Genomic DNA, 115,343 nt, shown 5'->3' with positions numbered 1-115,343 from the left:
AGCTGGCGGGCGAGCCCTTTAATCTCTCATCGACCAAGCAGCTGCAGGTCATCCTGTTTGAAAAGCAGGGCATTAAGCCGACGAAGAAAACACCCGGAGGCGCGCCTTCTACCAGTGAAGAAGTCCTGGCTGAGCTGGCACTGGACTATCCGCTGCCAAAGGTCATTCTGGAGCACCGTGGGTTGTCGAAACTGAAGTCAACTTACACTGATAAACTGCCGCTGATGATCAATCCTGTCAGCGGTCGCGTGCACACGTCCTATCATCAGGCGGTAACGGCTACCGGTCGCCTGTCTTCAACCGATCCTAACCTGCAAAACATCCCGGTCCGTAACGATGAAGGACGCCGCATTCGTCAGGCCTTTGTTGCGGGCAAGGGGAACCGTATCGTGGCGGCGGACTATTCACAGATTGAACTGCGTATCATGGCGCATCTGTCACAGGATAAAGGGCTGCTCGATGCCTTTTCCCAGGGAGAAGATATTCACCGTGCTACTGCGTCAGAGGTCTTTGGCGTGCCGCTGTCTAAGGTCACGGGTGAACAACGTCGTAGCGCCAAGGCCATCAACTTTGGTCTTATCTACGGCATGAGCGCGTTTGGATTATCTCGCCAGCTGAACATTGGCGCAGGCGAAGCGAAAAAGTATATGGATTTGTACTTCGAGCGCTATCCTGGCGTGCTGCGCTATATGGAAAACACGCGGCAGCTTGCAGCCAGTAACGGGTATGTTGAAACGCTGGATGGACGCCGTTTGTGGTTGCCCGACATCAAGTCCAGTAATGCCATTCGTCGTAAAGCTGCTGAACGTGCGGCGATTAATGCCCCCATGCAGGGAACGGCCGCGGATATCATCAAACGCGCTATGATTGCGGTCGATGACTGGTTACAAAAGCAAACCGATGATGCGGTCAGGATGATCATGCAAGTGCACGATGAACTGGTGTTTGAAATCAAAGCTGAAGCCGTCGATGAAGCCAGCAAGCAGATTCGCGCGCTGATGGAGGGCAGTATGGCGCTGGATGTCCCCTTACTGGTCGAAGTCGGCGTAGGCGACAACTGGGATCAGGCGCATTAAGACTCTGGCTGGTGGCGTTTATGCGCCACCGCTGGCGCATTATCACGTGATCAGGCATGAAGCCGGCACACCGTGGTACCGGCGCTGCAAAACGATGCAGTAACTTATTATGGCCTAAGCACTTTTTTTGTAATTTAACTACATGCCATCCTCATTTTTGTGACGAGCATGGTAAAAAAAGTGACTAAAAATGAAAGAGAGCAACAAAAAAACCTTTGTTGCTCACAAAAAATCAGGTAAAGTTCGAGGCGTAGGGTACAGAGGTAAGATGTTCTATCTTTCAGACCTTTTACTTCACGTAATCGGATTTGGCTGAATTTAGCCGCCCCAGTCATTCTGTGACTGGGGCGTTTTTTATTGGGCTGACGCTAAAAAACGGCAGCCTGTGAGGTTTGTCAGGCTTCAGTGCCCTGATCTTCAACAGCAGGTTCGAGTTCACTAAACCAGCTATTCAGCTTATGGCGCACTTTGTCGACGCCGATTTTTTTCAGCGATGAGAAAACCTCAACCTGCACATCACCCATAAACGCCATTGAGGCTTCTTTCACCATATTGAGCTGGGCTTTACGTGCGCCGGAAGCGAGCTTGTCAGCTTTAGTCAGCAGCAGGAGTACAGGGATCTCGCTCTCAACCGCCCACTGAATCATTTGCTGATCCAGATCTTTAAGCGGGTGGCGGATATCCATCAGTATCACCAGGCCTTTAAGCGCCTGCCTTTTTTGCAGATATTCGCCCAATGCCCGTTGCCATTTGAGTTTCATCTCTTCTGGCACTTCAGCATAGCCGTAACCCGGTAAGTCTACGAGGCGCTTGCCTTCTGCAACTTCAAACAGGTTAATCAGCTGCGTACGACCGGGTGTTTTACTGGTTCGCGCCAGGCCTTTTTGATTGGTGAGCGTATTTAAGGCGCTGGATTTACCCGCGTTTGAACGACCAGCAAACGCAACTTCAATGCCGGTATCAGAGGGCAAATGGCGGATGTCCGGTGCGCTAAGAATGAAGCGGGTGACATGGTAATTCAGTTCAGACAAGGGAATACTCCAGAAACGCATTAGGGCAATGGCGCTGATTATACGCGTTATGGCGCGAAAGTGCTCAATACCATTGGTGAGGCGCCTTTGTAAGATATTTGCCATAAATTTTGCCCGTTATGTCTCTTTTTAGTTAAATAATTAAAAAAATAAACCATTAAAATTCAGTGAATTATACTTAAGTACAGGTTTTTTCGCCTAAAGACTGACATGTGTTACTTGAGCCTTTTACCATATGGTCTACATTATTCAGCAGTGCAGGACGCACTCATCAGGATGATGCGCTCAGGAATGTTGGGATAACGAAGAGCGGCTGGAATGGAAATGGCTATGGACGGGAGCCGGAAAAGGAAAGGGATACGCTCAGGAGTTGAGCAGGCGCAGGATTAACCGGGACGTTGTGAGCCGAAACGGATTTGAAACATGATTCCTTCTGCTGAAGGTATGAAATAAGGCGACAGCTTGAGCTGTCGCCTTTTTTCTTTGTCTGGTTTCTGCTAGATTTCGCCGCAATTCTATACTGAATAAAAAACACCGGGACCGAACATCATGAAGCAACCTGCAAGCGCTGCGAAAGGTAAGCCTGTCGCCAAAGCTAAACGTAAATCGCGTGAAGATATCAATAATGAAGCGCGCGATCGTAAACGCGATAAAAAGCATCGTGGCCATGCGTCAGGCAGCCGTGCTAATCCGCAAACGCAGAGCAACAACGGCAAGCAAAGCGCCGCCGCGAAAGACCCGCGTATTGGCAGCAAGAAGCCAGTGGCATTGATCGCTGACGAAAAGGCCGCACCGGCAAAAGCGAAAAACGTCGCGGCCAAACCGGCGAGGGAGAAAAAAGTGTCTCTCACGCCTGAAGAGGAGCTGGCGCAGCTGGAGAACAGTGAGCGCCTGGATGCGCTGCTCGATCGTCTTGAAAAGGGTGAAACGTTGTCATCAGAAGATCAGGGCTGGCTTGACGTGACGCTGGATCGCATTGATGAACTGATGGAACAGCTTGGTATTGAAATGGACGAAGAGGAAGACCAGGAGGCGGAAGAGGATATGTATCGCCTGCTAAAAGGTAACTAAGCTGTATTGATCGGCATGCGCGCATGCGCATGCCATGCTTAACAGGTAAACGACAATGTTTTGGCCTGGATCAATTTTCGTGTTGTTGATGACATGTTATCTGCTGTGGTTATTGTTTAAACTACGGCGACTGTCGCGTCTGAAGCAGCGTTTACGTCGGGTTTCCGCCCGCTCACCTCTCTTTCCTTCTGGATCGCGACCTTTACGACGGCAACGTAAGCGGAAGGAGTGAGCATGTCAGCAATGCAGATCAAGTGGGACCAGGCGTTAATTGAAAAATATAACTCTGCCGGTCCGCGTTACACGTCTTATCCCACCGCCTTAGCGTTCAACGATAAGTTTACCGATAACGACTTCAGACACGCCATTGAACGTTATCCGCAACGTGCCTTATCGCTGTATATCCACATCCCGTTCTGTCATCGCCTGTGCTACTTCTGTGGCTGCAATAAGATTGTCACGCGTCAGCTGCATAAAGCCGACCGTTATCTGAATGCGCTTGAGCAGGAGATCACTGCCCGCGCACCGCTGTTTAAGGGCCGTCAGGTTAGCCAGCTGCACTGGGGCGGCGGAACGCCCACGTTCCTTAATAAACAGCAAATCAGCCGGCTGGTGGCGCTGTTGAAGCAGCACTTTACCTTTATCGACGACGCAGAGATGTCGATCGAGGTCGATCCACGTGAAATTGAACTGGATATGATCGATCACCTGCGCGCGTGTGGTTTCAATCGCCTGAGCATGGGCGTGCAGGATTTCAATAAAGCCGTGCAGGAGCGGGTGAATCGGGTACAGGATGAAGCGGTTATTTTTGCCTTGATGGCGCGGGCGCGCGAGCAGGGATTTCGTTCAACCAGCATCGATTTGATTTACGGGTTGCCGCTGCAAACGCCTGAAAGCTTCGCTTATACCTTGCAGCGCGTTATCGCATTGGATCCTGATCGCCTCAGCGTCTTTAACTATGCCCATCTCCCCGGGCTGTTCGCCGCACAGCGTAAAATTAAAGAAGATGAGCTGCCCTCCGCACAGCAGAAGCTGGATATCCTCCAGCAGACCATTACCACGCTGACCCAACAGGGCTATCAGTTTATTGGTATGGATCACTTTGCTAAACCGCAGGACGAGCTGGCAGTCGCGCAACGTGAAGGAAAACTGCACCGCAACTTTCAGGGTTATACGACACAGGGCGACAGTGACTTGCTGGGGCTTGGCGTATCTGCGATTAGCATGATCGGCGACAGCTATGCGCAAAACCAGAAAGGGCTTAACGACTGGTACAGTCAGGTTGAAAAACAGGGCCATGGCCTGTGGCGCGGATTACTGCTCAGTGAAGACGACTGCTTACGTCGCGACGTGATTAAAAGGCTGATCTGCAATTTCTCACTTGATTTCAGCACGGTCGAAGCGCAGTGGAATATTCAGTTTGAACGCTATTTTGCGGAAGACATGGCGCTGTTAAAACCGCTGATTAGTGATGGGCTGGTGGAGCAGCATGCAACGGACCTGAGAGTGACGGGAGCCGGACGCTTGCTGATTCGAAATATCTGTATGTGCTTTGATGCGTATCTACGTCACAAGGCGCGGCAGCAGCAGTTTTCACGCGTCATATAAAAAAGCCGGAGCAGCCTGCGCTGTTCCGGCAGTGGATTTCTTATTCCATCCCCAGTTCTTTGAGCTTACGCGTCAGGGTATTTCTCCCCCAACCCAGCAAACGTGCCGCTTCCTGTTTGTGGCCCTGAGTATGACGGAGCGCCGTGGTCAGCAACGTACGCTCCATCTCCGGCTGGGCTTCAGACAGTAGATTTTGATGACCGGAACGCAAGGCGCGGTCAGCCCACTGCGCCAGCAGGGTTGCCCAGTTATCCGGCAACGACTGAGTAGGGCTTTCCGGGGTACTGGATTCAAACAGCTCTGGCGGAAGATCCTGGATCAGCACTTCCTGTCCCGCAGCCATAACGGTTAACCACCGACAGGTATTCTCCAACTGGCGCACGTTACCCGACCAGTGCAGACGTGTCAGCGCGGTTTCGGTTTCCGCGTGCAGAATCTTGGCCTCAACCCCCAGTTCCCGTGCCGCAACCTGGAGGAAATAACGGGCCAGACGCGGGATATCCTCACGGCGCTCACGCAACGGCGGCAGATGCACGCGGATGACGTTCAGACGATGGAATAAATCCTCACGGAACTTGCCTTCCTGCACCCGCAGTTCAAGGTTCTGATGCGTTGCGGCAATAATACGGACGTCAACTTTTACCGGCGCATAGCCGCCGACGCGGTAAAATTGCCCGTCAGCCAGAACGCGCAGCAGTCGTGTCTGAACATCCAGCGGCATATCGCCGATTTCGTCTAAAAACAGCGTGCCGCCATCAGCCTGTTCAAAACGGCCCTGACGGATCTGATTGGCACCGGTAAACGCCCCTTTTTCATGACCAAACAGTTCTGACTCGATCAAATCCTTGGGAATCGCGGCCATATTCAGGGCAATAAACGGCGCTTTGCTGCGAGGGCTGTGGCGATGCAGCGCATGCGCAACCAGTTCTTTACCCGTACCGGATTCCCCGTTGATCAGGACGCTGATCGACGAGCGAGAGAGACGGCCAATAATACGAAACACATCCTGCATGGCGGGCGCTTCGCCGATAATATCGGTGGTCGGGCCGCTGACAGGCTGATTACGTGGCTGCTGCTGTTCCTGATAGTGGCTGATGGCGCGCTCGACCAGCGCAACAGCCTCATCAATATCAAACGGCTTGGGCAGATAATCAAAGGCCCCTTGCTGATAGGCACTGACCGCGGCATCCAGATCGGAGTGCGCCGTCATGATGATGACCGGGAGCATGGGATGGCGCTGTTTAATCTGTTTTAGCAGCGTCAGCCCGTCCATTCCGGGCATACGAATGTCTGACAATAAAACGTCCGGCGTTTTTGTCGCTAATGCGTTCAGCACGTCGTTCGCACTGTCAAAGGTCGCACAGCTCAAACCGGCTCCAGTGAGCGCGCGTTCAAGCACCCAGCGGATGGAGCTATCGTCATCGACGATCCAGACTATCCCTCGTTGCATAGAAACCTCACTGGCGAATAGGCAGGTAAACCGAAAATTCGGTATGACCTGGCCAACTGTTAAACTCAATTTTTCCTGAATGCTGATCAATCAGGCTACGGGCAATAGAAAGACCTAAACCGGTTCCGCCTTCACGTCCGCTTACCATCGGATAAAACAGCGTATCCTGAAGCTGAGCCGGAATGCCGGGACCGTCATCTTCGATATCAATACGGGCGACCAGGCGATACCGCGTACCGTGCAGCGTCAGCTGAAAGGCGGTACGGGTGCGAATGACTATCGTGCCACCGTCCTCGCCCAGCGCCTGCAGCGCATTACGCACCACATTCAGCAGTACCTGTTCGATCTGGTCGGGATCGTGGGGCAACTCCGGCAGGCTGGGATCGTAATCGCGGACCAGAGACACATTTTCTGGCAGCTCCATCGAGACCAGGTTGACCACCCGTTCGGCGACCTGATGAATACTCTGGGTGATGTGCATCCCGGGCTGTTGCGGCCCTAATAAGCGATCCACCAGATTCCGCAGGCGATCGGCCTGTTCAATAATGACTTTGGTATATTCATTCAGCGCGGGATCGGGCAGGGCGCGAGACAGCAGCTGGGCCGCACCGCGCAGTCCGCCTAACGGATTTTTAATCTCATGAGCCAGCCCACGCACCAGATCGCGTGCCGCAACCTGCTGAGCATGCTGGAGTTGTTCCTGGCTCAGGCGACGTTGATTATCCATGGGCGCCATTTCCAGCAAAATCAGGCCATCAGGCAAGCGCTGCGCTGTCAGCGACATAATATGTGCCCGACCATCGACCACCAGGGTAACTTCACTGTCCGTAAAGCCCTGGCCCGCCTCAAGACTCTCGCGCATTACCTCGACATTCAGCGAAAAGTAGCCGGTCAGTTCAGGTAACGGCGTGCCGAATAATTTACGCGAGCTTTGCGCCAGTAATTGCTGTGCCGCGGGGTTGGCGTAGTGAATAACCAAATCGTTATCCACCAACAAAATACTGTTGATTAAGGTATTGAGAATCTGCCCGGCATCGGGCAGTGAGGCAGTTGCCATACAGCGTTCCTCTGCACTGATTTAGTGCATTGTAATCTTTAAGCCGGAATTAAAGCGAATGAACGATGAATTCGCGGAGAAAAAAGCCCATCCGAAGATGGGCTAAAGTTTCCACGGCAACAAAAAAACGTTTCAGACTATCGGTGCCGCCTTTGCAAGATCTGTCTGCGGCACCCATTTGCTTATTCTGAAATTAAACGCTGTAGTACAGTTCGAACTCAACCGGGTGCGGCGTCATGCGCACACGATCGTTTTCGGATTTACGCAGTTCGATATAGGCATCGATCGCGTCATCAGTGAACACGCCGCCACGGGTCAGGAACTCGCGGTCTTCGTTCAGGGCAATCAGCGCTTCTTCCAGTGAACCTGCAACTTTTGGAATTTCAGCTTCTTCTTCCGGTGGCAGGTCATACAGGTTTTTGTCCATCGCATCGCCAGGATGGATCTTGTTGATGATGCCATCAAGACCCGCCATCAGCAGTGCGGTAAACGCCAGGTATGGGTTAGCCGCTGGATCCGGGAAGCGCGCTTCAATACGACGTGCTTTCGGGCTGGCAACAACCGGGATACGGATTGAGGCTGAACGGTTACGCGCTGAATAGGCCAGCATCACCGGCGCTTCATAACCCGGCACCAGACGCTTGTAGGAGTTGGTGGTTGGGTTCGCCAGGGCGTTAATAGCTTTAGCATGCTTGATGATGCCGCCAATGTAGAACAGCGCCATTTCAGACAGGCCGCCGTACTTATCGCCAGAGAACAGGTTCTGACCGCCTTTAGACAGCGACATATGGCAGTGCATACCGGAACCATTATCACCAAACATCGGTTTTGGCATAAAGGTCGCCGTTTTGCCGTAGGCATGAGCCACGTTGTGCACGACATATTTGTAGATCTGAATTTCGTCAGCTTTTTTGGTCATGGTATTGAAGCGGGTAGCCACTTCGTTCTGACCTGCTGTTGCAACTTCATGGTGATGGGCTTCAACAACTAGACCCATTTGCTCCATGGTCAGACACATGGCAGAACGGATGTCCTGTGATGAGTCAACCGGTGGAACCGGGAAGTAACCGCCTTTCAGGCCTGGACGGTGGCCTTTGTTGCCGCCTTCGTATTCTTTGCCGGTGTTCCAGGCTGCTTCGATATCGTCGATAGCAACATGAGAACCCGAAGTTGAAGAACCAAAACGAATATCGTCAAACAGGAAGAACTCTGGCTCTGGGCCAAACAGAACGGTATCCGCAATGCCTGAAGAACGCAGGTAATCTTCCGCGCGCTTAGCGATAGAACGTGGATCGCGGTCATAGCCCTGCATGGTGCCTGGCTCAAGAATGTCGCAACGAATGATCAGGGTAGAATCTTCAAAGAAAGGATCCATTACCGCCGTGGTTGCATCCGGCATCAGCACCATGTCTGATTCGTTAATGCCTTTCCAGCCGCCGATGGAAGAGCCATCGAACATCTTGCCTTCTTCGAAGAAGTCAGCGTTAACCTGGTGAGCCGGAATAGTAACGTGCTGTTCTTTACCTTTGGTATCGGTAAAACGCAGGTCAACAAACTTAACTTCATGCTCGTTCATCATCGAGAGAACGTGTTCAGCGGACATACTCAACTCTCCTGGAAATGGTCATTGTCTACATGGCGAGAACCGGGTTACGGAATAGACGACTGTTAACTGTCTTTCCTGAATCTGATCCTGACCAGCTCTGTAACCGTTGTCTTACATCGTTTTCATCTGGATAATACAAAGCGAATTCTGTGCCAACTTTATTTCTTTGCACAAAATCGCGCTGTCATGCACCTTTTTGTCATAAAGGTCATGCACCATGATAGTTGCATTGCACTGTTTGTGTGCGGTTGGGTTGAAAGTGAGCACTTTTTTGGTGCAAAACATCGACGCAGTGCAAATTTTGCACGCCTATTAGTGCGATTTTGCGACAATGCAATAAACTTTCAGTGAAAAGTGTGATCGTGTTCAGTCTCCCGCTTAATCCGTGTACAATACCGCGTTATTTCTAATGCCTGAGGCAAAAAAGCTGTGATCGAAAATTTGCGTAACATCGCCATCATCGCGCACGTTGACCATGGAAAGACCACCCTGGTTGATAAACTGCTGCAACAGTCCGGTACTTTCGATGCCCGTACTGAAGCCACCGAGCGCGTGATGGACTCCAATGATTTGGAGAAAGAGCGTGGGATTACCATCCTCGCAAAAAATACCGCCATTAAATGGAACGACTACCGTATCAACATCGTTGATACCCCAGGACACGCCGACTTCGGTGGTGAAGTTGAACGCGTAATGTCTATGGTGGATTCGGTACTGTTGGTTGTAGATGCGATGGATGGCCCTATGCCGCAAACCCGCTTCGTAACCAAAAAAGCGTTCGCGCATGGTTTGAAGCCGATTGTGGTTATCAACAAAGTTGACCGTCCTGGCGCGCGTCCTGATTGGGTTGTTGATCAGGTATTTGACCTGTTCGTTAACCTGGATGCGACTGACGAGCAGCTCGACTTCCCTATCATTTTCGCCTCGGCGCTGAATGGTATTGCCGGTCTTGAGCACACAGACATGGCTGACGATATGACCCCGCTGTATCAGGCTATTGTCGACCATGTATCGCCTCCACAGGTTGAAGCGGATGCCCCGCTGCAGATGCAAATCTCTCAGCTGGACTACAACAACTACCTGGGCGTTATCGGTATCGGCCGCATCAAGCGCGGTAAAGTGAAGCCTAACCAGCAAGTCACTATCATTGATAGCGAAGGTAAAACCCGTAACGGTAAAGTCGGTAAAGTGCTGACTCACCTGGGCCTGGAGCGTATTGACAGCGACCTGGCAGAAGCAGGCGATATCATTGCGATTACCGGTCTGGGCGAGCTGAACATTTCTGACACCATTTGTGATCCACAGAACGTGCAGGCGCTGCCAGCACTGAGCGTGGATGAGCCAACGGTTACCATGTTCTTTAACGTCAACACCTCTCCGTTCTGCGGTAAAGAAGGTAAGTACGTGACGTCTCGTCAGATCCTTGAGCGTCTGAACAAAGAACTGGTTCACAACGTAGCACTGCGTGTTGAAGAAACCGAAGATGCTGACGCGTTCCGCGTATCGGGCCGTGGTGAGCTGCACCTGTCTGTTCTGATCGAGAACATGCGTCGTGAAGGTTTCGAACTGGCGGTATCCCGTCCGAAAGTTATCTTCCGCGAATTCGAAGGCCGTAAGCAAGAGCCCTTCGAGAACGTGACGCTGGATATCGAAGAAACGCATCAGGGTTCAGTCATGCAAGCCATGGGCGAGCGTAAAGGCGACCTGAAAAACATGGATCCAGATGGCAAGGGCCGCGTACGTCTTGACTACGTGATCCCAAGCCGTGGCCTGATCGGTTTCCGTAACGAATTTATGACCATGACCTCAGGTACCGGTCTGCTGTACTCCACCTTCAGTCACTACGATGATATTCGTGCGGGCGAAGTGGGCCAGCGTCAGAACGGCGTGCTGATCTCTAACGGTCAGGGTAAAGCGGTTGCGTTCGCCCTGTTCGGTCTGCAGGATCGCGGCAAGCTGTTCCTGGGTCACGGTGCAGAAGTTTATGAAGGCCAGATCATCGGTATTCACAGTCGTTCTAACGACCTGACTGTAAACTGCCTGACCGGTAAGAAGCTGACTAACATGCGTGCTTCCGGTACTGACGAAGCGACGACGCTGGTTCCACCTATCAAAATGACACTTGAGCAGGCTATCGAGTTCATTGATGATGACGAACTGGTCGAAGTGACCCCTCAGTCAGTGCGTATCCGTAAACGTCACCTGACTGAAAACGACCGTAAGCGTGCTTCACGCGGCGGTAAAGACGCATAACTGCGCTGTAGGAAGCCCCGTTTAAACGGGGCTTTTTTTTTCCTGCGCGATTGCTACCCAGAGTTAAATCTACCTTAAACCAGCCCGTAACTTCTTCTCTCCGCCCTTTCAACGTTGTGTCGTCGTGCCTTAATTTACTGTTTCTGTTTTTCTCGTCCAGGCTGCCTGTTCAGGCTGCGCTTTTACCGCTAGAGTGAATGATCCAGGGAACCCGAGGAGGCACCATGCTGTATATCTTTGATTTGGGCAATGTGATTATCGATATCGACTTTAACCGCGTACTGGGCGTCTGGAGTGACCTCAGCCGCGTGCCGCTGGCCTCGCTTCAAAGCCACTTCCATATGGATGACGCATTTGAACAGCATGAGCGTGGCGAAATCAGTGATGAGGCCTTTGCAGAAGCCCTGTGTGAGAAGCTGGATATCGCGCTGAGCTATGAACAGTTCGCGGCAGGCTGGCAGGCGGTTTTTGTTGGTGTCCGGCCGGAGACGCTGGCCGTAATGCGCCAGCTAAGACAGGCGGGACATCGGGTGGTGATTCTCTCCAACACCAACGCCCTGCACTGTACCTTCTGGCCAACGCAATATCCTGACGTACAGCAGGCGGCTGACAAGATCTACCTGTCACAGGAGCTGGGCATGCGTAAACCTGAAGCGAGAATCTATCAGCATGTGTTAGATGCTGAAGGGGTGAGCGCCGATCAGGCCGTGTTCTTCGATGACAATGCCGCGAATATTGAGGGCGCGCGGGCGCTGGGAATTAACAGCGTGCTGGTAACCGACAGCACAACCGTGCCGGACTGGTTTGCAGGTCAGCATTAAGCCATGAAGTTACGTCATTTTCGCCCCGGGCTTCATGCGTTCTGGTTGTGGCTTAAGCTGCTGTGGAAGCGCATTGATAATGATGCCATGACGACGCAGGCAGGCAACCTGGCCTTTGTCTCGTTACTGGCGCTGGTGCCGTTGATTGCCGTGGTCTTTGCGCTGTTTGCTGCGTTTCCTGTGTTCTCTGATATTAGCGTACAGCTTAAGAACTTTATTTTTACCAACTTCATGCCCGCTGCGGGTAACACGCTGCAACGTTACCTTGAGCAGTTTGTGGCAAACGTGCACCGGATGACGGCCGTGGGCGCGGTGGGGTTGATCGTAACGGCGCTGTTGCTCATGCATTCCGTGGATTCGGCGCTGAATGCGATCTGGCGCAGCGACAAAAAGCGGCCGCTGGTCTATTCCTTTGCGGTTTACTGGATGATATTAACGCTCGGGCCCTTGCTGGCGGGTGCCAGTTTAGCCATCAGCTCTTATCTGCTGTCGCTGAAATGGATCAACGTGACGGGCGTAACCAGCCTGGTCGATCAGATGCTGCGTTTCTTTCCGCTGCTCTTATCGTGGCTGTCGTTTTGGCTGTTATACAGTATTGTCCCGACACAGCGGGTTCCTTCGCGCGATGCGTTGACGGGGGCGCTGGTCGCCGGACTGTTGTTTGAGCTGGGGAAAAAGGGCTTTGCGCTCTATGTTACGATGTTCCCGTCTTACCAGCTGATTTATGGTGTGCTGGCGGTGATCCCCATTTTATTCCTGTGGGTTTACTGGACCTGGTGTATCGTACTTCTCGGTGCGGAAATTACCGTGACCTTAGATGACTACCGCCAGTTCAAACGGCAGGAAAGAGAAAAAGAACGAGAGGACGGATGATTGCTTTAATTCAACGCGTTCAGCGTGCCAGCGTCAGTATTGATAACGCTGTTGTGGGTGAAATCGGACAGGGATTGTTAATACTGTTGGGCGTTGAAAAAGGTGATGATGACAAGCGCGCCGAGCGGCTGGCGGAGCGCGTGCTGGGCTATCGTATTTTTAGTGACGACCAGGGCAAGATGAACCTGAACGTCAAACAGGCGGGCGGCAGTGTGCTGGTGGTGTCTCAGTTTACGCTGGCTGCCGATACGCAAAAGGGCATGCGCCCCTCATTTTCCGGCGGGGCTGAGCCACAAGAAGCAGAACGGCTGTATGACTATTTCAGCGCGTGTTGCCGTCGCCATGACGTGATGACCGCGAATGGCCGTTTCGCCGCGGATATGCAGGTCGCGCTGGTCAACGACGGGCCAGTGACATTCTGGTTACAGGTATGACGCCGCATACCGCGCGGCTAAACCTCCGCCATCCCGCATCAGACCGAGAGAAACATTTTATGTATCATCTTCGTGTGCCACAAACGGCGGAAGAGCTGGATGTCTATTATCAGTTCCGCTGGGAAATGTTACGAAAGCCGCTGCATCAACCCCAGGGTTCTGAACGTGATGCCTGGGATGCGTTAGCGCATCATCAAATGGTAGTGGATGAGCAGGGTAAACCCGTTGCGGTGGGGCGACTTTACATCAATGCGGATAATGAGGCGGCGATCCGTTTTTTAGCCGTACACCCAACCGTTCAGGGGAAAGGCCTGGGCACGCTGGTGGCGATGACGCTGGAGTCGGTTGCGCGTCAGGAAGGCGTCAAACGTGTGACGTGCAGTGCGCGTGAGGATGCGGTGGCGTTCTTTGCCAAGCTCGGATATGTCAATCAGGGCGAAATTACTGCTCCACAGACCACGCCGGTGCGCCACTTTCTAATGATTAAGCCGGTTGTTACGCTGGATGATATCTTACACCGCGCGGACTGGTGCGGGCAGCTACAGCAGGCCTGGTACGAGCACATCCCCCTGAGTGAAAAAATGGGCGTGCGGATTCTGCAATATACCGGGCAAAAATTTATTACCACCATGCCGGAAACAGGTAATCAAAACCCGCATCATACCTTGTTTGCCGGAAGCCTGTTTTCGCTGGCCACGCTTACCGGCTGGGGGCTGATCTGGCTGCTGCTGCGTGAGCGCCATCTCGGTGGCACCATTATTCTGGCCGATGCGCATATTCGCTATAGCCGTCCGATCACCGGCAGGCCGGGTGCTATTGCCGACCTTGGCTCACTGAGTGGCGATCTCGATCGCCTGGCACGGGGTCGCAAAGCCCGTGTTCAACTGGACGTGCAGCTATTCGGTGATGATGAGTGTGGTGCGGTATTTGAAGCGGTGTACATCGTGTTGCCTGTGGATCCGGACGGGCCGCTCGAAGAGGGCGGCTCAGGGGCGCGCATCAATTAAACGACAGGGCCGCGATTGCGGCCCTGTGTGTTTTACTTCATCTGACCTGCCTGCATGGTCTGCTGCAGTTGCTGGCTGTCTGTATTCACCGACAGCGTGGCGTTAACCGACGGTGCCAGCGGCTGATCGGCCTTTAGGGAGGCATTCAGGCGCAGCTGGAAATTGCTGTCGCCTTCCAGAGGAAGGGCGGGCCAGCCCCAGTTTTGTAAGACATTGACGGGTACGCCGCGACCAGTCAGGTTAAGGCTAACCGGGCGGTCGGTTTGCTGACCCACGGTTGCCGTGCCTTCCAGTAAACCCTTAGCGCTAAACGCGCTGAGTTCCGTCACCCTGATCTGCCGATCGTCAGCCTCCAGCGCAATGGACGGATGGCGTAAATCCGTGCGGTTAAAAGTCGACTCCGCTGCATTCAGGCTCAGTTTCCCTGACCAGATCCCCCATTGATGCTGGCGGGCCAACTGCAGATTCTCACCATTGCCATCCAGTGATGTGAGCTGGAAAGGAAACGCAGGATTGATGTCGATAATCAAATTGCGGTTTGAGGTGAAACGGGTCACGGTAATCCCATCCAGCCAGTCAGGAAGGGGATCCTGCCATAACGCCCGCCAGTTCTGTGGCAGCGTATATTCCAGGCCCGCGACGGCCAGGTTATTCAGTGTTAAGCGTCTGTCGTTACGTGACCAGTTACCGTCAGCCCGGATCACGCCGTTGGCCCAGCGTGAGCTGAACTGGGTCAGGGCAATCCCCTGTGGCGAGAAGTCCATATTGATAATGGGATCGTTGAGCTCGAATTTGCCATTGATAAAGTTGCCTGCGTTCATCGCCAGTGAGCCATCCTGACTCTGCCAGTCCCGGCCTTTCCAACTGATATTTTTCAATGTCAGATCGAGATCGGTTACCGCCCAGTCAGGGCCCTGCAGCCGGGCATCGGTAATATCGACGCGGTTCAGCGTAACCGAGGGCACCTCTTCAAACGGCTTCAGGAAATCGACAAGCGAGCTGGCGGTTTGCAAACGGATATCGTTCAGGCGGAGCTGATTGATCTTCCAGTTTCCCTGCGCATCGCGCTCTCCGTTACCGGTCATCGAGCCCCGGGCTAAATCCGCGCCGATGTTGCTAAACGTCATACGGCCCTGGGACACGTTGCCCTGAATCAGCACGTTTTCACCTGCCACGCTATTGAGCGTCATCTTGCCTGCACTCATCTGGAACTGTGCATCTCTACCCAGCACATCGTCGGGCAAGGGTTTCCACGGCAGAATGCCGCCATTCACCTGCAGTGCGGAAAGCGGTAAAACGGAAGCGGGACTGTCGATGCGCATGTTGTTCAGTTGCAGGCGATCGGCCTGCACGGGTAAGGCGCTATTCCTGGCCAGATTGGTCAGGTTAACCTCACCGTCACGGAGCTCTATGCTGGCAAAATGGAAGGGATCGCTGAACTGCATCAGGGCGATGCCAAGATCGACGCGTTTGGCGACCAGCACGGCCGGTTGTCCGTCATGGCCAAAACTGAAGTCATCCAGAATAATGTGTGTAGGTGATGAAAAGTTATGTTCGATTTTGCTCAGCGACAGATGCCATTCCGTTTTGTCGCTTACCCAACGGCTAAACCAGCCCGCGCCCCACTGTGTTTGCAGCAGTACATACAGCACCACTAACGCAAACAGTAGTAGTAACAATAAGGTAAGGAAAAACTTTCCTATAAATTTCATCGTATCCTTCCCGGGTTCAGTCCGCTGAAAGGTTGTTATGCCTGAATTATCGTTATAGCTCAACCGCCTGGATGTAAATCAGCATAAATAGCAGGCAGGCCGCGACCTGCCTTAAAACGACTTTTCCGGTGGAAAGACGAGATTAAGCACAATCGCTGTGATGCCCCCTGCGGCAATGCCGGAAGACAGTAAGGTTTTCAACCAGTCCGGTGCAAACTGCAAAATCAGCGGTTGCTGTGACACGCCAAGTCCTGCGGCCAGTGAGAGGGCGATAATCATGATTGCACGCCGGTTGAGCGGCTCTCTGGAGACAATACGCACGCCGGATGCGGCGATGGTACCAAACATCACGATAGTTGCGCCGCCCAGAACCGGCTCAGGAATATGCTGCACCAGTCCACTCACCGCCGGAAACATACCCAGCAGGATAAGCATCAGCGCCACAACAAAACCAACATAGCGGCTGGCAACGCCGGTCAGCTGGATAACGCCGTTATTCTGCCCAAAACAGGAGTTAGGAAAGGTATTAAACAGGGCAGAGACAAAGGAGTTCAGGCCGTTAGCGAGCACGCCGCCTTTCAGGCGCTTCATATAGATGGGGCCGCTCACCGGTTGTTCCGATACATCAGAGGTTGCGGTGATATCACCAATCGTTTCCAGTGAGGTCACCATAAACACCAGCATGAGCGGGATGAGCAGATTCCAGTCAAAACCCAGACCGTAATAAAGCGGAGTCGGCAACGCAACGATCGGCTGATCGGCCGGTGTGCTGATGGATGGCAGCATATTCATCGCCCAGGCCAGCAGGTAGCCCACCGCCATTGCAATCACCAGGGAGGCAACGCGGAGATAAGGATTTTTTTGACGGTTCAGAAGGATAATCACAACCAGAACGACGCCGGCCAGCAGCAGGTTTTTCGGTGCGCCGAAACTGTGATCGTTCATGGCGGCAAAGCCGCCGCCGACGGAGGTGAGGCCAACCTGAATAAGCGATAACCCAATGATCATTACGACAATACCGGACACCAGGGGCGTGATGATACGGCGAGCCAGGTGCAGCACCCGTGACAGTACCATTTCCGTGCAGGATGCGACCATCAGCGTTCCAAACAGCGCCGCCATCATCGTGGGCACATCTGCGCCGCCGTTCTTCAGCGCCATCCCACCCATAATCAGCGGTGTGACAAAGTTAAAGCTGGTGCCCTGAATAGACAGCAAACCTGAGCCAACCGGCCCCCACGTTTTAATTTGCAGCACTGAGGCTACGCCAGAGGCAAACAGGGACATGCTGATGATGTGCTGTGTGTCCTGCGCCGGTAAACCCAATGCCTGGCAGATGAGCAGCGCGGGCGTAATCACCGCAACGAACATGGCCAGCAAATGCTGACCGGCTGCAAACAGGGTTTGCGCAAGCGGCGGGCGATCTTCCAGGCGGTAGATCAGTTCACTTTTACTGACGGATGAGGAGGCTGGCTGCTGATTGGTCGACATTGTAACGGTTCCCAAAAAAAGTGAGGCGATTGTAATCTGCAACGGCTCAAAAGCAAACGTTTGCTAACGGTGGCAAAAAAAGTGTCAGGCGTTGCTGTAGCGGCCGGTTTCCGGCAGCCAGCGCTCGATTAGGGCCTGTGCCTGTTCAGGATAGTGCTGGTGGATATGCCGTGCGACGCGTTGAACTTCAGGAATCATGGCCTGATCGCGCAGGAGATCGGCAACCTTAAACTCAGCATTACCGGTCTGGCGCGTTCCCAACAGTTCACCCGGCCCCCGAATCTCCAGATCGTGTTGGGCAATCACAAAGCCGTCGTTGCTGTCGCGTAGCACCTGCAAACGCTTCTGCGCCGTTTTGCTCAGCGGCGCTTTGTACAGCAGCACACAGTGAGAGGCAACCGCACCCCGTCCCACGCGTCCGCGTAGCTGGTGCAGCTGAGCCAGCCCAAGCCGTTCCGGGTTTTCAATAATCATCAGGCTGGCGTTTGGCACGTCCACGCCGACTTCAATTACGGTAGTAGCGATTAACAGCTGGATCTCGTTCGCTTTGAAAGCCTGCATGACTGCCAGCTTTTCCGCCGGTTTCATACGACCATGCACCAGTCCTACCCGCAAATCAGGCAGCGCCACGTTGAGTTCTTCCCATGTGGCTTCTGCCGCCTGGGCTTCCAGCAGGTCCGATTCTTCAATCAACGTACAGACCCAGTAAGCCTGACGGCCCTCGTGACAGGCCTTTTGTACGCGCTCAATAATCTCACTGCGACGGCTGTCCGGAATGGCAACGGTCGTGACCGGCGTCCTGCCTGGCGGCAATTCGTCAATGGTTGATGTATCCAGATCGGCATAGGCGGTCATGGCCAGCGTGCGCGGAATGGGAGTGGCGGTCATGATCAGCTGATGGGGATGAAAACCCTGCTCCTCCCCCTTTTCCCATAGCGCGAGCCGTTGATGAACACCAAACCGGTGTTGCTCATCAATAATCACCAGCGCCAGCCCGTTGAACTTCACCTGCTCCTGAAACAGTGCATGTGTGCCAACGACCATGGCGACACTACCGCTCGCGATGGCATCCTGCTGCGCCTGACGCGCTTTGCCTTTTTGTTTACCTGCCAGCCAGCCGACTTCCAGACCCAGTGGCGCGAGCCATTGACGAAAATTGATTGCATGCTGTTCGGCCAGCAACTCTGTCGGTGCCATCATCGCCACCTGTTTGCCGTGAGCAATAACGTTCAGGGCGGCGAGGGCGGCAACTAACGTTTTTCCTGAGCCGACGTCTCCCTGGACCAATCTCAACATGGGGAAGTCATTGGCCAGGTCTTTCTCAATCTCGGCGACCACGCGTTTTTGGGCAGAAGTGGGCGAAAAAGGCAGAGCGGCCAGTAACTGGTCACTCAATGTATGCCGGGCAGGCATGGGCAGAGCATAATGGCGCTGTGCGCCAGCCCGAACCGCCAACATACTCAGGTTATGCGCCAGCAGTTCTTCCAGAATCAGCCTGCGCTGCGCAGGATGGTGCCCGCTTTCAAGTTCGCTGAGTTTCACATCTGGCGGTGGCCGATGCAGCGTATGTAAGGCCTCGGGCAGGCTGATCAGTCCGCCGCTTAACGCCTGCGGCAACAGTTCCGTAATCGGGCAGTTTTCCAGCAAAGTTAACGCCTGGTCGGTAAGGTTGCGCAGCGTCGCCTGACGAATGCCATCAGTTGTGGGATAAACGGGCGTCAGGGTTTCTTCCAGCGTCACAGTGCTGTGCTCGCCCTGTACACGGTATTCCGGATGAATGATTTCTGCGCCGCGCTGGCCACGTTTTATTTCACCATAGGCGGTGACACGTCTGCCCGGCGCGAGGCTGTTTTTCATCCCGGCATTAAAGTTGAAGAAGCGCATGCTCAGCACGCCGCTGCCGTCACTGATTTGGCACACCATCATGCGCCGGCGGCCAAAAGTAATCTCGGTATGCAGGACATCGCCTTCAACAGTTGCCCAAATGCCCGGTAGCAGGTCATTAATGGCATAAAGTTGGGTACGATCTTCATAACGCAGGGGAAGGTGAAGCAGTAAATCCTGAATGGTATGCAGGCCAATTTTAGCCAGCTTTGCCGCCTGACTGGCGCCGACGCCGGTCAGGGTACTGAGCGGGATGGCATCCAGCAGACGGCCTTTCATTTCTTACTTCTGCCTGTAGATTGCATCGTTGCCCACCAGGTTTCATCGGCTTCTATCTCGCCCTGAGCATTGATATAGGGATACGGCATGCGCTTGTGCTTTGCCACGCGGGCCAGAACGGGATAGCCGCCCTCAAACAGCAGGCGCTGTTGCTCTTCCGGGGCTAAAAGGCTGGCCTGACGTTGATACATACCGGCATTTTGACGCTGGCGCTGCGCTTCATAAAGAATCAGGGCAGATGCAACGGAAACGTTGAGTGACTGAACCATACCGACCATCGGAATAATGATATGACGATCGGCCAACGCCAGAGCTTCATCAGTAATACCGGTTTTTTCCTGCCCCATCAAAATGCAGGTGGGTTTGGTGTAATCAATCTCACGAAAATCCACAGCGTCAGCAGAGAGGTTGGTCGCCAGTATCTGCATGTTTTGCGTTTTAAGATGGCTAATGGCGTCGTTGATTGAGCGGTGCGTTACCACGTTCACCCAGCTGTTACTGCCGGCCGATGCCGACGCCTGAGTGCGCATGCGCTGGCTGGGCCATACGGCATGGACCTCATGAATCCCCACCGCGTCGGCGGTACGAATGACAGCGGAAACGTTATGAGGCTTATGCACCTGCTCCATGCAGACGGTAAGGTCGTGCTGGCGCAGGGCCAGCATTTCCTGGATACGAGCAAAGCGTTGAGGATTCATGCACTAGTTACGGTTGCGGTGAACTTTGATCACATCCGGCATCACACGAATCTTACGCATGATATTCGCCAGGTGGACGCGATCGCGTGCGGTCAGACGGATAAAGGCACTGTAAACGCGGCCATCGCGCTCTTCAGTATTCAGACTCTGGATATTGGATCCGGCGGTATTAATGGCTGCCGTGAGATTAGCCAGTGCACCCTGGTGGTTAAACATATCCACCTTGATCTCAGCCACAAACTCCTGTTCGGTGACTTTATCCCACTCTACCGGCATGAATTTTTCTGGCTCTTTTTGGTAGCCGCGAATATTTCGACAGGATTCATGGTGAACAACCAGGCCTTTACCGGGGCTGACGTGAGCGACAATGGGATCGCCAGGAATAGGGCGACAACATTTCGCAAAGGTAATCAGCACGCCGTCTGCACCTTTGATGGGCAGCTTGCCTTGTTTTTTGTTATTGCTGAGCGTGCTGGTGTCGGTCTGGAGCAGGTTCTTGGCCACGACCACGCTCATTGCATTACCCAGACCGATTTCCGCTAACAGATCGTCCAGTGACGTCAGTTTCATGCGATCAAGCTCATGCTTGATGTTTTCAGCCGGTACTTCCGCCAGTTTACGACTGCCGCCCATCGCATGGCTGAGCAGGCGACGTCCCAGGTTTACCGAGTCTTCGCGCTTGAGGTTTTTCAGTAGCTGACGGATCTTAGCGCGAGCTTTGGAGCTGACCACGAAGTTGAGCCAGGCAGCGTTAGGACGCGCGCCGGGCGCGGTGATGATCTCGATAGTTTGGCCGCTGGTGAGCGTCTGAGACAGCGGATAAGGCTGACGATCAACGCGCGCGCCTACACAAGCATGACCAATATCGGTATGTACCGCGTAGGCGAAATCGACCGGCGTGGAGCCTGTCGGCAGTTCGACGATACGGCCTTCTGGCGTAAAGACGTAGATCTCATCCGGGAAGAGATCGGATTTCACGCTTTCGATGAATTCAAATGAACTGCCGGCGCTCTGTTGCAGTTCAAGCAGGCTTTGCAGCCAACGCTGAGCGCGGATTTGCGCCGTGGTACCGCTTTCGCCTGCCTGCTTATAGGCCCAGTGCGCGGCAACCCCCATTTCAGCCATCTGATCCATATCTTCGGTACGGATTTGCACCTCAACCGGTACGCCATGTGGCCCGATCATCGAGGTATGCAAAGATTGATAGCCGTTAGCTTTGGGGATTGCAATATAGTCTTTTACCCGGCCCGGACGCGGCTTGTACAAGCTGTGCATCTGACCCAGCACGCGATAACAGGTATCTAAATCTTTGACGATAACGCGAAAGGCATAGATATCCATGATCGAGTGAAAACGCTGCTCTTTGAGCGTCATTTTGCGGTAGATAGAGTAAAGGTGCTTTTCGCGCCCACTTACCCGGCAGGGGATACCGGCTTCCTGCAGGCGGCCATCGATTTCAGAGAGGATTTTTTGAATCATCTCTTTACGGTTGCCGCGGGCCGCTTTCACGACCTCTTTAATCACCCGAAAACGATTGGGATAGAGCGCTTCAAAACCGAGCTCTTCCAGTTCTGTTTTTAGGTGATGAATACCCAGGCGGTGCGCCAGTGGACTGTATATTTCCAGCGTTTCGAGCGCGATGCGACGACGTTTATCGGGACGTAACGACCCGAGCGTTCGCATGTTGTGGGTACGGTCAGCCAGCTTGATGAGAATGACACGGATATCCTGCACCATCGCCATAATCATCTTGCGGAAGTTCTCTGCCTGCGCCTCTTTCTTGTCACGGAATTTCAGCTTATCCAGCTTTGAAACGCCTTCAACCAGTTCGGCAACGCTCTTGCCAAACAGCTGTTCCATATCCTGATAGGTGGCTGGCGTGTCTTCAATAACATCGTGCAAAAGCGCGGCCATGAGCGTTTCATGGTCGAGCTTCATTTCTGCCAGAATACAGGCTACTGCAACAGGATGGGTGATGTAAGGCTCGCCGCTGGAGCGTGTCTGTCCCTCGTGGGCATCACGTGACACAAGATAAGCTTGCTTGAGGCGCTTAATCTGGTCCTCAGGCAAGTATTGTTCAATCAGTTGATTGAGACTTTCAAACAGATACAAGGTTGACCTGCAGCTAGCTGTTAACGACGACCTTCAGCGATAGCGGTAACGGCCTGTAACTCAGCGGCTTCCTGCTCTTGCTGCTCCTGACGATCACGCACATCTAAAATCTGATTGGTGACCAAACCTTCTTCGATTTCGCGCAGTGCGATAACGGTAGGTTTATCGTTCTCTTCCGGAACCAGCGGATCTTTTCCGCCTACCTGCATCTGACGTGCACGACGTGCAGCGACCAACACCAGGTCAAAACGATTACCAACTTTTTCTACTGCGTCCTGAACGGTTACGCGTGCCATAGGTGTGCTACTCCACAGATGAAGAAATGACTCGGCATCATACTGAAACTGGGTTCAGACTGCCAACAGTTTGCTGATTAAAGCATCATGGCGCGCTTTCTGACGGGCCATGCGCAGACGTTCTGCGCGAATAATGGTTTTCAGATCCGATAACGCCAGATCAAAATCATCATTCACAATTAAATAGTCGTATTCGGCGTAGTGGCTCATTTCTGCCACGGCCTGTGCCATCCGACGTGCAATGACCTCTTCGCTGTCCTGACCGCGACCACGCAGGCGACGATCCAGTTCTTCTTTCGAAGGCGGCAAGACAAATATGCTGCGCGCTTCTGGCATCTTAGCGCGAATTTGCTGCGCGCCCTGCCAGTCAATATCAAGAAAAACGTCCACGCCGGTCGCCAGGACCTGTTCAATTGCCTTACGCGAGGTGCCGTAATAGTTGTCGAAAACTTTCGCGTGCTCCAGAAAAGCATCTTCCGCGATCATTTTTTCGAACTCATGCTGTTGAACAAAGAAGTAATGTTCACCATGCGCTTCGCCCGGACGCATACCACGGGTGGTATGGGAAACAGACACTTGCGTATCATACAGCGGCTGCGTTTTTAACAGTGCCTGAATCAGACTGGATTTTCCTGCACCACTGGGCGCAGAAACAATATAGAGCGTACCTTGGGCCATGATTTTCTTGAATTGATTAAGTGCGGAGTCGGTTTCCTGCACAGTATACACAGCTTCCCCGCCCCACGCAGCGTTTGCGCCATCCTCAAAGCGAAAAGTTTATGCGACATGCTACGCAGCCCAGTCCGCAGCAGCTGAAAACACAACTCTTTGTTCGCCTAACCCGTTCCAGAACACAGGAACAGGGCTGGCTCAGCCTGATGTTCAGAGATTGAATGGTTCAAAATCAGGAGGTGACGAATGAGAGGGATGTTTATTGTTGGGCTGCTACTGATATTAAGCACGTTTTCTTCCCTTGCGGCTTTGTGCCCCGCCTGGACGTCAGCGCGTGCCGTCAATGAGATCGCGCATTTGCAACAGCAACTTCGGCAGTGGGATAAGGCGTATTTCCAGCAAGGGCGATCGCTGGTTAGTGACGCAGACTACGATAGCTTGCAGCAGCGGCTTAACCACTGGCAGCGCTGTTTTACTCAGGCTGCGGATGAATATGTGCCTGCCTTGCCTGAGGACGGTACGCAGTGGCATCCCGTTGCGCACACCGGCGTTAAAAAAGTACGGGATAAACGTGTGCTGGGTTACTGGATGCAGGCACGAAACGATCTTTGGGTACAACCAAAAATCGATGGCGTTGCCGTCTCCCTGATCTATCGACAGGGAAAACTGGTCTCGCTAATCAGCCGCGGCGATGGGTTACACGGCGAGCAGTGGCTGGCGAAAGCCCGTCATATTCCTGCCATTCCATCGGTTATCGACAGTCAGCAAGGCAGCATCGTCCTGCAGGGCGAGCTTTTTTTGAAGATGACCGGTCATCAGCAGGCTGTGGACGGCGGCAGGAATGCCAGAGCCCGTGTGGCAGGGGCAATGATGAGCCAGGCTGACTCGCCGCTGCTGGCACAACTGGGTATTTTTATCTGGAGTTGGCCTGACGGGCCGGCGAGTATGCCTGAACGTCTGGCCCGGTTGAGCTCATGGGGCTTTGACCTCGCCAGCCACTGGACTCAACCCGTTCAGGATGAAGAGGATGCGGCAAGCTGGCGCGAGCGCTGGTTTCACGCGCCCTTGCCTTTTGTTACCGACGGTATTGTTGTGCACCAGGCTGCCCGCCCGGCAGGAAAGTACTGGCAGCCCGGTGAGGGTGAGTGGGCCATCGCCTGGAAATACCAGCCACCGGAGGTGAGCAGTGAGGTACGATCCGTAGATTTCTCAATAGGACGAACGGGAAAGGTGGCGGTCGTACTGAATCTTCAGCCCGTTCAGCTTGATGACAAAACCGTCAGGCGTGTCAACATAGGGTCGTTAAAACGCTGGCGAGAGCAGGATGTCATCGCGGGAGATCAGGTGACGGTTAGCCTGGCAGGACAGGGAATTCCCCGGCTGGAGCGCGTTATCTGGCGCGTGGCGCAGCGTGATTACCCTGAGCCACCGGGTTCTGAGCACTTCACTCATCTGAGTTGTTATACGTTAACGCCGGATTGCCATCGCCAGTTACTGGCTCGCCTGAGCTGGCTGAGTCAAAAGTTCGTGCTGAATATTCCCGGCGTTCAGCGCAGCACCTGGCAGCGACTACTGGATACCGGTTGTATTACGCACCTGTTTTCCTGGCTGACGATTACGCCAGAACAGATTACCGCTGCAGCAGGCATCTCCTCTGAAAGAGCACAGCAAATCTGGCATAGGTTCGAATTGACCCGCCAGCAACCTTTGCGTCGCTGGGTTAACGCATTGGGCATCGCGTTGCCCCAAAAGGCACTTCGCGCCCTGGCCGATAAAGAGTGGGAACCCTTGCTTGCTCGTGATGTGCAAACCTGGCAAGCGCTGCCCGGCGTGGGCGCAAGGCGTGCTGAACGCATTGCCGCACAATTTCAGGATGCCGGGCTGCGGAAGTTGATTACCTTTTTGCAGCAGCAGGGCATCCCGGCATCATCAGTGTTCAGGGTGGGGATAATTGAAGATGGGCAAGCCGAGTCGAAACCGCAGTGCCAGCAGGCGGGCAAAGAAACCGAAAAGTAAGGTGATGATGATCACCAGCTCATGTGCCAGAGGCGTTTTCAGTAGCAGGATGTACATCCAGCCAGAAGCGAAAGCGATACCGGCGTAAAGCTCTTTTTGAAAAACCAGCGGGATACGATTACAAAACATATCACGCAAAACCCCACCAAATACGCCGGTGATGACGGCACTTATCGCGGCAATGATCATGGCATGACCTGAATCCAGCGCAACCTGAGCGCCAATGATGGAGAACACCACCAGACCCAGCGCATCCAGAACCAGAAATACCTTGCGCAGATGTGTCATCAACGGCGCGGCAAAGGTGGTCACCACGGCAGCCGCGGCGACGATCATGATGTACTCAGGATGCTTTACCCAACCCAGTGGATAATGGCCAAGCAGAATATCGCGTACTGAACCCCCGCCTATCGCGGTCACAGAAGCAATAATGATCACGCCAAACAGGTCCATTTTACGACGGCCGGCGGCAAGTGCACCCGTCATCGCTTCAGCGGTGATACCAATGATATAGAGAACAGTAAGTAACATAGCAGGCTCCAGGAAGACGGCGGCAAGGCTACGCCACTGAAGAGCACGGCGCGACTGAGATTTTCTGTTAGTGACGTTAAAAGTATTAGTAAAAATTATCCCGTTCGGGATAAGGCATTAATAATCAATAAGGTGCATGGGGGAAGACACCAGTAGAGATGAAATTTTTTATTGGTTTTAATTCAGACACGCCAGGGGGCGCTGACGCATTGCCCTGATCTTGCTCTCTACCATGACATTATGTTGGTCTAAACAGGGAAAGGAAACAACGCAAGAAAGCCATGCAGGGTGAATGGCAGCCCGCATGCAGAAGCCGGTGAAAAGCAGGACAGAATCCGCAGGAATAACCAATAACGGAAAGGGCTGTGTGTTCTCAAAAAAAACGTGCTGACTGGCAGCACGTGAAGCCCTTTTTTCAGATGCCTGAAGTCCAAATACCTTCTTATCGCGGTACGTTCCTGATACAAACCTGGAAAAAGGTTTTCAGATTAAATTGATACTCGGGTTGAAACCAGACCCGGCCATAACAGCAGTAAGCCAGCATCCTTACTGAAATCATTGCCAGATAGCCCCATAACGCGCATAACACTGAAGGCGTGCTCCACACAGTCAGCAGAGTAATGATCAGTCCAACGAATACGGATGATATTTCACAAAAAGCGATATCGGAATACTGCTTTTCGCGCTGCAAGATCGCGCGGTAATGTTGACCCTGAGGGATGATAATAAAGATGACCGCTGCCATCTCCAGCATCATGGTAATCTCTGGCTGGTTAAAAAGATGATCGGCAACAATGCCGGAAATAAAAAGCGCAGAAAAAATGATGAGGCCCATTAACACATTCCCCCAATATATGACGGACAATGTATTGTCGGAGAGGGGTGAATAGCGAATCACTTTGTTTGAAAAGCCGCGATCCGCCAGTGTATCTATGACTAAAAGGCCGGCAATCACTACAGCCAGAAAATTGAATGCTTCTGCCTGCAGGATTTTACCCAGCAGGGAAAGTTGCAACACGCCAATGCTTAAGATTTTTATTGAAGAAAGAAAGGGCCATTTAGCGTCAATAATATTTATTTTACGTATAGCCATGATTTTTTCCATCGTGTAAATAATTATAGTGGTAAGCGGAGGTGAAATCCTGGCTTAGCGTTTGGTCTGTTTATACAGGTTATATTAACGGTCAAGCTGATGCTGTCGCGAACGGATCTATAGCGCGCATATTTCCCCTGGTGATGCTGAATCCCTGTTGTTGTTTTAATTATCCAGACGTCATTCATAATTATAACATTCATGATGCCATAATGAATGTTACTGAACGCCTTTATTATATCGTTATATAAGTATTGCTGTGTGTAGGTGATTTATAGCGCTTTTTATTAGAAATAACATCATAAGGAAAATCTGATATACGATTTGAGATAGGCGTTAATATTGAGTAGCTGCATGATGTTTTTTGACTGACAGATAAAATCTACATATTTATTTGTGCCAGAATTCGGTGTGACTATCCCGCATAAAAGAGTCTGGAATAAAAAAGGCTTTTAAACACTGTACATAGGCACGCTGTGAAAGCGTGAGCCAGGATTTTTCCGCTATAAAATGCTTAAGCAGCGGCAAAGCATAAACACGTTTGTTACGCGCGTGAGGGGTAAATACTTAAACATTCTGAACATAAAAAACCGGAGCGTAAGAATGACTCAACCGCTGTACGAGCAAAATAGCCTTTGGCAGTGATTAAAGAAGGCAGGGAAAGGCGGGGCTGGATAGGGTTTCTGCTTTCAGGCTGAACCTGTCTTGTTTGCCGTAACGGTAAAACAAATCCCGCCTGAAAAAGTAAAGCAGGCAAGAGCCTGCTTTGTCTTTATACGTAAAGAGACGCTTCACCCGGTGGGCGCGTTTTAAACCGGCGATGTAGCCAGAGGTACTGCTCCGGCGCGCGCATAATCTGGCTTTCGATCACCTTATTCATGTAAGCAGCAGCGGCTGATTCATCTTTGTGAGGATAGTTTTCCAGAATCGGCTCAATAATCAGTTTATAGCCATCGTTGCCGGGATTACGAATCAGCATGATTGGCACCATAGCCGGCTTGGCCAGGCGGGATAAAACATAGGTACCGTTCGTTGTCGCTGCTTTCTCAACGGCAAACAGTGGCGCAAATGTACTGCCTTTAGGGCCGTAATCCTGGTCCGGCGCAAACCAGACGGATTCACCCTGCTTAAGTGCCTGCACCATGCCGCGCAGATCGCGACGGTCAATCATCGCCTTGTTGGAACGCATCCGGCCTTTGGTTTGTACGTATTCCATCGCGCGGTTGTTATGCGGACGGTACATAGCCATCATCGGCTGACACAACCCGCTGATGCGGCCACCCAGCTCTAAGGACATAAAATGGATGCCGATTAACATCACGCCACGGCCTTCATTTTGAGCTGAATAGAGGTTTGCAAGGCCAGAGACGTTGAATAAACGTTTAACCGCATGATCAGGCCAGAACCAGGCAATACCCGTTTCAACCAGTGCCATACCGAGAGAGGCAAAATTACCCGCGATCATGCTTTCTTTTTCTTCGTCACTGATAAAAGGAAAGCAGAGTTCAATATTACGACGGGTTATACGCTCTCGGCGCTGAAGGAAATGACGGGAAAGTTTACCGGCACCTGCACCCAATCTCATCAGAACAGGATAAGGGAGTTGAACCAGAAGCCAGAGAATGCCTAGACCGAACCATGTAAACCAATAACGCGGGTGTAAAAGTGTGCTGCTGAACTGCCTGGTGTTTTTCATCATTGACCTTAAAGGATTGATGGATGTAACGCAAAAAGACCCATTCCTTAAGTTCCCAAGCGGTACGGCTGTACTAACTACGACCAGCACTTTATCAAAAAGTGCCCTCTGTCACAGTGAGCTTTCGTCATCCTGTGGAGTAAGACGATAGATGGAATGGCCTACTGAACGAACAAAACAGGGTGGTGTTTTGTTTTTTAATGATTTAAAAACAACGTCTTAAGTATACTCTTGTAAAGCCAGAACGTTAAGGGAAGCATAGGGAAATTAAGACAGTTCTGTACTCACAAGCTAAAATCTTTTCGAAAAACTTACATTCAGAGTGGCAAAATTCTAAAAATTGGCTAGGGACGAGTATGCGCCCGGATGTGATGAAAAGCGACATGATCCGTGCGATAAGTGATTTCGGCAGATCATAAGAGGAGAGTAAGGACATGCGTCTTCACAGGCTATACACGTCTGTCCCTGTACGTCACATCATAGCCTGAAAGAACATGCTGTACAAAAAAGGAGCGCTAGTAGTAATTCACAGTCATCATGCGGTAGTTATCGACTTTTTTTAACTGAATCGTGCCCAGCTTGAATGGCAAAGATTGCTGGCTGTCATTCAACCCTAGGGTGGCAGCTTCGGTTTTACCCCCTCTTGTGCAGCTTTGCTTAATCTGAGAATGCACAATCAGGGTATCACATCCGGTCTCCACAATAGCACCACGAAAAGTGATTTGGCCGCCAGTTGCAAATGACGAGGATGATAATGCCATTAAGACAAATACATAAGTTAGTTTTTTCATGGCTTCACACTCTGTGTTGATTTTCATAAACAAAGAACGGCACCAAATAATAAAACTTTAGTCGATCGTGCTTTTTTATTTTTTAAAAATTATTTTATACGATAGTGTGAGTGATTAGCACTTACAGACTCTTATTAATGCCGATTTCTGGAAGAAGCTTAGTGGATTATAGTTCACTACCTTATGGGCATTTGTTTTCTTAGTAAGATTTTCTCTTTTTTAACAAATCCGCCTGAATACTGGGCGGTAAATCACAAAATAACCGTTTCAATAAGGCGTATGAAAATTGGGGTGCAGGTAGGCTGAAATGCGGCATCCAGGTCATGTATCACCCAGATGAAAACATGTTCATTATCCGTACTGGAATTGTTGTGCGTCTGGGCTTCTTCGCGTTTTAGTTTCCGTCCTGCTTATCACATCTCACTATTCGGTTAGCGAAGGTTCTTCGGTGAGGACGGTTTACTTAAGAAATAAGGAGGCCTTGCCGAGAGGGCTGCATAATACTGACGATAAAAATCAATTCCATGTTCCGTTAAAAAAGGGAGCACCGAAAATGATAAGTTAACACTAAAGGGTTACAGATTTTATCTGTCTGACCAGAAAGCATCAGTAAAACGGGCGCCCAGTGCGCTTACAGCAGGTTGTTGAGCCTTTTTTACGCGCCTAAGTTTGCTGAGCCGCAATGAGAAAAGTCCGCTATTACGCGGACTTGATAATGATGAAGTGACGTAGTAAACGCTATAAAGCGAAATTATCTATTACTCGATATTTTGGATTTGAATGTTGATTAAAATAAAATAAATTCTATTTATCATCATCTTAATGAGTTGATCTGTGACGGGGTTACCATTTTACTCCCCAATCAACTCTCCATTTATAACAGTGGCAAGCTGTTCAGCTCGCCAGGTTACAGATTGCATCTGTCATTGAATGGTTGTCTTTGATCTTTCACCTTTCATGAGTTCACCAGAAGGTTTCCGATAGTAAGATTCGGTTCCTATCCGGTAATAGGTATAGCCATCCTTTGTCTTAGTTATGTCCATGATCCAATTAGACTTATCAATACAATTTTCTTCTGTATTCATGTCATCGAAGCATAGTAAATAATCTGTATCATGATCTGGAAAAATACCTGAATTTTTAGGGGCAAGCTTTTGATATCTTCCGTCAAACTTCCAGATTGAAACAAAGTAAGTTTCAGCGGATGAGAGGGTTTTAGCTCCATTATTATCCCACCACTCAATTTTACTACTATCTCTGAAAGGCATGTTTTTAACTAAAAATTCTTTATTAGAGCCAGTGCCGTGAACGGCAAGGACCTTAGTGGAATTAAAAAAATTCAAATAGAAGAATACAAGAATAATAGCTGCTAATATAAATATTATAATTTTTCTGGCTTTCATCCATTCCTCCGGCTACTAATTTCAAACTCGGCTTTCATATTTGTAAAAAAAGGTTTAAATGCAAATTTTTCCCATCGTTGGAGCACAAACCAGATGCGGAATGCCCTAATATAGTGAAACTTCATATTCATAATGTCAGTTTTGTCGAGACCAAAATGATCTTGTCCCGTAAAAGTTACTTTCGCTACATAACCACTCTCAGTGATATCAATTTTAGTGAGTTGTATCTTTGTGGCATATATGTCATGTATAGACATTCCTAATCCATTAAAGCTATCTGCCCATCTGTTAAACTTAGGAAGTATTGAATTTCCTATTGCTTTAGTTATTGAATCTTTGTCGGCATCAGATAAGCCATTTTTTACATCAATGGCAACCTTATCGAGCATAGACTGGATTATTTTTAGCGAAGATAACGGAGAGGATTGTTCGTTTAATATCAAACTTTTATATGCACTATCAAGAAAAGGGCTGGAATAGCTTTTTCCATTGCCATGATAAAAATGCTTTACAAGATTATTAAATAAATTATGTTGCCCTAAGTAATATGTAGGCAATGACACTCGAAGAAACTCATCGAAAAGGATTTGAGCAATTACCGTTTTTGATTTTGGTTGGGATTTACGGAAGGAACTAAATATTGAGACTCCCTCTCCAGTCCACGGATCAACGACATCAGAAACATCATCAAGACCTAAGTCGCTTCTAAGCTGTTTTTCAGTAAGATCGCCACATTGCATATCATCAGAGCTGTGGTCATTGAACTGATGCTTAGTCTGATAAAGTGTGACTGGGAACACCATAGCTGACATAATAACTTCCTTATGATATTAATTTTCAGACCAAACTCTTACTTGTGAAGGTAGATCCAAATCTTTAAATATCGTCATGTCTGTAAACTCAGTTCCTTGTCATTACAAGATATTCATTTCTGACTCTTAACCTATAGCTGATTAGTGTAATAATAAACTTCATATACGGGAAAGGGAAGTGCTGAGAATCTCATCTTTTTCTCAAATTACTGTCATAGCCTGGTCTCAATACTTTGACGTGCTCACCGCTTGGATGAAACAAATTGAAACGTACAAAACAGGCTGGAAATAAAAAGCCCTGATAAATCAGGGCGTTGATAAATATTGAAAAGCTTTGGAAAACAAGAGAAAATTATTCAATATTCTGGATCTGCTCGCGCATCTGTTCAATCAGCACTTTCAGCTCAATGGCTGAATTGGTGATCTCTGCATTAATCGATTTCGAGGCCAGAGTGTTCGACTCGCGGTTGAACTCCTGCATCATGAAGTCGAGCCGACGTCCGACGGCTTCTTTTTTCTTCAAAATGTTGTACGTCTCTTTAACGTGCGCATCCAGGCGATCCAGCTCTTCTGCTACATCCACACGTTGCGCCATCATCACCAGTTCCTGCTCCAGGCGGTTGTTTTCCAACTGCACTTCGGCGTCCTCCAGTTTGGCGATCAGCCTTTCACGCTGCCACTTAATGACATCAGGCAGTTGAGCTCGCACTTTACTGACTTCATGCGTTACCGCTTCCAGACGCTGCTCGATCAGGGATTTCAATGCGCTGCCTTCGCTCTCACGTGCAGCAATGAAATCATCCAGTGCGCCATCCAGCGCCTGAATCAGCTGTGTATTAATCGCGTCCAGATCCTGTTCTGGCGCAGACATCACGCCAGGCCAGCGCAAAATATCCAGTGGATTGATCTGGCCTTCGTCGCTCTGCATCTTCACCCAGTTAGCGGCCTGAACCAGCTGTTTAGCCAGCGACTCGTTCAGCATCAGCTCGCCTTGTGCGCCGGGATCGGCATCAAAGCGCAGATTACATTCGATTTTACCGCGCGTCAGACGCTGGCGAATGCGTTCCCGAATCATCGGCTCCAGTCCGCGGAATTGCTCTGGCAGACGAATATAGGTTTCAAGATAACGTTGGTTAACGGAACGCAGCTCCCAGGCGGCGCTGCCCCATTCGCCTTTAACTTCACGGCGGGCGTAGGCGGTCATACTGCGGATCATAAGCGTTACTCATTTTCAGAAAGATTAAAGTCAGTATAACGAGGCAAAGCTAACCATAACAGGTGTAAGCAGCAGCAGGATGAGAGAACAAATTATTTCCGCTTTCAGCAACAGGCACTTATGCTGTTTACTGGCTTACTCGTTGAGGACCCCGTTTATGTCTCACGTATTACGCTTTCCTGTAATGCTGACCTTACTGCTGGCTGGCTGTCATTCGCCATCACCGCCACCTGTGCCATCAACCCGACCTGTTCCCATATGTGCTGGCGGTGAGGTGATGATGCAAACCACATTGTGGTTTGGTCTCAGTAAGCCACAAGGCGGTAGCGTGAGTTCGCTGGACTGGATGAATTTTATCGATAAACAAGTGACGCCTCGCTTTAAAGCCGGGCTCTCTGTTTATGATGCGCAAGGGCAGTGGTTGGGTGAAAACGGTCAGCTGGCGCGTGAGAAAAGCAAAGCGCTGGTGCTCATCTATAACTTTGACAGCGATAACAACAGCCGTGTCGAAGCACTACGTGAGCAGTATAAAAAACAGTTTGGTCAGGAATCGGTCATGCGTGTCGATTCGCCTTCCTGCGTGAGTTTCTGATGCCATTAACGGCGGCCCAGGCCGCCGTAAGATGATCAGATAAACAGTCCGGCAAACGCAGCCGAAAGCAGGCTTACCAGGGTCGAACCATATACCAGTTTCCAGCCAAATCGCGAGACGACGTTCCCCTGTTGTTCGTTCAGCCCCTTAATCGCGCCTGCCACAATACCAATCGACGCAAAGTTAGCAAACGAGACCAGGAATACCGACAGGATGCCTAATCCACGCGGCGTCATGCCTGCCGCCACTTTCTTCAGTTCGATCATGGCGACGAATTCATTGGCCACCAGTTTAGTGGCCATAATGCTCCCAGCCTGAAGGGCGTCGACGGCGGGGATGCCGATTAACCAGGCAAAAGGGTAAAAAACATAGCCCAGGAGCTGCTGGAAACTGTAGCCGAATAGCGCTGCGAACAGCGCATTGACGGCCGCGATCAGCGCAATAAAACCGATCAGCATTGCCAGAATGATCATCGCCACTTTAAAGCCCGCCAGGATGTACTCTCCCAGCATTTCGAAGAAACTCTGCTCCTCATGCAACTTATCCAGGGCTACAGGCTGTTCCTCGCTTTCCTTACCGGGATTAATAATCGACAGAATGATAAAGGTGCTGAACATATTGAGCAGTAGCGCCGCCACGACATAGCGAGCCTCAATCATCGACATGTATGCACCGACAATGGAAAGCGAGACGGTAGACATAGCGGTTGCCGCCATGGTGTAAAGGCGCTTCGGCGGGATATCCGCCAGAATACCTTTATACGCGATGAAGTTTTCAGACTGACCCAGTACCAGCGTACTGACCGCATTAAAAGATTCCAGCTTTCCCATGCCGTTGATTTTAGACAGGACAGTTCCCACCAGGCGGATTAGCAACGGCAGAATGCGCCAGTGCTGCAAAATACCAATCAGGGCGGAAATAAAAACAATCGGGCAAAGTACGCCAAGAAAGATAAAGGCCAGGCCCTGCTGACTCATGCCGCCAAAAACAAACTCTGTGCCTTGTGCAGCAAAACCCAGTAATGTTTCAAAGAAGCTGCCCACCGCTCCCACGAGCGCCAGTCCACTGGCAGAATGAAGGAAAAACCAGCCCAGCGCGGCTTCAACGATAATGAGCTGAATGATATAGCGCGGACGAATGTGTTTACGGTCATGACTGACCAACAGCGCAAGGGCGAAAATCACCACCAGCGCCAGCAGGAAATGTAAAATAGCGGCCATAGTTTAATCTGTTCGTAAAATGCGGCAAAAGGTAGGGCATTTAGCCATACTCCCACATGAATTTCATCCTGAGCCTTACAGCCCACTGCAAGAGACAGCGGGCCAGGAAGTCCGTATAATACGCAGCCAATCATTTGCAAGCCGGAGATAACCATGCGTCCAGCAGGCCGTAGCGCACATCAGGTGCGTCCAGTCACATTGACCCGCAATTACACTAAACACGCAGAAGGTTCCGTTCTGGTGGAATTCGGTGAAACCAAAGTGCTCTGCACTGCCACGGTGGATGAAGGTGTTCCGCGCTTCCTCAAAGGACAGGGACAGGGCTGGGTCACTGCCGAATATGGCATGTTGCCGCGTTCAACGCATAGCCGCATGGCTCGTGAAGCCGCGAAAGGCAAACAGGGCGGCCGCACGCTGGAAATTCAGCGTCTGATCGCCCGTTCACTCCGCGCAGCCGTCGATCTTAAAGTGCTGGGTGAATATACCATTACGCTTGATTGCGACGTCATCCAGGCTGATGGTGGCACCCGTACCGCATCTATCACCGGCGCCTGCGTGGCACTGGCGGATGCACTAAACAAACTGGTTGCCAGCGGTAAGCTCAAAGCGAACCCGATGAAAGGGATGGTCGCGGCGGTATCTGTGGGCATTGTTAACGGTGAAGCCCTGTGTGACCTTGAATATGTTGAAGACTCCGCAGCTGAAACCGATATGAACGTCGTGATGATGGAAGACGGCCGTATGATCGAGGTGCAGGGCACGGCGGAAGGCGAACCTTTCAGCCATGAAGAGTTGCTGGCACTGCTGGCGCTGGCCCGCGGCGGCATCGAAGAGTTAATTCAGGCGCAAAAAGCGGCGTTGGAAAAATAAAGTAACAGGCGACCGCAGAGTCGCCTTTTTTTATCTGAGGAGTAAGACATGAAAGCCTGGCAGCGGCAGTTTATTGAATTCGCACTGAATAAGCAGGTGCTTAAATTTGGTGAGTTTACGTTAAAATCTGGTCGTAAAAGTCCCTATTTCTTTAATGCCGGTCTGTTTAACAGCGGGCGAGACTTAGCGCTGCTGGGGCGTTTCTATGCGCAGGCGTTAGTGGACAGCGGCGTGGATTTCGATTTGCTGTTCGGGCCCGCTTATAAAGGGATTCCTATTGCGACCACGACAGCGGTTGCCTTAGCCGATCATCATGACCGGGATGTGCCTTACTGCTTTAACCGTAAAGAGGCGAAAGATCACGGTGAGGGCGGTCTGCTGGTGGGAAGCCCGCTACAGGGTAAAGTTATGTTGGTCGATGACGTTATCACGGCAGGCACGGCAATCCGCGAGTCGATGGATATCATTAATGCTCATGATGCGAGTCTGGCTGGCGTCATGATTTCACTGGATCGTCAGGAGCGTGGCCGGGGAGAGCTTTCCGCTATTCAGGAAGTGGAACGTGACTATTCCTGCAAGGTTACCGCCATTATCACGCTCAACGACCTGATCGACTATCTGGCTGAAAAAACGCATATGGCCGATCATTTAGCGCAGGTGCGTGCGTATCAAAAAGCGTACGGCGTCTGATTACAGGCGGGCGCTGCCCGCCTGCCTGTTACACCAGCTGGGCCGCAATCAGCGGCCAGCGGGTGTCAAAGTCAGCGGTGGGACTAAAGCGGAACTCCGAGCGAACGTAACGCGACAGTAATCCTTCACACAGAGCCAGTAGCTGACTGGCTAATAATGCTTCATCGGTTTGAAAGCCTTCACCCTCTCGCATTTTCCGCTCACGCATCACCTGACGTAGCTGGACTTCAATGCGCTCAAACAGCTGGTTAATGCGCCCTTGTAAACGATCCTGTTCAAACATCAGCGCGTGACCCGTTAAAATACGTGTCAACCCCGGATTACGCTCACCAAACCCCAGAATCAGCTGCACAATAAGACGCAGGCGCGCCATTGTTTCTTTTTCATCTTTAAGAATGAGATTGATGCGGGTAATCAGACTGTCTTCAATAAATTCGATCAGGCTGTCAAACATCCGTGTTTTGCTGGGAAAATGACGATACAGCGCCGCTTCCGAAACACCGACGTTGGCCGCGAGCTTCGCGGTAGTGATTCGTTGGCTGCCATCGCTGGACTCAAGCATCTGCGCCAGCGCCTGCAAAATCTCTTCGCGACGATTCCGCTTTACGACTTTTTTTTCTGCCATGCCCTTAAAAACCCCTGAATTTCACCATAAACAGGCAACACCTACGCATCAGCCACAAGATAAACACCTATGGCGATGAGAAATAAAATGATGAGCGTAAGTGAAAATAGGTAGTGCTGGTTACTGACGACCTGAGTGACCGAAGCCGCCTTCACCGCGCAAGCTGGCATCAAACTCTTCTACCAGATTGAATTCGGCCTGAACGACAGGAACAAAAACCAGCTGGGCCATGCGGTCGCCCGGCTGTAGCGTAAAGCTTTCCTGACCCCGATTCCATACCGATACCATCAGTTGACCCTGATAATCGGCATCAATAAGCCCCACCAGGTTACCCAGTACGATGCCATGTTTATGGCCCAGTCCTGAGCGTGGGAGGATGACAGCAGCAAGGCTCGGATCGGCAATATGGATAGCCAGGCCGGTAGGGATTAATGTTGTAGTCCCGGGGGCGATTTCCATCACGTCATCAATACAGGCACGAAGATCTAACCCAGCGGAACCCGGTGTCGCATAGGTCGGCAATGGAAAATCTTTGCCGACGCGCGCATCCAGAATTTTAACGTCTATTTTTTTCATCATAACGGCTGACAATCTCGTCTATTAAAAGTTGACCAAGGAGTGACTTATCGCTGAGCGGTAAGGTCTTTTCTCCTTCCTGCCAAAAAAGGTGAAGAGCATTGGTGTCGCTATTGAACCCTTGTCCAGCTTTCGACACGTCGTTAGCACAGATCAGGTCCAGCTTTTTACGCGCGCGTTTTTTTCGGGCGTATTCTTCCACATTCTGGGTTTCAGCCGCAAATCCAACCACAAAAGGCCGGCCCTGCGTTAATGCGGCAACGCCCGCGACGATATCGGGATTTTTAATGAGCTGCAGGGTGACATTATCATCGTCATCCTGTTTCTTGATTTTCTCATCCGCAATGTCGGCTGCCCGGTAGTCTGCCACGGCTGCGCTTGCAATGAAAATATGTTGTTTATTTATCTCATCCATCACCGCAGACTGCATCTCCCGTGCCGACGTTACATCCACCCGCTTAACGCCCACGGGCGTTGCTAAGCTAACCGGGCCACTAATCAGTGTGACGCTGGCACCGCGTCTGGCGGCCGCGGCCGCAATGGCAAAACCCATTTTTCCTGAGCTGTGGTTGCTGATATAGCGCACGGGATCGAGGGCTTCACGAGTCGGGCCGGCGGTAATCATAATGTTGAGATGTTGCAGATCGTTGACGGGGCTGGCCCACTGAACCGCATGGTCAACGATAGCCAGTGGGTCGAGCATGCGGCCCGGCCCGACATCGCCGCATGCCTGGCTGCCGCTGTCAGGCCCCCAGATGAATACGCCGCGCGCCTGGAGCGTCGTCAGGTTCGTTTGCGTGATGGCGGCGCGGTACATCTGTTGATTCATCGCCGGCACAATCGCGACAGGCGACGCGGTAGCCAACACGGCGGTTGTCACTAAATCGTTCGCCATACCAGCTGTCACGCGCGCGATTAAATCCGCGGATGCGGGTGCCAGCAGAATCAGATCGGCCCATTTGGCCAGCTCAATATGGCCCATGGCTGCCTCGGCTGCCGGGTCGAGCAGATCGTCCATTACCGGGTAGCCCGATACGGCCTGGAGGCTGAGGGGCGTAATAAACGCTTTTGCTGCATGGGTCATCATCACGCGCACATCGGCACCGCGATCGCGCAGACGGCGCACCAGCTCGGGGGTTTTATAGGCTGCGATGCCACCGCTTACGCCTAAAAGCACTTTTTTACCGGCTAATCCCATCATGCAGTTGACCTCGTTTTCAGTTGCCGTACAGCCACGGCGGAATGGGCGAATTTTATCACAAAACCTTGCCGTCACCTGTTCAAAGGCTGCGTTTGCGAGAAGTGCCGAAGAATCACATTTGCTCACTGGTCGCGTGTTAACTGCCAGAGGATGATACAGGGGGCGACAGGGAGAGCAGCAATGAATCATTTTCTACCACGGGAAAAACTCAAGCGACTGGGCGCAGATGCATTAAGCGATGCAGAACTGCTGGCCATCTTTTTACGTACGGGTTCAAGAGGCGTACCGGTGATGAAGCTGGCGCAGCAGATGTTGCAAGAGCTGGGGTCGCTTTACAACATCGTGAACGCCAGTGCGGAGGATTTCAAAGGAATCAAAGGGGCAGGGGAAATTAAGCTAATTCAGCTACGTGCCGTTGCTGAGCTGGCTAAACGGTTTTTCGCCAGCCAGTTGGCCCGTGAAAATACCCTCGACAGCCCGCTTGCGACACGCCAGTATCTGCAAACGCTGTTAGCAGAGCAGGAACGTGAGATTTTCGTCGTGATGTTTCTGGATAATCAACACAGGGTGATAACCGCCCGGCAAATGTTCTCAGGCTCGATTAACAGTGTGGAAGTGCATCCGCGCGAAATTGTGCGCGAGGCGCTTAAAATTAACGCCGCAGCGTTAATCATCGCACACAATCATCCGTCAGGAAGAGCCGAGCCGAGTCAGGCTGACCGCGACATTACCGTTAAAATCTGCGAAGCTTGTCGGCTGGTCAATATTCGCGTGCTCGATCATTTAGTGATTGGACGGGGTGAATCGGTCTCATTTACCGAGCGGGGATGGCTCTGAGCCTGAAAATCTGGTCCAGGTGGCGGATTTTTACACGATCATTCGGGATCTTTATCTGTTCGGGACTTGAGCACTTGGGCCGAGCGGCGTATACTACGCCACCTTTGAGAATCTCGGGTTTGGCGGTTAGGCCAGCTTAGCGGGTTCCATGGAACTCGCCTGGCGGGCTGTAAGCCTGACGAGGCGGCCAAAACCTAATTTTTAAAGCTCGAGCTGATTTGATTTTTGGAGAATAGACATGTCACGAGTCTGCCAGGTAACTGGAAAGCGTCCGGTGACCGGTAACAACCGTTCCCACGCAATGAACGCGACGAAACGCCGTTTCCTTCCGAACCTGCACTCACACCGTTTTTGGGTTGAGAGCGAGAAGCGCTTCGTTACTCTGCGTGTATCTGTAAAAGGTATGCGTATTATTGATAAAAAGGGCATTGATACGGTGTTAGCCGACATGCGTGCCCGTGGTGAGAAGTACTAAGAGTACTAAGGAACTGAATCATGGCTAAAGGTATTCGTGAGAAGATCAAGCTGGTTTCCTCTGCTGGTACAGGTCACTTCTATACCACCACGAAGAACAAACGTACTAAACCAGAGAAACTTGAACTGAAAAAGTTCGATCCGGTTGTACGTCAGCATGTGATCTACAAAGAAGCCAAAATTAAGTAATTTTGGTTTTCTGCAAAAAACCCGGCTCAGGCCGGGTTTTTTGTTTGTGTAATGCGCAGGGGAGAGGTTATGCCTGAGTTGCCAGAGGTAGAAACCAGCCGACGCGGCATTGAGCCACATCTGGTTGGTCAGACAATTCTTCACGCAGTCGTGCGCAACGCGCGTTTGCGTTGGCCAGTGTCACAAGAAATCCTGGCGTTAAGCGATCAGCCTGTGCTGAGCGTTCAACGTCGTGCCAAATACCTTTTACTCGAATTGCCGCACGGCTGGATTATTATCCACCTGGGTATGTCAGGCAGTTTACGTGTCCTTTCAGAAGAGTTGCCCGCAGCCAAACACGATCATGTCGACCTGGTCATGAGCAACGGTAAAGTCCTGCGCTATACCGATCCCCGGCGTTTTGGCGCCTGGCTGTGGAGCAGCGACCTGGCCGGCAGTAGCGTACTGGCACACCTCGGCCCAGAGCCGCTGAGTGAAGCGTTCAGTGGTGACTATCTGTTTGAAAAATCCCGCGGAAAGCGAACGGTGATTAAGCAGTGGCTAATGGACAACAAAATTGTCGTTGGCGTGGGTAACATCTATGCAAGTGAGTCATTGTTTACGGCAGGGATCATTCCTGATCGACCCGCAATGAGCCTTTCCCATGAAGATGCGGCGATATTAGCGAATACCATCAAAGCGGTACTGTTGCGCTCAATCGAGCAGGGCGGAACAACATTACGCGACTTTTTACAAAGTGATGGCAAACCGGGCTATTTTGCACAAGAGCTACAGGTTTATGGTCGCGCGGGAGAGCCCTGCAGAGCATGTGGCACACCGATTGTCAGTGGCAAGCATGGGCAACGCAGCACTTACTGGTGCCCCAACTGTCAACACTAAGGCAGTTTTGCCAGCAGAGCCTGGTGGACAGGCGCGGGCAGGAAGGCCGAGACGTCGCCGCCGTGCCGCGCCACTTCTTTCACCAGGGTAGAAGAGATAAAAGAAAAGTTTTCCGATGGCATCAAAAACACGCTTTCCAGCGTCGGCAGCAAATGCCGGTTCATACGCGCCAGCTGTGTCTCATATTCAAAATCCGACACGGCACGTAATCCGCGCACCAGAATGTTTGCCTGCTGAGTGCGGGCAAAGTTCGCCATCAGATCGCTGAAACCTGTCACCTCAACGTTCGCCAGATGCGCGGTCGCCTGACGCGCCAGCGCAACTCTTTCATCAAGCGTGAATAAGGGCTTTTTGCTCGGGCTGGCGGCAATGGCTACGACCAGTCGGTCAAACATCTGCGCAGCACGCGTCACAATATCGATGTGGCCTAATGTGATGGGATCGAAGGTGCCTGGATAAATAGCTTTCGTGGTCATGTGCGCCCTTTCGCCGAAGCATGTGTCAGCGCCCATAGCGCTGCATATTTGTTGAAGGTGTACTGGGCATTGACGACCGCCAGCAGCCAACCCTGTTTACCATCAAGAAAGCCGGCACGCAGCAGCAGCGTTTTCGCGAAGGCGCCGAGCGCATGACTGAAGACCGAAAACAGGCTGCAGGTTTTTCCGCGCTGAAATCGTTCCTGTGCCCAGGCCTCCGCATAGGCCAGCTGCTTACGCTGGAAAGCCATCAGGTTACGACAGGTCAGGTGTTGTAAATCGCCTTTGAGGGCCTGCACGGAGGCGCCTTCTGTGTTGAGTGACTCATGCACGCTGTTATCGTTATAGCTTAACGTACGTGGGTAAAGACGCATCACTCGATCAGGGTACCAGCCGCTGTGGCGCATGAATCGCCCCAAAAAAAGATTACTGCGGCTGAAGCTGTAAACGGTGTCGCCTGGCGGGGCCTCGAGCACCCGTTCAATGGCCTGACGTAACTCTGGCGTGACTCGCTCATCGGCGTCGATCATTAAAATCATGTCGCAACTGGCAAAACTCTGCGCCCGCTGGCGCTGTTTGCCGTAGCCCTGCCATTCCGTCGCCTGAAAAACCTGCGCGCCTGCTGCCCGGGCCAGCGCCATCGTGTCGTCTGTGCTGCCAGAATCCAGCACGATAATCTCATCGGCCCAGCTCACTGATGCAAGACAGTCGGGCAGCAGCTCTGCTTCATTTTTGGCAATCATCACGACTGAAAGGCGTTGGCGAGTGGATGTCATTAATGGGCTCGTGGCGGCAGGTGTGGTTCAAGTAACTGCAGCAAACGCTGAAGGGCGCCCTGGTTTTGATGCAGCACTTCTACGGCATGGCGTCCGTAGTAGCGACGATAATCATCGTCCTGCAGCAGGTTCGTCACCTCTTTTACCAGCGATGCGACATCAGTAACGGTAATCAGCCCCTGTGCCTGTTGCAGCTTGCTACAAATATCTTTGAAGTTCCAGGTATGGGGGCCCATAAGCACAGGAATAGCATGAGCGGCGGGTTCGAGCGGGTTATGACCACCGCGCTCAACCAGGCTGCCGCCAACAAAGGCCAGATCGGCAATGCCATACAGCAACATCAGTTCACCCATCGAGTCGCCAATCACAACCTGCGTTGAGCCGGATGGGATTTCACCGCTGCTGCGCAGGGTAAAACTGAAGTTGCGCTTCTGCGTCAGCTCTCGGGCATCGTTAAAACGCTCCGGGTGACGCGGCACCAGAATCAGCAGCAAATCCGGAAAGGTTTGTAATAAGCGACGGTGCGTATCCAACAGGATAGCTTCCTCACCCTCATGAGTGCTGGTGGCAATCCAGACAGGGCGACGGGGTGCCCATTGCCGGCGTAGCGTTACTGCTCTTGCGGCTAGCTCGGGCGTAACAGAAATATCAAACTTCAGGCTGCCGGTAACCGACAGATGCGAGCGCTTCAGGCCGAGTTGCACAAACCGCTCACCGTCCTCGGCGTTTTGTGCGGCGATCAGCGTGATACTTTGTAAAAGATTACGCATGAACTTGCCAAGCTTGCGATAGCCTTTAGCCGATCGTTCGGAAAGTCGGGCATTAGCAATCACCAGGGGAATATGGCGCTGGTGCAGGATACGAATGATGTTAGGCCACAGCTCGGTTTCCATAATGATCACCAGGCGTGGATTGACCGTATCAAGAAAGCGATTGATGGCGTTGGGGAGATCGTAAGGCAAATAAACATGATGCACATCTTTGCCAAAAGCAGAGAGCGCACGTTCAGAACCGGTTGGCGTCATGGTTGTGACGGTGATAGGTAGCGTTGGATAGCGATGACGTAGCGCGCGCACCAACGGCACTGCCGCCAGGGTTTCGCCCACGGAAACCGAGTGTAAAACGATGCCTTCAGGCTTCACTTTTCCGGCGCAATAGCCATAACGCTCTGCCCAACGTTTACGGTAGGCAGGAGCTTTACGACCGCGCAGCCACAGGCGCAGCCAAATAAGTGGCTGAATGAGATAAAGCAATGCGGTGTAAATGGTCGTCATAGTTACCGTTATGACACGTTGGCGTCAAAAAAGCAGATTAAAGTCAGAATACAGCATCTTATCAGAAACAGCATAATCACTCATCCCACATCATGCGTGGCGACTCAGGACCTGCTGATAGAGCCTGTTCAGTGAATGTGCCAGGTTTTGCGGCGTGTAAGGTTCAATCCTGCGTCTTGCTGCTTCGCCCATTCTGCCGTCAACGGTTAAAGCAGAAAGGGCATTAATGGCCTGATTGAGTCCTTTTACATCCAGCGCATCACGAACAAACCCTTCCTGACCTTCGCGAATAAATTCAGCGCCGCCACACCCGGTGCTGGTGATCACCGGCAACCCGCAGGCCATGGCTTCCAGCACCACGTTGGGAAAAGGATCGTAAAGGGTGGGCAGAAGCAATCCATCAGCAGCATGGTAATAGGGCTGCACATCCTGCTGTACGCCGACAAAACGAAGCCGCTCACTGCAGTGAAGCTGACTGGCTAACTGCTGATAACGTTTTGCCTGTTTGTCCTGGCCGACCACGATCAGATAGCGGTTACTTTTGGCCAGCGCTTCAATGGCGGCTTTGAGGCCCTTACGTTCAAATCCCGAACCCACATAGATCAGAACAGTCGCGTTAGCGGGCAGGTTCAGCTGTGTCCGAACCGCATGGCGGGCGGCCTCTGTCGCAGGTTGAAAGCGCGTTGAATCAATGGCGTTGTGAATGACATGTATTTTGTCAGCCTGCAGTGCGAAGCAGCGCAGGATGTCTTTTTTTACCATCTCAGAATTACATATCACCGCTTTCAGTGCGGGGGAGTTAAACATATCGGCTTCTGCCTGCAGAACATAGCGATGATATGGGCTGAGGCTGGCGCTAAGACGCTGCAGGGGCGAAACAATACGTGCCCGTTGTTCAAGCCAGACACGATGAACGCCATCGCCTGCCCGAAAGATGTCACAACCAGCGATACGCTCATGGCTTTGAACAATATCGAACTTTTCACGTTCCCAGCAGGCCCGCGCCGCGTGGGCAAAACCGCGTTCACGTGAAACCCGTCCCAGTTTCCCTGGATTGCAGATATGCAGGTGCCAGTCCCGGTTGGGCTTTCCTTCCCAGCTTCGGGTGATGATATTGAGATCCAGTTTTTCGCTACCCAGGGCTTCCAGCGCGCGTGAAATAAAGCGTTCGGCCCCGCCATCAGGGCGGTATTTCTGCCGGACAATCGCCAGGCGTAACTTACTCATTTAGATAGCTCCTTGCTGCGGTAACGACGTCCTCAACCGGGATAACGGACAAGTAACGTTGTTCGGTACGAGTATCAATGGAATCCGGAGAAGGAAGGGGGCCATAGTCACCAGCCCAGATGACCCGATTGTTGTCACCCCAGGGGCGCCAGTGCTGCAGTTTTGTCGGGCCGAAAAGCGCAATGCAGGGCGTGTCGAGCGCGGCGGCCATGTGCATCGGGGCTGAGTCAACGCCGATAAAGAGCTGAGCGCGAGCAATAAGTGCAGCCAGTTGTGGCAGAGAGAGTTTGCCTGCCAGCGAGATAACATGCGGAGACTGGCACTGCGCCAGAATCCGCTCAACCATCGCCAGCTCACTATCATCCGGTCCTGCTGTCAGGATGACTTTTCGGTCGGCTTGAGCCAGCTGGTCGATAGTGGCTGCAACCTTGTCTTCCTCCCAGCATTTGAACTGCCAGCGGGAGGTAGGCTGCAGCACGATATAAGGGGGCTTCACCTGCTGCTGAAGCAGCATATTCTGCACTTTTAACGCATCGTCCGGGCTGAAGTGCATCGAGGCTCTGGCACCGTCGGCTGAAATCTGCAGCGGTGACAGAGCGGAAAGGTTCTGTTCAACCGTATGTAAGTGCTCATGATTTTCAGTGGTAACCAAATGATTGTGGCATCCGCGCCAGAAGGCGTTATCACGCTTTTTAAACGCGAATCCAATGCGTACCGGCGCGCCAGACAGTCCGGTGAGAATGGCACTGCGCCACTGATCGGCAAGGTTAATCACCAAATCGTAATGACAGGCTCGCACTGCTGAGACCAGTGCGACTTCATGGCGAAACGTCTGCCAGCCACCTTCCTTTTTCCAGTTTCGATCGATGATGTGCAGATGACGGACAGAAGGATGTGCTTCCAGCATGGGCCGGGTTTCTTTGTAGAGCAGGACATCAATGCTGGCCTGCGGATAATGCTGATGCAAAGCATTGATGACAGGCGTAGTCAGCAGCATGTCGCCGTGATGACGTAGTTTGATTAACAGAATTTTTTTGGGTGCAAACTGGACTGGAATCGGGCTTGTCATACTCAAATGCTCTCAGAATTCAGTGAGCCGATTGTAGGGCAAACCCTTTTGAGGTTAAAGCAAGTGACGCCGCTTATTTCCTGCGCCAGTAATAAATTCGACCCAGCCATAGCAGCAGGTGATACCACTGTTTTACACCGCGCGCATTACGCAGCATACGCGTGTGTGTCTGGGTCGCGAAGATATCGGCAATCATCGCCTGTCGCGCTGATTCGTCCGGTTCGCGTCGGATACTGTGACAGACGCTCAGGGCTTCGTAAGTAATCTGATAGTGAAAGGCCGGATAAATTTTTACCTTATGGCGATAGCGGCTGTTAATTGACTCCAGCATTTGCGCAATTTTCAGATAGTGACGCTGATATTCAACGTTACGCAGGCCGGTCCGCTTGCGGTTGCTGATTGAAGCATCGTGCAGATAGTAGCGATACAGCTGTTTATCGGTATAGCGCGCGCGTTTTACATTCAGCATGAACTCTGTGGTCCACGGAATATCCTGATGGTGCAGGCCGGGTTCAAAATTTAGCTTCAGTTTTTCAATCAGTTCGCGTCGGTAAATACCGAGCCAGACAACATGTTTATAGCGATGAGTCTTCAGCGCCTTGTTAAGCCACTCAGGGCCGCTAAGGACGGATGTGCTTGAGAGTCGTTCAGGCGGTATCAACGGCTGGGTTTCATTGCTAGCCTGGAAAAACCATTCGGCATTGCATTGCGCCACATCGAGATCGTCTGCCTCTGCCATATCGACCAGTGTCTTATACATCTCTGGCTTCATGGTGTCATCAGCGTCTGGAAAGGTTACGTACTTACCGGATGCAACAGCCAGCCCGGCATTGCGTGCACGTGATACACCACCATTAGGTTGGTGAATGACCCGGATATGAGGATGACGTTGTGCGTAGTCATCCGCTCTCTCACCCGAGCCGTCAGTCGATCCATCATCGACAAGGATGATTTCCAGAGATGTCAGCGTCTGAGCCAGTAAAGACTGAATAAATGTCTCAAACATGGCACCAGCGTTAAACATTGGTGTGATTATCGATAGTAAAGGCGAATTTTGTGACACAGCAGCATAACTTCAAGTGAAAAGAGACGGATTTCCGCCGACATTATTACGAATGCCGATAGAACTTTTTGTGCATTTAGGGTCAAACCTTGATAGGTAGCAGAAATTTATTTTTTCGCAACTTTATGGCGTGTGTACGCTCCAGTCCGGTCAGGTACGTATAACCAGGTACAATATGAAAAATATCCTCGTCATAAGGCGCGACAACATTGGTGATATGGTTTGTACCACACCGTTACTGGAAGGCATAAAGACAGCCTTTCCTGAAGCTAAACTGACGCTGTTGGTAAATAAAGTGGCGCAGGATGTGGTGCTGCATAACCCGCATATTGACGCGCTGCATGTCTATAAAAAAGCCAAACATCGCAGTAAGAATGAAAGCGCAGTGGGCGTTTATTGGCACCGTTTAAAAATCTTCTGGGCTTTACGCAAGACGCATTTCGATGCAGCTGTACTGGCTAATCCGGTTCCCTGTAAATACAGCCTTCGCCTCGCGCGTATGGCGGGCGCACAACATATCATTGGCGCAGGTGAAAAAGGCGATGGTCTGACAAAATGTTTCGACAAGGGCGATTTTTCAGGCCAGCATCAGGTTGAACAAACGTTTAGTTATCTCACCGCATTGACGTCGTTACGTCTTGTCGTTCCTGATGTGCGAATTTATTTAACGAATACAGAAAAAAAAGAAGCAGAACAACGTATCAAGGTTTTTTTTCCTCGGGGACAAAGTTTTTATGGCATTCACATTAGTAGTCGTTCGGCCAAGCGTCGCTGGTCGTTGGAAAGCTATGCGCAATTGATCGAAAAATTGTTAGATGAATCGGATGCACACATTTTAATTTTTTGGTCACCTCAGGGAACGCTGGATCCCAACGATCCTGGCGATCAGGCTCGCGTAGAGGCATTGTTAACTAAAGTAAATTCAGAACGCGTTGCTGCATATCCAACAGCAACGATTCGTGAACTTATGGCAGGCTTTAACTGTTGTAAACAAATACTGTGCAGTGATGGTGGACAAATGCACATCGCAGCAGCACTGCATAAAAAGCAGGTGGTGTTTTTCGGCGATACGGATGCTGCACTTTGGCACCCATGGTCAGGAAAACATGAAATTCTTCAGACTGACTCTGGGGAGAGCACGGATATCAGTGTCGACCAGGCCTGGCTGGCCTGGCAACGACTTGAGTCCATCTAACGAAAAACGGCTGGATAACATGTTTTGTCCAGCTCAGGATTTAAACCCCTCAGGGTGACTTAATTGCCAGCGCCAGGCATCTTTTACCATATCGTCCAGATTGCGCCTTGCCTGCCAGCCAAGCTGTTGTTTTGCCAGGGAAGGATCTGACCAACACTCACCAATATCGCCGTCTCGTCTGGAAACAATCTCATGTGGTACTGGTCGCCCGATAACCTTTTCAAACGCACGCAGGATATCCTGAACAGAATAGCCGATACCGGTGCCGAGATTGTATATGCTTACACCTTGTCGGCAGTTAACCGCATCGAGTGCTTTGAGGTGGCCTTCAGCAACATCCATTACGTGAATATAGTCCCGGACTCCGGTTCCGTCTTTGGTGGGGTAATCATTGCCGTAGATCAATAATTTTTCCAGCTTACCGACGGCGACCTGCGTAAGATAAGGTACGAGATTTGCCGGAACACCATTGGGATTTTCGCCGATCATACCGGATGGATGTGCCCCCACCGGATTAAAATAACGCAAAATAATCACAGAGAAATCGGGACAGGCTCGCGAGTAATCCTGCAATATCTGTTCAATCATTAATTTAGTTGTGCCATACGGATTAGTCGTGCCACCGATGCGTGCATCCTCTCGCAAAGGTATACATTCTGGTTGGCCGTAAACGGTGGCAGATGAGCTGAATATTAAATTATTGACGCCCGCCCGGCGCATTTCCGCCACAAGAACCATCGTGCTTTTTAAATTATTGTCGTAGTATTCCAGCGGTTTACACACCGACTCACCAACGGACTTTAGCGCGGCAAAGTGAATAACCGATGAGATAGCATGACGAGAAAAAATGGCTCTGACCTGATCTACATCGCGTACATCGGCTTGATAAAAAGCCAGCGATTTACCACTAAGGGCTTCCACACGATTAATTGACTCTGAAGATGCATTGCAAAGATTGTCTATGACGACAACTTCGTGACCTGCCTCCAGAAGGGTCAGCACAGTATGTGAACCGATATAACCGGCGCCGCCGGTAACCAGGATAGCCATATCGTTCCTTGTTATTTCGAGTCGCTATTTTTATCGGCCATCAGGCTGAGATAACGTTCGATGATAAGATTGATGTCAAATTTAGCATACATTGCAGGCGTAATGTCAGGCGGAGACTGCCAGCCATGGCGGATTTTAGTGGCTAATGAAGAGGCATCAAGTGCAGACTGATAGCTGGCCAGTTCACCCACCATGATTTCTTTCACCCCTCCAGGACAAGCGGTGCTGACAACAGGTGTCTCACAAACCAGTGATTCGATCAATACTGTAGGCAAGCCCTCACTGTCCGAACTCAACACAAATAAACGCGCATCTTTTAGTACGGGTATAGGATTGGACATAAACCCGCCCAACATCACCTTATCCTGCAGGTTAAGTCTGACAATAAGCGCGTTAAGTTGTTCCGTAACCGACTTCTCTCCCTGACCGAGGATAATGAGTTTGGTGGGAATGTCAGCCATAGCAAATGCTTCAAGAAGACGGTCCTGTCGCTTAACCTGATGAAGACGGCCAATATGCAGAATGTAGTTTTCACCTGCAAAGGGATTGTGTCCCATCGAACGTTGTTTGATTTTATCAAAATCAAAAGGGTTATAAATGGTCAACCTCTTGGCAGGCCTGACGCCCACATTATTGATCATGTCCTCCCCTACCGCTTCAGAAACCGTCACAATATTGCGTTGGTGATAGGTGCGTTGAATTTTGTATTTTTTTAAATAACGAGAAAACGCATTTTTATTACCAAGGTACGAACGGGAAAAAATACCATGGATACAGTGCCAGACATTACATTTCTGTAACATGCGAGACCTGACAACAATACGATCGGTTTTATGCAAGCTTGAAATGACAAGCGCGGGTGGCCCTTTTTCAGCAAAAAGTAGTTCAAGCCTGTCATCAAGCTGGCGTGCCCGGCGTGAGAGTTCAGTTAACTTGCGAAGCGGACCTGTACCATTATCGTGACACACTCGGTAGTCAATATTGCCGGGAATGGTGTAGTCTAGTTTCTTACTAAGCGATATCAGTGTGACCGGATAACCGCGATGCGCGATGCCCTCAGCCAGGGTTAACGTCACGTTTTCAGCGCCACCACCCGGTAAGCCATCAATGATAAAAAGAATATGTCTTGTCATGATAATGCCTGCCCGAGTCCTAAAATTGTTATCAAAATCTTAATCTAGTATCTATGTCATTGCTATGATTAAAGTTTTTATAATTCATGGTAACTAAATGAATTTGCGCAGATGAGGTCTGGTGCGTAACATAGCTATTCATTTTTTTGGGATTAAAGCCATTATGTCAAGACTTGCATTTCTCATTACTATCGATACTGAAGGCGATAATCTTTGGGAGAATCATGACAGCATCACTACACGAAATGCGATTTTCCTGCCGCGATTTCAGTCTTTATGCGAGAAATATGACTTTAAACCTACCTGGTTGACTAACTATGAAATGGCCGTCGATCCTGTCTACGTTGAATTTGCAAAGGATGTTATTGCGCGTGGCCAGGGTGAAGTTGGGATGCATCTCCATGCGTGGAATAGTCCACCTCTGCATGACCTCACCGGCGACGACTGGCGGCATAAGCCATACTTAATCGAATATCCTCATGCAGTCATCAGGGAGAAAGTTAAGTACATGACTCAGCTTCTTGAGGATACCTTTCAAACTAAAATGCTCAGCCATCGCGCCGGGCGCTGGGCATTTAACGAATATTATGCCAGTTTGTTGACGGAATTCGGTTATCAGGTTGATTGCTCAGTAACACCTCGTGTTAACTGGAGCAGCTCGATGGGCAACCCAGCCGGGAAGGGGGGCAGTGACTACGTTAACTTTCCACGTCGTGCTTATCTTATTGATCCTGATGACATTGCTAAAAGTGGCCAATCGACATTGCTCGAGGTTCCTATGAGCATTCAATATAAATATTCGCCTGTTATCAACAGCATCAAAATGGGCGTGAAAAAGCTGCGTGGCAAGCATCCTGTTTCATCCGTGAACTGGTTAAGGCCAGTAGGTGGCAATCTCGAACAGATGAAAAAAGTCGTCAATCAGTCTATCGCCGAAGGCGCAGACTATGTTGAGTTTATGCTCCATTCTTCAGAGTTCATGCCAGGGGGGAGCCCCACGTTCAAAAATGAAAAAGATATTGAACAACTTTATGCTGATTTAGAGCAATTATTTAGCTGGCTACAGCATCAAACGACAGGTATGACCTTGGCGGATTATTATGCAACGTTTAAGGGTGAATAATGCGTAAGCGCTGGAAATTTGAATTAATAAATCTTTATTTACGCACAGTTACCCGACGTAACGGCATGGTAGGCTCCAGAGCTGAATTTTTATCAGATAATCAACCAAACGACTTCAAAAATATTGTCATTTATTCTACGACAGCGCTGGGAGATTTCATGATGAATACACCAGCGATAGGAGCCCTGCGGCAACGTTTTCCCGATGCCTGGATCACACTTGTAGCACATCCTAAATTTCGTGATTTTTTAACGGGTGGAAACGACTGGGATGACGTCGTCTACTGGAATAGCAAAGTTAAACAGGTGCCTGCCCTTGTAAAAGCGCTTCAGAAAAAGGGCCGTCCAGAATTGGCCGTGATTCTTCATTCACATGCGCCCTATGACTATACGAGTGCTGTTTTAGCTGGTGCCAGTTATATCTTCCGCGATAACTATCATGATGATGAATCTCTAATTGATCGCTGGTTGACTAACTATACCGTGGGTTATAAAGGGCATCTTATACAGCGCAAACTGGAGCTTATTGCGCCACTGGGGTGTGATACTTCAGCCGTTGAAATGCGGTTGCCTCATTTGCCGCCAAAATGTTTCACGACACGAGAGAGAAAAAAATTAGGCTTTCAGTTAGGTGCATCTTCCCCTGAACGTTGCTGGCCCATCGACTCTTTCGCCGCTGTGGCTAAACGCGCACTCTCCCATAATGAAGATCTTGATATTGTTTTAATCGGTGGTCCGGGAGAAGTGGTTTTAGGACAGCAGTTTATGGCACAACTGAGCCCTCAATTGCATCATCGTGTGGTCAATACGATTGGTAAAACTTCACTGCCACAACTTGTTGAAACAATAAATCAGTTTGATGCTTTACTGACAGGCGATACTGGACCTTTTCACGTCGCGATCGCACTGAAAGTACCAACGCTCAGTCTGTTTGCGACGGCTCAGCCTGTGTTTAGTGGGCCTTATCAAGATCTGAATATCCACCATGCCATCCTGGGCGTCCAGTCTGCCCTGAAGGCCGAAACATTAGGTGATGGTGCGATGAAATCCATTTCTGTAGATCAGGTTATAGATACATTTGAAGATTATTTCGATGTCTTAAAGCCTTTATGACAACATCGAACGCAATAAATAGTAGGGAATAATGTTATGAAGGTGATTCATATTATCAACCTGGATAAAATGGGTGGGGCTGAAAAAATCTTTTTGCAATTTATTAGCGAGAGCAATTTACAAAATAAAATATTTTGCATAAGTAACAATGTAGACCCGAGCATCAAGCAATCTTTGGTCGGTCATGACATTCAATTTGTAAATAAGATTTTCCCTTTTGCTAAAATAAAATTCCCTCCTTTTTTAAGACCAGTTGTCCTTAAAAAACGAATTGAAAGAGAAGGAGCGGATGTGTTGGTGGTATGGGATCTTATACCTCGCTTATCAGGTAAGCCGCGTGACGTTAAAACCGTTTATTATGACCATGGTTCGTCATGGGTATTCGATAATAATCAACGCACGCGTGAATTTATAAATTACATTGATGCCGCTATTGCTCCCAGCAAAGCATCGAAAGCGATGATGCAGATGCGATTATCGATAAGTGTGCCTGTAAAAATTATTCCCAATACATTACCTGTCCCTAAAGCCAATATGAGGCTCAAAACACCTCCGTCAAAGCATGAGTTAATTCTGGGGACTGCTTCGCGACTGGCTGGTGTAAAAGGGATTGCTGTCTCTGTGCTTATGGTGGCTGAGCTACTCAAACGCGATATCAATGCCCGTCTTTTGATTGCCGGAAAAGGGCCAGAAGAAACGCACTTGAGAGCTTTGGTCAAAGAAAGAGGACTAGAAAAACATGTCAGCTTCCTTGGTTATCAGGAGGATTTAGGTGATTTTTATGATTCTATTCACCTCTATATGAGTCTGTCTGTTGCAGAAAGTTTTGGTTTGTCCTGTCTTGATGCACAGTTGCATAAAGTCCCCTGTATTTATTCTGTCGTTGACGGACAACCAGAAGTGAATATACATGAGGTAACCGGAATAGGTATCAAACCGACGCTGAGCATACAAGACTATATTAGCCAGACAGGCTACCCTGCTGATGTTGAAAGAAAGTTTGTATATGATCCTGTAAATAACAAAATTAACAAACCCATGATCGTTTCTTATCTTGATGGTGCAGATGCAATTGAAGGAATATTACAAAAAGGAAACTATTTGCGTTTTCTGGAGGGGATTGAGCAAAGGAATATGATCCTGTCTGACAGAAACGATATGATTAAGAACATCGAAGATTTTCTTACCCAGGTAAAAATGAAATGACGATAAAATTTAAAGTGCCAGCAATAGTACTCGCACTAAGTTGTGTATCTTTTTCAACTGCATTGAATGCGTCAACAGTCTGTCGCAATGCACTTTTTATAGCATTCATAATATCATTTTTTGATATTTTTTTGAACAGACGGAATTTAAAGACAGATAGCGTCTTTTATTTTTCGCTGACGAGTGCCTTCCTCGCTTTAGGACTTATCTTGCATGCTAAGTTTTTCCATTCAATTGTAATGTTTTCAGTTGATGAAAACTATTATTACGTAGCGATTCGCATATTGATGGCGAGCGTTATCATTTACTACCTTGCGCAACAGAAAGAATATATCTCAAAGAATGGTTTTTTGTTTTCCAAGATTTTGATTCTTGTAGGTTTTTTATATGTTTCCGTGCAAGGGATTCTCATTCATTACCAAAACCCGGGTGTCCGACTGGAAATCAAAACTGTTGCGACTACTGTAGCCTATGTCTATGCTATTCAGGCTTTTGCGGCTATATATGTTACTTCGACTTTAAAAACAAAGTTTTCATTTTTATTGAATGTCTTAGTCATTCTTCTTGGGTTTTATGTGCTGTTACTTACTGAGACGCGGTCTGTTATACTAACCTACCCAATATTGGTTTTTGTTTTTTTGGCTCAGTCAAAACTTATTAACAGGAACATTATCTTACTGATGGTTGCAATCATTGCGATCACTTTTTTTATTAATCATAAGCCGTTTTACAATGCTTTCGAAAGAATTGTCTCTACATCAAGTGAGATTAAAGATTATAATGCCAATAATGGAAATACTTCTCTTGGTGCGAGATTTAGTTTATGGAAAGCAGGACTGTATGCTTTTGCAAAACACCCAATGGGTCAAAGTGCAGATCAGCGTTATATTGAGATTAAAAATTATATTGATCAATATGAACATAAAAATCCTGAAGCATTACGTGCAATAGATTTTCATATGCATAATGAATTCATTGATAGCCTTAGCTTAAGGGGTATTTGGGGCGCTTTGCTACTGGCATCATTCTTTTTTTCACTGGCCTATATTTTCATAAAAAATAATGAAAGTATTGCCGGCGTCATTTTGCTCTTAACGCCTAATTTTATTTATGGCCTGACTGACACTTTATTTATTGATTTACGCTGTGCAATAGTGCTTATGCTGGGGGTACCTGTCTATCTGTTAATTAAAAGACAGGCATAGAAGACAAAACGAGCAGATTGACTCTGCTCGTTTTTTATTTGTCGAGTAACGGACCGAGCGCGTTTGACACCTTCTCTGGAGTAATACTGTTAAGATTGTTATCAGTGGATTTGAGTACGAACTGATTTTGCCCATAACCCCCAATCAAACCCGGATCGGTGGGGCCATATAACGTGATATTGGGCCTGTCTAGTGCGGCGGTCAGATGGCTCAGCCCTGTATCTACCGACACTACGGCATCTGCGCCTGCCAACTGCTGTGCTACGGCTTCAAGAGAAAGCTTAGGCAAGACTTCTACGTGCTCAAAACCTTCAGCCAGACGCAGCGCACGCTGATGTTCATGTTCAGCGCCCCATGGCAGCTTTACACGCAAGCCCGCTGGCCGGACACGTTCAATCAACTCTCGCCAGTGAGCTTCTGGCCAGTGCTTGTTATCACGGGTAGTGGCATGAAGAAATACCAGATAAGGGCTCTCATGCTGTGATAAGGGCTTCAGAAAATGGCCAGCAATTGCATAATCCCCCTGAGACGGGGGTTTATCGTAACCCAGACTTTTAGCAAACAGCTCACGCGTCCTCTCGACTGCATGTTGTTGCTTGCTGATCTCGTGCTTTTTGTCATACCACCAACTGGCGAAAGGTTCTCTCGCACTACGATTGTCCAGGCCGTGCTTAACGCCTTTAGCCAGACGAGTCACAAGCGCGGCGCTCTTAATCAGCCCCTGAGCGTCGATCACGATGTCGTAGTCACGAGACTGAAGCTCACGCTTGAAACGCACGCGCTCTTCACGCTGCAGGCTGCCAAACCAGTGTTTACGCCAGCGTCGAATGGCGACAGGCAGAACCTTATCCACTGCCGGATGCCAGGTCGGGATTTGTGCAAAATTTTCTTCCACCACCCAGTCAAAGCGTATTCCGGGCAGGGCATGCATGGCATCGGTGAGTGCGGGCAGCGTATGCAGGACGTCTCCCATGGAGGAGGTTTTGACGATCAGGACGTGCATGTCCCCTCCTGGACTTCGCGCAACAACGTGCTCAATGTTTCATGAACCTGTGCGGGCTGAATATCGATAAGACTTTGGTGATAGCCCTGCCCGGCATCGCCTTTGCGTACACGATGATAGCCGCTAATTAAACGGAGAATACGTGCCCGGTCAGACAGAGGCGGCGTAAAGTCAGGGCTGCTGGGACCATATAAGGCGACAAGCGGTCGGTTTAACGCTGCGGCAATATGCATCAGGCCCGAATCATTACTGACCACTGCGTGGCACTGAGCCAGCAGAATAACAGCCTGTTCCAGCTGCGTTTCGCCAGCCAGATTGCGGCAATGTGCACGGCTCGCTTCCGGTAGCGAAGACAGGATTTCTTCACCGGTGGAATGATCTTTAGCCGAGCCAAACAGCAGAATCTTATAACCCTCACTGATTAACTGCTGGGCAAGCGTCGCATAGTGAAAATGCGGCCAGCGTTTTGCCGGCCCAAACTCTGCACCGGGACAAAAACCAATCGTCGGCCGCTCGGGAGTCAGCTGAAACTGCGCGGACGTCTCACTTTTTTCCTGTTCACTGACCTGTAGCTGAGGCGTTAGCAGGGGTTGCGGCAGTTCCCGCGCTGAGCGGACTGGTGAGTCATAAGCCAGAGCCACATAGCGCTCAACCATCAGCGGAAACGCGGCTTTATCCAGTACCCGACAATCGTTTAACAGGCCGTAACGCATTTCTCCGCGCCAGCCAATACGGCGCTTGATCCCGGCAAAAAAGGGAACCAGCGCTGATTTAAAAGAGTTGGGTAAAACATAAGCGCGGTCATAATGGCTGGCCTGGAGCGATTTGCCCAGCCGACGGCGCTCGCCAAGCGCTAACGCGCCATGACCCAGCGGCATCGCCAGCGCCTGATTCACTTCAGGCATCCGTGAAAGTAAAGGACGGCACCACGCAGGTGCCATCACATCAATCACTGCGTCAGGATGTTCGGCCTTGAGGGTACGATAGAGACTTTGCGACATCATCATATCGCCGACCCACGACGGGCCGATCACCAGAATTTTCATTACCGGTATCTATTCCTTTAGACGTTGCGATTTAACCAAACCATATATTCAGAAACGCCCTGTGCCACGGTCTTAAACGGTTTGTCGTAACCCGCTGCGCGTAAATTAGACAGGTCGGCCTGCGTGTAAGCCTGGTAGCGGCCTTTCAGCTTGTCAGGGAAAGGAATGTACTCAATCTGGCCTTTCTGGTGAAAATTAAGCACCGCATCTGCCACTTCCTGGAAGGATTCGGCGCGGCCTGTTCCGCAGTTATAGATGCCGGAAATCCCATTCTCCCAGCACCACAGATTCACCGACACCACATCATCGACATGAATAAAATCACGTTTAAAGCCGTCGCTGCCTTCAAACAGCTTTGGATTTTCATCATTGCTAATCTGCGTGTTTAAATGAAACGCCACGCTTGCCATGCTGCCTTTATGGCTTTCACGCGGGCCGTAAACGTTAAAGTAGCGAAAGCCGCATACCGGCGAGGAGGCTTCAGGCAGGATCTGACGCACGTAGTGGTCGAACAGCATTTTTGAATAGCCGTAGACATTCAGTGGCTGTTCGTACTGGCGCTCTTCAATGAAATTCTCATTGCGTCCACCATAGGTGGCGGCAGAAGAAGCGTAAAGGAACGGAATTTCACGCTCAAGACAGAAGTGCAGCAGATCTTTAGAGTACTGATAGTTATTATCCATCATGTACTTACCGTCCCACTCGGTGGTGGCTGAGCAGGCACCTTCGTGAAAAACGGCTTCAATCGGACCAAGATCTTCACCTGACATGATATAGGTCAGGAATTCTTCTTTATCCATGTAATCAGCGATATCCAGATCGGCCAGATTCACGAATTTGGTGCCATCTTTAAGGTTATCCACGACCAGAATGTCGTTGTGACCGCGATCGTTCAGCGTTTTGACAATATTGCTGCCGATCATTCCTGCGCCACCGGTTACGATAATCATACTGTTACCTTTAAAGTTTTGAGTTGAAACGGGACATTTCACACGTAATGCCTACATCATAACATTTCATCCCGCTCCAGACAGCCAGATGACTCTGTAAGGTCCTGCACATCCAACAGAATGGCGTGAACTATGCTGCAAAATTAACATTCTTTTGGTCGATTAAGCGTAGAAAGGCGATATGTTCAGTAATATTTGCCAGATTTCCACCTTATCAGGAGCAGGATAATGCCAGCGCATTTTTACCAACATATCCGGCAGCAACTCGACGCCGCCCAGCGTGAAGGTTTATTCAAAAAAGAACGTATTATTACCTCCGCACAGCAGGCAGAAATTGAGGTCGGGCCTGATCGTCCCGTAATTAACTTTTGCGCGAATAACTACCTGGGGTTGGCCAACCACCCAGCCTTAATTCAGGCAGCCAAAGAGGGCATGGATTCGCACGGTTTTGGCATGGCATCCGTGCGTTTTATCTGCGGTACTCAGGATATACACAAACAGCTGGAAAAAAAGCTCGCCGATTTTCTGGGAATGGAGGACGCCATTCTCTACTCCTCCTGTTTTGACGCCAACGGCGGGCTGTTTGAAACCTTACTGGGCGCGGAAGATGCCATCATCTCTGATGCACTCAATCATGCATCGATTATTGATGGTGTACGCCTGTGTAAAGCACAGCGCTATCGTTACGCTAACAATGATATGGCGCAACTGCGCGACCGCCTGAAGGAAGCCAGGGATAACGGGGCGAAGACCATTATGATTGCCACGGACGGCGTGTTCTCAATGGACGGCGTGATCGCCAATCTGAACGCCATTTGCGATCTTGCAGACGACTATTCCGCACTTGTCATGGTCGATGATTCCCATGCGGTTGGCTTTGTCGGAAGTACCGGTCGCGGAACACATGAGTATTGCGACGTCATGGACCGGGTCGACATTATCACCGGCACGCTGGGCAAGGCGCTGGGCGGCGCATCAGGCGGTTACACTGCTGCCAAAGCAGAGGTGGTGGAATGGCTGCGTCAGCGCTCACGGCCTTATCTGTTCTCTAACTCGCTGGCACCGGCAATTGTCGCGGCTTCTCTTCGCGTGCTGGATTTATTAAGCGAAGGCGACAGTTTGCGTCAGCGTTTGTGGGACAACGCACGTTTCTTCCGCGAAAAAATGACATCGGCAGGTTTTACGCTGGCCGGCGCCGATCATGCCATCATTCCGGTCATGCTGGGAGAAGCCAGCGTCGCGCAGGAATTTGCTCAGTTGTTACAACAGGAAGGCATCTATGTCACCGGGTTTTTCTATCCGGTTGTGCCAAAAGGTCAGGCACGCATCCGAACCCAAATTTCAGCAGCGCACAGCCAGCAGCAACTCGAAACGGCGGTGGCAGCTTTCACGCGCATTGGTAAACAACTTGGCGTCATTGCCTGAGGATTAACCATGAAAGCACTGGCTAAGTTGAAAAAAGAGCAGGGCATCTGGATGGTGACTGATGCGCCAGTTCCCGAGCCGGGTCACAACGATCTGCTGATAAAAATTCGTAAAACCGCCATCTGTGGGACAGACGTACATATTTACAACTGGGACGACTGGTCGCGTAAAACCATCCCGGTCCCCATGATTGTCGGCCACGAATATGTCGGTGAAGTGGTGGCTATTGGTCAGGAGGTTAAAGGGTTTAACATAGGCGATCGGGTTTCGGGTGAGGGGCATATCACCTGTGGGCACTGCCGAAACTGCCGCGCAGGCCGTACCCATCTCTGTCGAAATACCCAAGGCGTTGGCGTTAACCGCCAGGGATGCTTTGCAGAGTATCTGGTTATTCCCGCCTTTAATGCATTCAAAATTCCCGACAATATTTCCGACGAGCTGGCAGCGATTTTTGATCCCTTCGGCAACGCGGTACATACCGCCTTATCCTTCGACCTGGTCGGTGAAGACGTACTCATCTCCGGTGCCGGCCCTATTGGTATTATGGCGGCTGCGGTGTGCCGCCATGTCGGTGCGCGGAATGTCGTGATCACGGACATTAATGACTACCGGCTTGAACTGGCCCGCAAGATGGGCGTGACCTGCGCGGTCAATGTCGCCAGGGAAGATCTGCGTGAAGTCATGCATGCGCTGGACATGAAAGAAGGCTTTGACGTGGGATTAGAAATGTCAGGTGCACCGCCCGCTTTCCGAACCTTGCTTGAGGTGATGAATCACGGTGGGCGGTTGGCCTTACTGGGCATTCCTCCGGGAGAAATGGCTATTGACTGGAATCTGGTGATCTTTAAAGGACTGTTTATTAAGGGCATATATGGGCGTGAGATGTTCGAAACCTGGTATAAGATGGCCGCGCTGATTCAGTCAGGTTTGGATCTCACCCCGATTATCACTCACCGTTACCCGATTGATGACTTCCAGCAGGGTTTTGATGAAATGCGCTCGGGGCAGTCTGGAAAGGTGATTCTGGACTGGACGTCGCCTTGATCGCCCGAGTAGCGAGTAAGAAAGATAACGTTTGTCTGCGTAATGTGATTGCTCAGCACCAGGTTTAATGCCTGGTGCTGAGTCTTTTAGAACAGTTCATCAATACGATGATAAAGCGGACTTTCTGTAATGCTTTCACCAATAACGCTCAGCGCACGGCTAGCCGGAACTGGTGCCAGCGGCTGCTTCACTTTACATTCACCAGGCGGCTGGAAGCCCTGAAGTGGCTTGCTGTGTGGTGTGATTTTGGCTGGCGATGCGTTGCCGTTGCGTAGCGGTTCATTCAACAACTGACCCGGCGTTACCAGGGTGATATCTGCGGGCAGCGAGGGCAACATTTGTTGCAGCACCCGCACGGTATTGGGATGCGGATGACCGATCGCAATCGCGTAGCCATCACGCTGGGCCAGACTGACTGCCCGGTTGAACTGCTGTCGAATCGCATTGATATCCTGACTGTCATCTAAAAATACGCGACGCTTAAGCACCCTGACGTGCGTTCCCTGTGCGGCCTGCAGTGACTGACTGTTACCAATCGTCATGCTGTCGAGAAAGTACAGATTGTACTGATTCAGCGCCTGCATGACTTTTTGCATACCCGGCAGGCTCGATGTCATTTTGCTGCCCATATGGTTATTCAGCCCCACTGCATAGGGGACATTGTTGACCGCACTACGGATGATGCGATCGATTTCCGCGCGGCTCATTTCAGGCGTTAAGGTGTTTTTCTCAAGCGGTTGCTTACTTAACGGCGCCATAGGCAGGTGAATCAGAACTTCACGGCCGCCCTGATGCGCTTTGATGGCCATCTGACGTGCATAGGGCGCATCAGGAAGCACCGCGACAGAGATCGCCTTCGGCATTTGCAGCACTTTATTTTCTTCCGTGGGTCGATAGCCGAAATCATCAATGACGATGGCGAGCTTAGCGGCCTGGGACGCGAAACTGAGCAACAGTCCGCACAGCAAGGCGGTAATCTGGTAACGATGAACTAACACTTATTTTCCCAACCACGGAACTGGATTGACCGCTTTACCCTGACGTCGGATTTCAAAATAGAGCGAAGGCGTGCCGCGACCACCGCTGGTGCCCACCAGCGCAATGGGCTGACCGGCCTTCACCTGGGCACCTACGCTGACGAGGGCGCTTTGGTTATAGCCATACAGGCTCATATCCCCTTTACCATGCTCGATAACTACGACCAGACCATAGCCCTGCAACCAGTCGGCCATCAACACACGACCATCGGCAATGGCTTTGACCTCAGTGCCTTCCGGAGCCGCAATGACCAGGCCTTTCCAGCGTAATTCGCCTTGCAGTTCCTCACCGAACCGATGTTCGACGCGTCCGCGTACCGGCCAGATATCCTGACCGTTGGGCCGTCCCAGTCCGCCCGTTCGCGCCATCAGCTCGCGCTCGCTTTGTGTTGGCTGATAACTGGAGCCTTTCGCTTTCGCCTGCACCTGACGCTGACGCACTTTTTCTGCCTCACGTGCCTCACGGGCGGCGCGTTCACGGGCTTCTCGCTCGGCACGAGCGATTTTATCTTGCAGGCGGCTTTCGTTCTGGCGCATCTCAACCAGGTCAGCCTGATCCTTCTGCAGGGCGCTTTCCAGAGACGTGAGCGTTTTTTTACGCGCGGCGCTGGCTTGCTGGAGTTTGTCTTGTTGTTCTTGCTGCTGGGTTAACAGCGTTTTCTGCTGTTGTTGCTTTTGTTCCAGCGAGGCGCGCTGTTGGGCTAATTCCTGACGGGTGGTTTGCAGGGCGGTGATATTTTCCTGACGTGCGGTGTTCAGATAGCCAAAGTAAGCGAGGATACGTTCGCTACGCTGACTCTCTTCACCGCCTAACAGAAGTTGCAAACCTTTGTGCTGCCCCTGGCGAAAGGCGGCGTCCAGCTGTTCAGCAAGCAGCTTTTCCTGCTGGGCCTGCTGCTTTTCAAGACGGGAAACCGAGGCGGTGACCTGGGTAATCTCACCCTTCAGGGCCGACAGGCTGTTACGGGTTTCCCGTAGCTGTCGACTTGCCTGAGCAATGATCTTTTCCTGACTTTGTAGCTGATTAAGTAACTGGCTGCGCTGAACCTTTTGGGCTTTTACGCTTTTTTCTTTTTCGGCAATTTCTTGCTGGATAGATTTCAGCTGGGCTTTGTTGTCATCCGCCGATAAGCCGGGTAGAGGAAACAACAATATGCCCGCATAAAGCAGGCTAAAAGACAGGACGGACAAGCGTGTAAACAACGGCAGGGGACGACCGTTGTAACGAGTCCATGTTGGTAGAACGGTTGTCTTTCCCTTCATAGGCCGATGATTATTCCACGATGAACAGTTGCTTACCAGCATTGCCGACCGGCTTTTGCTTTCTCAGTGCGATCCATTTTCATCAGGACAAGGGACAAGCGCCACGACATTTTTGCCATTCAGCCAATTTTTTTGGAAAATGACGCACAAATCGTCACTCTGTCCGCTTAGCGTCTGTACATGCGAAGTGGCGCAGGTATACTCAGAAGCCTTGTTTTAGCTTATTAGCCCGGTCTGGAGTCGTTACCCCTCATGCAAGAAATTATGCAGTTTGCAAGCAATCACCCCATCCTGAGTCTGGCATGGGTCGTCTTACTCGTACTGGTGATTGTGACTACCGTTAAAGGAATGTTCTCTAAAGTAAAAACTATCAGTCGAGGCGAAGCAACCCGACTCATTAACAAAGAGGACGCGGTAGTGGTAGACGTGCGTTCGCGTGATGATTACCGCAAGGGGCACATTTCGGGCGCGATAAATGTGGCTGCAGCAGATATCAAGAAAGGCAGTTTAGGCGAGTTGGAAAAGCATAAAGCACAGCCCATAATTGTTGTATGCGCAACCGGACAAAGCGCGGCAGATCCTGCTGCCCATCTGAGCGCGGCTGGATTTACCCAGGTTGCCGTTCTGAAAGACGGTATCAGTGGTTGGAGCGGCGAAAATCTGCCGTTGGTTCGCGGTAAATAATCATCCTGAGGTCCCTATGGCAAATGTTGAAATTTACATCAAAGCAACCTGTCCTTATTGCCACCGGGCAAAAGCGCTGCTGAGTCAAAAAGGCGTGGCGTTTCAGGAGATTCCCATTGATGGGGACATGGCAAAACGCGAAGAGATGATTAAGCGCAGTGGCCGGACTACCGTGCCGCAGATCTTTATCGACGGTCAGCATATTGGCGGCTGCGACGATCTGATGGCGCTCAACGATCGTGCAGGTTTAGATCCGTTACTTCAGGCGTAATTACGCCAGACATATTAACTTACAGGACTTAGTCACATGTCAGAACATAACACCAACGAAATGCAATTTCAGATTCAGCGCGTTTACACGAAAGACATTTCTTTTGAAGCGCCGAACGCGCCACAAGTGTTTCAGAAAGAGTGGGAACCAGACGTTAAGCTGGATCTGGACACGGCTTCTTCGCAGCTGGCTGATGAAGTGTATGAAGTGGTGCTGCGTGTGACTGTAACCGCGACCGTTGGCGAAGATACCGCTTTCCTGTGTGAAGTGCAGCAGGCGGGCATTTTCACCATCGGCGGTATCGACGGCACTCAGATGGCGCATTGCCTGGGCGCTTACTGCCCGAATATTCTGTTCCCTTATGCCCGTGAATGCATCACCAGTCTGGTTTCTCGTGGTACGTTCCCGCAGCTTAACCTCGCGCCGGTGAACTTTGATGCGCTGTTTATGAACTATCTGCAGCAGCAGCAAGGCGAAGAAGGTGCCGCGCAACATCAGGATGCCTGATGACTACTCACGCTTCGATTAGCGTCATCGGTGCCGGTTCGTACGGCACCGCTTTGGCGATTACGCTGGCCCGTAATGGCCATCCCGTGTTGTTGTGGGGCCATAATCCCGCCCACATGGCACAGCTGCAGTCAGACCGCTGCAATCTCGCTTTCCTGCCTGATGTTCCCTTTCCCGATAATCTGACGATTGAACCCGATCTCGCCAGGGCCATTGCGGCCAGCCGCGATCTACTGGTGATCGTACCCAGCCACGTCTTTGGCGAAGTGCTGACGCAGATCAAACCTGGCTTACGTGAGGACTCGCGTATCGTCTGGGCGACGAAAGGGCTGGAAAAAGAAACCGGTCGTTTGCTGCAGGACGTCGCCCGGGAAATCCTGGGTGAGGCCATTCCGCTGGCGGTGATATCTGGCCCAACCTTCGCGAAAGAACTGGCCGCGGGTTTACCTACGGCGATTGCGCTGGCGGCAACCGATACGCAGTTTGCGGATGATTTGCAAACGCGGTTGCACTGCGGCAAAAGTTTCCGCGTGTATAACAATCCCGATTTTATCGGGGTTCAGCTGGGTGGCGCGGTTAAAAATGTGATCGCGATTGGTGCTGGGATATCGGACGGTATCGGATTTGGCGCGAATGCACGAACGGCATTAATCACCCGTGGACTGGCAGAGATGAGCCGTCTTGGCGCAGCGTTGGGTGCCGATCCCACGACGTTTATGGGGATGGCAGGCCTGGGCGATCTGGTGCTGACCTGTACCGATAATCAGTCGCGTAACCGCCGCTTTGGCATGATGTTGGGGCAGGGTGAAGAGGTCGATGGCGCACAACGCATTATCGGACAAGTTGTAGAAGGTTACAGAAATACGAAAGAAGTCAAAGCGCTGGCTGCACGTGTCGGGGTTGAAATGCCCATTACGGAGCAGATTTATCAGGTGCTCTATTGCGGAAAACCGGCACGAGATGCAGCATTAAGCCTGCTGGGGCGTTCGAGGAAGGACGAAAACAGTACAAACTAAAGCAGGAAGCCAGGCATCATCACCTGCAGCGCCGATCAAGGCGCTTTTTTATCGGGAGAAAACAGCATGTCGTCTGATGAGTTAGAACTGGTCTGGGACAATATCAAGGCGGAAGCACGCGCGCTGGCAGACTGCGAGCCGATGCTGGCCAGCTTTTACCATGCGACATTGCTTAAGCATGAGAATCTTGGCAGTGCTCTTAGCTATATGCTGGCCAATAAGCTGGCGAATCCGATCATGCCTGCTATCGCTATTCGTGAAGTGGTAGAAGAAGCATACCGTGAAGATCCCTCAATGATTGCGTCTGCTGCTTGTGATATTCAGGCGGTTCGCCTGCGCGATCCTGCGGTTGATAAATACTCCACGCCGCTGCTTTATCTGAAAGGCTTTCATGCGCTTCAGGCGCATCGTATCGGGCACTGGCTGTGGAATGAAGGCCGACGCGCTCTGGCCGTTTATCTGCAAAACGAAGTCTCAGTCTCCTTTGCGGTTGATATTCACCCGGCTGCCAAAATTGGTCATGGGATCATGCTGGATCATGCCACCGGGATTGTGATCGGTGAAACCGCCGTTGTGGAAAATGATGTATCAATCCTGCAGTCAGTAACACTTGGCGGCACCGGAAAAACCAGCGGCGACCGCCATCCGAAAATTCGTGAAGGGGTGATGATTGGCGCGGGTGCGAAAATCCTCGGTAATATCGAGGTAGGCCGTGGTGCCAAGATTGGTGCCGGCTCCGTGGTGTTGCAATCTATCCCGCCACATACCACCGCCGCCGGGGTTCCTGCGCGCATCGTCGGCAAGCCCGGCAGTGAAAAGCCGTCAATGGATATGGATCAACACTTTAACGGTAACGGTGCAGGCTTCCAGTTTGGCGATGGTATTTAAGATTTAATCAGTGCGCCAGCATAGTCGAGTTGGCGCCACGCTTCGTAAACCACTACCGATACCGCGTTGGACAGGTTCATGCTACGGCTTTCCGCCATCATCGGAATGCGGATTTTTTGCGCTGCGGGCAGAGCCTGTAATATCTCTGCGGGTAACCCGCGGCTTTCCGGTCCAAACAGCAAATAATCCCCAGACTGATAGTTGACCGCACTGTGTGCGGGCGTGCCTTTGGTGGTCAGCGCAAACAGGCGCTCAGGCTGCTCGGTAGCGATGAAAGCCTGATAGTCAGCATGAAATTTGATCGCGGTAAATTCGTGATAGTCCAACCCGGCGCGACGCAGGCGCTTATCGTCCCAGGCAAAGCCCAGTGGCTCAATCAGGTGGAGCTGAAAACCGGTATTGGCGCACAGGCGAATAATATTGCCGGTGTTAGGTGGGATTTCTGGTTCAAATAATACGATGTTAAGCATAAGGCCCCCGATAACGAGGGCCGAAGCATAGCAAATTATTGCCTTGCAGAGGAGTAAAGTGGTAGCCAGATAGTGAGGCGCAGTCCACCCAGCGGGCTGTCATCCGCTTTGACCCACCCGCGATGTTGCTGTATTGCCGTTTCCACAATCGCCAGCCCCAGGCCGGTACCGCCGGATTCCCTGTCCCGCGCTTCATCAGTGCGGTAGAAAGGACGAAATATCTGCTCGCGATCCTCCGGGCTGACGCCAGGACCGTCATCATCAACGTGCACGGTAATACCCGAGATATCCACGGAGAAACTGACGCTGATATGCGTGTGCGAGTAGCGCAACGCATTACGGACGATGTTCTCCAGCGCGCTTTCCAGCGCATGTGGGTTGCCGTATAGCGGCCAGGGGCCTGGAGGATAAGGAATCTCCAGCGTCTTGCCCATTTGTTCCGCTTCAAACCTGGCGTCTTCCAGCACGTCATTCCAGAGCTGGTTTGCCTTCATGGCTTCGCTAACCAGCGCGTTCTTATGCTGGGTTCTCGACAGCACCAACAGGTCATTAATCATGCCGTCAAGCCGCTGAGCTTCCATCTCAATGCGCTCCAGCTCTTTGCCTTCACCCTGACGGCGACGCAGCAGGGCGGTAGCCAGCTGAAGTCTCGTCAGCGGCGTACGCAATTCGTGGCTGATATCGGAAAGCAGACGTTGCTGACCGTTCATCATGCGCTCCAGCGCACTCACCATTTGATTGAAGCTGGAACCGGCGGCCAGAAACTCCTGCGGGCCCGATTCCAGTTCAGGATGTTGACGCAGGTTGCCGCTGGCCACTTCATCCGCAGCGTATTTGAGTTTACGTGCAGGACGCGCCAGGCTCCACGCCAGCCAGAGCAGAAGCGGTGAGCTAATCAGCATGGTAACGATAAGCAGTAGCAAAGGCCGGTCAAACAGCAGGTTGATAAAGTCCAGTTGAGAACTGCTGGCAGGCCGAATCAGGTAAAGCTGATAGTTATCCTCCCCATCCCGAACGGCGAAAGGGCCCACCATTTCGACGCGACCATACTTTTTCTTCTGTGGATGATCGGCATTGTCTGACTGACCGATGAAGTTACGGATAACCTGCATTTCATTATGCTGCGCGCCAATAACCCGGCCTTCGCTGGTGACTAACAGCAAGCGCTGACCGGGCGGTGCCCATTTCTCAATCGCGCGAAATAAGCGCCGCCACCACATCAAATCGTTAGGGGGATCGCGCATTAACTCCGCTTCAACGTGCTGCTCTATCATCGTCCCCTGACGCTGCTCACTCTCCATCAGCGACGTCATCTGACGTGAATCAAGCTTGGGTACCATGAGCACCAGCATCAATACCAGTGCCAGCGTCAGCCAGAAAATAGCAAAGATGCGGGTAGTCAAACTTCCTATCATGATGCAGAAACCATCAGATAGCCGCGGCCACGTAAGGTCTTAAACCACGGATGTCCGTCACGGCGGTCAGGGAGCTTACGGCGCAGGTTAGAGATGTGCATGTCAATGGCGCGGTCAAAAGGCGTAAGGCGCTTGCCCAGCACTTCCTGGCTAAGATGCTCGCGAGAGACAACCTGCCCAAGATGCTGTGCCAGAAGATAAAGCAGGGTGAATTCCGTTCCGGTGAGATCCAGCGTCTCGCTGTCGAAACTGGCTTCCTGACGGCCCGGATTCAGGCGCAGGCAGTCAACTTCCAGCGTGGGTGAACTGTTATCGTGCTGTTGCTGCTGTTCACTCCAGTTTGAACGGCGCAGGATAGCGCGAATACGCGCGACCAGCTCACGATCGTTAAAGGGTTTAGGCAGATAGTCATCGGCACCCAGTTCAAGGCCCAGCACGCGATCCAGTTCGCTTCCGCGTGCGGTAAGCATAATGACGGGCGTCTGATATTGCTGGCGTAATTCTTTCAGGGTGTCGATACCGTTTTTCTTCGGCATCATGACATCCAGTAAAAGCAGATCAATTGAGTTATCAAGCAGGTTCAACGCTTGTTCACCATCGCTGGCGACCACGACTTCAAACCCTTCCATTTCCAACAGCTCTTTCAAAAGCGAAGTTAATTCGCGGTCATCATCTACCAACAGGATTTTATTCATTTTTGTAGCCCTCCGCAGGCAAAATAGCGTGTTCCCATGATACCAATCCATCGATTTACGTACTTTTACACCCCCTGACGGATGTTTGCAGCTATCGCCGTACACTGGCTATCGTTGAATCGCAAAACAGAACGAACTGGAGTAAACGATGCGCAAATTAACCGCCGTCGTTATTGCCTCAGCGATGGTTCTCTGTAACGCCAGCGCAAGAGCAGCAGAGCCGATGGCGCCTGATGATGTGCATCACGGCGAATTTACGACAGGCAGTATGACGCAAAATTCGCAAAGTCACATGTTCGACGGCATTGAGTTGACGGAACATCAACGGCAGCAGATGCGTGACCTTATGCAGCAAGCCCGACACGATCGTCCGGCAACGAATATTGATGATATCGCAGCCATGCATGATTTAGTGACTGCAGATAATTTTAACGAAGCGGCCATCCGCAGTAAGGCAGAAGCCATTGCCAGAGTTCAGGTAGAGCAGCAGGTTGAGATGGCGCGCGTTCGTAATCAGATGTACCACCTGTTAACGCCGGAGCAGCAGGCCGCGTTACAAAAGAATTATGAGCGGCGTATAAATTCATTACGCAAGCTTTCGAATCTGCAGCCAGCATCATCGCTGCAACCCGTGAGTCGTACCAGTAGTAACCAGTAGTAAATAGTATCCCTGTTTTCCTTGCCATAGACACATCCCTGTCTTCCCCCTCATGATGAGGGGGTTTTTTTTATCAGGTACTTATCCAAAAATCCTTTAAAATCAGTGCGTGCCTAAAAACACGCTAAGCATTTGCAGACAGGTATAAGCGCCGCTGGTGTAGACAATATGTAGACAACATTAGCTACACATTGAGGCCACCTTCAAGCGGATTACGCGTAATCGCATCCCTCAAATCGTTAGGTGCAAGATGGGCATAAGCTGCCGTTTGCTCAATCCTCGCATGGCCTAAAATCGCCTGTACCGATATGAGATTTCTGCCGTCTATCATGACCAACGACTGAACGTATGCCGCAAGATATGCATAGCTTGATGCCTGGGTATATCTGGCTTCGCCAGTTTCATTAATTTGCAGAATTGTTCCGGGCTCACTTTGAACCAAAGATCCCTTTTCATCTTATGATGTTTTTTTCTGCGATTTATCATTTACGATGAATTTACAATTTATCGGGTAGTTAAAAAAAATAGAAAACACCGTTGGTTTTATTCCTGTTTTTCAGGAGGCTGTTTTTCTTGCGCGTTTTTCCATCGAAGATATTTCACTTTTCTTTCATCTTTTAAATGCATGATAAGTAAAACTTATTTAACTTCCTTCTTTGTTTTTATTTATATTTCAATCAGCTGCAAATATCCCGCTCCGCTTGCACGCTAATTGCGCAGTTCTACACTTAAGTTGTCTCAGCATGGAAGCCGATGTACTTACGAAATTAACGGAGAGCAGCAACCACATCATGTAGTCCGAATTAACCTATTAACGGAGTAAATTATGGCAGAGCATCGTGGTGGTTCAGGTAATTTCGCAGACAACCCGCAAAAAGCGTCTGAAGCCGGTAAAAAAGGCGGTAAGAGCAGCGGCACAGGCGGCGGTAATTTTAAAAATAACCCCGAAAAAGCCTCCGAAGCGGGCAAGAAAGGCGGCAAAAAGTAACGGCTGCTAAGCACTGAACCAAATCTGCACGTTGATTTGGCGCTTACCCAAGGTAGGCAATTCGCCCCGTCTCTCTATGAGGACGGGGCGAAGTATTTTTTTCCCTTCAGAAATGCCATTTCATTCTGCTTCTTCGCCGTTCAGACAGTCAGGCGCGACGCCTTCTGTAGTGTTAAACTTAGCCTTTCTCTCATACTGCGTTACGTTTCAGTAATATGTCTATGGAGTTTGGCATGCAGGCTTCGTACGGAAAGTTAATTCAGTCTGCGGCAGTCGCGGCGACGCTGCTGGCTTCCGTCTTGTTGGTTGTGAAGATTTTTGCCTGGTGGTACACCGGATCGGTTAGCCTGCTGGCCGCGCTGGTCGATTCCCTGGTGGATATTGCCGCCTCGCTGACCAACCTGCTGGTAGTGCGTTATTCCTTACAGCCCGCCGATGACGATCATACATTTGGGCATGGTAAAGCGGAGTCGCTGGCCGCGCTGGCCCAAAGCATGTTCATTTCGGGTTCAGCCCTTTTCCTCTTTCTTACGGGTATTCAACATCTCGCTTCCCCTAACGAACTGCGCTCGCCGGGCATCGGAATTGTTGTCACCGTCGTAGCGCTGGTTTCGACATTAGTACTGGTCACCTTCCAGCGCTGGGTCGTGCGTAAAACCCGGAGTCAGGCCATTCGTGCAGATATGCTGCACTATCAGTCAGATGTGTTTATGAACGGAGCTATCCTGGTGGCGCTGATATTAAGCAGCTACGGTTTCACGCGCGCTGATGCACTGTTTGCGTTAGGGATTGGCGTCTATATTCTTTTTAGTGCGCTGCGGATGGGCCATGAAGCCGTTCAGTCTTTACTGGACAGAGCATTACCCGATGAAGAGCGGCAACAAATTATTGCGATTTCCCTCAACTGGCCGGGTGTGCAGGGCGTACACGATGTGCGTACGCGTCAGTCCGGCCCGACAAAGTTTATCCAGCTTCACGTTGAGCTCGAAGATCAGTTACCGCTCGTCCAGGCTCATCGTATTGCCGATCAGGTAGAGAAAGCGCTGCGAAAAGCGTTTCCCGGTTCTGACGTCATTATTCATCAGGATCCCTGTTCTGTGGTACCGTTTGAAAAGCAGGATTCTTTTAACTTTTAACTTACATGAATTAAGTTAATAAAATGGAAACGGCACGTTTTTAACATTGCTGCAAAAAATTAGTGAAAAGTTGTCTGACCTGAATCAATTCAGCCGCAGGCCTTTGATATACTATCTGCCATTATATGTTGCGCTCATCACAATCGTGTTTATCAGCGTTGAACAGGCCGGATTAACCCTTAGCTTTGAACAATCCAGAGGTTGTCATGATCAAAAAAATTGGTGTACTGACCAGCGGCGGTGACGCCCCAGGCATGAACGCAGCCATTCGCGGCGTGGTTCGCTCCGCGTTAAGTGAAGGGCTGGAAGTTTTTGGTATCTATGACGGCTATCAGGGTTTGTACGAAGACCGGATGATCAATCTCGATCGTTACAGCGTATCTGACATGATTAATCGCGGCGGCACTTTTTTGGGTTCAGCGCGTTTTCCTGAGTTTCGTAACGATGATGTCCGTCAGGTGGCCATTGAAAACCTGAAAAAGCGCGGTATTGATGCGTTAGTCGTGATCGGCGGGGACGGTTCCTATATGGGCGCCAAGCGACTGACCGAGATGGGGTTCCCCTGTATCGGCCTGCCAGGCACGATCGATAACGATGTTGCCGGCACCGATTACACCATTGGCTACTTTACCGCACTGGAGACGGTGGTGGAGGCGATTGACCGCCTGCGTGATACTTCTTCATCACACCAGCGCATCTCCATCGTTGAAGTGATGGGCCGTTACTGTGGCGATTTGACCCTGGCTGCCGCTATCGCTGGTGGATGCGAGTTTATCGTGTTGCCAGAAATTCCCTATACCCGTGAAGAGCTGGTGGCAGAAATTAAGGCCGGCATCGCGAAAGGTAAAAAGCATGCGATTGTTGCTATCACTGAACATATCTGTGATATCGACGATCTGGCGCGGTTTATCGAGACCGAAACGAAGCGCGAAACGCGCGCGACGGTACTTGGCCACATTCAGCGTGGCGGTGCGCCGTGCGCATATGATCGTATTCTTGCCTCCCGCATGGGCGCGTATTCCATTGAACTGCTCATGCAGGGCTACGGTGGCCGCTGTGTGGGTATTCAGAACGACAAAATGGTGCACCATGACATCATTGATGCGATCGAGAACATGAAGCGTCCATTCAAGCGTGACTGGATGGATACCGCGAAGCAGCTTTACTGATTTCACCGCATTAACGGGCATGCTCTTCAGGCATGCCCTTATACCTTCCGTATATTCCCCAAAGTTATAACCGCTTATTTTTAATTCTTTTAGCTCTGAAAAAGTTTATGTCACGCTTGTCCCATAATGAACTGGGAGAGTGCGCAATGAATAAATGGGCCATCGGTATTAGCTTGTTACTGGCATCAGGCAGTGTTCTGGCGAAGGATATTCAGCTGTTAAACGTTTCTTACGATCCCACCCGTGAGCTGTATGAGCAGTACAACAAGGCCTTCAGTGCGCACTATAAACAGGAAACGGGCGATAATGTGGTGATCCGTCAGTCGCATGGCGGCTCAGGCAAGCAGGCCACATCAGTGATAAACGGCATTCGTGCTGACGTCGTGACGCTGGCGCTGCAGTCTGATATTGATGCGATTGCTGAACGTGGCCGCCTCGATAAGAACTGGATTAAGCGTCTGCCGGATAACTCGGCACCTTATACTTCCACGATTGTGTTCCTGGTCCGCAAGGGTAATCCAAAAGGGATCCATGACTGGAACGATCTGATCAAACCTGGCGTTTCCGTCATCACGCCTAATCCAAAAACCTCAGGTGGTGCACGCTGGAATTACCTGGCAGCCTGGGGCTGGGCGTTGGATCACAACAACGGCGATCAGGCAAAAGCGCTAAGCTATGTCAAAGCCCTGTTTAAAAATGTTGAAGTGCAGGATTCCGGTGCGCGCGGTGCGACCAACACCTTCGTTGAGCGCGGCATTGGTGATGTTCTGATCGCCTGGGAAAATGAGGCGTACCTGGCCGTGAATAAGCTGGGAAAAGACAAGTTTGAGATCGTTACCCCAAGCGAGTCTATTCTGGCAGAGCCGACGGTTTCCGTGGTGGATAAAGTGGTTGATGAGAAGGGAACGCGCCCAGTGGCTGAGGCCTATCTGAAGTATCTCTATTCGACCGAGGGACAGACGATTGCAGCCGAGAATTACTATCGTCCGCGCAATGCTGAGGTTGCGAAGAAGTTTGCCAGCACCTTTGCCCCTGTAAAATTGTTTACTGTGGACGAGAAATTCGGCGGTTGGGCTAAGGCACAAAAAACCCACTTCGCGGATGGCGGCACCTATGACCAGGTCATGAAGCCGTAACGATCGCCTGACACAATCTAAACCAGCGGAAACGCTGGTTTTTTTATGCGTGACATTCCGGCGCTGTCAGGCGAGGATGCTGATTGATTCAGTATGGAGAGGGTAACTATGCAGGCAAATCGTCGGGCCTTCATCATCATTGCGTTTCTGCTGGTGCTTGTCGTGGCAGGAATGGGGATAGCTTCCCTTCATGTTAAAGGCAATGCCGATGCGCTTTGGCAGATCGTCAGCGAAAAGTGCGTACCCAATCAGCAGAATAACGGGCAACCCGCGCCTTGCCTGCGAGTTGATCTGCAGCAGCGTTATACACTGCTCAAAGACCGTAACGGCCCCTTGCAATACCTGTTAATTCCCGTTGATAAGATAACCGGCATCGAAAGCCCGCGGTTGCTCAGCACAGCCACACCCAATTTTTTCAGCTTTGCCTGGCAGGACAGAGGCGTAGTGGCGCAGAAATTCGGCTCGCCCATTAAAGACACCGTGCTGTCGCTGGCGATCAACTCCGAGTACGGCCGAACTCAGAATCAGCTCCATATTCATATTTCCTGCTTACGGCCCGATGTCCGTCAGCAACTGGATGGACTGGCACCGACTCTCAATGCGCAGTGGAAGGATGTTACCTTTCTGAACCATCACTATATTGTGCGGGTGCTCAGTCAGGCGGAACTGGATCAACAGAGTGTCTTTATCCGGTTAGCGTCTGAAGTCCCTGATGCTAAGAATGCGATGGGGAAATACGGTATGGCACTGGCAAGCTTACCCGATGGTCGTCTGGTGCTGATGGCGGTAGCGCGCAACTGGCTTTTGCTGAATAAGGGATCGGCAGAGGAGGTGCAGGATCACGACTGCGCCCTGCTGCAACCCATAAAAAAAGCGGCCTGATGAGGCCGCTTATGCTGTGCTCAATCGCCGGTTAGCGTTGTTTAGCCGCCGCAGCAGCTTTAACGATCACGGCAAACGCATCGGCTTTCAGCGACGCGCCGCCAACCAGGGCACCGTCGATGTCTGGCTGAGTAAACAGCTCGGCAGCGTTTTTATCGTTAACTGAGCCGCCGTACTGAATAATCACTTGCTCAGCGATAGCCGCATCTTTTTTGGCAATGTGGTCACGAATAAATTTGTGAACTGCCTGCGCCTGAGCAGGTGTGGCTGACTTCCCGGTACCGATCGCCCATACCGGCTCGTAAGCGATGACCGCGTCTTTAAACGCTTCTGCACCCTGCGTGGTCAGCACCGCATCAAGCTGGCGTGCACAGACTTCTTCGGTTTTGCCCGCTTCGTTTTCCGCTTCGGTTTCACCGATGCACAGAACCGGCACCAGGCCAGCGGTTTTCAACACGGCATATTTTTTCGCAATGAATTCGTCACTCTCTTTGTGATAAGTGCGACGTTCTGAGTGACCAATGATGATGTATTTCGCGCCGATATCTTTCAGCATTTCAGCGGACACTTCGCCGGTAAATGCGCCAGAGAGGTTTACATCAACGTTTTGAGCACCCAGAGCGATGTGGCTACCGGAGATGGCGTGTTTAGCCTGATCAAGATAGAGCGCGGGCGGTGCAATAGCGACGCCACAACCCTCAACGCCCGACAGTTCTTTGCGCAGACCGTCGATCAGTTCGGCTGTCATATGCTTGCTGCCATTCAACTTCCAGTTACCCATAACCAGTGGATGTCGCATTCTATCCTCCGCATAACGCGATACATGAAATGGCGCTGCCCCGGGGCAACGTTGTCTGCCAGACAGTATAGAGATCAAATAACGTCGTGGCTTTGCTTTTCGTCATTTTTGCTCCGTCCATCAGGGCGCAGCCAGCGCAAGTTTTACCGGCTCAATGGCAAAGGTTAATCCTTTATCCCCGTTATCAGACACCACAAAACGCAGTGCGCCTTCAACGTGCTCGTAGTATCGTGAGCCTTTGCCCGCTTTAAGTAATGTTTCCAGCTTTTTACGCCCTTCTTCTGGCGTGAGTCCCGGCACAAAAAAACGTAATATTGCGGTCATATAATCCATGGCTCTGGCCTGGGACGCACTTTGATCCGGGCCCGGAACCGGAAGCCAGGTGACCTGCAGCGTTTTAATTTTACCTGTGCCAGGCTCAAGCGCGGTCGAGGAGTAAAGCGTTTCGTTGATCTTGGTGGCTGCCCGCGTCAGATCGGTTTTCTCATCGCGGGAGTCAATGGCGCGATACTCCAGCAGCGGCAGTTGAGGGTTCGCGAGATTATATTTTTCACGAAACTGGCCGATAGTCATATCCAGCGTGGGCGCGCCTGTTAACAGATAGGGCGCGGTAGGCATATGTTCGGCCTTGTCGAGTGGCGGCGGATCGGCAGCAAATACCGGAACCGTCAGCGCAAGACTCAGCAACAGTGCGCCTGGCAAATTCTTCATTTTGTCGGCCCTGACCAATAAACTCGGAATCAAATTAGAACGGTTTTTACCTCTAAGGTCAAAAGCGTGCAGGTAAAATTTTGTCTGGGGAGCATGCATGATATTACAGCAATGGTTTTTTTCGTTTCGTGGTCGCGTCGGGCGCCGTGATTTCTGGCTCTGGCAGGCAATCTGGTTGCTGTTAACCAGCGTCCTGTTCTTTTTAGCCGGTAACGATCTGGTGGATACGCAAATGGCTGCGTTTGGCATCGTGTGTTTATTGTGGCCGGCCAGCGCCATCGTGGTTAAGCGCCTGCACGATCGCGATCGCCGCGGTTACTGGGCGCTGTTACTCATCGCTGCCTGGTTGCTGATGGCAGGTAACTGGAGCATGACCGGCGCTGTCCTGCTGTGGGTTATTGGCCGCGCGCTGCCATTTATCATTCTGGCAGGACTGATCCTGGACTTAGGCCTGTTTCGTGGCACCGCTGGCGATAACCGCTTTGGTGCCGCACCGGTGCCTTTACGTCTGAAGCGGGCGACTTACCAGTAATTCTCGCTGGTGATATGACCGGGCTTGCGCTTCAGGTGCTTGCGCATGCCGCGTGTCTCTTTCAACAGCTGCTGCGTATCTCGTACCATCTGTGGATTGCCGCAGACCATCACATGGCTGGTTTCTGCATCAATAGTCAATCCGGCCGCCCGCTCCAGCTCGCCACTTTCGATTAATGCCGGAACACGTCCGGTTAATGAGCCCATACTTTCTTCACGACTGACGACCGTGATCACCTGCAGCTTGCCGTTATAGATCTGCTGGAGCTGCTGCATTAGCGGTAAAAAGCTGAGGTCGGCTGCGTAACGTGCGGCATGCACCAGTACGATATGTTTAAAGCGATCCAGGCCTTCACCCTGCTGCAAAATGGACAAATAAGGCCCCACTGCCGTACCGGTTGCCAGCATCCATAAGGTCTGACATTCCGGGACTTCATCCAGAATAAAAAAGCCTGCAGCATCTTTGGTAATCATGACCTGCTCACCGGGGCGCAGCGCCTGTAAGTGTGGACTCAATTTGCCGTCGGGTACGGTGACTAAGTAAAACTCAAGCAGGTCGTCATTGGGCGCATTGACGTAAGAGTAAGCACGTTGCACTCGTTCACCTTCGATCTCCAGTGCCAGCTTGGCGTACTGCCCGGCACTAAACGGGGCGATAGGGGCCTTAACCCGCAAGCTAAACAGCGCGTCAGTCCAGTTTTTCACTTCCTTTACTTGAGCATTGATCCACTCGGCCATGGTTACTCCTTCAGCGTTGAATCGTCTGGCGAATAAACATCTTCTCTACTGCACTGGCAGATTACCAGTCCGTCAGGCTGCAAAGGCTCTAATCGACAAACTGTAATATTTAGTTTACATCCTGGTTGCAATTATTGACGTGAATTGCCCCGCCACTTTTTATGAATCACTCGCTTTGTCATGAAATCCTGATATTTTCCTGCCACAACGGGTTTCAGCCGTTATTTGTGCTGTTTAATCGTCCCTGTTCATACAGACCTTTCGTTAAAAGATGATGAAGAAAATAGAAAATCGTCCGTTGCTGATCATGCTCATTGCACTGGTCGCAGTCGGGCAGATGGCTCAGACCATCTATGTGCCCGCCATGGCGGCAATGGCGGATGCACTTCAGGTGCGAAATGGCATGATGCAGCATGTCATGGCGGCCTATTTAATCACCTACGGCGGATCGCAGCTGATCTACGGTCCGCTCTCTGACAGCGTGGGGCGCCGTCCGGTGATCCTGGCGGGGATGGCGATCTTTATGATCGGCGCGATTGCCGCCATGATGGCCTCGTCGCTGGATATGCTGGTCACGGGCAGTGCGATTCAGGGCGCGGGCACCGGCGTGGCCGGTGTCATGGCGCGAACAATGCCGCGCGATCTTTATCACGGTCATGCCCTACGCCAGGCCAACAGCTGGCTTAATATGGGCGTGCTCGCCAGCCCTTTAGTGGCACCGGTGATTGGCGCACTGTTAACGCAGCTGTTTGGCTGGCATGCCTGCTTTGCTTTTCTGCTGTTGCTGTGTCTGATGGTGACGGTCGCCATGGCGCGCTGGCTACCGGAGACGCGCCCAAACGGTGCCGAAGTCACGCCCTTCTTAAAACGCTATATCCGGCTGTTACGTGATGCGAATTTCGTCCGTTATCTGGTGCTGCTGATTGGCGCACTGGCCGGCATTGCCGTCTTTGAGGCCAGCTGTGGCGTGCTGCTCGGTGGCGTTCTGGGCCTGAACAGTTTCACCGTCAGTATTTTGTTTATCTTACCTATTCCTGCGGCCTTCTTTGGTGCCTGGTTCGCCGGACGTGAACAGCGCTCCTGGCATAGCCTGATGTGGTTTGGCGTCAACAGTTGCCTGCTGGCGGCGGTGTTGATGTGGATACCTGCCTGGTTTGGCATCATGACAATCTGGACGTTATTGATACCGGCGTCGCTGTTTTTCTTTGGCGCGGGAATGCTGTTTCCCCTGGCCACATCCGGTGCGATGGAGCCCTATGCCTGGCTCGCAGGAAGTGCGGGCGCACTGATTGGGGGGTTACAGAATTTGGGTTCCGGGCTGGTGGCGTCCCTGTCGGCGTTAATGCCTCAGCGCGATCAGTTCAGCCTTGGCCTGCTGATGGTTATCACGGCTCTGGTGATGTTGCTGTGCTGGCTGCCGCTTTCGCGACAGCCAGCAGGCGAGAATCAGGCTGTTACAGGATAAAGGGATGCAAAACCGGATCTTTGCGGTCCAGGTAATGCACAGACTGGATGCGGCGAATCGTGCGTGATTTGCCGCGAATTAACAGGGTTTCACTGGTGGCCATATTGCCCTGACGGGTGATGCCTTTCAGCAGATCACCACTGGTGATACCGGTGGCGGCAAAGATCACGTTATCGTTTCGCGCCATCGCCTGCAGGGGCAGGACTTTTCCTGCCTCAATCCCCATGCCAGCGCAGCGTTTCAGCTCATATTCCCCAATCCTGCGGTTCTCTTCGCTGTCACCTTTTACGTGATGTCGTGCCAGTAATCTGCCCTGCATATCACCGTCCAACGCACGAATCACAGCGGCCGATACCACGCCTTCAGGCGCGCCGCCAATACCGTACATCACGTCAACTTCGCTGTCGGGCATACAGGTCAGAATGGAGGCCGCCACATCACCATCAGGGAACGCGAATAGTCTTACGCCCAGCTGTTTAAGCTGCTCGATAACGGCGTCATGGCGCGGCTTTGACAGAATGGACACGGTGAGTTGTGACAACGGCTTATTCATGGCGATGGCGATATTACGCAGGTTAATCTCAAGCGGGAGATCCAGATTGATATGGCCCCGCGCCGCCGGACCGACGATAAGCTTCTCCATATACATGTCAGGCGCATGAAGAAAACTGCCTTTGTCACCGACGGCCATCACGGCAAGCGCATTGGCCTGTCCCATGGCCGTCATGCGGGTACCTTCAATAGGATCGACGGCAATATCCACCGCGTCGCCCTGACCCGTGCCCACTTTTTCGCCGATGTAGAGCATAGGGGCTTCGTCAATTTCCCCTTCGCCGATCACTATCTGTCCATCGATCTGAATGGTATTTAAGACATGACGCATGGCATGAACGGCGGCACCGTCCGCCGCGTTTTTATCGCCGCGCCCTAACCACTTATAACCAGCCAGTGCGGCAGCCTCAGTTACGCGGGAAAATTCAATGGCAAGTTCTCGTTTCATTGCATGTACCTGACAAAAAACAGGCTGGCAGTGTAGCGGAGGGAGAAGGCGGGGAAAAGGCCCGTGACGGAGGAGGTCACGGGCGCAGTGCGGATTACTCTTGTTCTTCCCACGCTTGCGCGCGCGCGACAGCTTTCTTCCAGCCGGCATAACGGACGTTACGCTCTGTGGTTTCAAGTGTTGGACGGAATTCGCGCTCAATCACGGCTTTGGCACGGACTTCTTCCAGATCCTGCCAGAAACCTACCGCCAGACCTGCCAGGTACGCGGCACCCAGCGCAGTGACTTCACGCACTTCAGGTCGCTCAACGCGTGTGCCAAGAATGTCTGACTGGAACTGCATCAGGAAGTTGTTAGCTACTGCTCCTCCGTCCACACGCAGAGCCTGCAGGCGCGTGTTGGCATCATTCTGCATGGCTTCCAGGACATCACGTGTTTGATAAGCGATGGACTCCAGCGTTGCACGGATGATGTGGTTCGCATTCGCACCACGTGTCAGGCCGAACAGCGCGCCACGTGCATAGGGATCCCAGTAAGGTGCACCCAGGCCAGTAAAGGCAGGAACCATATATACACCGTTTGAATCTTTCACTTTCATCGCGAAGTATTCTGAGTCAGCCGAATCGCTGATCAGCTTCATCTCATCGCGTAACCACTGAATGGCCGCGCCGCCGATAAAGACCGCCCCTTCCAGTGCATAGTTGACTTCACCACGTGGCCCGCAGGCGATAGTGGTCAGCAGGCCGTGCGTTGAGGTGACAGCTTCGGTACCGGTGTTCATCAGCATAAAGCAGCCGGTGCCGTAGGTGTTTTTCGCCATACCCGGCTGAACGCACAGTTGACCATACAGCGCAGCCTGCTGGTCGCCTGCGATACCCGCGATAGGAATACGCGTACCGCCTTTACCACCAATGTTTGTCTGACCATACACTTCAGACGAAGATTTCACTTCTGGCAGCATCGCACGCGGGATATCCAGGATTTCCAGCATGCGCTCATCCCACTCAAGCTTGTGGATGTTGAACAGCATGGTACGTGAGGCGTTGGTGTAATCGGTGATGTGCACGCGCCCCTGGGTCATTTTCCACACCAGCCAAGTGTCGACTGTACCAAACAGCAGTTCGCCACGTTTTGCACGCTCGCGCGCGCCTTCTACGTTATCCAGGATCCACTTAACTTTGGTGCCAGAAAAGTAAGGGTTAATCACCAGACCGGTGGTGTGCTGGATATACTCTTCCAGTCCCTCTTTCTTCAGCTTATTACAGTAGTCAGCAGTACGGGGATCCTGCCAGACGATGGCATTATAGACTGGCTTACCGGTTTCTTTATCCCAGACGATCGCGGTTTCACGCTGGTTAGTAATCCCAATCGCCGCGATTTCATCTGAGCGAATATCAGCATGTGCCAGCACTTCAACCAGCGTAGAACTCTGTGATGCCCAGATATCCATTGGGTCATGCTCTACCCAGCCCGCTTTCGGATAGATTTGGGTAAATTCGCGTTGCGATACCGCCACAATGTTAGCGTCGTGATCCAGCACCACAGCACGTGAACTGGTTGTGCCCTGATCGAGAGCGACGATGTATTTTTTATCGGTGGTAGTCATAAATTCATTCCTGATGATAAAAAGTGGAACTTACGCTTTACGTTCATGCGCGGACGCAATCGGTTTGTCACTGGTCGGTGGGGAAATCACCGCACCGGGTAAATGGCGGCCAATCAGGGCGCGATAACCAAAGGCTCCCAGGCAAGCACCGACCAGTGGGCCAAAAATTGGCACAAGGAAATACGGAATCTGATGACCGCCAGTGAAGGCAACGGTGCCCCAGCCAGCCAGCCACTCGAAGACTTTCGGTCCGAAGTCACGTGCCGGGTTCAGGGCAAAGCCGGTCAATGGGCCCATAGAGCCACCAATAACGGCAACCAGCAGGCCAATCAGCAGCGGTGCCATCGGGCCACGCGGGACGCCATTGCCATCGTCGGTCAGTGCCATAATCACGGACATCAGGACTGCAGTGATCACCATTTCAACCAGGAAGGCCTGACCTACGCTAATTTGCGGATTCGGATAGGTAGAAAAAATGCCCGCCAGGCTCAGGCTTTCAACTGAACCCCGCACCATGTTATGACTTTGTTCGAAATTGATAAACAAGCTGTAGTAAAGTCCGTAGACCAGCGCCGCGCCACAGAAAGCACCGGCCACCTGAGACAGAATATAAGGAAGGACTTTACGGCCTTCGAAATTGGCGAACAGGCAGAGTGCGACAGTCACTGCCGGGTTGAGATGGGCACCTGACACACCTGCGCTGAGGTAGACCGCCATAGAAACGGCCAGCCCCCAGACGATACAGATTTCCCATTGGCCAAAAGTGGCACCAGCCAGCTTAAGCGCGGCAACGCAACCCGCGCCAAAAAACAGGATCAAACCGGTACCCAGAAATTCGGCAATACACTGACCTTTGAGTGTGGTTGTAGTCTGACTCATGATAGTTGTTCCTGAAGCGAGGTTAAATTTTATCAGTTTTTGTTCTCATTCCGTGAGTCACCCATCTTTGATGTAGGGCTGTTGTTAATTTATCGTTAACGAGCATAAACGAGAAATAGCGAAATCGATTTTTGTGTAGTGTGTCAAAAAAATGCGCGTTTTCGCGTGTTTTGATTTTCCTTAAGCGCCATTCGGGCCGTTTTCCTCCGCGTGATACCGGCTTCGCCAGGCAAACAGGTGGGAAAGGAACATTTTAGGGATAGGCTGAAAAATGTTACCGACGGCGGTCTGCAGGCCCGCGTTGCTGGACTTGCGTGATGAGGCTACATACAATCGGGACAACGTTGCTGGTAAACGCCTTGTGTGCGAAAGCTGGCATCATCAACGCCTTGCAAGATTTTAGGAGAGGTCAGAAAGATGTCATTTGAAGTGTTTGAGAAACTGGAAGCAAAAGTACAGCAGGCGATTGATACTATCACCCTGCTGCAAATGGAAATTGAAGAGCTGAAAGAGCAGAACAACAACCTGCGTCACGACGCGCAGAATGCTGCTGGCAACCATGAAGCACTGATGCGCGAAAATCAGCATCTGAAAGAGGAGCAGCATGTCTGGCAAGAACGCCTGCGTGCGCTGTTGGGAAAAATGGAAGAGGTATAAGCCTCAACTAATGCGAAAAACGGGTGCCTGGCACCCGTTTTCGTTCGCTGACATTATTCAATGTCGAGCGGATCTTCCGATAAAATCATCCCGGTGTTATCCGCATAGAGATGGTCCCCAGAGAAGAAGGTGACGCCGCCGAAATTCACGCGCACATCGCTTTCGCCAATGCCTTCACCGGCCGCGCCTGCCGGAATAGCGGCGATAGCCTGAATGCCGATTTCCAGTTCTTCCAGTTCGTCTACCTGACGTACCGAACCGTAAACCACGATGCCTTCCCACTCATTCTGCGCTGCCAGTCGGGCAAGCTGCGCATCAACTAAAGCGCGGCGTACTGAGCCACCGCCATCAATCAGCAACACGCGGCCACGACCGTTCTCTTCCAGCAGATCGTAAAGCAGCCCGTTGTCTTCAAAACATTTCACTGTGGTTATCTGACCGCCGAATGAGGTCCGCCCACCGAAATTTGAGAAAAGCGGTTCAACAACGTTCACTTCTTCGTGGTAGATGTCGCAGAGTTCAGAAGTATCGTATTTCATAAGGGTTTCGTCTGTTTGCCACAGGAGCGCTAAGTATATCGCTTTATGCCAATTGTTGGCAAAATCATCAGCGGTAAAAAACCGGTACCGCATCAAGCGCATGCAGAAAAAAGCCCAGCCAAACTGGCCGGGCTTTGATACAGCACATAGACAGGTGAACGTTACAGGATGAAGCGGCTCAGGTCTTCGTCTGCAACCAGCTCATCCAGATGTTTACCCACATATTCGGCATCAATGGTGACGGATTCACCGCTCCGATCGCTGGCATCATAGGAAATATCTTCCATCAGACGTTCCAGCACGGTATGCAAGCGACGCGCACCGATGTTTTCTGTGGTTTCGTTGACCTGCCATGCGGCTTCCGCGATGCGACGAATACCATCGTCAGTAAAGTGAATGTTCACGCCTTCGGTATTCATCAGCGCTTTGTACTGCACTGTGACTGAAGCATTAGGTTCGGTCAGGATGCGCTCGAAATCATTCACCGTCAGGGCCTGGAGTTCAACACGGATCGGTAAACGACCCTGTAGCTCAGGAATCAAATCGGACGGGCTGGCAACCTGGAACGCACCTGAGGCGATAAACAGAATATGGTCAGTCTTGACCATGCCGTGCTTGGTCGACACGGTGCAGCCTTCTACCAGTGGCAGCAGGTCGCGCTGAACGCCTTCGCGTGAGACGTCCGGGCCGCCCGCGTTTTGTCCGCCGCGCTTACAGATTTTGTCTATCTCATCGATGAACACGATGCCGTGCTGTTCTACCGCATCAATGGCATCCTGCTTCAGCTCTTCCGGATTCACCAGCTTAGCGGCTTCTTCTTCAATCAACAGCTTAAAGGCTTCTTTGATTTTCAGCTTGCGCGGTTTCTGTTTCTGCCCGCCCAGGTTCTGGAACATGGACTGCAGCTGGCTGGTCATCTCTTCCATGCCCGGCGGTGCCATGATTTCAACGCCAGGGCCTGTTGCGGCTAAATCGATCTCAATTTCTTTATCGTCGAGCTGGCCTTCACGCAGCTTCTTGCGGAAAGACTGACGTGCAGATGAAGGCTCGCTGGTTTGTTCAGCCTGTCCCCAGTTATTTTTCGCCGGTGGGATAAGCACATCAAGAATGCGCTCTTCCGCCATTTCTTCTGCGCGATATTTGTTCTTCTCAATGGCCTGGCTGCGCACCATTTTGATCGCGGAGTCCGTCAGGTCACGAATAATGGAGTCGACTTCTTTGCCGACATAGCCCACTTCGGTAAACTTGGTGGCTTCAACTTTGATGAACGGCGCGTTGGCCAGTTTTGCCAGACGGCGAGCAATTTCTGTTTTACCCACACCGGTTGGGCCGATCATGAGAATATTTTTAGGGGTCACTTCGTGACGCAGCTCTTCGTCAAGCTGCATACGGCGCCAGCGGTTACGCAGGGCAATAGCCACGGCGCGCTTAGCGCTGTCCTGGCCAATAATAAAGCGGTTCAGCTCGCTGACGATTTCGCGTGGAGTCATCTCAGACATGTTTAGATCCTTACGACTTGGACGTTAATTCTTCGAAATTAACGTTGTGGTTGGTGTAGATGCAAATATCGCCAGCGATATTCAGCGATTTCTCAACGATGTCGCGCGCACCCAATTCAGAATTTTCTAACAGGGCACGGGCAGCGGCCTGGGCATAGGGACCGCCAGAACCGATAGCAATAAGGTCGTTTTCAGGCTGGATGACGTCACCATTACCGCTAATGATCAGCGATGCCGATTCGTCCGCCACCGCCAGCAGCGCTTCCAGGCGGCGTAACATTCTGTCGGTGCGCCAGTCTTTCGCCAGCTCAACGGCCGCTTTCACCAAATGGCCCTGATGCATTTCAAGTTTGCGTTCGAAGAGTTCAAACAGGGTAAAGGCATCTGCAGTGCCGCCAGCAAAGCCAGCAATCACTTTATCGTTGTAAAGACGACGCACTTTTTTGACGTTGCCTTTCATTACGGTATTACCGAGCGTAGCCTGGCCATCGCCGCCAATCACTACCTGGCCGTTGCGTCGAACACTTACTATTGTTGTCACGGGCAGACCCCTTTTACTGTCGGAAAAAAGCTCCGCGCCCAGGGCGCGGAGGATCATGCAGACAGATATGGGGCAGATTTGACGGGTTTCAACCCCCAACGGCGAGCGGAATGCAGCCGGAATGTCCTGAAGCGCGCAGACGTTTCAGCGTGCTGTCTGCGCTGGCGCGGTCTTTGAAGGGCCCTACCACGACACGATTCCATCCGCCGCCGGAGGTCAGACGGCTTTCAAACCCTTCAAACGCCAGCGCGGCGCGCACTGATTCAGCCTGCTCTGTTCCCTTAAACGAGCCACACTGAACCATCCAGCGTTGCGAGGCTGCTTTTTCAGCCGGTTTCGCTTTGGCGGTGTCCTGTGTTTTAGGCTGAGCAGTAGGTTCACGCGTAACAGGTGCGGGTTGTGTCTGCTGCACACTCTGCTGTTGCTGAGTATGCTGCTCCTGACGCTGCTGCTGTATTTGTTGCTGACGTTGCTGCTGCTGTTGTGCCTGCTGCTGACGTTGCTGCGACTGCAATTGCTGTTGCTGGAGCTGTTGCTGTCGCTGAAGTTGCTGTACCTGCTGCTGATGTTGTAGCGTTTGCTGGCGTTGAGCTGGCGTCTGCTCGTTCCACGGCACTTCATTTAATTGGGTGGGTTGCTGACGCATATCCGCCTGCATTTGCTCAAGCAGCTGGCGTTGCTCATCGGTCAGTTGCGTATGTGACTGCACTTCGCCACCGGAGGTAGGCTCGCTTGGGGTCGGCACAGTGACCTGACGGTTTTCCAGCTCTTTAATGTATTTCCAGCGTTCTTCAGGCTTTGGCGGTAAGCCATTCCCGTTGGCTTTATGATCCGTAATAACCGGCACGTCTTCTTTCTTGTGGTGCGCCAGGAACCATAAACCACCGGCAAAGGTCACCAATACAGCAACCGCCAGTACAATCATTAATTTAGAGGTGCCTGAACCGCTTTTTGTTTTTTTGCCACGGCTTGGGCTTTTCTTGCGACGCGTCCCTGTTGAACGCCCGCGGCCTACATAATCTTTTTGTGCCACTCTCGTCCTGATACCCTTGAAAATATGATGCCACGTAGGCGAATCCGTTGTTACCACACGCCCGGCAAGGAGCCCGCCATGTTACTTAAGGGCCGGAACTTTGACCAGCAATGATAGCCCTAAGAATCCCCTGAAAATAGCGGAACTTTTCGCTTATTTCTCATCCTTTTTTGCCAAAGTTGTGCTACCACGTACCACCAGTTCGGCATCCAGCAGCGTTGAACCGTTATGAATGCTATTACCCTGTAATTCATTCAGTAACAGCCGCACGGCTTCGCAACCTATCTCAAAACAGGGCTGTTTCACCGTGGTGAGCGGTGGCTCGCAGTAACGCGAGAGTTCAATATCGTCGAACCCCACAACCGACAGGTCTTCCGGTATGCGCAGGCCCAACCGTTTTGCCTGGCTGATAGCGCCGATGGCCATGATATCGCTATGACAAAACAGGGCTCGTGGCGGCTGTGGTAAAGCCAATAGCTGATTTATGGCATCAACGCCGGATTCAAAGGTGAAGTCACCCCGAACGATATAAGTGGGATCCACGCTGATGCCGCTGCGACGTAAGGCCTGCACATAACCCTGCAGGCGGTACTGGCACAGTGCAACGTCTTCCGGTCCGGTCAGGCAGGCAATGCGTTTATGACCCAACTGCAGCAGGTGATTGACCGCGACAAACGAGGCCGTCAGGTTATCGATATTGACGGTGGGTAACGACATTTCTGGCGAGAACTCAATCGCCATCACCATCGGCGGAAGATTGCGCTGCTCTTCAGGACTCACATCAAAGGGTAACTGCGCGCCCAGCAGCACGATGCCATCGATCTGCCGGGTCAGCATCAGGTTTAAAAACGTCCACTCCTGCGGTTTTTGGTGTGCGCAGTCGCCGATAAGCACCAGATAACCAGCCTTTGAGGCGGCGACTTCAACGCCGCGGATAATTTCACTGAAGAAGGGATCGCAAATATTGGGGACGATCAGCAGCAGCGTCTGCGTGTCATTGCGTCTGGCATGGCGGGACATGCTCTGGGCGGCATAGCCGACGTCAGCCACGGCCTGTTCGACTTTCTGACGCGTGGCCGAAGAGACTTTTTCCGGGTTCATGAGTGCACGCGACACGGTAGCGGTCGAGACGCCGGCTTTTTCTGCGACGTCTTTCATCGTGGCGGCAGCCGACGGTTGATTCTGATCCAACACATGCTCCTGATGCGTAATCGCGCATTCAACGTTCGTATTGTCTGAGGTAAAAACAGGCCAGGCACCATTGTTATCGATTGCGATGCCGGGCCGTTACTTAATTTGCATAAAAATTGTGACTTATGCGACGTTTTTCGATCCCTCTCACAACCTGCCCGGGCCTAGCTTTCGGTAGGATCCACGTCCAGCGTCCACTTTACCTTGCGCGAGGCCGGTAAAGTGCCAGTCAGCGGTAACGAACTACTCAGCAGTTGTTGCAGACGTTTGCGTGACGGATGCTGCACCAGCAACTGCCAGCGCCAGCGACCGCTCCGCTTTGGCTGCAGAGCAGGCAGTGGCCCCATGAACCACATTGCCGTGTCGTTAAGCGGGCTGGCTTCCAGCATATTACGCAGCTGTTGCAGAAATTCTGCAGCCTGATGGTTGTCCATGTCCTCCGCACGAAACAGCGCATGATGTGTCCACGGAGGGAGAAAAACCGACTGGCGCTCCAACAGCGTTTGCTGGGCAAAAGCGAAGTAGCCCTGGTGGAGCAGCGTTTGCAGAAGCGGATGCTCAGGATGGTGTGTTTGCAGCAAGACTTCGCCTTGCTTACCGGCCCGACCGGCGCGCCCGGCAACCTGAGTATAAAGCTGAGCGAAGCGTTCTGCGGCACGGAAGTCAGCGGAAAATAAGGCACCGTCGACGTCCAGCAGTGACACCAGCGTCACATCAGGAAAATGATGCCCTTTTGCCAGCATCTGGGTTCCCACAAGAATACGCGCGCCGCCGCGATGGACATCCGCCAGATGCTGCTCCAGCGCGCCTTTGCGGCTGGTGGTATCCCGGTCGATGCGCGAGACCGGCACACCGGGAAATAACGTGCCTAGCTGCTGCTCAAGCTGTTCCGTCCCTACGCCCACCGGTAACAGGTGAGTTGAACCACATTGTGGACACTGGTTGGGCAGCGGCCGCTGGCTGTCACAATGGTGGCAGCGCAACTGACGATGATGTTGATGCAGAGTGTAATAGCGATCGCAGCGCTGGCATTCGGCAATCCAGCCGCAGTCGTGGCAGAGCAGCGCAGGTGAAAAACCACGGCGGTTCAGGAACAGCAACACCTGGTTATCTGCTTTCAGATGCTGGCGCATTTTGAAGATCAGGGCAGGCGCCAGGCCGCCTGTCAGCTGTACGCCTTTCAAATCGATTAGCTGCTGCAGAGCGGGTTTAGCGTTACCGGCGCGTTTCATCAGGTCGAGCTGACGGTATTTGCCGTTACGCACGTTGTGCAGGCTTTCCAGCGCCGGTGTCGCGGAACCCATGATGACAGGAATATTCTCTTCATGGGCGCGAAACACGGCCAGATCGCGAGCCTGATAGCGCCAGCCTTCCTGCTGCTTATAAGAACTGTCGTGCTCTTCGTCGATAATAATGACGCCCGGACGCGCCATAGGGGTAAACAGGGCCGAGCGAGTGCCGATGATGATGGCATTCTCTCCTCTGCGCGCCCGTAGCCAGACAGAAAGGCGTTCGCTGTCATTCAGCGCTGAGTGCAGCACATCAACCGGCGCATCAAAACGTTCGCGGAAACGGGCAATGGTTTGTGGCGTCAGGCCGATTTCCGGCACCAGCACCAGGGCCTGTTTTCCTCTGGCCAGGACGTTTTCCAGCACGCTGAGATAAACTTCAGTCTTGCCTGAGCCGGTAATTCCCGCCAGTAGCCAGGCCGCATAATGCTCATCTTCACTGCGCATCGCCCCGACTGCCGTCGCCTGATCGGTATTGAGGCGCAGGCGTTCACCTTTGACCGCGAAGCTGCTGCGCCAGTCATGCCTGTGTGGCTGATGCTCATGTAATTCGCATAACCCTTTGGCACGCAGCGCCTGCATGGCGGCATCGGTGAGATCGTGCTCAGTGACTTCATGACGATAAAGCGGCCGCTGTCGCAGCGTTGCAAGCCCTTGCTGCTGTTTGGGGGCCCGCTTCAGGCTCTCGGGGGCAGTAGCCCGGCCCTGCTCGGTAATTTCCCAACGCCATAAGGGATTATCCTGGGCAGGTTTACCTTGTCTGAGCAGCACCGGTAGCGCATGGCTCAGTACCTCGCCGAGAGGTGAATGATAGTAGTTCGCCGCCCAGTGGAGAATGCGCCACAGAGACGGGGGAAAGAGCGACTCGCTGTCCAGTACCGATATCACCTGTTTGAGCTGGGTCGCGGGCAGGTCGCTGGTGTCAGGTAATGCCACCACGATACCGGTCATTTTTCGGTTACCAAAAGGCACGATCACCCGACCGCCAATGACCGGCTGCACGCCGACAGGAGGCAGGTAGTCAAACAGGCGAGGAAGGGGAACGGGCAGGGCAACCTGAACAACGGGCATAACAGTCTCTTTCCGGTTCATCTAGCAGGGCGGTTAGTGTACACGCTGACGCACACGGCGTGTATCTCAGGCGACATTTGCAGCATTAAACATTAGCCTGTATAATATGCCGCCTTCGGTAAGAAAGACCTTGCCGGAGTTCACCATTAATGTTCAATCGCGTGTGGTGCTGCGCAGGTTCACGTCCTGGCGCGGAGAGCGACACGGCCTTATATGAGGTTTCCCATGAAACAAGGTATTCACCCAAAATACGAAGCAGTTACCATCAACTGTACTTGCGGTAACGTGATTCACACTCGCTCTACGCTGACTCACGAACTGAACCTGGACGTTTGTGGTAAGTGCCACCCGTTCTACACCGGTAAGCAGCGTGAAGTTGCAACTGGTGGCCGCGTTGACCGCTTCAACAAGCGTTTCAGCGTGCCAGGCACCAAAAAATAAGAAACGGCATTCGAACATCTGTTCGGCGGCAAGAAAAACCCAGCTCAGGCTGGGTTTTTTTATGTCTGAAAATCAGTATTCCCAGGTATCCGGGTCGATGCCCATGTCACGCATAATTTTTTTCGCGGCTTCCGGTATTTCGTCGTTACGTTCTTTACGCAGGTCGACATCATTAGGTAACGGTTGTCCGGTAAAAGCATGCAAGAAAGCTTCGCACAGGAGTTCACTGTTTGTCGCGTGGCGCAGGTTGTTAACCTGACGACGTGTCCGTTCGTCTGTCAGAATTTTCAGCACGCTTAACGGAATTGATACCGTGATTTTTTTAACCTGTTCGCTCTTTTTGCCGTGCTCAGCGTACGGGCTGATATATTCGCCGTTCCATTCAGCCATGGGATACCTTAATCAATAAAAGTTAAAAGTTACGAAATCAGCCGATTATGCCTGATTTTCTTCTACCTGACCCCTTCTCTGGCGGGTTTCTTCGTTCAACGCACAGTGCTAATGGAGTTGAACGCCAGGTATGGGCGCATAATTTTAGCGGTTATTGCGACGATGCTCAATCTATACGCAAAGACATTTGGATGTCCAGATGTATTGACGTCTAAAAGCAAGATGATATCCTGTTGGCAAATTATTTCATACTTCAGGAACAGTTAGCCCTATGACGCGTAAACAGGCAACCATCGCAGTGCGCAGCGGTTTGAATGACGACGAGCAATACGGCTGCGTTGTCCCGCCCATCCACCTTTCCAGCACCTATAACTTCCATGATTTCAATGAGCCCCGTGCGCATGACTATTCCCGTCGTGGTAACCCCACGCGTGATGTGGTGCAGCGTGCCCTGGCAGAGCTGGAAGGCGGAGCGGGAGCGGTGCTAACCAATACCGGCATGTCCGCGATTCATCTGGTGACAACCGTGTTCCTGAAGCCTGGCGATCTGCTGGTTGCGCCGCACGACTGTTATGGCGGCAGCTATCGGCTGTTCGACAGTCTGAGTAAGCGGGGCGCTTACCGGGTGAAGTTTGTCGATCAGGGTGATAAAGCTGCGCTGCAGGCGGCAATGGATGAGAAGCCTAAACTGGTGCTGGTTGAAAGCCCCAGTAACCCGCTATTGCGCGTGGTGGATATCGCCGCCATTTGCGCAGCGGCGCGTGCGGCGGGCGCCGTGAGCGTCGTGGACAACACCTTTATGAGTCCGGCACTGCAAAATCCTCTGGCACTGGGTGCGGATCTGGTCATTCACTCCTGTACCAAATACCTGAATGGCCACTCTGACGTGGTAGCCGGTGCCGTGATTGCTAAAGATCCGCAGGCGGCGACCGATTTAGCCTGGTGGGCCAATAATATTGGGGTCACCGGCTCCGCTTTTGACAGCTATCTGCTGCTGCGCGGAATGCGCACGCTGGGCCCACGTATGGCCGCTGCGCAACGTAATGCGTTAGCCATTGTTGATTATCTCAAGCAACAGCCGCTGGTGAAAACGTTGTATCATCCTTCACTGCCGGAAAACGCGGGACATGAATTCGCTGCACGCCAGCAGCGTGGATTCGGTGCCATGCTCAGTTTTGAGCTGGACGGCGATGAAGCCCGGTTGCGCCGTTTCCTCAAAGCGCTTGAGTTGTTCACGTTGGCGGAATCGTTGGGCGGCGTTGAAAGCTTGATTTCACACACGGCGACCATGACCCATGCAGGTATGTCTGCAGAGGCCCGGGCCGCAGCAGGCATCTCTGAAACATTGCTACGTATTTCAGTAGGTATTGAAGACCACGAAGATTTAATTGCCGATTTGGATAATGCATTCCGGATCGCAGCCGAGGATTGATGATGACGAGTTCAGCTGGCGCAGGAACGCCAAACAACAGACAGCTCCACAAGTTTGGTGGCAGCAGCCTTGCAGATGCACGCTGCTACCAGCGTGTCGCCAGCATTATGGCGGATTACAGCCAGCCAGGTGACATGATGGTCGTATCGGCCGCGGGCTCGACGACCAATCAGCTGATTAGCTGGCTGAAGCTGAGCCAGAGCGACCGACTGTCCGCACATCAGGTGCAGCAGACATTACGTCGCTATCAGAGTGAGCTCATCAGTGCACTGTTACCTGCCGAAATAGCCGAACCCTTAATTACTGCCTTTATTCGCGACCTCGAAAAACTGGCGGCGTTACTGGATGGTGACGTCACAGAAGCGGTCTATGCGGAAGTGGTGGGCCATGGTGAGATCTGGTCTGCACGTTTAATGTCAGCGGTGCTGAACCAGCAGGATCTTCATGCCTGCTGGCTGGATGCACGCGATTTTCTGCGCGCGGAACGGGCCGCCCAGCCGCAGGTAGATGAAGGCAAATCCTGGCCGTTGTTACAAACGCTGCTGGCCCAGCATCCGCATAAACGCATCGTGGTAACCGGCTTTATCTGCGGCAATGACGCGGGCGAAACGGTACTGCTGGGGCGTAACGGTTCTGACTACTCTGCCACGCAGATTGGTGCGCTGGCAGGTGTGGGACGTGTGACGATCTGGAGCGATGTGGCGGGCGTTTACAGTGCCGATCCCCGCAAAGTCTCTGATGCCTGTCTGCTGCCCTTGCTGCGCCTGGATGAGGCCAGTGAGCTGGCGCGTCTGGCAGCCCCGGTACTGCATACCCGCACCTTACAGCCGGTCTCGGGCAGCGATATTGATTTGCAGTTACGCTGCAGCTATCAGCCGGAACAGGGATCTACCCGTATCGAGCGCGTCCTCGCGTCCGGTACGGGCGCCCGCATCGTCACCAGCCACGACGACGTGTGCCTGGTAGAGATCCAACTTCCTGAGCAGCACGATTTTGCGCTGTTTCAAAAAGAGATCGATCAGCTGCTGACGCGCGCGCAGATGCGTCCGCTGGCGATGGGCATTCATCCCGATCGTCAGCTGCTGCAACTGTGCTACACCTCTGAAGTGGTGAACAGTGCCTTTACTTTATTGCAGGACGCCGGCTTACCTGGACATTTGCAGTTACGTGAAGGTTTAGCGCTGGTCGCGCTGGTTGGCGCTGGCGTCACGCGCAACCCGTTGCACACGCACCGTTTCTGGCAGCAGCTAAAAGATCAGCCGGTCGAATTTATCAGCCAGTCGCCAGAGCACATTAGCGTGGTTGCGGTGCTGCGCGTTGGCCCTACTCAGCATCTCATTCAGGGGTTGCACAGTTCCCTGTTTCGGGCAGAAAAGCGCATTGGCCTGATGTTGTTTGGCAAGGGCAACATCGGTTCTCGCTGGCTGGAGTTGTTTGCCCGCGAGCAGGAAACGTTGTCGGCGCGCACCGGTTTCGAGTTTGTGCTAGCGGGCGTGGTGGACAGCCAACGCAGCCTGCTGAGCTATGAAGGTCTGGACGCCAGTCGCGCACTGGCATTCTTTGACGATGAAGCGGAAGCGCGCGATGAAGAGTCGCTGTTTCTGTGGATGCGTGCGCACCCTTACGATGATCTGGTTGTGCTGGATGTGACGGCCAGTAAGCCGCTGGCACAGCAATATCTTGATTTTGCCAGCCATGGGTTTCATGTCATCAGCGCCAATAAAGTGGCGGGAGCATCGGATACGCAAACCTGGCGCGAGATTCGGGATGCCTTTGAAAAAACCGGCCGCCACTGGTTGTATAACGCCACCGTGGGCGCAGGTCTGCCGATAAACCATACGGTGCGCGATTTACGGGAAAGCGGCGACACGATTTTGTCGATCAGCGGTATTTTCTCCGGAACGCTGTCCTGGCTGTTTCTGCAATTTGATGGCACGGTGCCCTTTACCGAGCTGGTGGATCAGGCGTGGCAGCAGGGATTGACGGAACCGGATCCTCGCGTCGATCTGTCGGGTCAGGACGTGATGCGCAAACTGGTGATTCTGGCACGTGAAGCAGGCTATAACATCGAGCCGGATCAGGTGCGCGTCGAGTCGCTGGTGCCGCAGAGCTGCGAAGATGAATCAATAGATCACTTTTTCGAGAATGGCGACGAGCTTAATGAGCAGATGCTGCAACGGCTTGAAGCCGCGCAGGAGATGGGGCTGGTGCTGCGCTATGTTGCGCGCTTCGATGCTAACGGCAAAGCACGTGTTGGCGTCGAAGCGGTACGTCCGGAGCATCCTCTGGCCGCCTTACTGCCTTGTGACAACGTGTTTGCCATCGACAGCCGTTGGTATCGCGATAATCCGCTGGTGATCCGCGGACCTGGTGCAGGCCGGGACGTTACCGCCGGCGCTATCCAGTCTGATATTAATCGCCTTGCCCGACTCCTCTGACGTTGCTTTTCTCCAGGCGCTTCGGCGCCTGTCCTGCCCTAACATCCTCATATAAAAAGCCCTTTCACATCGACTGAATATTTGTCACTTCCTGGGATGATTTATCAGTTGACGCTTGCGGGAAAATGGTTCACTTTGAGTGTCTGGACGTCTAAACGTATAGATGTTTACAGGTTAACAGATAACCGATGTGGGCGGAGGTAGCAGGATGAGTTTCTTTCATGCCAATCAGCGCGAGGCGCTCAATCAGAGCCTGGCAGAGCTAAACGGGCGAATTAGTGTCTCTTTTGAGTTTTTCCCGCCGCGCACCAGTGAAATGGAAGAAACGCTGTGGAACTCCATCCATCGTCTGAGCAGCCTGAAGCCCAGTTTTGTCTCTGTAACCTACGGGGCGAACTCGGGTGAGCGTGACCGCACACACAGCATCATTAAAGGCATTAAAGAACGTACGGGGCTCGAAGCTGCGCCGCATCTGACCTGTATTGACGCTACCCGGGATGAGCTGCAAGCCATTGCACAGGATTACTGGAATAACGGTATTCGCCATATCGTGGCGCTGCGTGGCGATCTGCCACCCAATAGCGGTAAGCCGGAAATGTACGGCAGCGATCTCGTTTCGCTGCTTAAAGAGGTCGGTGACTTCGATATCTCCGTCGCGGCCTATCCGGAAGTCCACCCCGAAGCAAAAAGTGCCCAGGCTGACCTGATTAACCTGAAACGTAAAATTGATGCTGGCGCTAACCGTGCCATTACCCAGTTCTTCTTTGATGTTGAAAGCTATCTGCGTTTTCGTGATCGCTGCGTTTCCACCGGCATTGATGTTGAGATCGTGCCGGGCATTTTGCCGGTATCAAATTTCAAACAGCTGCAGCGTTTTGCCGCCCTGACCAATGTACGCGTTCCGGGCTGGATGAATGCCATGTTTGCAGGGCTGGATGAGGATCCTGAAACGCGCAAAATGGTGGGGGCGAACATCGCCATGGACATGGTGAAAATCCTGTCGCGTGAGGGCGTAAAAGATTTTCATTTCTATACTCTGAACCGGGCAGAAATGAGCTATGCCATTTGTCATACCTTAGGTGTGCGTCCGGGAATTGCCGCCTGAAGATGGCCATAAAAAAACCGACGTGTCCGCGTCGGTTCTGAATGTCTCATCCATTGCATATACAGGGCTGACAGCAGCCTGATGTGCCACGCATTAAAAATGTGTCCAGCCTTCATGGGTCAAGGGTTGAGCCGGTTTCACTCGCGAGGGGTTTTTGAGCGTCGGTACGCTATGCACCTGCTGTGTCGTGTTATTAAAGCGAAAGACTGAGACCGCCTGCAGCAGCTGTCGTGCCTGTTCCCGGAGGCTGTTCGCGGCCGAGGCGGATTCTTCCACTAATGCGGCGTTTTGCTGTGTGGCGCTGTCCATCTCGGTTACCGCGATGCCCACCTGTTCTACGCCTCTGGCCTGCTCGGCGCTGGCTGAGGTAATTTCCTCAACGGTATCACTCAGGTGACCTACAGCCGTGACGATGCTCTGCATCGTCGCGGTGGCATGTGCAACCAGTTCGTCACCTTGCCCCACGCTGCGGGCGTTGGCGTCAATTAACTGGCGAATTTCACCTGCGGCCGTGCTGCTACGTTGCGCCAGGGTTCTGACCTCGCTGGCAACCACCGCAAAACCTTTACCGTGTTCGCCCGCGCGCGCGGCTTCTACTGCTGCGTTCAGCGCGAGAATATTGGTCTGGAAGGCAATACTGTCAATAACGGCGGTGATGTCGGCGATTTTCCCTGAGCTGTCTTTAATGGTGCGCATCGTGCTGGTAATCGCTGCCGTGGCATCATTGCCTTCGTTGGCGACATTACGCACATTGACCGCAAGCTGACTGGCCTGCTGCGCATTGCTGGCGTTATTTTTCACCGTCATGCCAAGCTGCGTCATGGTGGCTGCCGTCTGCTCCAGCGCGCTGGCCTGCTCTTCGGTTCTCTGTGACAGGTCGGCATTTCCCTGCGCTATCTGACTACTGGCAGAGGCGACGCTTTCCGCATTGGATCTCACCAGGCTGACCGTTTGAACCAGTGCCTCCTGCATCTCCCGGATTGCCACCAGCAGTTTGCCGGTTTCATCGGTGTGAGTGACCTGCACAGGCTCGCTGAGGTCACCTTTTGCCACGCGCTGTGCGGCAATCAGGGCCTGATTAAGGGGCCGGGTGATGCTGCGCGTAATAAGCCAGGCAGACAATCCCGCCAGAAATAGCGCAACGGCACCGGCGCCCGCCAGTAAACGCAACGCATTGGTTCGATCGCTATGGGAAGTTTGCTCTGCAACCTGCATCCGCGCTTCCTGGTGATCTTTTAATGCCTGAAGGGAGGCTATATAGCCCGTTTGAATGTTGTCTCCCGAGGCCTGTAACAGCTGGTCGGCCTCCTCTTTTTTACCTTGCTGAGCAAGTGCAACGACCTTATCCATTAGCGGCAGAAAAAGCGCCGCGTGAGACTGGATGTTGGAAAAAAGTTGTCTGCCAGTGACGGAGGCAACCTCTTTATCCAGCACCTGCATCAGGCTGTCGGCCTGGCTTCTGACCTGCTGATAGCTGTTAAGCGCTTTTTCTGTTTTTGCCGGATCCGGCTGGAGTACGGCAATGCGCGCCAGACGACTCATATCTTGCGCATAAAATGACAGCATGGCCGATTCGGATGCCTTGGCGTAAAGGCCCCCGGCGATCTCACTGTTAGCGTCGGCCAGAGAACGTGTTTTGGTAATACCGATCAGGACCATGAAAATGACAAGCATACCCATGAAGCCAAAAGCCGCCACGAGCCGTATTCCTATTCTGATGTTATTCATACTGTTACCCTGATGTTAATGATAAGCACGAAGGCCTCACTGCCTTCTGTCAGTGTGGTTTGTGAATCAGTGTGTGGCTTTTTAACGATCAATCCGGGTGATTTTTGACCCGTATAAAGAGTAACGACCACAAAGGCATAAGGTTTATAGGCTAACTGTAATCAAACTGTAATAATTTCTGAGGTAATGCACTTGACCAGATGAAATGGTCTTAAGGACGCTGTGGGTGAAGGGGTAAAACATTAGATAAAACAGCAGGCAATCATCAGAGGGTGCGTATTTGAGACGGGCAAACTCACCCGAGCGCGGGTGGGTTAAGGACGGCCGCACAGGCTGAGCGGACCGTCCTGACGAGAATGGACTTAACCCGTGTTACGCATGCCAGCAGCGACACCGGCAATCGTCACCATCAGCGCCTGTTCGACGCGCGCATCCGGTTCGTCACCGCGAGCTTCTTGAGCACGTGAACGGTGAAGCAGTTCAGCCTGCAGTACGTTCAGGGGATCGGTATACACGTTGCGCAGGGCAATGGATTCGGCAATCCACGGCTGATCCGCCATCAGGTGTGAATCGTTGGCGATGGTCAGCACGGCTTTGATATCGGCATCCAGCTGGTCACGCAGCTGTTGACCTAATGGCCACAAGGATTTGTCCACTAGTCGCTGGTCGTAATATTCCGCCAGCCACAGGTCTGCTTTAGAGAACACCATCTCCAGCATACCGAGGCGGGTTGAGAAAAACGGCCAGTCGCGACACATCGCTTCGAGCTGATCCTGATGGCCTGCCAGCATCGCCTGCTGCAGCGCCGCACCTGCACCCAGCCATGCCGGGAGCATCAGACGGTTTTGGGTCCAGGCGAAGATCCAGGGAATGGCGCGCAGGGATTCCACACCGCCGGTAGGACGGCGTTTGGCCGGGCGTGAACCCAGTGGCAGCTTGCCCAGTTCCTGCTCTGGGGTGGCTGAACGGAAGTAGGGCACAAAGTCGGCGTTTTCGCGCACGTAGCCCCGGTACATGGCACAGGAATCCGCAGAAAGCTGATTCATAATACTGCGCCATTCCGGTTTAGGTTCCGGCGGTGGCATCAGGTTAGCTTCCAGTATCGCACCGGTATAGAGCGACAGGCTGGCGATAGTCACTTCCGGTAAACCGTATTTAAAGCGGATCATTTCGCCCTGCTCGGTAACGCGCAGGCCGCCCTTCAGGCTGCCTGGCGGCTGAGACAGCAGTGCAGCATGTGCCGGCGCGCCGCCGCGACCGATAGTACCGCCACGTCCGTGGAACAAGGTCAGTGACACTCCGGCTTTTTCGCAGGTTTTAATCAGCGCATCCTGCGCCTGATACTGCGCCCAACTGGCCGCCATGACGCCGGCATCTTTCGCCGAGTCGGAATAGCCAATCATGACCATCTGTTTGCCCTGAATAAAGCCGCGATACCAGTCAATGTTGAGCAGCTTGCTCATCACATCGTTGGCATTGTTGAGGTCATCAAGCGTTTCAAACAGCGGTGCAACCGGCATCGCAAAAGGTATACCGGCTTCTTTTAGTAACAGGTGGACGGCCAGCACATCCGACGGCGTTTTTGCCATCGAAATCACATAGGCGGCGATAGAGCCCTGAGGCGCTTCCGCTACCACTTTGCAGGTTTCCAGCACTTCGCGGGTTTCATCACTCGGTTCCCAACTGCGCGGCAGTAAAGGGCGCTTAGAGTTCAGCTCGCGGATCAGGAACGCTTGCTTGTCGGCTTCTGACCAGCTCTCATAATCGCCCAGCCCAAGGTAGCGGGTAATCTCTGCAATGGCTTCGGTGTGACGGGTGCTTTCCTGACGAACATCAATGCGGACCAGCGGCACGCCGAAGCATTTCACGCGGCGCAGCGTATCCAGCAGTTGGCCGTTGGCAATGATGCTCATGCCACACTGCTGCAGGGATTGATAGATCGCATACAGCGGGTCCCAAAGCTGAGCGTTAGAGACCAGTAGGTCAGCCGGACGTGGTAAACGTTCGCCTTTGAGGCGACGTTCCAGATAAGCCTGCGTGCTCATTAGCTGGCTGCGCAGACGCTTCAAAATCACGCGATAAGGTTCGAGCGCTTCAGGATCGCCACTGAGATCGGCCACTTCCTGGCTGCATTCAGACATCGACAGTTCTGAAATCAGTACGCCAATGTCACGCAGGAACAGGTCGGTGGCTTTCCAGCGGCTGAGCTGCATGACGTGGCGGGTGATGGAGGCCGTGACATTGGGGTTGCCGTCACGGTCACCGCCCATCCAGGAGGTAAACTGCACCGGAACGAAATCGACCGGCAGCTTAATGCCAAACGTCTCTTCTACCTGTTCATTCAGCTCACGCAGAAACGCAGGTACGCCTTCCCACAGGCTGTTTTCAACGACGGCAAAGCCCCATTTGGCTTCATCCACGGGCGTTGGACGGTATTTACGGATCTCATCCGTATGCCAGGCCTGAGCGACCAGTTGGCGCAGGCGGCGCATAATCTGGTTACGCTCGTAGTCAGAAATATCGCTGTGATCGAGCTGTTCAAGACAGCTGTTAACTTCGCCCAGTTTATGAATCAGCGTACGACGCGTAATTTCTGTGGGATGGGCGGTCAACACCAGTTCCAGCGACAGGGATTCAATCGCCGCGTGAATAGCACTTTCACTAAGATTGTTTTGTTTGAGCGTTTCGAAGGTCTTTTTTAACAACTCGGGATGATTCGCGCCATCGCCGCTGCGGGAAATGGTTTGATACTGTTCAGCCACGTTAGTGAGGTTCAGGAACTGACTGAAAGCACGTGCGACGGGCAACAACTCGTCATTTGACAGGTTCTGCAGCGTATTCAGCAACGCCTTACGATGCGTGTCATTGCCAGCACGGGATGATTTAGACAGCTTACGGATGGTTTCCACCTGGTCCAGGATGTTCTCTCCCAGCGCATCCTTAATCGTATCCCCGAGCAGTTTGCCGAGCATACTGACATTACTTCGCATTGCGGAATATTGTTCGTTCATGTGACCCTGACACCCTTATCGTCTTGATAAACCTCTATACCCGGTCTTTTCAGGCAGCACAAAAGCCAGCAACGTTGTCCTCTCGGTACTGCCCGAGGTTCTTCAGTTGCTGCCTGTCGCAAGCTGAATAAAGTGGGATGATTGCCCCGTAGGTATAACATCGTCTTTTATCTAGCCACGTAATCATCCGTTCGTCAATTGACTTAAAGTGAAGGAAACATGCAGCTAACTGCTGGAAATTCATGGAATTTGATAGGGGAGAAGCGGGATAAGTTATTCTTATTATCAAATCCCGCAGAATGGCGGGGCATTTTGCTGTTAATTCAGTGAAATGCCCCGATTAATGATAATTAGTGACAGAAATGCTGCACAACCTGGCTTATCAGTGCACGGGTAGGCTTAATAAATGCGGTATCGATAAACTCGTCTGGCTGGTGCGCCTGATTGATCGATCCTGGGCCCAGTACCAGGGTTGGGCAGAGTTGCTGAATAAAAGGCGCTTCAGTGCAGTAATTCACCACTTCCGTCTGAATCCCCAGCAGCGTTTCTACCACTTTAACCAGTTCATGATCAGCGGGGCACTCGTAGCCGGGAATCGGTGGATGCAGTTCTTCAATGGTGATCCGTCCCGGCCAGCGTTCGCTTACCGGTGCCAGTGCTTCATTTAGCAGCCCGTCGAGATCGCTCAGCGTAAGGCCCGGCAGGGGCCGAATATCCATATGCAATTCGCAGCAGGCACAGATACGGTTTGCCGCATCGCCGCCGTGAATATGACCAAAGTTCATGGTCGGATAGGGGATGGCAAAGCCATCGTGGTGGTAACGTGATTTGAGTGTGTTACGCAACTGCATGAGTTCGGTAATCGACTCATGCATTAGCTCAATGGCATTGACGCCGCGTCCGGGATCGCTGGAGTGGCCCGATTGTCCCTGAATGCGAATCGCATTAGATATATGGCCTTTGTGCGCCCGCACCGGCTTTAGCGAGGTCGGTTCGCCAATAATGGCGCAGTCGGGGCGAAGCTGGGTGGACTCTGCAAAATATTTCGCCCCTGCCATCGTGGTTTCTTCATCGGCGGTCGCCAAAATGTACAGCGGCTTACTCAGGGTTGTCATATCCACATCACGTAGCGTGTCCAGAATAAACGCAAAGAAGCCTTTCATATCGGCGGTGCCCAGACCGTACAGCTTGTTGTCATGTTCGGTCAGGGTAAAGGGATCGCGAGTCCAGCGACCATCATCGAACGGAACGGTATCGGTATGCCCGGCAAGCAGCAGGCCGCCCGCGCCGTTTCCGGTGCGCGCCAGCATATTAAATTTATGACGTGTTCCGGGTACGGGCTGTACTTCCACAGCAAAACCCAGGTCGCGGAACCAGCCAGCCAGTAAATTGATTAAAGTTTCATTGCTCTGATCGAGTGCGGCATCGGTTGCGCTGATCGACGGCGTAGCGATCAACTGGCGGTATAGTTCGATAAAAGGCGGTAATTTTGTCTTCACTGTTGACGGTCCTTGAGTTAGGATGTATCAATATTCATGCATTAATAGTGAATAAAAATACATTAACGTCGTGTGCATGTGAACCTTAAATCGCTGCAAACGACATCGTGGGCAACGGGGCAAGGCCGCGACCCGGAACGTGTGACTGTAATAAAGGTATACAGCCTGATGTTGAATACGCTGATCGTTGGTGCCAGTGGTTACGCTGGCGTAGAGCTTGCCACCTTCCTTAATCGCCATCCACATATCAACATAACCGCTTTGGCGGTATCTGCGCAAAGTCTCGATGCGGGCAAGCGCCTGTCCGATCTTCATCCACAGCTGAAAGGCGTGGTGGATTTGCCGCTGCAGCCGTTGAGTGATGCCGCCGAATGGGCAGACAAAGTGGATGTGGTGTTTCTGGCGACCGCCCACGAAGTCAGCCATGACCTGGCCCCTGAATTTCTAAAAGCCGGTTGTGTGGTGTTCGATCTGTCAGGCGCGTTTCGCGTCAACGATGGCGATTTTTACACCCAGTTTTATGGCTTTACGCATCAGCACGGTGACTGGCTGGATAAAGCCGTTTACGGTCTTGCTGAGTTCCAGCAGGAAAAAATTAAAGAAGCACAGCTGGTGGCCGTACCGGGCTGCTATCCCACTGCCTCCCAGCTGGCGTTGAAGCCCGTGTTAGATGCGGGTTTGCTGAATGACGCGCAGTGGCCGGTAATTAACGCCACCAGCGGCGTGAGTGGGGCGGGGCGCAAAGCGAATGTCGGCACCAGCTTCTGCGAAGTCAGCCTGCAACCTTACGGTATTTTTAATCATCGTCATCATCCTGAGATTGTGGCGCACCTGGGAACGCCGGTGATTTTCACCCCGCACCTGGGCAGTTTTCCGCGTGGGATTCTGGCGACCGTTACCTGCCGCCTGAAGGCCGGCGTAAGCCGTGATGATGTTGCTGAAGCTTTTCATAACGCCTACCACGATAAGCCGCTGGTACGCGTGTACGAACAGGGCGTGCCGGCTCTGAAAGCGGTTGTCGGGCTACCCTACTGCGATATCGGGTTCGCCGTTCAGGGCGAACACCTGATTGTGGTGGCTGCAGAAGATAACCTGCTCAAAGGCGCGGCCTCCCAGGCGGTGCAGTGCCTTAATATTCGTTTCGGTTTCCCTGAAACGCAGTCACTGATTTAACGGACGAGTAAACCATGACCAATCCATTGATTATCAAGCTGGGCGGTGTGCTGTTAGACAGCGAAGAAGCGCTGGCCCGTTTATTTGACGCGCTGCTGGCCTATCGCTCCGCGCATCAGCGCCCGTTGATCGTCGTTCACGGCGGCGGCTGTCTGGTCGATGAACTGATGAAAAAACTGGCGCTGCCGGTGCAGAAAAAGAACGGCTTACGCGTTACGCCTGCCGACCAGATCGACATCATTACCGGCGCACTGGCGGGTACCGCGAACAAAACCCTGCTGGCCTGGGCGAAAAAATATGGCATTCACGCGGTAGGCCTTTGCCTGGGCGATGCAGGCCTGGTTAATGTCACGCAGCTGGATGAAGCACTCGGTCATGTGGGCCACGCCACGCCGGGTAATCCCGCGTTGGTCAATACATTGCTTGCGGCGGGTTATATGCCTGTTGTCAGCTCAATTGGCATTACCGATGACGGCCAGTTAATGAACGTCAATGCGGATCAGGCCGCCACGGCGCTGGCATCAACGCTGGGTGCTGATTTAGTCTTGTTGTCGGATGTCAGTGGCATTCTCGATGGCAAAGGCCAGCGCATTGCAGAGATGACGGCTGACAAAGCTGAACAGTTGATTGCGCAGGGCATCATCACCGATGGCATGATTGTTAAAGTGAACGCAGCGCTGGATGCTGCGCGCACGCTGGGCCGCCCGGTTGATATCGCCAGCTGGCGTCATGCCGAGCAACTGCCCGACCTTTTTAACGGTGTGTCCATTGGCACCCGGATTCTCGCTTAACGACTCAGATTCAAGGATTACGAAATGCAAACGCAAAACATCAAAAAAATCGTTCTGGCTTACTCTGGTGGTCTGGATACTTCCGCCATTATTCCCTGGCTGAAAGAAAACTATGGCGGCTGTGAAGTGGTCGCGTTTGTGGCTGATATCGGCCAGGAACGTAGCGATCTGGAAGGCGTTGAGAAGAAAGCGCTGCAGTCGGGTGCATCAGAATGCCACGTGGTTGATCTGCGTGAAGAGTTTATCAGCGACTACGTTTATCCGGTGCTGCAGACCGGTGCGCTGTATGAAGGAACTTACCTACTGGGCACCTCAATGGCGCGTCCTATCATCGCTAAAGCGCAGGTTGAGCTGGCGCTGAAAGTCGGTGCTGATGCCCTGTGCCACGGTGCGACCGGTAAAGGCAATGACCAGGTACGTTTTGAAACCACCTATACCGCGCTGGCACCCCAGCTGAAAGTGGTTGCGCCATGGCGCGAATGGAACCTGCGTTCACGTGAAGCGCTGCTGGATTATCTGAAAGAGCGCAATATCCCGACCACCGCTTCGCTGGAAAAAATCTACAGCCGTGATGAAAACGCCTGGCATATTTCTACCGAAGGCGGCGTGCTGGAGAGCCCGTCTAATGCGCCGAATAAAGATTGCTGGGTCTGGACCGTTGATCCGCTGGAAGCCCCGGATCAGCCTGAAGACGTGACGGTAACCGTTGAAAAAGGGCGCGTTGTCGCGGTGAACGGCGAGAAACTGAGCCCGTTCCAGTGTCTGGAAAAGTTGAACGTGCTGGGTGCTAAACACGGCGTAGGTCGTATCGATATCGTTGAAAACCGTCTGGTGGGCATTAAATCACGCGGCTGTTACGAAACTCCCGGCGGCACCATCATGGTTAACGCACTGCGTGCGGTTGAGCAACTGGTTCTGGATCGCGACAGCTTCAAATGGCGTGAGCAGCTGGGCCATGAAATGTCCTATGTGGTTTACGATGGTCGCTGGTTTGCACCGCTGCGTAAGTCTATCCAGGCGGCGGCAGAGTCGCTGGCAGAAGAAGTCAACGGTGAAGTGGTCCTGCAACTTTACAAAGGCCAGGCCACGGCGACGCAGAAGCGTTCAGCCAACAGCCTGTATTCCGAAGAGTTTGCAACCTTCGGCGAAGACGAAGTTTACGATCATCGTCATGCCGGCGGCTTTATCCGTCTGTTCTCACTCTCTTCACGTATTCGTGCATTGAACGAGCAGAAGAAGTAATCGCAGGCGAGGATCGCCTCGCCTCTCAGTATGACCTCAGGGGCGGCTTTCAGGCCGCCCCTGGTTTAACGACTTGAAGGAGATTCACATGGCACTTTGGGGTGGACGCTTTACCCAGGCAGCAGATCAACGTTTCAAACAGTTCAACGACTCGCTGCGTTTTGATTACCGCCTGGCTGAGCAGGACATCATTGGCTCAGTGGCCTGGTCCAAAGCGCTGGTGACGGTAAATGTTCTGACCGGTGATGAGCAGCAGCAGCTGGAAGCCGCATTGAATGCATTGCTGGAAGAGGTTCGTGCCAATCCTGAGCAAATTCTGCAAAGTGATGCCGAAGATATTCACAGCTGGGTTGAAGGCCAGTTGATCGAGAAAGTCGGCGCGCTGGGCAAAAAACTGCACACCGGCCGTAGCCGTAATGACCAGGTAGCCACCGACCTGAAGCTGTGGTGTAAGGAGCAGGTCGCCGCACTGCTGGGGGCCACACGTGAGCTGCAGCAGGCGCTGGTCGCCACCGCCGAAGTGAACCAGGACGCGGTGATGCCGGGCTATACGCATTTGCAGCGGGCGCAGCCGGTGACCTTTGCGCATTGGTGCCTCGCCTATGTTGAAATGCTGGCGCGCGATGAAAGCCGTTTGCAGGATACGTTGAAGCGTCTTGATATTAGCCCACTGGGTTGTGGCGCGCTGGCAGGAACGGCGTATGACATCGATCGTGAGCAGCTGGCTGGCTGGTTAGGTTTTGCTTCTGCCACGCGTAACAGCCTGGACACCGTGTCCGATCGTGACCATGTTCTGGAACTGCTCTCGGATGCGTCAATCGGTATGGTACATCTGTCGCGCTTTGCTGAAGACATGATTTTCTTTAACACAGGCGAAGCCGGCTTTATCGAACTCTCAGATAAAGTCACCTCGGGTTCATCCCTGATGCCACAGAAGAAAAACCCGGATGCGCTGGAGCTGATTCGCGGCAAGTGTGGCCGTGTACAGGGCGCGTTAACCGGAATGATGATGACGCTGAAAGGTCTGCCGCTCGCCTACAACAAAGACATGCAGGAAGACAAAGAAGGGCTGTTCGACGCGCTGGATACCTGGCTGGACTGCCTGCACATGTCGGTTCTTGTCCTGGATGGCCTGCAGGTGAAACGTCCTCGCTGCCAGGAAGCGGCAGAGCAGGGCTACGCTAACTCAACCGAGCTGGCTGACTACCTCGTTGCCAAAGGCGTGCCGTTCCGTGAGGCTCACCACATTGTCGGTGAAACGGTCGTTGAAGCGATAAAACAGGGCGTTGCGCTGGAAGCGCTGACGCTGGCGCAGTTAAAGCAGTTTAGTAGCGTGATAGAGGACGATGTCTATCCTGTTCTGGCCCTAAAATCCTGTCTGGATAAGCGTAATGCGCAGGGTGGGGTTTCGCCCGGTCAGGTTGCCCGTGCTATCGCGGATGCCAAAACACGCTTAGCGTAAACGGCAGGCAAAAAAAAGCGGGCATCAGATGCCCGCCAACCTCTAGCTTCAGAAACTACTTTTATTTTAGGCACATCATCAGAGCCGCGGCGCTCCCGGCCGATGCTCAGATTCGTAACGTTTACCCTCTACGCGTTTTAGGGAAGCCTGACAGCGCTTCTCGTCTTTTTTTTGGCGAAGGGCTCACGACTGTTGAAAACAGGGAGAACACCGTTTTCAACGTTCAGAAAACATTTCCCTGGGTGGCAATGAATCTGAATTGATGTGGGCATTATTCCCATCCGCTCTTGATAGGGCCAATCGTTGGTTGCTATTCTATCTATCGCCACGAGCTATCGTGGAATGGAGGGTAATAATGAATATCCGTGATCTTGAATATCTGGTTTCGCTTGCTGAACATCGTCATTTCCGACGTGCAGCGGATGCCTGCCATGTCAGTCAGCCCACGTTGAGCGGACAGATCCGTAAATTAGAAGACGAATTAGGTGTCATGCTGCTGGAGCGTACCAGCCGCAAAGTGCTGTTTACTCAGGCCGGCCTGTTGCTGGTCGACCAGGCGCGTACCGTTCTGCGTGAAGTCAAAGTGCTGAAAGAGATGGCCAGTCAGCAAGGCGAAGCGATGTCAGGGCCACTGCATATTGGGCTTATCCCCACGACCGGCCCTTATTTGCTGCCGCAGATCATTCCAATGCTGCATCAGACCTTTCCAAAGCTGGAAATGTATCTGCATGAAGCGCAGACGCAGCAACTGCTGGCGCAGCTCGACAGCGGCAAACTGGACTGTGCGATTCTGGCGTTGGTGAAAGAAAGCGAAGCCTTTATCGAGGTCCCGCTGTTTGATGAGCCGATGAAGCTGGCCGTCTATGAAGATCACCCATGGCGCGATCGTGACCGCGTGCCGATGTCCGATCTGGCGGGCGAAAAGCTGCTAATGCTGGAAGACGGTCATTGCCTGCGCGATCAGGCGATGGGCTTTTGCTTTGAAGCAGGTGCAGACGAAGATACGCATTTCCGCGCGACCAGCCTGGAAACCTTGCGCAATATGGTTGCGGCGGGAAGCGGGATCACGTTACTGCCTGCACTGGCCGTACCGGATCAGCGTATTCGTGACGGCGTTTGTTATCTCCCGTGCTACAAACCGGTCCCCCAACGCACTATCGCACTGGTATACCGTCCCGGTTCACCCCTGCGCAGTCGTTATGAACAACTGGCAGAGGCAATCCGAACGCACATGCAAGGCTATTTCGATACGACGTTAAAACAGGCGGTTTAAGCCGTTTAACGCCGCAACACGATAGGCTTCGGCCATGGTGGGATAGTTAAAGGTGGTATTCACAAAGTACTCGATTGTGTTGCCACCATTTTTTTGCTCCATAATCGCCTGACCGATATGGATGATCTCCGCCGCGCGCTCGCCAAAACAATGAATGCCTAAAATTTCTTTGGTTTCGCGGTGGAACAAGATCTTCAGGCTACCCACATTCATTCCAACGATTTGCGCACGCGCCAGATGTTTGAACTGAGCACGACCCACTTCGTATGGCACTTTCATTGCCGTCAGCTGCTGCTCGGTTTTCCCCACAGAACTGATTTCCGGAATGGTATAGATCCCGGTCGGGATGTCTTCTATCAGATGCGCTGAGGCTTCACCTTTCATAATGGCCTGCGCGGCAATACGGCCCTGATCGTAAGCAGCGGATGCCAGACTTGGATAACCAATCACGTCGCCTACCGCATAAATGTGCGGCTGAGCTGTCTGATACATGCTGTTCACTTTCAGCAGGCCACGTCCGTCTGCTTCTAGACCGACATTTTCCAGCGACAGCGAATCAGTGTTACCGGTACGACCATTCGCATACAGCAGGCAATCCGCTTTTACTTTCTTGCCGGATTTAAGGTGCATGATCACGCCGTCATCTACGCCTTCAATTTTCTCGAACTCTTCATTGTGACGAATCACCACGCCGCTGTTCCAGAAGTGATAGGACAGCGAGTCGGACATCTCCTGGTCAAGAAATGCCAGCAGCCGGTCACGGGTGTTAATCAAATCAACTTTGACGTTAAGTCCACGGAAAATAGAAGCATATTCACAGCCAATGACACCGGCGCCATAAATGATCACGTGGCCAGGTTCATGGTGCAGGTTGAGAATAGAATCGGAGTCGTAAATGCGTGGATGGGTAAAGTCGACATCGTGGGGATGATAAGGGCGTGAACCGCAGGCGATGATAAACTTCTCGGCGGTCAGTTTTTCGCGCGTACCGTCATGATGTTCTACCTCGACCGTGTTGGCATCAACAAAATGGGCATCGCCCTGAAAGAGTTCGCAGCGGTTACGCTCGTAAAAACCCTGACGCATCGCCGTTTGCTGGTTGATCACGCTCTCCGTGTGATTAAGGATATCGGCAAAGGATGAACGAAGCAGTCGGGTGTGGTCGCTGTAAAGGGGATTTTGATTGAACTCGATGATGCGGCTAACAGCGTGACGGAGGGCTTTTGAAGGGATGGTTCCCCAGTGAGTACAGCCGCCGCCGATGTTGTGATAGCGTTCGATAACCGCGATGCGTGCGCCTTGCTTGACCAGTCCCATCGCCGCACCTTCGCCGCCGGGTCCTGAACCAATCACTATAACATCGTAATCGTAAGACTTTTGCATACCGATACGTCCTATTATTTATACATTTTTACAACGAGATTCTAACATCTCACCGCGCACTTCTGAATTCTAACAGCGATTTTCATCACGTTTTGCCTTTCAGTGGTGTTTAACAAGCCGTCACAAAGTTTGCCCGACTGTACGCTGAATATTTTGTTATAGTGCTGTTTCAGAACCTCACAAGGCAGAGAGAATGGGTGTCAGAGCGCAACAAAAAGAACGTACACGGCGTACACTCATCGAAGCTGCATTCAGTCAGCTCAGCGCCGAGCGCAGTTTTGCCAGCCTGAGCCTACGTGAAGTTGCCAGGGAAGCCGGCATTGCGCCCACGTCTTTTTATCGGCATTTCAAAGATGTTGATGAGTTAGGTCTGACGATGGTTGACGAAAGTGGACTGATGTTGCGCCAGCTGATGCGCCAGGCACGCCAGCGTATCGCAAAAGGTGGCAGCATTATTAAAACCTCTATCGCCACATTCATGGAGTTCATCGAGAATAACCCCAATGCGTTTCGCTTGTTATTGCGCGAACGTTCAGGGACTTCTGCGGCCTTTCGCGCTGCTGTTGCACGTGAAATTCAACATTTTATTGCTGAACTGGCTGACTATCTTGAGGTCGAAAATCGCATGCCGCGCAGCTTCACCGAAGCGCAGGCTGAAGCGATGGTGACGATTGTTTTTAGCGCGGGTGCTGAAGCGCTGGACATTGATATCGAGCAGCGACGTAAGCTGGAAGATCGTCTGGTATTACAGTTACGCATGATCGCCAAAGGCGCTTATTACTGGTATCGCCGGGAACAAGAACGCCTGGCGGTAACCCTGGATAAACCTGAAGAGATATGAATAAGGACCCTGCCATGACCCACCCAAGCTCCCGTGATAAAGGCACGATGTTGCTGGCTTTTATTACCGGCCTTGCTATGAACGGCTCGTTCTCCGTGCTGTTTAGTGCTTTTGTTCCTTTTTCTATTTTTCCACTGATTGCGTTGGGGCTGTCGGCCTGGTGCCTGCATCAGCGTTATCTGAACAAAAACATGCCGGATGGCGTTCCCGGCCTTGCTGCCGCCTTTTTCCTGCTGGGCATTTTGGTTTACAGCGCGCTGGTCAGGGCAGAGTACCCGGATATTGGCTCTAATTTCATCCCGACCATTTTGATGGTTGGGCTGGTGTTCTGGATTGCCCTGCGTTACAAGCGCAACCGCAATCGGTAATTAAAAACGGGAACCTTCAGGTTCCCGTTTTTTTACGCTTTACGCGTTAGCAGCACGCCGCATTCCATATGGTGGGTGTACGGGAACTGGTCAAACAGCGCCAGCCGCGTGACGTCGTGCGTTTGCGCCAGTATCCGCAGATTGTCGCACAGGGTTTGCGGATTGCAGGAAATATAGAGAATGGCAGGATAAGCCTGCACCATCTTAACTGTTTCCTCATCCAGCCCGCTGCGCGGCGGATCGACAAAGATCGTCTCGCAGTCATAACTCTTCAGATCGATCCCTTCCAGCCGGTTAAAGCTGCGCACGCCATTCATCGCCTGCGTAAACTCTTCGGCCGCCATGCGAATAATCTGCACGTTATCAACCTGGTTGGCGGCAATATTGTACTGCGCTGACGCTACGGAAGGTTTGGCGATTTCTGTTGCCAGTACCCGGCGGAAATTTCGGGCCAGCGCCAGCGAGAAGTTGCCATTACCACAGTAGAGCTCCAGCAGATCGCCGCGAGAACCCGTGGTGACGTCCAGTGCCCATTCCAGCATTTGAATGTTCATGGCGGCGTTAGGCTGCGTAAAGCTGTTTTCTACCTGACGGTAAATCATCTCTTTACCGGCCACCGGCAAACGCTCATCGACATAATCTCGATCGAGGCAGATTTTGGTCTTGGTCGCGCGGCCAATCAGCTGGACATCAATACCTTCGGCCCGCAACTGATCGCGTAACGTGCTGGCGGCCTGCTGCCATTCCTCATCCAGTTTGCGGTGGTAGAGCAGCGAAATCACGATCTGATGACTCATCGTGGACAGGTAGTCGATCTGAAACAGCTTGTGGCGCAGCAGACGATTGTCCCGAATGGCCGCCATCATTTTTGGCATGACCTGATTGATTAACTCACTGGCCGCAGGAAACTGATCGACGCGTATGCGCTGTTTCGTCTCCTGATCGAAGATAATATGGTAGAGGTCATCACCTTCGTGCCAGATGCGGAATTCTGCTCGCATGCGGTAGTGACTGACGGGTGAACGAAACACCTCCACGGCGGGCGCAGCGAATGGCGTCATCATCGTTTCTAACCGACTGACTTTTTCCGCCAGCTGCGCGTCATACTGTTCAACAGGGAGATGTTCGGGTGTCATGTTTAATCCTGGTTAAGAGCTTACTTGCCGGGCGATTGTAGGCATTCACCTGCCGATGTCCAGTCTTGTACGCTGGCGCAGAAAGACGACGTGCGGAAGTCTGGACTTGCTCATGCGCTCTTCGTAGACTGCTGGCACCGGCCTCAGCCTTGAGTTAATAGGGAATCCAGTGTGAATCTGGAGCTGACGCGCAGCGGTAAGGAATGTCAGGGTGATTGCAATTGCAGACACTGTCCTGCGGGATGGGAAGTCATCACCTGCTATGATTCCCAGCCCGAAGACCTGCCGGTGTGACGTCGCCACTCTTACAGTCATCGCGTGCTATCGATTGTATGCCTGCGGCATCCTTTTTCTTTTGGATGCGATAAAAAATGAGTAAAACAAAAGCCTCGCTGTTTGCCTTCAGCGCAACGGCGATTTCCCTCTGGGCGCAAAATGGCTTTGCGCAGGGTAATGATGATACGCAAATCGTGACCGCCAATCGTTTTCAACAGCCAGTGTCGTCGGTGCTGGCCCCGACGACCGTGGTTACGCGTGAAGAGATTGATCGCTGGCAGTCCAAAAGCCTCATTGATGTCATGCGGCGTTTGCCGGGGGTGGATATTGCTCAAAACGGTGGACTGGGGCAGTTAAGCTCCATGTTTATTCGTGGAACCAATTCCAGCCATGTTCTTGTACTGATCGACGGTATTCGTCTTAACCAGGCTGGGATTTCGGGTTCTTCCGATCTCAGCCAGATCCCGCTGTCGCTGGTGCAACGAATCGAATACATCCGGGGTGCACGTTCGGCGGTTTATGGTTCAGATGCCATCGGCGGCGTCGTGAATATTATTACGGGCCGCGATAAGCCCGGCACCACGCTGACCGCAGGTGTGGGTTCTAACGGCTATCAGGCATACGATGGGTCCACCCAGCAGCGGCTGGGTGAGGCGACCACAGCCACTCTGGCGGGGAATTATACCTATACCAAAGGGTATGATGTGGTGGCTAACCTGCCTGATGCCTTTAGCGCGGCCCAGCCCGATCGTGATGGTTTTATGAGTAAAACCCTCTTTGGCACGGTGGAGCACCAATTTAACGATCAATTTAGTGGTTTTGTCCGTGGCTATGGTTTTGACAACCGCACTGCCTACGATGGACAGCAGGTATCTTTCGATCCCAATGCGTTTGTTGATACTCGCCAACTCTACAGTCAAAGCTGGGATAGCGGCTTGCGCTTCAATCAGGGCATCTATTCAACGCAGTTGGTGGCCAGTTACAGCCATACCAAAGACATTAACTACAGCCCTCAACTGGGGCGATATGACAGTACCGCGACCTTTGATGACATTGAGCAGTATAACGTGCAATGGGGCAACACATTGCAAGCAGAGCACGGCACCTTCAGCGGCGGCGTCGACTGGCAAAAAGAGGCGACTCAGCCTGGGACAAACTTCCTGAGTGAGGGCTACGAACAGCGCAACACCGGCCTTTACGCGACGACCCAACAAAAATTTGGCGATGTGACGTTGGAAGGCGCACTTCGTGGGGATGACAATAGCCAGTTTGGCTGGCATACCACATGGCAGACAGCCGCAGCCTGGGAATTTGTAGAAGGTTATCGTGTCTTTGCCAACTATGGCACGGCATTTAACGCCCCTAATTTTGGACAGCTATACAGTGGCTTTGGCGGTAACCCGGATCTCAACCCAGAGAAAAGCAAACAATGGGAAGGGGGTTTTGAAGGCCTGACAGGCCCGGTTAACTGGCGAATGTCGGGATACCGCAATGATATTGATGATTTGATCTCCTATACCAATAATCGCTATTACAATGTCAACCAGGCCCGGATAAAAGGCGTTGAAACAACGGCATCTTTTGATACTGGCGTGCTCTCTCATTCATTATCTTTTGACTATCTTGATGCTCGCGATGCGACGACAAATCAATGGCTGGCTCGTCGGGCAAAAGAACAGTTTAAATATCAGCTGGATTTAACGCTGTATGATTTCGACTGGTCAGTAAGTTATCAGTATCTTGGCCAGCGTTACGACACCAATTTCAACACGCTTGAAACGGTAAAGCTGGGCGGTGTCAGCCTGTGGGATCTCGCCGTATCGTATCCGGTCACATCACATCTTACCGTTCGTGGTAGAATCGCCAACCTGTTCGATAAAGATTACGAGACAGCGTATGGCTATCAGACTCCAGGAAGAGAGTATTACCTCAGCGGAAGCTACAGCTTCTGACCTGCGCCCGACTGTGCTGGTGTTTGACTCCGGCGTAGGCGGGCTTTCTGTCTATGATGAGGTTCGGCAACTTCTGCCGGACCTGCACTATCTTTATGCGTTCGACAACGCGGGCTTTCCCTACGGAGAGAAAACCGAGACCTTTATTGTCGAGCGCGTCGTGGCGATTGTTGATGCCATTACCCGCCGTCATCCCATTTCCCTGGTCATCATCGCCTGCAATACCGCCAGCACCGTGACACTGCCCGCATTACGTGAGCGATTTGCCTTTCCTGTCGTCGGCGTAGTGCCTGCGATTAAACCTGCTGCGCGTCTAACGCGTAACGGTGTGGTCGGGCTGCTTGCAACGCGCGCGACGGTTCGTCGCTCGTATACGCATGAGCTGGTGTCGCAGTTTGCCAAAACCTGCAAGATTGAAATGTTGGGTTCAGCCGAACTGGTTGAGCTGGCTGAGGCCAAACTCCATGGCGAAGAGGTGTCGATAGATGAAATCAGGCGCATTGTGCAACCCTGGTTACGTATGGCAGAGCCGCCGGACACAGTAGTGTTAGGCTGTACGCACTTTCCTTTGCTGCGCGATGAGCTGCAGCAGATCCTGCCGGAAGGGACGCGTTTAATTGATTCTGGGGCAGCCATAGCCAGACGAACGGCATGGCTACTGGAAAATGAAGCCCCTGAAGTCCGATCGTCACTGCAAAACGTGGCGTTTTGTACCGAGCTGGATGGCGAAGCGGTGCAATTGTCACCGGTTTTGCAGCGTTATGGCTTCCCATTGCTTGAAAAACTGGCGCTTTAGAAGGTTTTCGTTGAAAAAAACAGCACTCGGAAAATTTATTGAAATTAGCCCTTGTCAGCCGAAAAGAACTCCCTATAATGCGCCTCCACTGACACGGCACAACGGAATACGAAGCGCCGGGTTAAGTAAGGTTCAGAACGATTCGAACCGGTCAGTTAAGCAAAAATAAGTGCTTGACTGATAAAGCGGAAAGCGTAATATATGCAGCCCGCGCCACAGAGAAGTGTGGCACTGCTCTTTAACAATTTATCAGACAATCTGTGTGGGCACTCGCAGGATTGATATCAGCGTCTCCGGACGTAAAAAATATCAAAGCCTCACGA

The 115,343-nt window shown here is 52.0% G+C and carries 106 protein-coding genes and 1 riboswitch (1 of these 107 running past the window's edge); of the genes, 50 read left to right on the top strand and 56 right to left on the bottom strand.

Annotated elements, in window-relative coordinates:
• Positions 1–1,076, top strand: the end of a protein-coding gene (gene polA / locus DFO57_RS20825) for a DNA polymerase I (protein WP_110015655.1). 1,711 nt of this gene lie to the left of the window's left edge; only the last 1,076 of its 2,787 coding nucleotides appear in the window; its start codon lies beyond the left edge, outside the window; it ends in the stop codon at positions 1,074–1,076.
• Positions 1,077–1,471: 395 nt separating this feature from the next.
• Here the strand turns inward: polA and yihA are convergent, their stop codons facing one another.
• A complete protein-coding gene (gene yihA, locus DFO57_RS20815) occupies positions 1,472–2,107 on the bottom strand; it encodes a ribosome biogenesis GTP-binding protein YihA/YsxC (RefSeq protein ID WP_033766259.1) in 636 nt (211 codons plus the stop codon).
• 549 nt (positions 2,108–2,656) lie between these two features.
• On the opposite strand from yihA, the gene yihI reads away from it, so the two are divergent.
• Both yihI and hemN read left to right on the top strand, forming a co-directional pair.
• On the top strand, positions 2,657–3,178 hold the full coding sequence (yihI, locus tag DFO57_RS20810; protein ID WP_014604730.1) for a Der GTPase-activating protein YihI: 522 nt from the start codon (positions 2,657–2,659) through the stop codon (positions 3,176–3,178).
• 234 nt (positions 3,179–3,412) lie between these two features.
• Entirely contained in the window at positions 3,413–4,786 is a 1,374-nt protein-coding gene (gene hemN, locus DFO57_RS20805) for an oxygen-independent coproporphyrinogen III oxidase (RefSeq protein ID WP_089517724.1), read from the top strand.
• Positions 4,787–4,826: 40 nt separating this feature from the next.
• On the opposite strand, the gene glnG is transcribed toward hemN, so the two are convergent.
• From glnG to glnA, 3 genes are all read right to left on the bottom strand, one after another.
• A complete protein-coding gene (glnG, locus tag DFO57_RS20800) occupies positions 4,827–6,236 on the bottom strand; it encodes a nitrogen regulation protein NR(I) (protein WP_014332989.1) in 1,410 nt (469 codons plus the stop codon).
• 7 nt (positions 6,237–6,243) lie between these two features.
• Positions 6,244–7,293 carry a nitrogen regulation protein NR(II) gene (gene glnL, locus DFO57_RS20795; RefSeq protein ID WP_014332990.1) on the bottom strand — a complete coding sequence of 350 codons (1,050 nt, stop codon included), beginning with the start codon at positions 7,291–7,293 and terminating at the stop codon, positions 6,244–6,246.
• 193 nt (positions 7,294–7,486) lie between these two features.
• A complete protein-coding gene (gene glnA, locus DFO57_RS20790) occupies positions 7,487–8,896 on the bottom strand; it encodes a glutamate--ammonia ligase (protein ID WP_014332991.1) in 1,410 nt (469 codons plus the stop codon).
• Between the two features lie 432 nt (positions 8,897–9,328).
• Between glnA and typA the strand changes: the two genes are divergently transcribed.
• The 5 genes from typA (at position 9,329) to fabY (ending at position 14,287) form a co-directional block, all read left to right on the top strand.
• The gene (gene typA / locus DFO57_RS20785; protein ID WP_014332992.1) at positions 9,329–11,152 is read left to right on the top strand and encodes a ribosome-dependent GTPase TypA; all 1,824 of its coding nucleotides are present in this window, start codon (positions 9,329–9,331) and stop codon (positions 11,150–11,152) included.
• Positions 11,153–11,376: 224 nt separating this feature from the next.
• A complete protein-coding gene (gene yihX, locus DFO57_RS20780) occupies positions 11,377–11,973 on the top strand; it encodes a glucose-1-phosphatase (protein ID WP_089517725.1) in 597 nt (198 codons plus the stop codon).
• Between the two features lie 3 nt (positions 11,974–11,976).
• Positions 11,977–12,846 carry a virulence factor BrkB family protein gene (locus tag DFO57_RS20775; RefSeq protein ID WP_013027778.1) on the top strand — a complete coding sequence of 290 codons (870 nt, stop codon included), beginning with the start codon at positions 11,977–11,979 and terminating at the stop codon, positions 12,844–12,846.
• A complete protein-coding gene (gene dtd / locus DFO57_RS20770; protein WP_013027777.1) occupies positions 12,843–13,280 on the top strand; it encodes a D-aminoacyl-tRNA deacylase in 438 nt (145 codons plus the stop codon). Before DFO57_RS20775 ends, dtd begins: the two co-directional genes overlap by 4 nt.
• 59 nt (positions 13,281–13,339) lie before the next feature.
• Positions 13,340–14,287 carry a fatty acid biosynthesis protein FabY gene (gene fabY, locus DFO57_RS20765; protein WP_026020958.1) on the top strand — a complete coding sequence of 316 codons (948 nt, stop codon included), beginning with the start codon at positions 13,340–13,342 and terminating at the stop codon, positions 14,285–14,287.
• Between the two features lie 32 nt (positions 14,288–14,319).
• Here the strand turns inward: fabY and DFO57_RS20760 are convergent, their stop codons facing one another.
• The 7 genes from DFO57_RS20760 to gmk form a co-directional block, all read right to left on the bottom strand.
• Positions 14,320–15,999, bottom strand: a complete 1,680-nt coding sequence (locus DFO57_RS20760; protein WP_019105383.1) for an AsmA family protein — start codon at positions 15,997–15,999, stop codon at positions 14,320–14,322.
• A gap of 111 nt (positions 16,000–16,110) precedes the next feature.
• Positions 16,111–17,490: an NCS2 family protein gene (locus DFO57_RS20755; RefSeq protein ID WP_072404746.1), complete on the bottom strand. Its 1,380-nt coding sequence runs from the start codon at positions 17,488–17,490 to the stop codon at positions 16,111–16,113.
• 84 nt (positions 17,491–17,574) lie between these two features.
• The gene (recG, locus tag DFO57_RS20750) at positions 17,575–19,653 is read right to left on the bottom strand and encodes an ATP-dependent DNA helicase RecG (protein ID WP_013027773.1); all 2,079 of its coding nucleotides are present in this window, start codon (positions 19,651–19,653) and stop codon (positions 17,575–17,577) included.
• On the bottom strand, positions 19,650–20,351 hold the full coding sequence (gene trmH / locus DFO57_RS20745) for a tRNA (guanosine(18)-2'-O)-methyltransferase TrmH (RefSeq protein ID WP_014332997.1): 702 nt from the start codon (positions 20,349–20,351) through the stop codon (positions 19,650–19,652). The genes recG and trmH overlap by 4 nt, the downstream gene beginning before the upstream one ends.
• Positions 20,352–20,354: 3 nt before the next feature.
• A complete protein-coding gene (gene spoT, locus DFO57_RS20740) occupies positions 20,355–22,463 on the bottom strand; it encodes a bifunctional GTP diphosphokinase/guanosine-3',5'-bis pyrophosphate 3'-pyrophosphohydrolase (protein ID WP_013027771.1) in 2,109 nt (702 codons plus the stop codon).
• A gap of 20 nt (positions 22,464–22,483) precedes the next feature.
• Positions 22,484–22,759 carry a DNA-directed RNA polymerase subunit omega gene (rpoZ, locus tag DFO57_RS20735; protein WP_003851346.1) on the bottom strand — a complete coding sequence of 92 codons (276 nt, stop codon included), beginning with the start codon at positions 22,757–22,759 and terminating at the stop codon, positions 22,484–22,486.
• A 54-nt stretch (positions 22,760–22,813) separates the two neighbouring features.
• Positions 22,814–23,437: a guanylate kinase gene (gene gmk, locus DFO57_RS20730; RefSeq protein ID WP_014332998.1), complete on the bottom strand. Its 624-nt coding sequence runs from the start codon at positions 23,435–23,437 to the stop codon at positions 22,814–22,816.
• Positions 23,438–23,677: 240 nt separating this feature from the next.
• Here gmk and ligB point away from each other — a divergent pair, with 240 nt between their 5' ends.
• Entirely contained in the window at positions 23,678–25,447 is a 1,770-nt protein-coding gene (gene ligB, locus DFO57_RS20725) for an NAD-dependent DNA ligase LigB (protein WP_110015654.1), read from the top strand.
• Here the strand turns inward: ligB and DFO57_RS20720 are convergent.
• From DFO57_RS20720 to DFO57_RS20685, 7 genes are all read right to left on the bottom strand, one after another.
• The gene (locus DFO57_RS20720; RefSeq protein WP_013027768.1) at positions 25,361–25,978 is read right to left on the bottom strand and encodes a trimeric intracellular cation channel family protein; all 618 of its coding nucleotides are present in this window, start codon (positions 25,976–25,978) and stop codon (positions 25,361–25,363) included. The genes ligB and DFO57_RS20720 overlap by 87 nt on opposite strands.
• Positions 25,979–26,420: 442 nt before the next feature.
• Positions 26,421–27,083, bottom strand: a complete 663-nt coding sequence (locus tag DFO57_RS20715; RefSeq protein ID WP_019105387.1) for an oligosaccharide flippase family protein — start codon at positions 27,081–27,083, stop codon at positions 26,421–26,423.
• A 760-nt stretch (positions 27,084–27,843) separates the two neighbouring features.
• Positions 27,844–28,767, bottom strand: a complete 924-nt coding sequence (lpxP, locus tag DFO57_RS20710; RefSeq protein WP_014333004.1) for a kdo(2)-lipid IV(A) palmitoleoyltransferase — start codon at positions 28,765–28,767, stop codon at positions 27,844–27,846.
• Between the two features lie 515 nt (positions 28,768–29,282).
• Positions 29,283–29,558, bottom strand: a complete 276-nt coding sequence (locus tag DFO57_RS20705) for a hypothetical protein (RefSeq protein WP_110015653.1) — start codon at positions 29,556–29,558, stop codon at positions 29,283–29,285.
• Positions 29,559–30,481: 923 nt separating this feature from the next.
• Complete coding sequence (locus DFO57_RS20695) at positions 30,482–30,961, bottom strand: DUF943 family protein (RefSeq protein WP_110015652.1); 480 nt, start codon at positions 30,959–30,961, stop codon at positions 30,482–30,484.
• The gene (locus DFO57_RS20690; protein ID WP_110015651.1) at positions 30,958–31,773 is read right to left on the bottom strand and encodes a DUF3289 family protein; all 816 of its coding nucleotides are present in this window, start codon (positions 31,771–31,773) and stop codon (positions 30,958–30,960) included. The genes DFO57_RS20695 and DFO57_RS20690 overlap by 4 nt, the downstream gene beginning before the upstream one ends.
• Before the next feature lie 352 nt (positions 31,774–32,125).
• Positions 32,126–32,989, bottom strand: coding sequence for a YicC/YloC family endoribonuclease (locus DFO57_RS20685; protein ID WP_013027746.1), 864 nt, complete (start codon positions 32,987–32,989; stop codon positions 32,126–32,128).
• 157 nt (positions 32,990–33,146) lie between these two features.
• Here DFO57_RS20685 and DFO57_RS20680 point away from each other — a divergent pair, with 157 nt between their 5' ends.
• Complete coding sequence (locus DFO57_RS20680) at positions 33,147–33,581, top strand: DUF3574 domain-containing protein (RefSeq protein WP_014333006.1); 435 nt, start codon at positions 33,147–33,149, stop codon at positions 33,579–33,581.
• 35 nt (positions 33,582–33,616) lie between these two features.
• Here the strand turns inward: DFO57_RS20680 and DFO57_RS20675 are convergent, their stop codons facing one another.
• Positions 33,617–34,801 (bottom strand): NupC/NupG family nucleoside CNT transporter, encoded by a 1,185-nt coding sequence (locus DFO57_RS20675; RefSeq protein ID WP_014333007.1) that lies wholly within the window; start codon positions 34,799–34,801, stop codon positions 33,617–33,619.
• Positions 34,802–34,954: 153 nt separating this feature from the next.
• Between DFO57_RS20675 and rph the strand changes: the two genes are divergently transcribed.
• Positions 34,955–35,671: a ribonuclease PH gene (gene rph, locus DFO57_RS20670; RefSeq protein ID WP_013027743.1), complete on the top strand. Its 717-nt coding sequence runs from the start codon at positions 34,955–34,957 to the stop codon at positions 35,669–35,671.
• Positions 35,672–35,719: 48 nt separating this feature from the next.
• Positions 35,720–36,361: an orotate phosphoribosyltransferase gene (gene pyrE / locus DFO57_RS20665; RefSeq protein WP_013027742.1), complete on the top strand. Its 642-nt coding sequence runs from the start codon at positions 35,720–35,722 to the stop codon at positions 36,359–36,361.
• Between the two features lie 28 nt (positions 36,362–36,389).
• Here the strand turns inward: pyrE and slmA are convergent, their stop codons facing one another.
• The 3 genes from slmA to coaBC form a co-directional block, all read right to left on the bottom strand.
• Positions 36,390–36,986, bottom strand: a complete 597-nt coding sequence (gene slmA, locus DFO57_RS20660) for a nucleoid occlusion factor SlmA (protein ID WP_013027741.1) — start codon at positions 36,984–36,986, stop codon at positions 36,390–36,392.
• A gap of 120 nt (positions 36,987–37,106) precedes the next feature.
• On the bottom strand, positions 37,107–37,565 hold the full coding sequence (gene dut, locus DFO57_RS20655; protein WP_014333008.1) for a dUTP diphosphatase: 459 nt from the start codon (positions 37,563–37,565) through the stop codon (positions 37,107–37,109).
• Positions 37,543–38,763 (bottom strand): bifunctional phosphopantothenoylcysteine decarboxylase/phosphopantothenate--cysteine ligase CoaBC, encoded by a 1,221-nt coding sequence (gene coaBC, locus DFO57_RS20650; RefSeq protein WP_014604740.1) that lies wholly within the window; start codon positions 38,761–38,763, stop codon positions 37,543–37,545. The genes dut and coaBC overlap by 23 nt, the downstream gene beginning before the upstream one ends.
• Positions 38,764–38,913: 150 nt before the next feature.
• Here coaBC and radC point away from each other — a divergent pair, with 150 nt between their 5' ends.
• The 4 genes from radC (at position 38,914) to mutM (ending at position 41,142) form a co-directional block, all read left to right on the top strand.
• Positions 38,914–39,600: a DNA repair protein RadC gene (gene radC, locus DFO57_RS20645; protein WP_014594904.1), complete on the top strand. Its 687-nt coding sequence runs from the start codon at positions 38,914–38,916 to the stop codon at positions 39,598–39,600.
• A gap of 238 nt (positions 39,601–39,838) precedes the next feature.
• Positions 39,839–40,075, top strand: a complete 237-nt coding sequence (gene rpmB / locus DFO57_RS20640; RefSeq protein WP_006121249.1) for a 50S ribosomal protein L28 — start codon at positions 39,839–39,841, stop codon at positions 40,073–40,075.
• 20 nt (positions 40,076–40,095) lie between these two features.
• Positions 40,096–40,263: a 50S ribosomal protein L33 gene (rpmG, locus tag DFO57_RS20635; RefSeq protein ID WP_001051798.1), complete on the top strand. Its 168-nt coding sequence runs from the start codon at positions 40,096–40,098 to the stop codon at positions 40,261–40,263.
• Between the two features lie 69 nt (positions 40,264–40,332).
• Complete coding sequence (gene mutM, locus DFO57_RS20630; RefSeq protein WP_019105393.1) at positions 40,333–41,142, top strand: bifunctional DNA-formamidopyrimidine glycosylase/DNA-(apurinic or apyrimidinic site) lyase; 810 nt, start codon at positions 40,333–40,335, stop codon at positions 41,140–41,142.
• Here mutM and coaD read toward each other — a convergent pair.
• From coaD to DFO57_RS20600, 6 genes are all read right to left on the bottom strand, one after another.
• Positions 41,139–41,618 (bottom strand): pantetheine-phosphate adenylyltransferase, encoded by a 480-nt coding sequence (coaD, locus tag DFO57_RS20625; RefSeq protein ID WP_014604743.1) that lies wholly within the window; start codon positions 41,616–41,618, stop codon positions 41,139–41,141. The two genes, mutM and coaD, sit on opposite strands and share 4 nt — an antisense overlap.
• Positions 41,615–42,394, bottom strand: coding sequence for a glycosyltransferase family 2 protein (locus DFO57_RS20620; protein ID WP_015699302.1), 780 nt, complete (start codon positions 42,392–42,394; stop codon positions 41,615–41,617). The genes coaD and DFO57_RS20620 overlap by 4 nt, the downstream gene beginning before the upstream one ends.
• Complete coding sequence (gene waaA / locus DFO57_RS20615) at positions 42,394–43,668, bottom strand: lipid IV(A) 3-deoxy-D-manno-octulosonic acid transferase (RefSeq protein WP_013027734.1); 1,275 nt, start codon at positions 43,666–43,668, stop codon at positions 42,394–42,396. Before waaA ends, DFO57_RS20620 begins: the two co-directional genes overlap by 1 nt.
• A gap of 90 nt (positions 43,669–43,758) precedes the next feature.
• Entirely contained in the window at positions 43,759–44,895 is a 1,137-nt protein-coding gene (locus DFO57_RS20610) for a glycosyltransferase family 4 protein (protein WP_110015650.1), read from the bottom strand.
• Positions 44,888–45,964 carry a putative lipopolysaccharide heptosyltransferase III gene (rfaQ, locus tag DFO57_RS20605; protein WP_072137329.1) on the bottom strand — a complete coding sequence of 359 codons (1,077 nt, stop codon included), beginning with the start codon at positions 45,962–45,964 and terminating at the stop codon, positions 44,888–44,890. The genes DFO57_RS20610 and rfaQ overlap by 8 nt, the downstream gene beginning before the upstream one ends.
• A 73-nt stretch (positions 45,965–46,037) precedes the next feature.
• Positions 46,038–47,027, bottom strand: coding sequence for a glycosyltransferase (locus tag DFO57_RS20600; RefSeq protein ID WP_110015649.1), 990 nt, complete (start codon positions 47,025–47,027; stop codon positions 46,038–46,040).
• Between the two features lie 175 nt (positions 47,028–47,202).
• Between DFO57_RS20600 and DFO57_RS20595 the strand changes: the two genes are divergently transcribed.
• Complete coding sequence (locus DFO57_RS20595) at positions 47,203–48,222, top strand: glycosyltransferase family 9 protein (protein ID WP_029569279.1); 1,020 nt, start codon at positions 47,203–47,205, stop codon at positions 48,220–48,222.
• A gap of 33 nt (positions 48,223–48,255) precedes the next feature.
• On the opposite strand, the gene galE is transcribed toward DFO57_RS20595, so the two are convergent.
• Together galE and DFO57_RS20585 are read right to left on the bottom strand one after the other, a co-directional pair.
• Complete coding sequence (gene galE / locus DFO57_RS20590; protein ID WP_014604748.1) at positions 48,256–49,272, bottom strand: UDP-glucose 4-epimerase GalE; 1,017 nt, start codon at positions 49,270–49,272, stop codon at positions 48,256–48,258.
• A gap of 11 nt (positions 49,273–49,283) precedes the next feature.
• Positions 49,284–50,405 (bottom strand): glycosyltransferase, encoded by a 1,122-nt coding sequence (locus tag DFO57_RS20585; protein ID WP_110015648.1) that lies wholly within the window; start codon positions 50,403–50,405, stop codon positions 49,284–49,286.
• A gap of 163 nt (positions 50,406–50,568) precedes the next feature.
• On the opposite strand from DFO57_RS20585, the gene DFO57_RS20580 reads away from it, so the two are divergent.
• The 4 genes from DFO57_RS20580 to DFO57_RS20565 are packed head-to-tail and all read left to right on the top strand — an operon-like array spanning position 50,569 to position 55,051.
• Positions 50,569–51,528 (top strand): polysaccharide deacetylase family protein, encoded by a 960-nt coding sequence (locus DFO57_RS20580; RefSeq protein ID WP_110015656.1) that lies wholly within the window; start codon positions 50,569–50,571, stop codon positions 51,526–51,528.
• Positions 51,528–52,640, top strand: coding sequence for a glycosyltransferase family 9 protein (locus DFO57_RS20575; protein WP_014604751.1), 1,113 nt, complete (start codon positions 51,528–51,530; stop codon positions 52,638–52,640). Before DFO57_RS20580 ends, DFO57_RS20575 begins: the two co-directional genes overlap by 1 nt.
• Positions 52,641–52,676: 36 nt before the next feature.
• Positions 52,677–53,846, top strand: a complete 1,170-nt coding sequence (locus DFO57_RS20570) for a glycosyltransferase (protein WP_029569277.1) — start codon at positions 52,677–52,679, stop codon at positions 53,844–53,846.
• Positions 53,843–55,051, top strand: a complete 1,209-nt coding sequence (locus DFO57_RS20565; protein ID WP_029569276.1) for an O-antigen ligase — start codon at positions 53,843–53,845, stop codon at positions 55,049–55,051. The genes DFO57_RS20570 and DFO57_RS20565 overlap by 4 nt, the downstream gene beginning before the upstream one ends.
• Before the next feature lie 34 nt (positions 55,052–55,085).
• Here DFO57_RS20565 and rfaC read toward each other — a convergent pair whose 3' ends face one another.
• Genes rfaC through rfaD form a run of 3 tightly spaced genes read right to left on the bottom strand, consistent with a single transcriptional unit; the run spans position 55,086 to position 58,050 of the window.
• A complete protein-coding gene (gene rfaC, locus DFO57_RS20560) occupies positions 55,086–56,054 on the bottom strand; it encodes a lipopolysaccharide heptosyltransferase RfaC (protein ID WP_078829335.1) in 969 nt (322 codons plus the stop codon).
• A complete protein-coding gene (gene rfaF, locus DFO57_RS20555; protein WP_110015647.1) occupies positions 56,042–57,100 on the bottom strand; it encodes an ADP-heptose--LPS heptosyltransferase RfaF in 1,059 nt (352 codons plus the stop codon). Before rfaF ends, rfaC begins: the two co-directional genes overlap by 13 nt.
• A 17-nt stretch (positions 57,101–57,117) precedes the next feature.
• Complete coding sequence (gene rfaD / locus DFO57_RS20550) at positions 57,118–58,050, bottom strand: ADP-glyceromanno-heptose 6-epimerase (protein ID WP_014604756.1); 933 nt, start codon at positions 58,048–58,050, stop codon at positions 57,118–57,120.
• 228 nt (positions 58,051–58,278) lie between these two features.
• On the opposite strand from rfaD, the gene DFO57_RS20545 reads away from it, so the two are divergent.
• Together DFO57_RS20545 and tdh are read left to right on the top strand one after the other, a co-directional pair.
• Positions 58,279–59,475 (top strand): glycine C-acetyltransferase, encoded by a 1,197-nt coding sequence (locus DFO57_RS20545; RefSeq protein WP_110015646.1) that lies wholly within the window; start codon positions 58,279–58,281, stop codon positions 59,473–59,475.
• A gap of 9 nt (positions 59,476–59,484) precedes the next feature.
• Entirely contained in the window at positions 59,485–60,519 is a 1,035-nt protein-coding gene (tdh, locus tag DFO57_RS20540; RefSeq protein ID WP_013027720.1) for an L-threonine 3-dehydrogenase, read from the top strand.
• Between the two features lie 86 nt (positions 60,520–60,605).
• On the opposite strand, the gene DFO57_RS20535 is transcribed toward tdh, so the two are convergent.
• Complete coding sequence (locus tag DFO57_RS20535; RefSeq protein WP_110015645.1) at positions 60,606–61,517, bottom strand: divergent polysaccharide deacetylase family protein; 912 nt, start codon at positions 61,515–61,517, stop codon at positions 60,606–60,608.
• Positions 61,518–62,819 carry a murein hydrolase activator EnvC gene (envC, locus tag DFO57_RS20530; protein ID WP_105088933.1) on the bottom strand — a complete coding sequence of 434 codons (1,302 nt, stop codon included), beginning with the start codon at positions 62,817–62,819 and terminating at the stop codon, positions 61,518–61,520.
• Positions 62,820–63,071: 252 nt separating this feature from the next.
• On the opposite strand from envC, the gene DFO57_RS20525 reads away from it, so the two are divergent.
• From DFO57_RS20525 to cysE, 5 genes are all read left to right on the top strand, one after another.
• Entirely contained in the window at positions 63,072–63,503 is a 432-nt protein-coding gene (locus DFO57_RS20525) for a rhodanese-like domain-containing protein (RefSeq protein ID WP_013027717.1), read from the top strand.
• A gap of 16 nt (positions 63,504–63,519) precedes the next feature.
• Positions 63,520–63,774, top strand: coding sequence for a glutaredoxin 3 (grxC, locus tag DFO57_RS20520; RefSeq protein WP_013027716.1), 255 nt, complete (start codon positions 63,520–63,522; stop codon positions 63,772–63,774).
• Between the two features lie 36 nt (positions 63,775–63,810).
• Positions 63,811–64,281: a protein-export chaperone SecB gene (gene secB, locus DFO57_RS20515; RefSeq protein WP_013027715.1), complete on the top strand. Its 471-nt coding sequence runs from the start codon at positions 63,811–63,813 to the stop codon at positions 64,279–64,281.
• Complete coding sequence (gene gpsA / locus DFO57_RS20510) at positions 64,281–65,297, top strand: NAD(P)H-dependent glycerol-3-phosphate dehydrogenase (protein ID WP_199226581.1); 1,017 nt, start codon at positions 64,281–64,283, stop codon at positions 65,295–65,297. Before secB ends, gpsA begins: the two co-directional genes overlap by 1 nt.
• A gap of 66 nt (positions 65,298–65,363) precedes the next feature.
• Positions 65,364–66,185 (top strand): serine O-acetyltransferase, encoded by an 822-nt coding sequence (gene cysE / locus DFO57_RS20505; RefSeq protein WP_013027713.1) that lies wholly within the window; start codon positions 65,364–65,366, stop codon positions 66,183–66,185.
• Here cysE and trmL read toward each other — a convergent pair.
• Genes trmL through cpxR form a run of 3 tightly spaced genes read right to left on the bottom strand, consistent with a single transcriptional unit; the run spans position 66,182 to position 68,765 of the window.
• The gene (trmL, locus tag DFO57_RS20500) at positions 66,182–66,655 is read right to left on the bottom strand and encodes a tRNA (uridine(34)/cytosine(34)/5-carboxymethylaminomethyluridine(34)-2'-O)-methyltransferase TrmL (RefSeq protein ID WP_013027712.1); all 474 of its coding nucleotides are present in this window, start codon (positions 66,653–66,655) and stop codon (positions 66,182–66,184) included. The genes cysE and trmL overlap by 4 nt on opposite strands.
• 35 nt (positions 66,656–66,690) lie before the next feature.
• Positions 66,691–68,070, bottom strand: a complete 1,380-nt coding sequence (gene cpxA / locus DFO57_RS20495; RefSeq protein WP_013027711.1) for an envelope stress sensor histidine kinase CpxA — start codon at positions 68,068–68,070, stop codon at positions 66,691–66,693.
• Positions 68,067–68,765, bottom strand: a complete 699-nt coding sequence (gene cpxR, locus DFO57_RS20490; protein WP_014604760.1) for an envelope stress response regulator transcription factor CpxR — start codon at positions 68,763–68,765, stop codon at positions 68,067–68,069. The genes cpxA and cpxR overlap by 4 nt, the downstream gene beginning before the upstream one ends.
• A 148-nt stretch (positions 68,766–68,913) precedes the next feature.
• Here cpxR and cpxP point away from each other — a divergent pair, with 148 nt between their 5' ends.
• The 6 genes from cpxP (at position 68,914) to DFO57_RS20455 (ending at position 74,734) form a co-directional block, all read left to right on the top strand.
• Positions 68,914–69,423, top strand: coding sequence for a cell-envelope stress modulator CpxP (gene cpxP / locus DFO57_RS20485; protein WP_013027709.1), 510 nt, complete (start codon positions 68,914–68,916; stop codon positions 69,421–69,423).
• Between the two features lie 826 nt (positions 69,424–70,249).
• Positions 70,250–70,411 carry a KGG domain-containing protein gene (locus DFO57_RS20475; RefSeq protein WP_029569270.1) on the top strand — a complete coding sequence of 54 codons (162 nt, stop codon included), beginning with the start codon at positions 70,250–70,252 and terminating at the stop codon, positions 70,409–70,411.
• A 233-nt stretch (positions 70,412–70,644) separates the two neighbouring features.
• Positions 70,645–71,547: a CDF family cation-efflux transporter FieF gene (fieF, locus tag DFO57_RS20470; protein ID WP_014604761.1), complete on the top strand. Its 903-nt coding sequence runs from the start codon at positions 70,645–70,647 to the stop codon at positions 71,545–71,547.
• A 206-nt stretch (positions 71,548–71,753) separates the two neighbouring features.
• Positions 71,754–72,716, top strand: a complete 963-nt coding sequence (pfkA, locus tag DFO57_RS20465; protein WP_006121288.1) for a 6-phosphofructokinase — start codon at positions 71,754–71,756, stop codon at positions 72,714–72,716.
• 146 nt (positions 72,717–72,862) lie between these two features.
• Positions 72,863–73,852, top strand: a complete 990-nt coding sequence (locus tag DFO57_RS20460) for a sulfate ABC transporter substrate-binding protein (protein WP_110015643.1) — start codon at positions 72,863–72,865, stop codon at positions 73,850–73,852.
• 108 nt (positions 73,853–73,960) lie between these two features.
• Positions 73,961–74,734, top strand: a complete 774-nt coding sequence (locus DFO57_RS20455) for a CDP-diacylglycerol diphosphatase (protein ID WP_028715914.1) — start codon at positions 73,961–73,963, stop codon at positions 74,732–74,734.
• A gap of 31 nt (positions 74,735–74,765) precedes the next feature.
• On the opposite strand, the gene tpiA is transcribed toward DFO57_RS20455, so the two are convergent.
• A complete protein-coding gene (tpiA, locus tag DFO57_RS20450) occupies positions 74,766–75,533 on the bottom strand; it encodes a triose-phosphate isomerase (protein WP_014594889.1) in 768 nt (255 codons plus the stop codon).
• 120 nt (positions 75,534–75,653) lie between these two features.
• A complete protein-coding gene (locus tag DFO57_RS20445; RefSeq protein ID WP_014604764.1) occupies positions 75,654–76,244 on the bottom strand; it encodes a DUF1454 family protein in 591 nt (196 codons plus the stop codon).
• A gap of 97 nt (positions 76,245–76,341) precedes the next feature.
• Here DFO57_RS20445 and DFO57_RS20440 point away from each other — a divergent pair, with 97 nt between their 5' ends.
• Positions 76,342–76,776 (top strand): DUF805 domain-containing protein, encoded by a 435-nt coding sequence (locus DFO57_RS20440; protein WP_110015642.1) that lies wholly within the window; start codon positions 76,342–76,344, stop codon positions 76,774–76,776.
• Here DFO57_RS20440 and fpr read toward each other — a convergent pair.
• On the bottom strand, positions 76,767–77,513 hold the full coding sequence (fpr, locus tag DFO57_RS20435) for a ferredoxin--NADP(+) reductase (protein WP_013027699.1): 747 nt from the start codon (positions 77,511–77,513) through the stop codon (positions 76,767–76,769). The genes DFO57_RS20440 and fpr overlap by 10 nt on opposite strands.
• A gap of 271 nt (positions 77,514–77,784) precedes the next feature.
• On the opposite strand from fpr, the gene emrD reads away from it, so the two are divergent.
• On the top strand, positions 77,785–78,978 hold the full coding sequence (emrD, locus tag DFO57_RS20430; RefSeq protein ID WP_019105403.1) for a multidrug efflux MFS transporter EmrD: 1,194 nt from the start codon (positions 77,785–77,787) through the stop codon (positions 78,976–78,978).
• On the opposite strand, the gene glpX is transcribed toward emrD, so the two are convergent.
• From glpX to DFO57_RS20415, 3 genes are all read right to left on the bottom strand, one after another.
• The gene (gene glpX, locus DFO57_RS20425) at positions 78,968–79,978 is read right to left on the bottom strand and encodes a class II fructose-bisphosphatase (protein ID WP_014604766.1); all 1,011 of its coding nucleotides are present in this window, start codon (positions 79,976–79,978) and stop codon (positions 78,968–78,970) included. The two genes, emrD and glpX, sit on opposite strands and share 11 nt — an antisense overlap.
• Positions 79,979–80,072: 94 nt before the next feature.
• The gene (gene glpK, locus DFO57_RS20420; RefSeq protein WP_014594886.1) at positions 80,073–81,584 is read right to left on the bottom strand and encodes a glycerol kinase GlpK; all 1,512 of its coding nucleotides are present in this window, start codon (positions 81,582–81,584) and stop codon (positions 80,073–80,075) included.
• 30 nt (positions 81,585–81,614) lie between these two features.
• On the bottom strand, positions 81,615–82,463 hold the full coding sequence (locus DFO57_RS20415; protein ID WP_013027695.1) for an MIP/aquaporin family protein: 849 nt from the start codon (positions 82,461–82,463) through the stop codon (positions 81,615–81,617).
• 417 nt (positions 82,464–82,880) lie between these two features.
• Between DFO57_RS20415 and zapB the strand changes: the two genes are divergently transcribed.
• Positions 82,881–83,120: a cell division protein ZapB gene (zapB, locus tag DFO57_RS20410; protein ID WP_014594885.1), complete on the top strand. Its 240-nt coding sequence runs from the start codon at positions 82,881–82,883 to the stop codon at positions 83,118–83,120.
• Between the two features lie 53 nt (positions 83,121–83,173).
• On the opposite strand, the gene rraA is transcribed toward zapB, so the two are convergent.
• From rraA to priA, 6 genes are all read right to left on the bottom strand, one after another.
• Positions 83,174–83,659, bottom strand: a complete 486-nt coding sequence (gene rraA / locus DFO57_RS20405; RefSeq protein ID WP_013027693.1) for a ribonuclease E activity regulator RraA — start codon at positions 83,657–83,659, stop codon at positions 83,174–83,176.
• 161 nt (positions 83,660–83,820) lie between these two features.
• The gene (gene hslU / locus DFO57_RS20400; RefSeq protein ID WP_013027692.1) at positions 83,821–85,158 is read right to left on the bottom strand and encodes an HslU--HslV peptidase ATPase subunit; all 1,338 of its coding nucleotides are present in this window, start codon (positions 85,156–85,158) and stop codon (positions 83,821–83,823) included.
• A 10-nt stretch (positions 85,159–85,168) separates the two neighbouring features.
• Positions 85,169–85,699 carry an ATP-dependent protease subunit HslV gene (gene hslV / locus DFO57_RS20395; RefSeq protein ID WP_024471414.1) on the bottom strand — a complete coding sequence of 177 codons (531 nt, stop codon included), beginning with the start codon at positions 85,697–85,699 and terminating at the stop codon, positions 85,169–85,171.
• Between the two features lie 88 nt (positions 85,700–85,787).
• Positions 85,788–86,732, bottom strand: a complete 945-nt coding sequence (ftsN, locus tag DFO57_RS20390; RefSeq protein ID WP_014604767.1) for a cell division protein FtsN — start codon at positions 86,730–86,732, stop codon at positions 85,788–85,790.
• Between the two features lie 153 nt (positions 86,733–86,885).
• Positions 86,886–87,923, bottom strand: coding sequence for a DNA-binding transcriptional regulator CytR (gene cytR / locus DFO57_RS20385; protein WP_019105406.1), 1,038 nt, complete (start codon positions 87,921–87,923; stop codon positions 86,886–86,888).
• A 164-nt stretch (positions 87,924–88,087) separates the two neighbouring features.
• A complete protein-coding gene (gene priA / locus DFO57_RS20380) occupies positions 88,088–90,283 on the bottom strand; it encodes a primosomal protein N' (RefSeq protein WP_019105407.1) in 2,196 nt (731 codons plus the stop codon).
• A gap of 225 nt (positions 90,284–90,508) precedes the next feature.
• On the opposite strand from priA, the gene rpmE reads away from it, so the two are divergent.
• Entirely contained in the window at positions 90,509–90,724 is a 216-nt protein-coding gene (gene rpmE / locus DFO57_RS20375) for a 50S ribosomal protein L31 (RefSeq protein WP_006121308.1), read from the top strand.
• A 72-nt stretch (positions 90,725–90,796) separates the two neighbouring features.
• On the opposite strand, the gene metJ is transcribed toward rpmE, so the two are convergent.
• Entirely contained in the window at positions 90,797–91,114 is a 318-nt protein-coding gene (gene metJ, locus DFO57_RS20370) for a met regulon transcriptional regulator MetJ (protein ID WP_013027687.1), read from the bottom strand.
• A gap of 271 nt (positions 91,115–91,385) precedes the next feature.
• Between metJ and metB the strand changes: the two genes are divergently transcribed.
• The 3 genes from metB to metF all read left to right on the top strand — a co-directional run bounded on the left by metB (position 91,386) and on the right by metF (position 96,089).
• Positions 91,386–92,546 carry a cystathionine gamma-synthase gene (gene metB / locus DFO57_RS20365; protein ID WP_014594879.1) on the top strand — a complete coding sequence of 387 codons (1,161 nt, stop codon included), beginning with the start codon at positions 91,386–91,388 and terminating at the stop codon, positions 92,544–92,546.
• Positions 92,547–92,548: 2 nt separating this feature from the next.
• Positions 92,549–94,984, top strand: coding sequence for a bifunctional aspartate kinase/homoserine dehydrogenase II (locus DFO57_RS20360; protein ID WP_064352936.1), 2,436 nt, complete (start codon positions 92,549–92,551; stop codon positions 94,982–94,984).
• Between the two features lie 208 nt (positions 94,985–95,192).
• Positions 95,193–96,089 (top strand): methylenetetrahydrofolate reductase, encoded by an 897-nt coding sequence (gene metF / locus DFO57_RS20355; RefSeq protein ID WP_014604771.1) that lies wholly within the window; start codon positions 95,193–95,195, stop codon positions 96,087–96,089.
• 93 nt (positions 96,090–96,182) lie between these two features.
• On the opposite strand, the gene DFO57_RS20350 is transcribed toward metF, so the two are convergent.
• From DFO57_RS20350 to argE, 3 genes are all read right to left on the bottom strand, one after another.
• Complete coding sequence (locus DFO57_RS20350; protein ID WP_014594876.1) at positions 96,183–97,817, bottom strand: methyl-accepting chemotaxis protein; 1,635 nt, start codon at positions 97,815–97,817, stop codon at positions 96,183–96,185.
• Between the two features lie 362 nt (positions 97,818–98,179).
• On the bottom strand, positions 98,180–100,828 hold the full coding sequence (gene ppc / locus DFO57_RS20345) for a phosphoenolpyruvate carboxylase (RefSeq protein ID WP_013027682.1): 2,649 nt from the start codon (positions 100,826–100,828) through the stop codon (positions 98,180–98,182).
• A gap of 350 nt (positions 100,829–101,178) precedes the next feature.
• A complete protein-coding gene (gene argE, locus DFO57_RS20340) occupies positions 101,179–102,327 on the bottom strand; it encodes an acetylornithine deacetylase (RefSeq protein ID WP_110015641.1) in 1,149 nt (382 codons plus the stop codon).
• 168 nt (positions 102,328–102,495) lie between these two features.
• Here argE and argC point away from each other — a divergent pair, with 168 nt between their 5' ends.
• The 5 genes from argC to oxyR all read left to right on the top strand — a co-directional run bounded on the left by argC (position 102,496) and on the right by oxyR (position 108,268).
• Positions 102,496–103,500, top strand: a complete 1,005-nt coding sequence (gene argC, locus DFO57_RS20335) for an N-acetyl-gamma-glutamyl-phosphate reductase (RefSeq protein WP_104932989.1) — start codon at positions 102,496–102,498, stop codon at positions 103,498–103,500.
• Positions 103,501–103,514: 14 nt separating this feature from the next.
• A complete protein-coding gene (gene argB / locus DFO57_RS20330) occupies positions 103,515–104,291 on the top strand; it encodes an acetylglutamate kinase (protein WP_013027679.1) in 777 nt (258 codons plus the stop codon).
• A gap of 24 nt (positions 104,292–104,315) precedes the next feature.
• Entirely contained in the window at positions 104,316–105,533 is a 1,218-nt protein-coding gene (locus DFO57_RS20325) for an argininosuccinate synthase (RefSeq protein WP_013027678.1), read from the top strand.
• An 88-nt stretch (positions 105,534–105,621) separates the two neighbouring features.
• Positions 105,622–106,995 carry an argininosuccinate lyase gene (argH, locus tag DFO57_RS20320; RefSeq protein WP_014604772.1) on the top strand — a complete coding sequence of 458 codons (1,374 nt, stop codon included), beginning with the start codon at positions 105,622–105,624 and terminating at the stop codon, positions 106,993–106,995.
• Positions 106,996–107,350: 355 nt separating this feature from the next.
• Positions 107,351–108,268: a DNA-binding transcriptional regulator OxyR gene (oxyR, locus tag DFO57_RS20315; RefSeq protein ID WP_015699323.1), complete on the top strand. Its 918-nt coding sequence runs from the start codon at positions 107,351–107,353 to the stop codon at positions 108,266–108,268.
• Here oxyR and sthA read toward each other — a convergent pair.
• Positions 108,251–109,651: a Si-specific NAD(P)(+) transhydrogenase gene (gene sthA, locus DFO57_RS20310; RefSeq protein WP_013027675.1), complete on the bottom strand. Its 1,401-nt coding sequence runs from the start codon at positions 109,649–109,651 to the stop codon at positions 108,251–108,253. The genes oxyR and sthA overlap by 18 nt on opposite strands.
• Positions 109,652–109,844: 193 nt before the next feature.
• Between sthA and fabR the strand changes: the two genes are divergently transcribed.
• Together fabR and DFO57_RS20300 are read left to right on the top strand one after the other, a co-directional pair.
• On the top strand, positions 109,845–110,492 hold the full coding sequence (gene fabR / locus DFO57_RS20305; RefSeq protein WP_013027674.1) for an HTH-type transcriptional repressor FabR: 648 nt from the start codon (positions 109,845–109,847) through the stop codon (positions 110,490–110,492).
• Positions 110,493–110,506: 14 nt separating this feature from the next.
• The gene (locus DFO57_RS20300; RefSeq protein WP_014604773.1) at positions 110,507–110,860 is read left to right on the top strand and encodes a YijD family membrane protein; all 354 of its coding nucleotides are present in this window, start codon (positions 110,507–110,509) and stop codon (positions 110,858–110,860) included.
• Between the two features lie 32 nt (positions 110,861–110,892).
• Here DFO57_RS20300 and trmA read toward each other — a convergent pair whose 3' ends face one another.
• The gene (gene trmA / locus DFO57_RS20295) at positions 110,893–111,996 is read right to left on the bottom strand and encodes a tRNA (uridine(54)-C5)-methyltransferase TrmA (protein ID WP_013027672.1); all 1,104 of its coding nucleotides are present in this window, start codon (positions 111,994–111,996) and stop codon (positions 110,893–110,895) included.
• 121 nt (positions 111,997–112,117) lie between these two features.
• A riboswitch (cobalamin riboswitch) is annotated at positions 112,118–112,301 on the top strand.
• A 66-nt stretch (positions 112,302–112,367) separates the two neighbouring features.
• On the opposite strand from trmA, the gene btuB reads away from it, so the two are divergent.
• Together btuB and murI are read left to right on the top strand one after the other, a co-directional pair.
• Positions 112,368–114,224: a TonB-dependent vitamin B12 receptor BtuB gene (gene btuB / locus DFO57_RS20290; protein ID WP_105079986.1), complete on the top strand. Its 1,857-nt coding sequence runs from the start codon at positions 112,368–112,370 to the stop codon at positions 114,222–114,224.
• Positions 114,169–115,020, top strand: a complete 852-nt coding sequence (gene murI, locus DFO57_RS20285) for a glutamate racemase (protein WP_013027670.1) — start codon at positions 114,169–114,171, stop codon at positions 115,018–115,020. The genes btuB and murI overlap by 56 nt, the downstream gene beginning before the upstream one ends.
• Positions 115,021–115,343: the final 323 nt, after the last annotated feature.

The organism is Pantoea sp. AG702 (genome assembly GCF_003182295.1).
Lineage (GTDB): Bacteria > Pseudomonadota > Gammaproteobacteria > Enterobacterales > Enterobacteriaceae > Pantoea > Pantoea ananatis.
This window is presented reverse-complemented; position numbering and strand designations above follow the sequence as displayed.

Excerpts from the sequence above, each read along its gene's own strand:
- yihI (WP_014604730.1), top strand. The coding sequence starts at position 2,657 with ATGAAGCAACCTGCAAGCGCTGCGAAAGGTAAGCCTGTCGCCAAAGCT.
- hemN (WP_089517724.1), top strand. The coding sequence starts at position 3,413 with ATGTCAGCAATGCAGATCAAGTGGGACCAGGCGTTAATTGAAAAATAT.
- glnG (WP_014332989.1), bottom strand. The coding sequence starts at position 6,236 with ATGCAACGAGGGATAGTCTGGATCGTCGATGACGATAGCTCCATCCGC.
- glnL (WP_014332990.1), bottom strand. The coding sequence starts at position 7,293 with ATGGCAACTGCCTCACTGCCCGATGCCGGGCAGATTCTCAATACCTTA.
- glnA (WP_014332991.1), bottom strand. The coding sequence starts at position 8,896 with ATGTCCGCTGAACACGTTCTCTCGATGATGAACGAGCATGAAGTTAAG.
- yihX (WP_089517725.1), top strand. The coding sequence starts at position 11,377 with ATGCTGTATATCTTTGATTTGGGCAATGTGATTATCGATATCGACTTT.
- DFO57_RS20775 (WP_013027778.1), top strand. The coding sequence starts at position 11,977 with ATGAAGTTACGTCATTTTCGCCCCGGGCTTCATGCGTTCTGGTTGTGG.
- dtd (WP_013027777.1), top strand. The coding sequence starts at position 12,843 with ATGATTGCTTTAATTCAACGCGTTCAGCGTGCCAGCGTCAGTATTGAT.
- fabY (WP_026020958.1), top strand. The coding sequence starts at position 13,340 with ATGTATCATCTTCGTGTGCCACAAACGGCGGAAGAGCTGGATGTCTAT.
- DFO57_RS20760 (WP_019105383.1), bottom strand. The coding sequence starts at position 15,999 with ATGAAATTTATAGGAAAGTTTTTCCTTACCTTATTGTTACTACTACTG.
- DFO57_RS20755 (WP_072404746.1), bottom strand. The coding sequence starts at position 17,490 with ATGTCGACCAATCAGCAGCCAGCCTCCTCATCCGTCAGTAAAAGTGAA.
- recG (WP_013027773.1), bottom strand. The coding sequence starts at position 19,653 with ATGAAAGGCCGTCTGCTGGATGCCATCCCGCTCAGTACCCTGACCGGC.
- trmH (WP_014332997.1), bottom strand. The coding sequence starts at position 20,351 with ATGAATCCTCAACGCTTTGCTCGTATCCAGGAAATGCTGGCCCTGCGC.
- rpoZ (WP_003851346.1), bottom strand. The coding sequence starts at position 22,759 with ATGGCACGCGTAACCGTTCAGGACGCAGTAGAAAAAGTTGGTAATCGT.
- gmk (WP_014332998.1), bottom strand. The coding sequence starts at position 23,437 with ATGGCCCAAGGTACGCTCTATATTGTTTCTGCGCCCAGTGGTGCAGGA.
- ligB (WP_110015654.1), top strand. The coding sequence starts at position 23,678 with ATGAGAGGGATGTTTATTGTTGGGCTGCTACTGATATTAAGCACGTTT.
- DFO57_RS20720 (WP_013027768.1), bottom strand. The coding sequence starts at position 25,978 with ATGTTACTTACTGTTCTCTATATCATTGGTATCACCGCTGAAGCGATG.
- DFO57_RS20715 (WP_019105387.1), bottom strand. The coding sequence starts at position 27,083 with ATGGAAAAAATCATGGCTATACGTAAAATAAATATTATTGACGCTAAA.
- lpxP (WP_014333004.1), bottom strand. The coding sequence starts at position 28,767 with ATGAAAAACACCAGGCAGTTCAGCAGCACACTTTTACACCCGCGTTAT.
- DFO57_RS20705 (WP_110015653.1), bottom strand. The coding sequence starts at position 29,558 with ATGAAAAAACTAACTTATGTATTTGTCTTAATGGCATTATCATCCTCG.
- DFO57_RS20695 (WP_110015652.1), bottom strand. The coding sequence starts at position 30,961 with ATGAAAGCCAGAAAAATTATAATATTTATATTAGCAGCTATTATTCTT.
- DFO57_RS20690 (WP_110015651.1), bottom strand. The coding sequence starts at position 31,773 with ATGTCAGCTATGGTGTTCCCAGTCACACTTTATCAGACTAAGCATCAG.
- DFO57_RS20685 (WP_013027746.1), bottom strand. The coding sequence starts at position 32,989 with ATGATCCGCAGTATGACCGCCTACGCCCGCCGTGAAGTTAAAGGCGAA.
- DFO57_RS20680 (WP_014333006.1), top strand. The coding sequence starts at position 33,147 with ATGTCTCACGTATTACGCTTTCCTGTAATGCTGACCTTACTGCTGGCT.
- DFO57_RS20675 (WP_014333007.1), bottom strand. The coding sequence starts at position 34,801 with ATGGCCGCTATTTTACATTTCCTGCTGGCGCTGGTGGTGATTTTCGCC.
- rph (WP_013027743.1), top strand. The coding sequence starts at position 34,955 with ATGCGTCCAGCAGGCCGTAGCGCACATCAGGTGCGTCCAGTCACATTG.
- pyrE (WP_013027742.1), top strand. The coding sequence starts at position 35,720 with ATGAAAGCCTGGCAGCGGCAGTTTATTGAATTCGCACTGAATAAGCAG.
- slmA (WP_013027741.1), bottom strand. The coding sequence starts at position 36,986 with ATGGCAGAAAAAAAAGTCGTAAAGCGGAATCGTCGCGAAGAGATTTTG.
- dut (WP_014333008.1), bottom strand. The coding sequence starts at position 37,565 with ATGATGAAAAAAATAGACGTTAAAATTCTGGATGCGCGCGTCGGCAAA.
- coaBC (WP_014604740.1), bottom strand. The coding sequence starts at position 38,763 with ATGATGGGATTAGCCGGTAAAAAAGTGCTTTTAGGCGTAAGCGGTGGC.
- radC (WP_014594904.1), top strand. The coding sequence starts at position 38,914 with ATGATACAGGGGGCGACAGGGAGAGCAGCAATGAATCATTTTCTACCA.
- rpmB (WP_006121249.1), top strand. The coding sequence starts at position 39,839 with ATGTCACGAGTCTGCCAGGTAACTGGAAAGCGTCCGGTGACCGGTAAC.
- rpmG (WP_001051798.1), top strand. The coding sequence starts at position 40,096 with ATGGCTAAAGGTATTCGTGAGAAGATCAAGCTGGTTTCCTCTGCTGGT.
- mutM (WP_019105393.1), top strand. The coding sequence starts at position 40,333 with ATGCCTGAGTTGCCAGAGGTAGAAACCAGCCGACGCGGCATTGAGCCA.
- coaD (WP_014604743.1), bottom strand. The coding sequence starts at position 41,618 with ATGACCACGAAAGCTATTTATCCAGGCACCTTCGATCCCATCACATTA.
- DFO57_RS20620 (WP_015699302.1), bottom strand. The coding sequence starts at position 42,394 with ATGACATCCACTCGCCAACGCCTTTCAGTCGTGATGATTGCCAAAAAT.
- waaA (WP_013027734.1), bottom strand. The coding sequence starts at position 43,668 with ATGACGACCATTTACACCGCATTGCTTTATCTCATTCAGCCACTTATT.
- DFO57_RS20610 (WP_110015650.1), bottom strand. The coding sequence starts at position 44,895 with ATGAGTAAGTTACGCCTGGCGATTGTCCGGCAGAAATACCGCCCTGAT.
- rfaQ (WP_072137329.1), bottom strand. The coding sequence starts at position 45,964 with ATGACAAGCCCGATTCCAGTCCAGTTTGCACCCAAAAAAATTCTGTTA.
- DFO57_RS20595 (WP_029569279.1), top strand. The coding sequence starts at position 47,203 with ATGAAAAATATCCTCGTCATAAGGCGCGACAACATTGGTGATATGGTT.
- galE (WP_014604748.1), bottom strand. The coding sequence starts at position 49,272 with ATGGCTATCCTGGTTACCGGCGGCGCCGGTTATATCGGTTCACATACT.
- DFO57_RS20585 (WP_110015648.1), bottom strand. The coding sequence starts at position 50,405 with ATGACAAGACATATTCTTTTTATCATTGATGGCTTACCGGGTGGTGGC.
- DFO57_RS20580 (WP_110015656.1), top strand. The coding sequence starts at position 50,569 with ATGTCAAGACTTGCATTTCTCATTACTATCGATACTGAAGGCGATAAT.
- DFO57_RS20575 (WP_014604751.1), top strand. The coding sequence starts at position 51,528 with ATGCGTAAGCGCTGGAAATTTGAATTAATAAATCTTTATTTACGCACA.
- DFO57_RS20570 (WP_029569277.1), top strand. The coding sequence starts at position 52,677 with ATGAAGGTGATTCATATTATCAACCTGGATAAAATGGGTGGGGCTGAA.
- DFO57_RS20565 (WP_029569276.1), top strand. The coding sequence starts at position 53,843 with ATGACGATAAAATTTAAAGTGCCAGCAATAGTACTCGCACTAAGTTGT.
- rfaC (WP_078829335.1), bottom strand. The coding sequence starts at position 56,054 with ATGCACGTCCTGATCGTCAAAACCTCCTCCATGGGAGACGTCCTGCAT.
- rfaF (WP_110015647.1), bottom strand. The coding sequence starts at position 57,100 with ATGAAAATTCTGGTGATCGGCCCGTCGTGGGTCGGCGATATGATGATG.
- rfaD (WP_014604756.1), bottom strand. The coding sequence starts at position 58,050 with ATGATTATCGTAACCGGTGGCGCAGGAATGATCGGCAGCAATATTGTC.
- DFO57_RS20545 (WP_110015646.1), top strand. The coding sequence starts at position 58,279 with ATGCCAGCGCATTTTTACCAACATATCCGGCAGCAACTCGACGCCGCC.
- tdh (WP_013027720.1), top strand. The coding sequence starts at position 59,485 with ATGAAAGCACTGGCTAAGTTGAAAAAAGAGCAGGGCATCTGGATGGTG.
- envC (WP_105088933.1), bottom strand. The coding sequence starts at position 62,819 with ATGAAGGGAAAGACAACCGTTCTACCAACATGGACTCGTTACAACGGT.
- DFO57_RS20525 (WP_013027717.1), top strand. The coding sequence starts at position 63,072 with ATGCAAGAAATTATGCAGTTTGCAAGCAATCACCCCATCCTGAGTCTG.
- grxC (WP_013027716.1), top strand. The coding sequence starts at position 63,520 with ATGGCAAATGTTGAAATTTACATCAAAGCAACCTGTCCTTATTGCCAC.
- secB (WP_013027715.1), top strand. The coding sequence starts at position 63,811 with ATGTCAGAACATAACACCAACGAAATGCAATTTCAGATTCAGCGCGTT.
- gpsA (WP_199226581.1), top strand. The coding sequence starts at position 64,281 with ATGACTACTCACGCTTCGATTAGCGTCATCGGTGCCGGTTCGTACGGC.
- cysE (WP_013027713.1), top strand. The coding sequence starts at position 65,364 with ATGTCGTCTGATGAGTTAGAACTGGTCTGGGACAATATCAAGGCGGAA.
- trmL (WP_013027712.1), bottom strand. The coding sequence starts at position 66,655 with ATGCTTAACATCGTATTATTTGAACCAGAAATCCCACCTAACACCGGC.
- cpxA (WP_013027711.1), bottom strand. The coding sequence starts at position 68,070 with ATGATAGGAAGTTTGACTACCCGCATCTTTGCTATTTTCTGGCTGACG.
- cpxR (WP_014604760.1), bottom strand. The coding sequence starts at position 68,765 with ATGAATAAAATCCTGTTGGTAGATGATGACCGCGAATTAACTTCGCTT.
- cpxP (WP_013027709.1), top strand. The coding sequence starts at position 68,914 with ATGCGCAAATTAACCGCCGTCGTTATTGCCTCAGCGATGGTTCTCTGT.
- DFO57_RS20475 (WP_029569270.1), top strand. The coding sequence starts at position 70,250 with ATGGCAGAGCATCGTGGTGGTTCAGGTAATTTCGCAGACAACCCGCAA.
- fieF (WP_014604761.1), top strand. The coding sequence starts at position 70,645 with ATGCAGGCTTCGTACGGAAAGTTAATTCAGTCTGCGGCAGTCGCGGCG.
- pfkA (WP_006121288.1), top strand. The coding sequence starts at position 71,754 with ATGATCAAAAAAATTGGTGTACTGACCAGCGGCGGTGACGCCCCAGGC.
- DFO57_RS20460 (WP_110015643.1), top strand. The coding sequence starts at position 72,863 with ATGAATAAATGGGCCATCGGTATTAGCTTGTTACTGGCATCAGGCAGT.
- DFO57_RS20455 (WP_028715914.1), top strand. The coding sequence starts at position 73,961 with ATGCAGGCAAATCGTCGGGCCTTCATCATCATTGCGTTTCTGCTGGTG.
- tpiA (WP_014594889.1), bottom strand. The coding sequence starts at position 75,533 with ATGCGACATCCACTGGTTATGGGTAACTGGAAGTTGAATGGCAGCAAG.
- DFO57_RS20445 (WP_014604764.1), bottom strand. The coding sequence starts at position 76,244 with ATGAAGAATTTGCCAGGCGCACTGTTGCTGAGTCTTGCGCTGACGGTT.
- DFO57_RS20440 (WP_110015642.1), top strand. The coding sequence starts at position 76,342 with ATGATATTACAGCAATGGTTTTTTTCGTTTCGTGGTCGCGTCGGGCGC.
- fpr (WP_013027699.1), bottom strand. The coding sequence starts at position 77,513 with ATGGCCGAGTGGATCAATGCTCAAGTAAAGGAAGTGAAAAACTGGACT.
- emrD (WP_019105403.1), top strand. The coding sequence starts at position 77,785 with ATGATGAAGAAAATAGAAAATCGTCCGTTGCTGATCATGCTCATTGCA.
- glpX (WP_014604766.1), bottom strand. The coding sequence starts at position 79,978 with ATGAAACGAGAACTTGCCATTGAATTTTCCCGCGTAACTGAGGCTGCC.
- glpK (WP_014594886.1), bottom strand. The coding sequence starts at position 81,584 with ATGACTACCACCGATAAAAAATACATCGTCGCTCTCGATCAGGGCACA.
- DFO57_RS20415 (WP_013027695.1), bottom strand. The coding sequence starts at position 82,463 with ATGAGTCAGACTACAACCACACTCAAAGGTCAGTGTATTGCCGAATTT.
- zapB (WP_014594885.1), top strand. The coding sequence starts at position 82,881 with ATGTCATTTGAAGTGTTTGAGAAACTGGAAGCAAAAGTACAGCAGGCG.
- rraA (WP_013027693.1), bottom strand. The coding sequence starts at position 83,659 with ATGAAATACGATACTTCTGAACTCTGCGACATCTACCACGAAGAAGTG.
- hslU (WP_013027692.1), bottom strand. The coding sequence starts at position 85,158 with ATGTCTGAGATGACTCCACGCGAAATCGTCAGCGAGCTGAACCGCTTT.
- priA (WP_019105407.1), bottom strand. The coding sequence starts at position 90,283 with ATGCCCGTTGTTCAGGTTGCCCTGCCCGTTCCCCTTCCTCGCCTGTTT.
- rpmE (WP_006121308.1), top strand. The coding sequence starts at position 90,509 with ATGAAACAAGGTATTCACCCAAAATACGAAGCAGTTACCATCAACTGT.
- metJ (WP_013027687.1), bottom strand. The coding sequence starts at position 91,114 with ATGGCTGAATGGAACGGCGAATATATCAGCCCGTACGCTGAGCACGGC.
- metB (WP_014594879.1), top strand. The coding sequence starts at position 91,386 with ATGACGCGTAAACAGGCAACCATCGCAGTGCGCAGCGGTTTGAATGAC.
- DFO57_RS20360 (WP_064352936.1), top strand. The coding sequence starts at position 92,549 with ATGACGAGTTCAGCTGGCGCAGGAACGCCAAACAACAGACAGCTCCAC.
- metF (WP_014604771.1), top strand. The coding sequence starts at position 95,193 with ATGAGTTTCTTTCATGCCAATCAGCGCGAGGCGCTCAATCAGAGCCTG.
- DFO57_RS20350 (WP_014594876.1), bottom strand. The coding sequence starts at position 97,817 with ATGAATAACATCAGAATAGGAATACGGCTCGTGGCGGCTTTTGGCTTC.
- ppc (WP_013027682.1), bottom strand. The coding sequence starts at position 100,828 with ATGAACGAACAATATTCCGCAATGCGAAGTAATGTCAGTATGCTCGGC.
- argC (WP_104932989.1), top strand. The coding sequence starts at position 102,496 with ATGTTGAATACGCTGATCGTTGGTGCCAGTGGTTACGCTGGCGTAGAG.
- argB (WP_013027679.1), top strand. The coding sequence starts at position 103,515 with ATGACCAATCCATTGATTATCAAGCTGGGCGGTGTGCTGTTAGACAGC.
- DFO57_RS20325 (WP_013027678.1), top strand. The coding sequence starts at position 104,316 with ATGCAAACGCAAAACATCAAAAAAATCGTTCTGGCTTACTCTGGTGGT.
- argH (WP_014604772.1), top strand. The coding sequence starts at position 105,622 with ATGGCACTTTGGGGTGGACGCTTTACCCAGGCAGCAGATCAACGTTTC.
- oxyR (WP_015699323.1), top strand. The coding sequence starts at position 107,351 with ATGAATATCCGTGATCTTGAATATCTGGTTTCGCTTGCTGAACATCGT.
- sthA (WP_013027675.1), bottom strand. The coding sequence starts at position 109,651 with ATGCAAAAGTCTTACGATTACGATGTTATAGTGATTGGTTCAGGACCC.
- fabR (WP_013027674.1), top strand. The coding sequence starts at position 109,845 with ATGGGTGTCAGAGCGCAACAAAAAGAACGTACACGGCGTACACTCATC.
- DFO57_RS20300 (WP_014604773.1), top strand. The coding sequence starts at position 110,507 with ATGACCCACCCAAGCTCCCGTGATAAAGGCACGATGTTGCTGGCTTTT.
- trmA (WP_013027672.1), bottom strand. The coding sequence starts at position 111,996 with ATGACACCCGAACATCTCCCTGTTGAACAGTATGACGCGCAGCTGGCG.
- btuB (WP_105079986.1), top strand. The coding sequence starts at position 112,368 with ATGAGTAAAACAAAAGCCTCGCTGTTTGCCTTCAGCGCAACGGCGATT.
- murI (WP_013027670.1), top strand. The coding sequence starts at position 114,169 with ATGGCTATCAGACTCCAGGAAGAGAGTATTACCTCAGCGGAAGCTACA.